The following is a 97,953-nucleotide window of genomic DNA, read 5'->3' as shown; positions in this document are numbered from 1 at the left end:
CGCAGTTCCCCGCGCCCCTAACCGCACCGGTGCGGGCCAGCATGCGCATCCTCAGCCCGTCCGGCGATTGAGGACGAGCGCCGTTCAGGCGCGATAGGGGGGTGCAGGGGGCGGAGCCCCCGCCGGGGTTCGAGGGGCGGAGCCCCTCAGCGGGTTTGGGGCGCAGCCCCAGGGGCCGGCCCTATCCAGCCCCCTGCACGGGCGGGCGGGTGGGCAAACTCGCCGGGGTTCGAGGGGCGGAGCCCCTCAGGGGGTCTGGGGCGCAGCCCCAGGGCTCGGCCAAACCAACCCCCGTCACGGGCGGGTGGGTGGGCAAATCCCCCGGGGTCTGGGGCGCAGCCCCAGGGGGCGGGCCGGATGGGTAAACCCGGATCCCCGGGGCACGATGCGAAAGGGCCACGTATCGTGAGCCCCGCGGCCGAACACAGCCCAACCACCCGGAGCAAACCCGGGGTTGGCCCGTCGCGCCGCGCCGAGGGCCGAGCCGTGGTTCGAGGGAACACCGCGCTGGTGGGGGGAGGCGTCGTGGACGACTATGCGGGTCGGGTCCTGGCCGACCGCTACCGCCTGCCGCTGCCCGCCGACGACACGTACGACCTCGTCGAGACCCGCGCGTTCGACTCGTACAGCGGACAGGAAGTCCTGGTCCGCCAGATCCCGTTGCCCGAGGTGGTCGACGCCGAGGTGCTCGACGACGGCAACGACCCCTACGGCTCCCCCGACCCCTACGGCTCCCCCGACGCCTACATGCGGGGCACCCCCACCGCATACGGCGCCGCGCCCGGCTATGGGCGCACCACGCGCCGCCCCACCGACCCCGCGGTGCGCCGAGCCGTCGAGGCGGCCCAGGCGGCGGCGCAGATCCCCGACCACCCCCGGCTCGACCAGGTCTTCGACGTGTTCGCGCAGGACGGCTCGTTGTGGATCGTCAGCGAACTGATAGCGGCACGCCCGCTGTCGGCCCTGCTCGCCGACCGGCCGATGAACCCGTTCCGCGCGGCGGAGGTCGCCTCCGACGTGCTGACCGCCCTCGCGGTGCTGCACGCGCACGGCTGGACGCACCGCAACATCACCGCCCGTACGGTGTTGATATGCGACGACGGCCGGGTCGTGCTGACCGGCCTCGCGGCGGGGGCCGCAGAGGAGGCGCTGTGCGGGTACGCCCCGGTGCCGCTCCCGCCGGAAGGCGAGGGCTTCGGCGAGGCGCCCTCCGCGACACACCCCGAGTCGCACCCGGGTACGCATCCCGAGTCGCACCCGGCAACGCAGCAAGAGACGCCCACCGCCACCCCCCACGCCTTCGACGGTCCCATCACCCCCGACGAGCCCAACGCCCCCGCCCCAACCCCCCCTTCGCCGGACCGGGCCACCCCTCGGCCGGGCTCCGTGCCGCCCGGCGCCGCGGCGCGGGCGGGAGTCGTCGCCGCGTACCGCGCAGGCGCCCGAGCCGCAGCAGAGGCCGCCCTGCCCGCCCAGCGCCAGGACGAGGAGCCCCCGGCCCCGCCGGCCCAGGGCGCATACGACCCTGCCCACCCGGGCGCGACCCCCGCCCAGCACCCCCACCAGAGCCCCCCCGACCCCACCACGCCGGACGACCAGGGCATGTACGACCCCGTGCGTGGGGTGCGGGTGCCGAGTGGGGGCGGCGCCAGTCCGTACGCCGATGAGCAGGGTCCCGACTCGGGGCGTACCCGTCGCCAGTACGACCCGGTGACCGGCCGCTGGGTCCCGCGACCCGCACCCCGGCCGGCCGGCTTTCGCACGGAGCCCGCGGGCGGAGCGGGCGAGGCCCACCGGACCGAGGGGGACGACACCAACTCCCGTACCGAATACGGCACTTCCGACCCCGCATCCCGTACCCAGCACAGTCCCTCGGGCCCCGCGTCCCGTACCCCGCACAGCACCTCGGCCCCCGCACCCCGCACGCCCGCCCTGCCCCCCGGCTTCCGGGCCGATGCCTTTCGGGCGGACTCCCAGCGCCGGCCGCACTCGAGCGGGCCGCAGCTGCCCGCCGTGCCCCGCGAACGGGCGCCGGAGCGGCGGCCCGCCACGACCGGCCCCTCCGGTCATCCCGAGGCCACCTACCGGGGCCCCGCCAACCGGCTCGCCGCCGAGCGGGCCCGGCACACCCGGATCGCCGTGGTGGGCGCGGTCACCGAGCGGTGGGCGCCCGAGCAGGCCGGCCCCATACACGAGAACTGGCGGCTCGCCCCGCCGATCGGTCCGGCCACCGATCTGTGGGCGCTCGGCGCCCTGTTGTTCCGCGCGGTGCAGGGCCACGCCCCCTATCCGGAGGAGAGCGCGGCCGAGCTGGTCCAGATGGTGTGCGGGGAGCCGCCCGCGTTCGCCGAGGAGTGCGGTCCGCTGCGTCCGGTGGTCGAGTCGCTGCTGCGTCAGGACCCCACCGAACGGCCCGAGTTCGAGGAGCTGCGCGGCTGGCTGCGCTCGCTCGTGCGGTCCGCTCCCGAGCCGGACGCGGGCACACGCATCACGCCCCTGATCGTGCCGGACGCCAAGAAGCTCCCGATCCTGCGCCGCCGCGGCGAACTCGTACGGCGCAGACGGCGCACGGCCGCCCCGTCCGCCACCGGCCGCACCGCCACCCCGCCCGCCGCCGGCGGCACCGCCACCCCGCCCGCCGAGCACGGCCGGCACCGGCACCGCCCGGCCGCCGCGCCGCGCACCGGCAGGCCGCGCTCGCTCGGGCGGCTGCTCCTCGTGCTCATCCTGCTGCTGCTCGCCGGGGCGATCGCGTACGCCGTCCTCTTCATGCCCCGCACCGACTCCGCGCGGGACACGGGCGGCGCCGCTCCCGCGCCCACGGGCGGGCAGCCGAGCCCCGGACCGCAGCCGGGCGGTTCGCAGGTGCCGACGCCCGGCGGCACCCCGCCCTCCCAGCAGACGCAGACGACCGGGCCCAGCGGGACGAACCCCGCCCCGGCGGCCGGATACGCCGTGCGCACGGACCCCGAGGGGTTCCAGGTCGGCGTCGACAAGGGCTGGCAGCGGCAGCCCGTGAACGATGCCGGGCAAGTCCGTTATGTCGGCGCCGACTTCACGCTGATCGTGGTCCCGGGCCGGGACTCGGTGAAGGACGACGGCTCGGACCCGCTGGCCTACCAGGCCGACAAGGAGCGCGAACTTCAGCCGTTCCGCGACTCCAGCTGGTCCACCTCCAGCGGTCTGCGGCGCATCGACGTGGGCCGGCAGTCCATGGCCGAAGGGCAGTTCACCTGGCGTGACAGCAGTGGCCGCCAGGTCTACGTCCGCAACCTCGCCATGATTGTCAATGGCCGATATCACGTGGTCCAGGTCATCGGTCCCGAGGCGCAACGTGACAAGGTGACAGAGATCTTCGGGCAGGCCACCGGCACCTACCGGGCGACCCGCTGACGGCCGGTCACGCTGCGCAGTCTCCTAAATGGCCCTGCCCGCACGGGATTCGGTGGAAATGTACGGGGCGGCACAGGGGCGAAGGGCCTGAACGCGGGGGGACCAAGGGTCCGTATGGTCACGGTTGGGTGCCCCGAGGTTCCCTGGCCGGATTCCGCTCCGTAATCTGACCTCGAAGGAAAGTCTGGTCGGGCGGGGGACGTGGAAAACACTCACAGCACGAACGGCTCCGGCGCAGGACTGCTGCTGGCCGGTCGTTATCGGCTCGGCGAGGCCATAGGCCGCGGTGGCATGGGCAAGGTCTGGCGCGCCCACGACGAAGTCCTGCACCGCACGGTCGCCGTCAAGGAACTCACCGCCGCCCTGTACGTCGCCGAGGCCGACCGGGCGGTGCTGCACGCGCGCACCCAGAAGGAGGCCCGCGCCGCCGCCCGCATCACCCACCCCGGCGTGGTCACCGTGCACGACGTGCTGGACCACGACCAACGGCCCTGGATCGTCATGCAGTACGTCGACGGTCCCTCGCTCGCCGACGCCGTCAAGGCCGCCGACGGACACCGCATCGAGGCCCGCGAGGCCGCCCGCATCGGCCTGCACGTCCTCGGCGCGCTGCGTGCCGCGCACGCCGCGGGCGTCCTGCACCGCGATGTGAAGCCCGGCAACGTCCTGCTCGCGTCCGACGGGCAGGTGCTGCTCACCGACTTCGGCATCGCCGCCATCGAGGGCGACGTCACCATCACCAAGACCGGTGAACTCGTCGGCTCCATCGACTATCTGGCGCCCGAGCGGGTCCAGGGCGCCCACCCCGGCCCCGCGTCCGACCTCTGGTCGCTCGGCGCCACCCTGTACGCCGCGGTGCAGGGCACCTCGCCCTTCCGCCGGGACTCGCCGATCTCCACCATGCAGGCCGTGGTCGAGGAGGAGCCCCCGGCGCCCGACCTGGCCGGACCGCTGGCCCCCGTCATCGTGGCGCTGCTGCGCAAGAAGCCGGAGGACCGGCCCTCGGTCGCAGAGGCCGAGCGGATGTTCCTCGACGCGATGGAGGGCCGCGCCTCCAAGTCCGCCCAGGCGTACGTGCCGACGCGGCAGCTCTCCGAGCGGGAGCTGCGCTCGGCGGCGTCCTCGGAGACCGGGCCCACCGAGCGCCACGCGGGCACCGCGCATGCCGCGGCCCCGCACGCCGCGACCCCGCACACGGGCACCCCGCACGCCGCACCGCCCCGGGCCTCGGACCCGACCCCGGTCAGGCCCGCCCCGCTGCCGGGCGCCCGGCCCGTGCCCCAGCGGCGGCGCTGGCGGACCGTGGCGCTGGTGGTCGCCCTCGCGGCCGTCGTCGGCGTCGGCGCTGGGTACGCGGTCATGAAGTACCAGGAACAGAAGGGCGGTTCGGGCCCTTCGAGCGGCCCCGCGGCCTCGTCGCCGCCGGCCACGCCCAGGACGGGTGACGCGGGCGACGACGGCACGGTGCCCGCGGGCTGGCAGCGCGTCCACGACAAGGCCGGTTTCTCGCTGCTCGTACCCAAGGGCTGGAAGCGCCAGATGGACGGCGCCGAGATCGACTACACCCCGGACAACGGCAGGCACCGCATCCGGATCAGCGTCGACAAGGTGCCCGACTTCGAGAACCCGTACATGCACATGCTCAACATGGAGAAGTCGCTCAAGGACCGGCTGCCCCAGTACAAGCGGGTCACCCTGCACAGCAACAACTACCGCGACCAGGTGAAGTCCTCGCTGTGGGAGTTCACCTACGTCGAGAAGCAGGACTTCCCCGGCAAGCGGCACGCCATCGACCAGATGTACTACGGGGACGGCGGCCGGCCCGAGTACGCCCTGTACATGTCGGGCCCCGACGAGGACTGGGCCACCACCCGCCAGCAGTTCGACACGGTCCTCCAGGGCTGGCAGCCCGCCCCCTCCGGCACCGGCTGACCGGGCTCCTCCGGCCTGCGGCGAATCGCCTCCGGAGCCCGGCCGGGGTGCGGCATGATGGGCCCTGCACGTACGGGGGAGATCGAGGGGGACCCGGTGCCCACAGCGGAACAGCATCCCGAAGAACCCCAGTACCGTCCCGAACCCCGCCTCGTGGCGGGGCGTTACCGGCTCGGGGGCCGGCTCGGGCGGGGCGGGATGGGCACGGTGTGGCGGGCGCACGACGAACTGCTCGGCCGCCACGTCGCCGTCAAGGAACTGCACCCCGAGGGCGGGGCGCCCGCGAGCGCCGCGCTGCGCGAGGCGCGTGCGGTGGCCCAGATCAAGCATCCGCACGTGATCGTCGTCCATGACGTGGTCGAGGAGGCCGTCCCCGCGCGGTCCGGCGGCGGCCGGCGCTCGTACATCGTGATGGAGCTCGTCGACGGCTTCTCCCTCGCCGACCGGCTCGCCTCCACCGGCCCGGTCGGCGTGCGGGAGGCCGCGCGCATCGGCGTCGCGCTGCTCGGCGCGCTCGGCACCGCGCACGCCCGGGGCGTCCTGCACCGCGACCTCAAACCCGCCAACGTCCTGATCGAGCGGGACGGCGGCCGTGTCGTCCTCACGGACTTCGGCATCGCACAGGTGCCGGGCACCTCGACGATCAGCGAGGAGGGCGCGTTCGTCGGGTCGCCCGAGTACACCGCGCCGGAACGCATGCGGGGTGCGGGCGCAGGCCCCGCCTCCGACCTGTGGTCGCTCGGCGCGCTGCTCTGTGCCGCCCTGAGCGGCGAATCGCCCTTCCACCGCGACTCGTTGGGCGGTGTGCTGCATGCCGTCGTACTGGACGAGATCCGCCCACCCGAGGCGGCCGGGCCGCTGCTCCCGGTCGTCCACGGCTTACTGGAGCGCGACCCCGCGCATCGCCTGGGCGCCCACGAGGCGGACCTCCTGCTGCGCAGGATCGCGGCGCCCCCGGCACCCCCGCCCTCGCGCCCCGTACCGCCCGGGGACGCCGCACCCGGCAGGGAGGCGCCCCGCCCGCCCGGGGGACCTGCCCCGGACGCCGCGACGGCCCCACCGGCCGGGCCACCCTGGTCGGCGGGCTCGTCCTCGTCCTCGCACTCGCACTCGTCCTCGCCCGAGGACCGCTACCCGGCCGCAAGGTCGCTGAGCGCGGACGACCTGCCGTGGGCGGAAGCACCATGCGGGGAGGGAGCGCCGGGCGGCGGGGTGCCATGGAGTGAACAGCCGCCGAGGCTGGGCGAGTTGGGGCAGGATGGCGACCGGCGATTTCGTGGCCCGGAGCGCCGGGTCGATGAGGCGGTGGCGGACGAACGGTCGCTCGGGGCAAACGGGTTGGCCCGTGGTGGCGAGGCGCCATCGTCCGGCGCGCGAGCGAGCGCCGACGGTCCGGTCTGGGCGACCGAGCCGCCCCGCGCCGACGATTCGCCCGTATCCGGCCTGCCGTTACGCGCCGACGGGCTGTTCTATGCGGAGCTGCCACCGCATGAGGGCCGGATCGGGCCCGAAGTGCCGCCATCACTGGGCGAGTTGGGCCGCTCGGTCGGTCGGCCCCGCGCCGAATCGCCGCCCAACACCGGGGGCTCCGGCGGCCCGGCCCGTGCCGATGGGTCGCCCGGCGCCGAGGGCTCCAGGGGCCCGGCCCGCGCCGATGAGGCGCCCGGTACCGGGGGGTCCGGCGTTCCGGCCCACGCCGACGCGTCGCCCGACACCGGGGGCCCCGGCGTTCCGGCCCGTGCCGATGGGTCGCCCGGCGCCGAGGGCCCGCTGCCCGCGCCCCGGGATGCGGCCTCCGGCGACGCCCTGCCCGACACCCCCGTCGCCTCGCCCCGGCCCGCCGTCGGGAGCCGCCCCCTGGGGGTGCGAGGGGTGCTGGTGGGGGCCGTGCTCGTGGTCGTGCTCGCGGGGGCGGGGGCAGCCGTGGCCGTCCTGGCGCTGGGGCACGGGGGGTCGAGGCACGACGCGGGCCCGCCGCCCAGCCCGGCGCCGCCCGCCGCGACCTGGCAACAGCCGCCCCCGCCGCCGCCACGGCAGCCCCCGCCGCTGCCCAAGGGCTTCCACCCCGTCCTCGATCCGGACGGCTTCCGGATCGTGGTGCCGGTCGGTTACGTCCGCAGCACCGACGCGCAGCGCGTCTTCTACTCCTCTTCGGACGGCGCCGTGCGGATCGGCATCCGCATGCAGAACGCGGTGTCCGCGGGCCCGCTCGGCGTGATGCGGCTCTCCGCCGCCAAGGGGCCGACGTCCAACCCGGGTTACCGCGACGGCAAGGTCACCGCGACCACGCACCACGGACGTGACGCGGCCCTGTGGGAGTTCACCTGGAACGGCTTCAGCAAGGCCGAGGGCCCCCGGCACACCTTCGACGAGTGCTGGGACAATTTCGGCCGGATGTACGACGTATGGGTCTCGGCCCCGCTGGCCCGGACCGACGACGCCAAGCGCATTTTCGACACCGCGCTCGACTCCTTCTTCCCCGGCCCCGACGAGGGCCCGGGACGCCAGTAAGCCGCCGCCGAAGCACCCGTGAGGCAACCGCGCGCCGCCCGCGGGGCGCCGGTGGCACGGCACCTGCGGAGCCCCCGGGGCGCCCGTAACCCGCTGATCAGCGAATATCTGGCCAGTGATCGGTGGCACGGTCGGCGCGCCCGGAAAACCTGTTACCGACGGGTACCGAAAGTGCTCCGGCGGGCATACGCTCCCCCCATGACGGACTCGCAGGCCTCGCCCACGACCACCCTCACGCCCGCCGGCACCAACCCGGTCGCCCCGGCCCCGGCAGGCGCGCGGACCGCCGCCGACGTGGTCACGGCTCAGCTGGTCGCCCAGCTCACCCGGGGTGTGGCGGGCTCCGGGCGGACCGCCAACCACACGCCGTTCACCGGCGAGAAGCTGGCCGACCTGCCCGAGTCCACGCCCGAGGACGTGGCCGACGCCTTCGACCGGGCCCGCGCCGCCCAGCGCGCCTGGGCCGCGACGCCGGTCCGGGCCCGCGCCGCCGTACTGCTGCGCTTCCACGACCTGGTGCTCGCCCGCCAGGCCGAGGTGCTGGACCTGATCCAGCTGGAGACCGGCAAGGCGCGCCTGCACGCGCACGAGGAGGTGCAGGCCGTCGCCGTCGCCGCCCGGCACTACGGGCGCAAGGCCCCCGCCTATCTGAAGCCCAAGCGGCACACGGGAGTCGTGCCCACCCTGACCAAGGTCACCGAACTGCGCCAGCCGCGCGGCGTCATCGGTCAGATCGCCCCCTGGAACTACCCGCTCGAACTGTCGGTGGGCGACGCGCTGCCCGCGTTCGTGGCCGGCAACGCCGTGGTGATGAAGCCCGACACCGAGACCGCGCTCACCGCCCTGTGGGCGCGCGATCTGCTCATCGAGGCGGGCCTGCCGGCCGAGGTCTTCCAGGTCGTCCTGGGGGAGGGCCCGGTCGTCGGCCCCGAGGTGGTCAAGCACGCCGACTACGTCTCCTTCACCGGCTCGACCCGTACCGGCCGCGAGGTCGCCCAGGGAGCGGCGGCCCGACTGGTGGGCGTATCCCTGGAGTTGGGCGGCAAGAACGCGATGCTGGTGCTGCGGGACGCGGATGTGGAGAAGGCGGCGGCCGGCGCGGTGCGGGCCTGTTTCTCCTCGGCCGGCCAGCTCTGCATCTCGATCGAGCGCCTGTACGTCCATGCGTCGATCGCCGACGCCTTCCTCGACCGCTTCGCCGCACGGACGAAGGCGATGCGGCTCGGCCGCTCCCTCGCGTACGGGGCGGACATGGGCTCCCTGGTCGGTGAGCGCCAGCTGGAGACCGTCGCCCGGCACGTCGACGAGGCCGTCGCCAAGGGCGCCCGCCTCGTCGCGGGCGGCGTCGCGCGCCCCGACATCGGCCCGCTGTTCTACGAGCCGACCATCCTGGACGGTGTCGAGGCGCCGATGGCGGTGTGCACCGAGGAGACCTTCGGCCCCGTCGTCTCCGTCTACCGCTTCACCGACGAGGACGAGGTCGTCGAGCGCGCCAACGCCACCCCCTACGGCCTCAACTCCTCAGTCTGGACGAGGGATTCGCGCCGCGGGCACGAGGTGGCGGCGCGGCTCCGGACCGGCACGGTCAACATCAACGAGGGGTACGCCCCCGCCTACGGCAGCGTGCAGTCGCCGATGGGCGGCATGAAGGACTCGGGTCTCGGCCGCCGGCACGGCTCCGAGGGCATCCTCAAGTACACCGAGGCCCAGACCGTCGCCCAGCAGCGCGTCCTGCCGCTCGCCCCCTCCTTCGGCATGGACGACGAGAAGTACGCGGCCTTCATGAGCCGCAGCCTGAAGGCGATGAAGGCCCTGCGCCTGCGCTGACCCCGCCCACCCAGCCCGCACCCTGCCCGAGGAGAGCCATGTCCCAGGTACCCCCAGCCCCGAATCCGGACGAGGACGGCGGATACGACTACGACGTCCTCGTGGTCGGCTCGGGCTTCGGCGGCTCGGTGACGGCGCTGCGGCTCACCGAGAAGGGCTACCGGGTCGGTGTCCTGGAGGCGGGCCGCCGCTTCACCCCGGCCACGCTGCCCAGGAACTCCTGGGACGTCAAGAACTATCTGTGGGCACCCAGGCTCGGCCTGTACGGCATCCAGCGCATCCATCTGCTCGGCAATGTGATGGTGCTCGGCGGCGCCGGGGTCGGCGGCGGTTCCCTCAACTACGCCAACACCCTGTACGTGCCGCCGAAGCAGTTCTTCGACGACCCGCAGTGGAAGGACATCACCGACTGGCAGGACGAGCTCGCGCCGTACTACGACCAGGCGCGGCGCATGCTCGGGGTGCGGCTCAACCCGACGATGACCCCGTCGGACGTCCACCTCAAGGCGGCGGCCCAGCGCATGGGCGTCGGCGACACCTTCCACATGGCGCCCGTGGGCGTCTTCTTCGGCGACGGCAAGGACGCCGACGGCACGTCGAAGGCCCGCCCGGGCGCGGCGGTCGACGATCCGTACTTCGGCGGCGCGGGCCCCTCGCGCCGTGCCTGCACCGAGTGCGGGGAGTGCATGACGGGGTGCCGGCACGGCGCGAAGAACACCCTCAACGAGAACTACCTCTACCTCGCCGAGAAGGCGGGCGCGGTGGTCCACCCCATGACGACCGTCGTCTCGGTGACCGGCGACTCGCGCGGCGGGCACGCCGTCGCCACCCTGCCCACCGACCGCAAGGACGACCCCGGCCGCCTCTTCACCGCCCGCCGCGTGGTGATCGCGGCTGGCACGTACGGCACCCAGACCCTGCTGCACCGGATGAAGGCGGGCGGTCAACTCCCGTACATCTCCAAGAGGTTGGGTGAGCTGACCCGGACCAACTCCGAGGCGCTGGTCGGTGCGCAGACCACGGTCCGCCGCTATCGCAGCCGGCACGGCGCGTCCCGGGTCGACTTCACCCGGGGCGTGGCCATCACCTCCTCGATCCATCCGGACGAGAACACCCACATCGAGCCGGTCCGCTACGGCAAGGGCTCGAACGCGATGGGCAGCATGTCGATCCTCCAGGTGCCCTACGGCCTCAACCGGGTGCGCAACTGGCTCGGCAACGCGGCCAGGCACCCGCTGCTCCTCGCCCGCTCGCTCAGCAACCACCACTGGTCCGAGCGAACGATCATCGGCCTGGTCATGCAGTCGCTCGACAATTCGCTCACCACTCATCTCAAGCCGGACGGCGTCGGCAAGGGCCTGCTCACCGCCGAACAGGGGCACGGCGCCCCGAACCCCAAGCAGATCAAGGCGGCCACCGAGGGTGCGAACGCCATCGCGGCGGAGATCAACGGCTTCGCCGGCTCCAACGTCGGCGAGCTGATGGGCACCCCGCTCACCGCGCACTTCCTGGGCGGCTGCCCGATCGGGGACTCCGCCGAGACCGGTGTGATCGACCCGTACCACCGGCTCTGGGGACACCCGGGGATCTCGGTCGTGGACGGTGCGGCGGTCTCCGCCAACCTCGGTGTGAACCCGTCCCTGACGATCACCGCACAGGCCGAGCGCGCGATGTCGCTGTGGCCCAACAAGGGTGAGGCGGACCCGCGCCCCGCGCAGGGGGCGCCCTATGCGCGCCTCGCCCCCGTCGAGCCGAAGTCCCCGGCGGTCCCGGCGGAGGCGTTCGGGGCGCTGCGGCTCCCGTTCCTGGGCATGCCGAAGGTCCCGGAGAAGCGCGCGGAATGAGCGGGAGGACAGCGGCGCTGTAGTCGCCGCGGTGGCGGGGGCGACCGAGGCGGCCGGATCTTCGATCGCTCCCGCAACGATCGCGCAAGCAACGATCGCGTAAGCAAGGGCCAGGTGCCCGGACACGGCAAGAGGCGCTGCACCCCCCTCCGAGTGCAGCGCCTCTCACGTGTGCGGAGACCTGATGGCGCCCCGCCGGCGTGAACAGAACGCGGGCGAGGCTGTTGGTTCCACATGCATGACCTGTGGCTCCTGTGAAGGGTTGTGCCGCCTTCACGAAATCCTTATGTGATCCACGCCACTTCACCTCCGCGGCAACCATCGCTCTGCTCCGCGGGTCGAACCGCTGCCACGGCGAATGCCGCGCAGGACATGTCACAAGGGGGCCCCGAGGTGAGCGAAAAGCCGCCGATCTCCAACGAGCCGTCGGGCGAGCAATCGCTGCCGGACGAGATCTGGGAGCGGTTCGTCCGCGACACGGAGCAGGACATCGCGGCCTCCGCGCCCAAGGAGCCCTCGGCGCGCGACCGCATGGCGGCCTCCCGGCCGCGCGGCGGACGGGACGACTCGCGGGGCGCCGACCGCGGACGCCGCTCCGGCGAGCCCGAGGGTTGGCGCACCGGCCCCGCCTGGCAGGAGATGAACGGGCGGGCCGGGCGCAGGCGCCGCATGTGGGGCGTGCTCGGCATCTTCGTCGCCACCGGCGTCCTGCTCGTCGCCCTGAACCCGTCCCGCGCGCTCTCCCTGGTGACCGGCGACGACGCCTCCGACGGCACGGCCACCGCCCAGCTCCCTCCCGAGACCGCGGCCCCGACGGCCGCCCCGTCCTTCTACGACCCGGACCGGCCCACCCTCAAGGAGCCGTTCCGCGGCTCGCCCGCGGCGCAGTACGCGGACGGCGCCGCCGGGATCGAGGCACCGGAGGCCACCGCGCTCGGCGGCCTCTCCAAGGAGCGCGTCGCCGCCGGCCTCGCCGCCACCCGGACCCTGCTCATCGAGTCGAACCTGGCCCCGGCCACCCTGCGCGGCGAGCGCCCGGACACCGCGCTCGGCCTCATCGACCCGCTGGAGAAGGACGTCCTGGACGCCCTCACCACCGGCCTCACCAAGCCGGACCGGGACCACGACCCGCTGACCCTGTTCTCGCGGTTCGACACCCGGAAGGTCAAGCCGGTGGGCAGCGTGGTCAAGACGCGCGGCCGCATGACGTTCGACAAGGCGTCCGACGGCGGGGTCGTGGTCCACGCCGACTACACCTTCGTCTACCCCCTGGTGAAGGCGGCCCCCGGCTCGACGGAGGTGGCCCGCACCATCGTGCGCCGCGTCCTGGACGTCGAACTGGCCGACCCCGCCCACAAGCAGGCCACCGCCGGAAAGCTGTGGATCGTCAGGTACGACGTGGACACCGCCAACTCGGCGTGCGGCGTCCACGACGGCTATCTGCACCCCGAGTTCGCCGACGAGACCCCCACCGGCCCCTCCCCGAGCGGCAGCGCCATCGACCCGTACGACCGCAGCCGCGCCCTGAGCCCGGACCGCCCCGAGGGCTGCGGCCTGATCAGCCGGAGCTGAGCGACCACCACGAGAAGGACCGGCATGACCTTTCGGACCGCGCTGACCGCCACGGCGGCAGTGACCGGCGCCCTGCTGCTCGCCGCCTGCGGCCCGTCCGCCCCCGCCGCACACAAGGCCCCCGCGAGCCCCACGCCCACGCACCCCGTCTACTCCAAGCCGCTGGCCGACCGTCCGTACGCGGCGCTGGGCCGGACCAAGGCGGCGAAGAACGCGGCCTTCACCCAGACCGTCACGTTCTCGGCGAAGGGCGGTGACGCCGTCCTCACGACCGCCGGCAAGCTGGACTTCGCGGCGAACCGGGCCGACGGCTCGCTGGGCTGGAACGTGGCGCGGGGGTTCCCCGACGCGGCCGCGAAGGCGCTGGGCAACATCGACACCCGCGAGCGCAGGACCGACCAGGCGTCCCGCTTCGTGATCAGCCCCGAACGCATCGACTACCGCGCGGCGACGGCCCGTTACTGGCTGCGCTACGACGGGGCGGACACGTTCGCCTTCGACCCGTACGGGAACGAAGCCAACACGATCAAGACGCGGCGCGGCGGCGAGGCCGCGTTCGGCGGCACGCTGCTCGAAGTCGTCTCCACCGTGCGCGACGTCGAGGAGGAGGTGCTGCCCGGCGGCGCCCGCCGCTACCGGGCCGGCCTCGCGGCGGGGGCGGCGTACGGGCTGTTGCACAGCAGCGTCATCAAGGACGGACTCAACGGCACCGACGCGCACACCCGCCTCCCGATGACCCTCACGACGGACGCCGCCGGCCGGCTCACCGCTCTGGAGACCGATCTGTCGCCCCTGTTCAGCAAGGAGGCGGACAGCGTCCTGTCCGGGGTGACCGGGCTGAGGGTGAAGCTCACGCTGGGCGGCTACGACGCATCGGCGCCGTCCGGCGTACCGGCGGGCGACAAGGTCCTGCCCGCCGGGGAGTCGGTCGTCCCGCTGCCGAAGACCGAGGCCGGCGGGTGCGTCGACTTCGGTACCGGAATGCCGAACTGGGGGTTCGCCGTCAAGGTGCCCTGCGACCAGCCGCACGACGCGCGCGTCTTCGCCCTGCGGCCCCTGCCCCGCGGTGACTACCCCGGCCAGCAGAGTGCGCGGCTCAAGGCGCGGGCGGAGTGCCGGAGCGCCTACCCGGCCGCTCCGTCCGCGTGGCGCGACGAGGCCGTCGATCCGGGCAGCTCCTGGTATCGGTGGCCCAGCCGCGACTCCTGGGACCGGGGGGTGCGCGTCGTGACCTGCTACGTCCTCAGCCGCTGACCCCGCCCGCCCCCGAACAGGCGGAGGGCCCCGCGGTCCTGCCCGTGCGCGGGGGGTGCGTACGGGGGGCCTGCGGGGCCCTGGGCGGGGGTAGCGGCGTCAGGGCGGCGCCGGTACCGGGGAACGGCGCCGGGGGGTGCGCCGGGGGTCGGTGCGGGACAGGAGGGGTGCGGGTCGCGCCGCGGCCGGCGCGATCGTTCGGACCGGGTGCGGCCGGTCCCGGGCGTCCCCGGAACCGACCGCCCTTATGGGGTGACCGGGCTGCTGTCCCCTGCCGTCCGGTCACGCACGCCGGGGCGAGGTCCCACGACGCACTTGCGGTGCGTCACACGCCCCAGCGGAGCCACGCGTGGTTTTTTCGGGCCCGCCCCTGGCTGGCACGGACACCCCACCAACGAAGCCGGGCCGGGAGCGGTCACGGCGCCGGACGGGTGAGGAGCGCCCGAACTCAGATACGGCCCCGGCACAGCTCCAGCATCGTCATCGCGAGCGCGGTGCCGGGCCTGCCGAGCGCGTCGCTGTAGTGGGCCAGGACCTGCATCTCGCGGTTCAGGTTGACCCGCCGGCCGCCCGAGGCGATCCGGGACTCCTGGATCACCGCCGAGACGGCCGCGCGTTCCTGGATGAGGCCGATGATCCGGTCGTCGAGCGCGTCGATGCGCTCGCGGGCACCGGTGATCACCGCGGCCGCCTCGTCGGTGCGGGCGCCGGTCTTCTCGGTGACGGAGACGGTGGAGATGCTCATGGGGGCTCCTCGTGAGGGATGTCGCACCCCGGATCGGCAAGGGCCGGAAAGCACTGAGCGCCCCGGGCCTTGTCGGCCCGGGGCGCTCAGTGGAAGTCGCTTGTCAGATGCTCAAGCAGCACGACCATGGCGCCCGGCGGGCCGGGTGCCATAGGTAAAGACGAAGGTCTGGTGCTCGCGCATGGAGCCAGTATGGACCGACGTACGACGGGCGGGCCAATCCGGGTTCGGATGGTGAGACCGACCCGCCCTTGTCGGCCCCGGTAGAATCGACAAAACCGACCCCCTCCCACTGCCGGAAGGCCGCCCCCGTGCCAGCAGCACCCTCCGCAGCCGCGCCCGACAGCAACCCGGACGTCGTCCTGGTTGTCGACTTCGGCGCGCAGTACGCCCAGCTCATCGCCCGTCGTGTCCGCGAGGCCCGGGTCTACAGCGAGATCGTCCCGAGCAGCATGCCCGTGGCCGAGATGCTGGCCAGGAACCCGAAGGCGATCATCCTCTCCGGCGGCCCGTCCTCCGTGTACGCCGAGGGCGCCCCGCGCCTGGACCGGGCGATCTTCGAGGCCGGGGTGCCGGTCTTCGGCATGTGCTACGGCTTCCAGCTGATGGCGACCACGCTCGGCGGCACGGTCGACGACAACGGCGCCCGCGAGTACGGCCGTACCGCGCTGACCGTCAGCAAGCCCGGCTCCACCCTCTTCGAGGGCACCCCGGTCGAGCAGTCGGTGTGGATGTCGCACGGCGACGCCTGCTCCGCGGCCCCCGAGGGCTTCACGGTGACGGCCTCCACCGACGTCGTCCCGGTCGCCGCCTTCGAGAACGACGAGAAGAAGCTGTACGCGGTCCAGTACCACCCCGAGGTGCTGCACTCCACGCACGGCCAGCAGATCCTGGAGCACTTCCTCTACCGCGGCGCCGGCATCGAGCCGACGTGGACGACGCACAACGTCGTCGAGGAGCAGGTCGCCCTGATCCGCGAGCAGGTCGGCACCAAGCGCGCCATCTGCGGCCTGTCCGGCGGCGTGGACTCCGCGGTCGCCGCCGCCCTCGTCCAGAAGGCCATCGGCTCCCAGCTGACCTGCGTGTACGTCGACCACGGCCTGATGCGCAAGGGCGAGACCGAGCAGGTCGAGAAGGACTTCGTGGCCGCGACCGGCGCGAACCTGAAGGTCGTCGACGCCCAGGAGCGGTTCCTGAACGCGCTCGCCGGGGTCAGCGACCCCGAGGAGAAGCGCAAGATCATCGGGCGCGAGTTCATCCGCGTCTTCGAGCAGGCCCAGCTGGAGATCCTCCAGGAGGACGGCCCCGAGGTCGCCTTCCTCGTGCAGGGCACGCTGTACCCGGACGTCGTGGAGTCCGGCGGCGGCACCGGCACCGCGAACATCAAGTCGCACCACAACGTGGGCGGCCTGCCCGACGACATCGAGTTCGAGCTCGTCGAGCCGCTGCGCAAGCTGTTCAAGGACGAGGTCCGCATGGTCGGCCAGGAGCTCGGCCTGCCGGACGAGATCGTCCAGCGCCAGCCCTTCCCGGGCCCCGGCCTCGGCATCCGCATCGTCGGCGAGGTCACCAAGGACCGCCTCGACCTGCTGCGCGAGGCCGACGCCATCGCCCGCGAGGAGTTGACCGCGGCGGGCCTCGACCGCGAGATCTGGCAGTGCCCGGTCGTGCTGCTCGCCGATGTGCGCTCGGTGGGCGTCCAGGGCGACGGCCGCACCTACGGCCACCCGATCGTGCTGCGCCCGGTCTCCTCCGAGGACGCCATGACGGCGGACTGGACGCGGATGCCGTACGACGTGCTCGCGAAGATCTCGACCCGCATCACCAACGAGGTCGCCGACGTCAACCGCGTCGTCCTCGACGTGACGAGCAAGCCGCCGGGCACCATCGAGTGGGAGTAGTCCCCACCGCCTCGCCGACGGCGCCGTCCCACCCGGGGCGGCGCCGTCGCCGTTCCCGCACGGCCCTGGTCACCTGCGGGGGCGCGAGGTAGCTTCCGGCCATGACTGAGACGCCCGCGCCGATACCGGTGGACCAGCTCCGCTTCGATCTTCCGCCCGCGTACGACGACCCCGCCGACGAACGCCGGCACCGCAAGGAGCGGCTGGCCGGCGCGCTCCGGCTCTTCGCCCGGTTCGGGTTCGAGGAAGGCGTCTCGGGCCATGTCACCGCGCGCGATCCCGAACTGGCCGACTGCTACTGGGTCAATCCGTTCGGGGTGCCGTTCGCGCACGTCAGCGCGGGCGAGCTGATCCTGGTCAACGGCGACGGGCAGGTGGTCGAGGGCGGCCACCACGTCAACCAGGCCGCGTTCACCGTGCACGCCCAGGTCCACCGGGCCCGCCCCGACGCGGTCGCCGTCGTCCACACCCACTCCACCTACGGTCGCGCCCTCGCGGCCCTGGGCGAGTTCGTCGAGCCGTACACCCAGGAGGCGTGCGCGTTCTACGAGGACCACGCGGTGTACGACGCCTACACCGGGGTGATCGTGGACGCCGACGAGGGCCGGCGGATCGCGGCGGCCCTCGCCTCGTACAAGGCGATCGTGCTGCGCAACCACGGGCTGCTCACCGTGGGCGACTCGGTGGACGCGGCGGCCTGGTGGTTCCTGTCGATGGAGCGCTGCGCCAAGGTCCAGCTCGCGGCGCGGGCGGCCGGAAAGCCGGTGCTCATCGACCGGCGGGACGCGGTGAACACCCGGGACCAGCTCGGCAGTGATCTCGTCGCGTGGATCAACTACCAGCCGCTGTGGCGGCAGATCAGCGGCGCGGAGCCCGAACTTCTGTCGTAGTACGTCAATTTGATGGTGCGTCAATCACCCTGTGAGCCGTTCGCCGCCGACCGGCGGGCCGTTCCGGTGCGCGACAATTCCCTGACGGTTCAAGGGGTTTGGCGCACGAACGGAGTTCGGCGGTGGCAGTGCAGGAGGCTCGGCAATGCGGCGGTGACTGCGCACACGGCGCGCGGGACGGGCACCGCCGCGCGGTGGCGGCGTTCCTCGCCAAGCGGGACGGACTCGCCGCGGGGGAGGGGCTGCCCGCGGCCCTCGCCCACTCCGCCGGGGCGTCGCGCCAGTGGGTCTCGGACGAGCTGACCGAGTCCGCCCGGGCGGTCGCCGAACGCGGCCGGGAGGCGGGCCGCACCTGGCCCGAGCGGGTGTGGCGGGGCACGGTCGCGACGGTCTGGGGCGGGGTGTTCGCGCTCAGCCTCGCCGAGGCGGCGACCGCCATCGGCGCGGGCTGGACGCCCGCCCGCACCGCGGGGCTGCTTGCCGCGCTCGCCGCGGCGGGCCTCCTGACGGCCACGGCGTATCTGCACCGCGCGCACGGCGGACTCCTCGCGCCCGTGCTCGGCGAGGACAACCGCCTGTCGACCTCGCGCGCGGTGGCCGCGGCCTGGGGCCTGTTCGCCGTCTTCGCCACCCTGCTCCTGGCACTGCGGCTGACCGCCGCCTCGGACCCCGATGAGCGCGAGACGGTGCTGCGCGGGCTCCAACTGGTGCACTGCGCGGGCCTGTTGACCGTCGTGTTCGTCACCTCGCTGATCGCGGTGGTGGTGCGCCGGGTGGTGACGGTCCGCGTCCACGGGCAGCGTCTGCAGAAGGTGCGCGCCGACCGCCCGCGCGGCGGCGACCTGCTGACCGACGACGCGGGCCGGGGCAGCCTCACGGACGCGCAGTACGTCGCGGTGACCCTGGCCGCCGTCCTGTTCGCGGCGGTGCGCCTGACCCGGCAGCCCGCCCGACTCCCGGACCTGCCCTGGGGGTTGGCGGCCCTGGTCCTCGTCTCCGCCGGGACCTACCTCGCCGGGAAGTACGCCGAGGGCTGCCGTCCGGTGGTGCTCTCCGTGGTGCGGGCGCGCGAGGCGGGCGACCTGGACGCGCCGATCCGTACCGGGGACGACATCGAGATCCGGGGCGCCGGGTTCGTCCCGCCCGGCGCGGGCACGCCGGAGCGGCTCGCCCGCATGGTGGTCCGCATCGGCGCGGTCCACGTCCACGTCCCGCTGATCCCGGTGCCGGGCGGCTTCGCGAACCCGACGGACCAGGTGCTGACCGTGCCGGTGCCGGCCGACGTGGAGCCGGGCCGGGTGGAGGTGCGGGTGGTGACGGCGGCGGGCGTCGAGACGAACGCGATCCTGGTGGAGGTCGCCGACTGACGGGCGCCGACGGGTTCCGTCCGGCCCGGGGTGGGATTGAGACACGCGTTCCCCCCGTCCGTATCGTCTGATGACAGGCCACGGATGACGGGCCACATCGGACGGAGGCGGGATCAGCCATGGCACATGGACATGCGACCGGGGCGGGGCCGGAGGTGGACCGGGGCGGCGGCCTGCGGGCCACGGCCCGCAGGTACGCGCTGCTGCCGCTGCGGGTCTTCCTCGGCGTGACCTTCGTGTACGCCGGCCTCGACAAGCTCACCGACAGCGCGTTCTTCCACGCGAGCGGCACCGGATCCATCGGCGAGCTCATGCACGGGGTGCGCGACAGCGCGGCGGTCCCCGCCCTCGTGGACCTCGCCCTCAAGAGCCCGGCCGGCTTCGGCTACGCCATCGCCCTGGGCGAGCTGGCCGTCGGACTCGGCATCCTGGTCGGCCTGTTCGGACGGCTGGCCGCGCTCGGCGGGGCACTCATCTCGCTCTCGCTGTGGCTCACCGTGAGCTGGCGGACCAGCCCGTACTACTACGGCAACGACCTCGCCTACTTGATGGCCTGGCTGCCGCTCGTACTGGCCGGCACGCCCCTGCTCTCGGCGGACGCGCTCCTGGCCAGGCGGCGCCGTCGGCGCACCCCGTAGTCGATCCAGCTCACCAGCGAGGCGAGGCCGAGACCGCCGCAGACCAGCGGGATCACCACGGGCGACGGGGTGTTCCAGCGCCCGGCCGCGTCCCCCGCGAACAGCACGGCCGTGGCGGCGAGGGCGAGTCCGGCGACCAGCCGGCCCGGACGGAACTCATGACGCGGCACGGTCCACCTCCGCCTGTCCGACGCCGACCTTGAGGCGCAGGTCCAGGGTGCCGGCCGGCTTGGCCCCGGCGGGCGGCGAGAGCGTCGCCGTCCGCTTCTGGCCCGGGGAGACCTCGATGTCGTCGGGCTTCTCGCCCGGCAGCTGGATGTCGCCCACGCCCATGTCGAAGCTCACCTTCACGGTCACGTCCTTCGGTACGACGACCTTGGCGCGGCCCGCGCCGACCTCCGCGCGGGTCGTCAGCGTCTGCCCGGGCGGCACGGCGACCCGGCTCAGGTCGAGGGTGGCGACGCCGGTGCCCAGGTCGTAGTCCGGCCGCACCTCGCCGATCGCGGTGGGTGCCCAGGTGGTGCGCACCCAGTGGGAGTCGATGGTCTTGGGCAGCGCTGCGGAGCCCGCGAGGAGGGCTGCGGTGAGCACTGCGAGGAAGAGCGTGCCGGAGCCCGTGCGGCCCAGGAGGGAGCTGATGACCAGGCCCAGCGCGAACACCCCGAGGGCCGCCGCGAACCCGATCTCCAGACCGGTGCCCAGCGGCCGGTGGTCCCAGGAAGCGCCGAGCCCCGCGCCGAAGGCGAGCAGCGCCAGGAAGAACAGCAGACCGCCGATCGGGCGCGGCCCGCTCGCACGGGCGGCGGTCTTGGCGGCCTTGCGGGCGCCCTTGCCCGACGGCCGTTCCTCCGCGTCCGCCGGGCCCCACAGATAGCCGCCCGGGACCGGGCCCGTGGTGCCGTCCTTGACGATCGGATCCCGCCACCAGGAGGGGGCCGAGGGGGTGGGCGGCGCCTTCGTCTCCGGTGGCGCGTCCGCGACGGCCTGCGCGGCCACCGGGTCGAGCGGGGTGTCGGCCGGCGTGGTGGAGCGGCGCTGCGACCAGACGGCGGCGCCCGCGAGCAGCAGCGCGAGGAGCATCGCGAACGTCATCACCGAGCCGTTGCCCAGCATGGTGAGGAAGATGCCGCAGCCCGCCAGGGCCATGAGTACGGCGACCAGGGCCGCCCCCTCGACCCGGCCGGTCAGCAGCCGGCGCGCCTCGTTCTCGTCCTGGCCGTCGAGCGGCACCAGCAGCCAGGCGAACCCGTAGAAGACCAGCCCCAGGCCGCCGGTCACCGAGAGCACGCCGAGCGTGATCCGGAAGACCACCGGGTCGATGTCGCAGTACCGGCCGAGGCCGCCGCAGACGCCGCCGATGATCTTGTTGTGCCCGCTGCGGCGCAACTGCGGTGCCCCGGGGGCCGGCTCGGGCGGCGCGAGGGGCGTGTCCGTCGGCGTACTCATACGTCCACCTCGGTCGGCGTGCTCATACGTACATGGTGACAACCCCGTGCGGCCCACGGCACCCGTTCCGACCCTGGCCTCCCCCTGATTTCGCCCCGGAGGGGCCCGGTCGGTGCCCCGCGCGGGGGAGGCCGCCTCCCCCGTCCGAGGGGGCCCTCCTCAGGGACGCCTGGGGGCCAACCCTGATGCCCGTGGGCGGGCGGGCGTGTGACGATCGTGGCATGCCAGTCGCCACCCCCCGCCTGTCGCCGCCCGAGAGCGACGAAGCGCCGGTCCGCAAGCTGTACCGCTCCGCCGAGGGGCGGATGCTCGGCGGCGTCGCGCGCGGGCTCGCCGGGCACCTCGGGCTGCCGGTGGTGTGGGTGCGGATCGTCTTCCTCGGGCTGCTGTCGATCAACGGCCTGGGGGCGCTGCTCTACGCGGTGTTCTGGTTCGTGGTGCCGCTCGGCCTCGGCGGTACGACCGGGCCGCGCTCCGCGTTCGAGGTCAGCCCGGACGGCCGGCGCCGGCTGCGCAAGCCGGACAAGGGACAGGTCGTCGCGTTGATCGCGCTGCTCTTCGGGGCCGCGGTCTTCGCCTCGAAGGTGGACGTCGGCGGCTGGGCCAATCCGTACATCTTCCCCAGCGCCCTGATAGGCGTCGGCGTCGTCCTGGTGTGGCGCCAGGCCGACAACACGCGCCGTGCCCGCTGGACCGAGGGCGCCCGGCGCAGCCGCTGGCTCCCGGTGGCGCGGGGGCTCGCCGGAGTCGCCCTGGTCGGCACCGGGCTCACCGGCTTCGTCGTGGTCAACGGCTCGGCCGCGCAGCTCGGCAACGTCCTGACGGCAGCGATCGCGGTGCTCGCCGGCATCGCCCTGCTCGCCGGGCCCTATCTGGTGCGCATGACGCAGGACCTGTCGCAGGAGCGCCTGATGCGCATCCGGGCCCAGGAGCGCGCCGAGGTCGCCGCCCATGTGCACGACTCGGTGCTGCACACCCTGACCCTGATCCAGCGCAACGCGGAGAACGCCGGGGAGGTGCGGCGGCTGGCCCGGGCGCAGGAGCGCGAGCTGCGCGCCTGGCTCTACAAACCGGAGGGCACGGGCCAGGAGGAGGAGCCCGAGACGCTCGCCGAGGCCGTGAAGAAGGCGGCGGCCGAGGTCGAGGACAAGCACGGCGTCCCCCTGGAGGTGGTCGTCGTCGGCGACTGCCCCTTGGACGAGGGCCTGTCCGCACAGATGCAGGCCGCACGCGAGGCAATGGTGAACGCGGCCAAGTACGGTGGCGAGGGCGGCGCCGTCCAGGTGTACGCCGAGGTGGAGGGCCGCAGGGTCTTCGTCTCGGTACGGGACCGCGGCCCCGGCTTCGATCCCGACGCGGTGCCCGCCGACCGGATGGGCGTACGAGAATCGATCATCGGCCGGATGCAGCGCAACGGCGGTACGGCCAGGCTGCGTTCGGTGCCCGGCGGGGGCACGGAGGTCGAGCTGGAGATGGAGAGGGCACAGGGATGACCGAGGAAACGGCAGGCCGCCACGTCAGGGTGGTCCTCGTCGACGACCACCGGATGTTCCGCACCGGGGTCCAGGCGGAGATCGGGCAGACCGGGAGCACCGGCGTCGAGGTGGTGGGGGAGGCCGCCGATGTGGACCAGGCGATCACGGTCATCACCGCGACGCGGCCCGAGGTGGTGCTGCTCGATGTGCACCTGCCCGGCGGCGGAGGCGTCGAGGTGCTGCGCCGCTCGGCGGCGATGATGACGGACGCCGAGAACCCGGTCCGCTTCCTCGCCCTGTCCGTGTCGGACGCGGCGGAGGACGTGATCGGCGTGATCCGCGGCGGCGCCCGCGGCTACGTCACCAAGACCATCACCGGCACCGACCTGGTCGACTCGATCTTCCGGGTGCAGGACGGCGACGCGGTCTTCTCGCCGCGCCTGGCGGGCTTCGTGCTGGACGCGTTCGCCTCCACGGACGCGCCGCCGGTCGACGAGGACATGGACCGCCTCACCCAGCGCGAGCGCGAGGTGCTGCGGCTCATCGCCCGTGGTTACGCGTACAAGGAGATCGCCAAGCAGCTCTTCATCTCCGTCAAGACGGTCGAGTCCCATGTCTCGGCGGTGCTGCGCAAACTCCAGCTCTCCAACCGCCACGAGCTGACCCGCTGGGCGACGGCACGCCGGCTGGTCTGAGCAGCAGGTCCGAGCAGCCGGGGGGCCGGGCGCGGGGCGCGGCGGGACGAGGGGGAGGGAGGGGCGCCGTCGCACGGCGCTGGGCCATCACCCTTTGGCAAAACACTGGCAAAGCGGGCAACTGGTGCCCGGGGTGACCCCTCTTCCGTGGCGTGATGAGCCTGACCGGTACCCCTTTCCTCGTGATCGCGATCCTCGCGGCCGCGGCTGCCCTGCTGTTGCCGCTCGTCCTGTGGACCAGGATCGGCGGGCCGGCCCTCGTGCGCTGGATCTCGCGGCTCCTCATGCTCGGCTTCGCCCAGGTCACCGCAGTCCTCGTGGTCTTCCTCCTGGTCAACAACGCCAACGGCCTGTACGACACCTGGGGTGATCTGCTCGGCGCGGGCGACCATGTGAACGCCGCTCCGGACCTCGGCCCCGACGGCACCGGCGGCCGGAACGCGGCCACCCGGCCCAAGGTGAAGCAGACGTTCGAGCCGTACACCAACAAGGTCGGCAAGGGCGTCGTCAAGACCACGCTCAAGGGCCAGGTCTCCGGTGTCGAGGGCGAGGTGGCCGTGTGGCTGCCGCCGCAGTACAACGACCCGGAGTACAAGGACAAGACCTTCCCCGTCGTCGAGCTGCTGCCGGGCTACCCGGGGTCGATAGGGGCCTGGTTCGGCACGCTGAAGAGCCAGGAGCAGCTCACCCCGCTGATGGAGAGCGGCGAGGTGGCCCCGTTCATCCTGGTCTCCCCGCGCACCACCCTGCTCGCGGGCAAGGACACCGGCTGCGCGAACGTGACCGGCGTGGTGAACGCCGACAGCTGGCTCAGCGTGGACGTCCGCACGATGGTCACCGACAACTTCCGCGCGGCCACCGGCCCCGAGGGCTGGGCCGTCGCCGGGTACTCCGCGGGCGCCCACTGCGCCGCCAAGCTGGCCATCGAGCACCCCGACCGCTACCGGGCGGGCGTCGACCTGTCCGGCTACAACGACCCGGCCGCCGAGAAGGACTCGATCACCGCCAAGGACCCCAAGCTGCGCGAGCAGTCCAACCCGCTGTGGATCCTCAAGCACGCCAAGACCCCGCCGCGCGTCTCCCTGTACGTCTCCGGTGAGCGGACGGACGGCTACAACGACGGGCTCGCGCTGAAGAAGGCGGCCAAGGCCCCCACCGCGGTGACCGTGGTCAAGCTCAACGGCGGCGGCCACACCAGCGCGGCCTGGAAGGCGCAGATCCCGGAGGTCTTCCGCTGGCTGACCCGCGAAATGGGCGCGGGGGCCAAGGCGGGCGGCGGGCAAGGAGTCTGACGGAGCATCAGCTTCGGCGGGCGTCAAGCCCGGCGGGGCACGCGGCTCGACGGGGCGTCAGGCCGGCCGGGCGGCTCCCGCGAACGGCATCTGGTCGATCGGCGCGACCCGCACCGGCGCTCCCGGGTGCGGCGCGTGGATCATCTTGCCGCCGCCGACGTACAGCCCGACATGGCTGATCCCGGAGTAGAAGAACACCAGGTCGCCGGGCTGCAGTTGGGAGCGGGCCACCCGGCTGCCCGCGTTGATCTGGGTGTACGTGGTCCGCGGCAGCTGTACCCCGGCCGAGCGCCAGGCGGCCTGCGTGAGCCCCGAACAGTCGAAGGACGAGGGGCCGGTGGCGCCCCACACATACGGCTTGCCGAGCGCGCTGTAGGCGAAGGCGACGGCCGCCGCCGCGCGCGAGCTGGGCGCGGCGGCCAGGGGCGTGCGCGGGGTGTCGGCCGAGCGGGCGGCCCGGGCCCCGTCGGCGGCCGGGGCCGCGTCGGCCGCGTCGTAGGAGGCGCGCTCCGGCGCGGTCAGCTGGGCCAGCAGGGCCTCCGCCGCGCTGATCTTCGTCCGGATGGCGCTCTTCTGCCTCGCCAGCGTGGACTGCCGGCCGCGCAGCTCGGTGAGCTTCCCGTTCGCCACCGTGTGCAGCCGGTCGAGCTCGGCGAGCTGTGCGCGCACCCCGGCGACCGCGACCGCGGTGCGGTCGCCCGCCCGCTCGGCGAACGCGGCGTCGTCCAGATACCGCTTCGGGTCGGACGACAGGATGAGCTGGAGTTCGGGGGCGATCCCGCCGGTACGGTACTGGGCCGCGGCGAGTGAACCCAGCGCGTTGCGGGCGGTGTTGAGGCGCTCGGTCCTGCGGGCCGCCTCGTCGCGCAGCGCGCGCAGCGAACGCTCGGCCGCGTCCGCCTGTTCCTTCGTCCCGTCGTACGCCTCGGTGGCCACCTCCGCGTCGTGGTACAGCTGGTCGACCTTGGCCTTGACCTGTGCCGGGGTGAGCCTCGGCTCGGCGTGACCGGAGCCCTCGAACAGGGTCGCGGTCGCCGCCGACGCCAGCGCGAGCGTCGCGGCGGTGCGGGCGGCGGGGCCGCTGAGCGGATGCTGCTTGGGCTTTCGGTGCGCAGCCACGAGGGCCTTCACGTCCTTCCGTACGGCAGTGCTTCCGCGCCGCGGCCCCCGGTCGGGAGCCGCTCCGGCGACGGACCGCACAGGGGGAGCGGCCCGCCGCCGGACCTTTCGGCGGGGCGGCCGACAGCCGCCGAGCGGAGCGGCGGCGGTGGGGAGTCGGCCACCTGGGGGAGGACGCTAAACCTGGGCGACACGGCCGAGCGACATCATGACGGCAAGTGCCGTTTTCCGGCGCTGTACTGACCGCATCCGACCGGCGCCGGGGCATTGGCTCCCGGGGTGCGTGCCTGCTGTGACCGAAGTGCCGGTTGGGCCCCACCCGCCGTACGGGGCCTGCTAAGCGGCAATTAGGCTCCGGCTCATGGACGTACTCATCAATGTCGTGGTCGGCCTGCACATCATCGGCATCGCTTCGCTGCTCGGCGGATTCCTGACGCAGATGAAGGCGATGGGCGCGGGCACCGCCCGCTTCGTGCCGGCGATGCTGCACGGCGCCCTGACCATGCTGGTGACCGGTGTCGCGCTGGTGGGCCTCAACCAGGCCGACGGCATGAGCGTGAACACGCTGAAGATCGGCGTGAAGCTCGCCGTCCTGATCGTGATCCTCGGCCTGGTCTACGTGAAGCGTGACGACGAGAAGATCGACAAGGCCGTGTTCGGCGCGGTGGGCGGCCTCACGGTCGTGAACATCTTCATCGCGCTGCTCTGGCACTGAGCCCCGCCGGATCGGGCCCGCCGGATCAGGCTGGCCGGACCGCCCCGTAGATCGGCATGTAGTAGATCGACTCCTCGCGCACCACGGCCCCGGAGTGCGGCGCGTGGATCATCATGCCGCCGCCGATGTAGATGCCGACGTGGCTGATGTCGTCGTAGAAGAAGACCAGGTCACCGGGGTGCAGGTCGGCCGTCGCGACCCGGGTTCCCACCTTCACCTGGTCCCACGTGGTGCGCGGCAGATCCACCCCTGCCGCCTTCCACGCCGCCTGCGTGAGGCCCGAGCAGTCGTAGGAGGCGGGGCCGGTCGCGCCCCACACATACGGCTTGCCCAGCTGCGCGCGGGCGAAGGCGAGGGCCTCGGCGGCCTTGCCCGGGGAGGGCGCGGAAGGTGCGGCGGGCGCGGAAGGTGCGGCCGGCGCCGAGGGGGCACGGCCGGCGGGCGGGGTCTGCTTCCTCCGCTCGGCCGCCGCGCGCGCGGCCTCCTCACGCGCGGCCAGCTCCGCGGCCTTGCGTCTCGCCTCGTCCTGCCGCTTCTTCTCGGCCGCGGCGAGCCGCGCCTTCTCCTGCGCCGTGAGGCCCGCGAGCAGGGTGCGGGCCGCCGCGAGCCGTCCCTGCACCTCCTGCTTGCCGGTGCGCAGCGTCTGCTGCGAGGCGGTGAGCGCGGCCAGGCTGCGGCTCGCCTCGGCCCGCTTCCCGGCGTTGGCCGCGCGCTCCGCCTCGAACGTGCTCAGCGTCTTCTGCTGCTCGTCCGAGAGGCGGCCCATCAGTTGGCGCTGGTCGAAGAAGGCCTGGGGGTCGTCGGCGAACAGCAGCGTCATGGTGGGGGTGACCCCGCCGTCGCGGTACTGGGCCGCCGCGTAGCCGCCGATGATCCGCCGGGTGTCGTTCAGCTTCGCGGTGCCGGCCGCGACCTGGTCGAGCAGCGAGTCCACCCGGGCGCGCTCGGTGGTGGTGGCCTCCTTGGCCGCGTCGTACTTCTGGGTGGCCAGGTCCGCCTGCCGGTAGAGGTCGTCGACCTTCCGCTGCACCTCTTCGATCGTCGGCCGCGCCGGAGCGGGTGCGGCGCCCGCGCTCTGGGTGAGCAGACTCACCGAGGCGAGCGCGGCCGTCGTCACGCCGACGGCCGGAGCGGTGCTGATGCGGGTGCGCGGCTTGCGGTGCGAGGGCAAGGCCGACACCTCCTTCCGGATCGTTCCGGACGGGGGCGTTCCCCGGTTGCTGCGGCACGCTAGCCAACTCCCTTGGCCGCTGGGAAGGTTGATGTCCGACAGGCCCGATACATTCCCGTGACCTTCACGGTGCGTAGTCGTGGCAGGTCTCTCCGCCGATGCCGGCCGGTGTGTCCAAGGCGGCGGCGGACTGTCAGAGGGGCGGCCTAGACTCGGGAGACGATGAGCAGCCTCTTTGACGACAGCTTCCTGGCGGACCTCCAGCCCTCCGAGGAGGAGCACCCGCCGCCGCCCGAGGAGTCGCACGCACCCGAAGCGGTGCCGGACGACCTGTTCGGCGGCCGCTTCGACGCGCCCGCGGACCGCGACGCGCACTACCGCGGCGGCGCCCCGCGCCCGGTGATCGACGCGGCGGCCCTGCTGGAGGGGCTGAACGAACAGCAGCGCGCCGCCGTGGTGCACGCGGGCTCGCCGCTGCTCATCGTGGCCGGCGCCGGCTCCGGCAAGACACGGGTGCTCACGCACCGCATCGCCCACCTGCTCGCCACCCGTGGTGTGCACCCCGGCCAGATCCTCGCGATCACCTTCACCAACAAGGCCGCCGGTGAGATGAAGGAGCGCGTCGAGCAGCTGGTCGGCCCGCGCGCCAACGCCATGTGGGTCATGACGTTCCACAGCGCCTGTGTACGGATCCTGCGCCGCGAGTCGAAGAAGCTCGGCTTCACCTCGTCGTTCTCGATCTACGACGCGGCCGACTCCAAGCGCCTGATGGCGCTGGTCTGCCGCGACCTCGACCTGGATCCGAAGAAGTTCCCGCCGAAGTCGTTCAGCGCCAAGGTGTCCAACCTGAAGAACGAGCTGATCGACGAGGAGACGTTCGCCGGGCAAGCGGCCGACGGCTTCGAGAAGACGCTCGCCCAGGCCTACACGATGTACCAGGCGCGGCTGCGCGAGGCCAACGCGCTGGACTTCGACGACATCATCATGACCACCGTTCACCTCCTCCAGGCGTTCCCCGACGTCGCCGAGCACTACCGGCTGCGCTTCCGGCACGTCCTGGTGGACGAGTACCAGGACACCAACCACGCCCAGTACACGCTGGTGCGCGAGCTGGTGGGCCCCTCCGGCGATGCCCAGGCCCCCGCCGAGCTGTGCGTGGTGGGCGACGCCGACCAGTCGATCTACGCCTTCCGCGGCGCGACGATCCGCAACATCCTCCAGTTCGAGGAGGACTATCCCAACGCGACGACGATCCTCCTGGAGCAGAACTACCGCTCCACCCAGACGATCCTGTCGGCCGCGAACGCGGTGATCGAGCGCAACGAGAGCCGCCGTCCCAAGAACCTGTGGACGGACGCGGGCCCCGGCGCGCAGATCACCGGCTACGTCGCCGACACCGAGCACGACGAGGCGCAGTTCGTCGCCGACGAGATCGACCGCCTCACCGACAAGGGCGAGGCCAGGGCGGGCGACGTCGCGGTCTTCTACCGCACCAACGCGCAGTCCCGCGTCTTCGAAGAGATCTTCATCCGGGTCGGCCTGCCCTACAAGGTCGTCGGCGGCGTCCGCTTCTACGAGCGCAAGGAGGTCAGGGACGTCCTGGCCTATCTGCGCGTCCTGTCGAACGCCGAGGACACCGTCCCGCTGCGCCGCATCCTCAACGTCCCGAAGCGCGGCATCGGCGAGCGCGCCGAAGCGATGATCGACGCGCTGTCGCTGCGCGAGAGGATCACCTTCCCGCAGGCCCTGCGCCGCGTCGACGAGGCGTACGGCATGGCGGCCCGCTCGGCCAACGCCGTCAAGCGGTTCAACGCGCTGATGGAGGAACTCCGCACGATCGTCGACTCGGGCGCCGGTCCCGCGGTGGTCCTCGAAGCGGTCCTGGAACGGACCGGCTACCTCGCCGAACTGCAGGCCTCCACCGACCCGCAGGACGAGACGCGCATCGAGAACCTCCAGGAACTGGCCGCCGTGGCCCTGGAGTTCGAGCAGGAGCGCAGCGAGGAGGAGGGCACGGGCACCCTCGCGGAGTTCCTGGAGAAGGTCGCCCTGGTAGCCGACTCCGACCAGATCCCGGACGAGGACGAGGACGGCTCGGGGGTCATCACCCTGATGACGCTCCACACGGCCAAGGGCCTCGAATTCCCCGTGGTCTTCCTCACCGGCATGGAGGACGGCGTCTTCCCGCACATGCGCGCGCTCGGCCAGGTCAAGGAGCTGGAGGAGGAGCGCCGCCTCGCCTACGTCGGCATCACCCGCGCCCGAGAGCGCCTCTATCTGACCCGCTCCTCGATGCGCAGCGCCTGGGGCCAGCCCTCGTACAACCCGGCCTCGCGGTTCCTGGAGGAGATCCCGGTCCAGCACCTGGAGTGGAAGCGGACGGGCCCGATGGCGGCTCCCGCGGGCCCCATGTCGAGCAAGTCGCTCGGCGGCGGCATCGGGAACTCGCTGTCCTCGTCCCGCTCCAAGTCGGGCCCTTCGGGCTTCGCGACCCGGCGCGGCAGCGACAAGCCGGTCATCGCCCTGTCGGTCGGCGACCGGGTCACCCACGACCAGTTCGGCCTGGGCACCGTGATGTCGGTGACCGGCGCGGGATCGGACGCCCAGGCCACGATCGACTTCGGCGACGAGCGCCCGAAGAAGCTGCTGCTGCGGTACGCGCCGGTGGAGAAGCTCTAGGGGGGAGCGAGAAGCTCTAGGGGGAGCGGCGGGCGTCCTACGTCGGGTCCAGGCCGTGGCCGCGCAGCCACGGCAGGGGGTCGACGGACGTGCCGCCGTGGGGGTGCACCTCGAAGTGCAGGTGCGGTCCGGTGGAGTTGCCGGAGTTCCCCGAGTAGGCGATGAGGTCGCCGGCCTTCACCGGGCCGGAGCGGATCTTGGTGCTGGACAGATGGCAGTACCAGGTCTCGGTGCCGTCGGCGCCGGTCACTATGGCCATGTTGCCGTAGGCGCTGTTCCACTGCGTGCGGATCGTGCCGTCGATCGCCGACATCACGGGGGTGCCGTAGGAGACGGGGAAGTCGATGCCGGTGTGCACCGACATCCAGTTGACGCCGGCCTGCCCGTAGTACGCGCTGAGCCCCTTCTGCGTCACCGGCAGCAGGAACTTGGGGCGCGCGGCCTCCTTGGCGGCGGCCGCGTCCGCCTTTTTCTTCTTCTCCGCGTCCTGGCGCGCCTTGAGGTCGATGCGCTCCTGCGTACGGCTGGCCCGGTCGGCGAAGCTGCTGGCGTCGGCGCTGAGGTTGGCGAGCTGGGTGTCCAGCTTGGTGTTGGCCGCCACCGGCTTGACGGAAGCGGGGTCGGAGGCCGCCGCCACGGTGCCGGCCGCGTCCTTGCCATCGGTGAGCCCGCTGACCGAGGCGACGGCGACACCGGCGACCCCCATCACGCACGCGGACGGCACCGCGACGGTCAACAGCGCCGACCGCTTGGCGGGCATGCGCCGCCGACGGTTCGCCGCGCGCCGCGCGTCGGCGCGGGAGGCGGGGAGCGGGGTGGGGCCGAGGTCGGGGCCGCGGTCGGATCCGGTGCTGGTGCTGGTGCTGGTGCCGGTGCCGGTGTCGGTGTCGGCGCTGGGCTCGGACGCGAGGTCGATCAGCTCGAACTCGGTTGTCTCGTGCGGGAGTTGGGGCTCGGGTTCGTGTGCCGCAAGGACGGTGGCCGACCTGGGGTCCGCGGGGGGCTGGGCGTCCGTGGGGAGGTGAGGGACCGCCGTCTCGGCGTGGCCCACCGCGTTCCATGCGGTCGCGTCGAAGGTGCCGGTCTCGAACTGCGCGCCGGGCACGGCCCACTGGCCGGTGGCGTCGTAGGCGTCATGGGCCTGGTGCGCCCCGGGCGCGGAGCCGAAGGCGGAGCTGTCGAACTGGCCGGTGCCCTGCGCCTGGTTCCAGGCGTTGGCGTCCCCCTGCCCGGTGGTGTCGAAGGAGCCGGTGTCGTGGTTCGCGGTGAAGGGAGCGGTACTGAACTGGCCGGTACTGAACTGGCCGGTACTGAACTGGCCGGTACTGAACGGGGCGGTACTGAACTGGCCGGTGGCGAAGGTGCCGGTGGCGAAGGTGCCGGTGTCCGCGTGCCCAGTGGTGAACTGGCCGGTGTCGAACTGGCCCGTCGAGTGGAAGGCGCCCGCGCCGAACTGGCCCGTCGCGAACTGACCGGTGTCGATGGTGCCGGTCGCGCCGTCCGGTTCGTACGCCGTCGCCTGGGCGGGCACGGTCCACTGGCCGGTGCTGTGCGCGGCCGTGTGGTACGCAGCGGTGTCGTACGAGGCGGTGTCCTGCGGGGCGGCGAAGACGCCGGTGTCGAACTGGCCGGACGTGCCTGCCGCGTGGTTCCCGTGCGGGCCGTGCGCGGCGTGCTCGTCCTGCATCGCACCGAAGAGCGGGTCGACCGCGAAGCTGCCGGTGTGCTGGGCGGGGCCGCCGCCGTCATGGCCACTGCTGCCGTTGAGGTAACCGTCGTGTCCGACGAACCCGGCGTGGGCGTGCTGGTCAGTCACCAACTTCTCTCTCGCCTCGGCAACAGAACCTGCGGCCGGGACCCGCGGAAGGGCGGCGGTCCCGGGGGAAAGCAGTGGCGTGACTGTACCCGGCGGTATACGAGGGCGACAATCTTCGGCAGGTTCCGCACTTCCGGGAAACGGGCAATCGAGCGCCTTTCGGCGGAGTATGGGCAGAGCTTTGGCCCTGTGTTCGGCATTCGTTCGACCCGCGGGCGGTGCGGATACGTTGCTGCGCGCGCGAACCAGGGGCGAAATCAGGCCACCACAGCGGTGATTCAGGGTGTTCCGTGCGCCTGGGGTGCCGGGCGTGTGTGGATAACGCGCGGATGAACGGCGTGGCGGCGAAGGTGGACGGGTTTGCCCCGGTCGGTGTGGGTCGGTGCAGTTCGGGGTGTGGATCGGTGGGGCGGCGGCCGGTGGTGATCGCCTCGGCCGTGGGGGAGTTGGGCGGGGTGGAGGGGCCGGGGGAATCGCCGCTCAGGCCACCGAGAACGCGTCCTGGTCCGTGGCCGGGGCGTCCCCCGCGGTCAACGCCTGGCGCACCCCCGCGGCGACGGCCGGGTGGACCGGCATGGCCAGGTGGCCGATCCCCGTCACCTGGATGTTCTGCGCGATCAGATCAGGATGCTCGACGCGGGCCGTCTCCACCGGAATCATCAGCGTGTCCAAATCGCTCCAGAAGCTCACGAACCGGGTGCGGATACCGGGCGCGGGCCGGCGCAGTTCCTCGACGACCTCGGAGCCCGGGCACATCTGCCGCACGATCGGGTGAGCGGGCGCGAGCAGCGCGGAGCGCGTCCCGGTGTGCGGGGTGCCGAGCGTCACGAGCGTACGGACGCGGTGGTCGCCGCCCAGGCGCTGCACGTAGTAGCGCGCGATGAGACCGCCCAGGCTGTGGCCCACGATGTCCACCTCGCGGTGCCCGGTGCGGGCGCAGATCTCTTCCACATGGCGGCCGAGGAGTTCGGCGGCGACCCTGATGTCCACCGTCAGCGGTGAGTAGTTGAGGGATTCGAGGTGCCGCCACCCGTGCCGGGCCAGCGAGCGGCGCAGCAGTACGAAGACGGACCGGTTGTCGATGAAGCCGTGCAGCAGGACCACCGGCGGGTGCGCGCGTCCGGCCGTGGGGAGCTGGGGCGCGGCGGCGTCGGACTCCGGGCGTCGCTCGGGGGCCAGCCCCGAGGGGTAGAGCAGCAGGTGCCCGGCCAGCACCGCCAGGTCGAGCGCGGTGGCCCGGATCAGGGCTGCCGACAGCCAGGCCCGGCGCAGGCACGGCGGGAGAAAGGGTAAGAACGGCACGGCGGCGACCTCCCGAATGGCACGCGCGAGGCCGCTCCGTCCCCCGTATGCCCTCATGGGGCCCCGCCGGTCCTGGCCCGCCCCGGCCGGCCCCGAAAGAGAGAGGGCCGGACCACCGTGCCGTGCGGCTGACGGCACGGTGGTGCGGCGCCTTCGCAGCGGCTCCCCTTGCGGCCGTGCCCACCCGGTGGGGGCGGCTCTCCGGCCGGGGCCGGTGGGCCGACTGGTGCGGGTACGGTGCAAAACGAACTGTCCCACGTGTGATTTCCCCCTCCCTCTCCACCGCGAAACGGCGGCTTGCGGGATGCTGTGGATAACGTTCGTTCACTTCCCCGGCTCTTTGGTGCGGGGTGCGCAGGTGGGACATGTGGAGGCAGTGATGGGTGTAACTGGTCCGATCCGCGTGGTGGTGGCCAAGCCGGGGCTCGACGGTCACGATCGCGGGGCCAAGGTCATCGCGCGGGCGCTGCGTGACGCCGGCATGGAGGTCATCTACACGGGGCTGCACCAGACGCCCGAGCAGATCGTGGACACCGCCATCCAGGAGGACGCCGACGCGATCGGCCTCTCGATCCTCTCCGGTGCGCACAACACGCTGTTCGCGAAGGTGCTGGAGCTGTTGAAGGAGCGGGATGCGGAGGACATCAAGGTGTTCGGTGGGGGGATCATTCCTGAGGCGGACATTGCTCCGCTGAAGGAGCTCGGGGTGGCGGAGATCTTTACGCCCGGGGCTACTACGGCGGCCATCGTGACCTGGGTCAACGCCAACGTCCGCGAATCCGCCGGCGCCTAGCCCCTCACCCCTGAGGGGCTCCGCCCCTCGGACCCCGGGGGGTTTGCCCGCTCGTGCGGGGGGTCGGGGGGCGGCTCTTGGGGCTCCGCCCCAAACCCCGAGGGCGCTCGCCCACCCGCCCGCCCGTGACGGGGGTTGGATGGGCCCGGCCCCTGGGGCTGCGCCCCAGACCCCCTGAGGGGCTCCGCCCCTCGGACCCCGGCGGGGCTTCGCCCCTGCACCCCTCTCGGGGGCTGCGCCCCCGGACCCCCCTTCGCGCCTGAACGGCGCTCGTCCTCAAACGCCGGACGGGCTGAAGTGCCCGGTGCGGGCCAGCACCGTGCCGCCAAGGGGCGCGGGGAACTGCGCGAGGAGCGAGCACGGCCCGCACACGACCGGGGGGTTGAGGGGCGCGGGGAACTGCGCGAGGTGGGCTGGGGTATGCATGCGGGCCTGCGCCGGTCCCGCTAAGGGGCGCGGGGAACTGCGCGAGAAGCGACCGCGGCCCGCAGACGGCCGAGGGGTTAGGGGCGCGGGGAACTGCGCGAGGTGGGCTGGGATGCGCGTGCGGATCGGCACCAGCCCTGCCGGGGGCGCGGGGAGCTGCGCTCAAGGGCCCCAGCGCTACGGGCACAGTTCGGTCTGGAGGGTGGCGCGCAGGCGCAGCGTCGCCACGAGGCGTTGGAAGGCCTCGGCCCAGTAGCCTCCGGCCCCCGGCGCAGCCCCCTCCCCCTCCGGCGGCGTAGCCGTAAGCCCCTCCAGACGCACCCCCTCCGCAGGGTCGAGGCAGCGCTCCGCCAGCCCCATCACCCCGCTGAAGCTCCACGGATAGCTCCCCGCGTCCCGCGCGATCTCCAACGCGTCCACCACCGCCCGCCCCAGCGCCCCCGCCCACGGCACCACGCACACACCGAGCAGCTGGAACGCCTCCGACAAGCCGTGCGCGGCTATGAACCGGGCCACCCAGTCCGCCCGTTCGGCCTCCGTCAGGATGGACAGGAGCTTGGCGCGTTCGGCCAGGGACGCCGTGCCCGCCCCCTCGCCGGGCGGCGCCGAAGGGGCGCCGAGCAGGGCCCGCGACCACGCCGCGTCCCGCTGCCGCACCGCCGCACGGCACCACGCGGCGTGCAGCTCCTCGCCCCAGCCGTCGGACACCGGCAGCGCCACGATCTCCTGGACCGAGCGTCCCGGGAAGCGTCGCACCCACGTGTCCAGCGGCGCCGACTCCACCAACTGGCCCAGCCACCACGAGCGTTCACCCCGCCCGTTCGGCGGCCGTACCGCCACCCCGTCGCGCTGCATCGCCGCGTCGCACTCGTGCGGCGCCTCCACCGCGATCAGCGCCGCCCCGCCCGTTCGGTCGGGGGCGACGCACGAGGCCGCGCGCCGCGCCATCCGTCCCGCGAGCGCCGAACCCGGCAGCGCCGACAGAAGTTCAGCCGCCGTCGCGCGGACGTTGCGGCTGCGGTCGCCCAGGGCCCCTTCGAGGAACTCCTCGTCCGCGCCGGAGAGGCCGGCCCGCAGGGAGTCCAGGAACATCAGCCGGTCCTCGGCCCGTTCCGTCGTCCATGTCGTGGCGAGCAGCGCCCGTCCGGCGTCGGCGTCCCGCGCCCGTACGGCGGCGAGCAGCGCCACGCGCTCTGCGAACAGGCCTTCTTCCCAGAGCAGTTGGACGGCCTCGGTGTCCTCCAGGTCGGGCAGGGACGCGTTCCCCGACGCGTCGCGCAGCGCGAAGCGCCACTCCGGGTTGAGCCGGGCCAGCCACAGGCCGCGCGGGCCCGCGAAGGCCAGCGCCTGGGGCCGCAGATCGGTGCGGGCCCGCGCCGCGTCGAGCAGGGTGGGCAGCAGCTCGGCCGGAGCGCGCAGACCGCGCTCGTTGGCGAGAGCCAGCCATTGCGGCAGCAGCTCGCCCAGGTCGGGCGCGCTTCCGCGCCGGCCTCGCGCGTGAGCGGGCGCCGAACGGTCCGCGAGCAGCATCGCGAGGCGCCGCCGCGCCGCCTCGGGGGGCAGGGGACGGCAGTCCGGTGGCGCGTCCGGCGGGCGCACCCCCGCCGTCGCCGGAACGAGCCCCGCCCTGCGCCGCAAGGTCTGTGCCGCTGCCGCGTCGAGCAGCTCCCGCGGCGTCCCCACCCCCGGCCGCCGATCGGTCCCGAGCAGCGCGACCGTAACCATTTCCTCCCAGCCCCGCGCCATGCCCGCCGACCCCGCTGCCATCGACCGAGCCGCCCCAGGTCCGGCTGCCTCCGGCCCGGCCGTCTCCGACCCAGCCGCCTCCGGGGCGGCTGCCTCCGGCCCGGGCGCCTCCAGCCCAACCACCCCCGAAGCAGCCATCCCCGGCCCCGCCGCACCCACTCCGCCCGCATCCCTCTCGATCACTCGCACGCCGCAGCCGCCCCCGTTCCCCTTCATCTTCATCGGATCGCCCCCGTCCCTCATCCCGTGCTCGCGCCCTGCCCCGCCCGGCCGGTCATATCGGCACCACGGGCTCCGTCTCCCACCCCGTACTCGCGCCCGGCCCGGCCCGGCCGGTCACGTCAGCCGCACCGGTTCCGTGGACCCGTGCGGCCATGCCGTCAGTGGTGTGAAGCCCCGGTGGCCGCACTCGCCGAACACCGTCACCGGGGCGCCCCCGGACACGGCGGTCAGTTTCCACAGGGCCGGGCGGGATGCGGTTCCGGGAGGCACGGGGAGAGCCAACTTGCCGTCCTCGCATGCCAGTTGCCAGGTGTCGTCGCCGTCCTTCGGCGGCAGGGGTATCGCCCCGTCCAGGGTGACCGGATACGCCTCCAGCCACGGATCGTCCAGGAGTGCCCGGCCATAGCGCTCGACCGCTTCCGTCAGGGTGGCGCCGGGCGGCGGGCCGTCCGGCGCCGGCGCGTCCGGGGCCTCGTACCGCTCACCCAGCGCCGCGCGCAGCTGGCCCGCGCCCGGGTAGGGCGTGAGGTCGGCGTCGATCGTCCGGCCCACCGGCAGTGCCAGGGCCGGGGCCCGCCCGGCCGCGCCGAAGTCCAGGACCAGGGCCGAGCGGCCCCACTCCCTTCCATACAGCCATATGCGGCGCGTGACGAGCCGGGCGTCGGCCGTGTCGTACTGCGCCAGGACCTGCCAGCGGTCGCGCACCGCGGGGCCCTGGGCGCTCGCCGGCACCCCGACGCGGGAGCGCACCGTGGCCGCCAGGGGCTCCGGCAGGGCCGACCTGCCGAGCCACGCCCGGTCCAGGAGGTGCAGCAGCGCGCTCTCCTCCAGGAGCCGTGCCGGCCAGCCCTGGCCCGACCCCGGTATCGCTCCCAACTCCCGCACCCTGGCGGCCAGTCCGGGAGCCTGCGCGTCGACCATGCGGGCTGCGGTCTCCTCCCACAGGCCGTACCCGGGGCGTTCGGCCGCCGCGAGGCCGCCGCGCAGCAGATCCTCCAGCCGCTGTTCGAGCTCGTCTGCGCCGGCGGTGATGCGAGCCGCCCGCTTCTCGGTCCTGCGTCGCGCCGCCTCGGCGTCAACAGGCCCGGCCGGGGGCTCCGTTGCGGCCGGGCCGGCGCCCGCCTCCGTGCCCGTGGCGCGGCTGCTCCTGCCCTTCAGCCACTGCTCCGCCCAGTCGGGCGCCGAGCCGGCAGCCACCTCCTGCTCGCCGGCCGACCACAACAGCAGCAGCCCCAGCGCGTGCTTGCACGGGAACTTCCTGCTCGGGCAACTGCACTTGTACGCAGGCCCCGTTGTGTCGATCATCGTCTGGTACGGCTTGCTGCCGCTGCCCTTGCACAGGCCCCACACCGCCCCCGCCCCGTCGCACCCGCTCGACGACCACGGACCGGCCGAGCCGAGCCTGCTTCCCGCTTTGCGTGACGCATCGTCAGGCGCCCGTGCGAGCACCTGTTCCGACGTCCAGCGCACCCCCTGCTGAGTCATGTCCCCGAAGGTACGGGTGACCACTGACAATCGCCTCTGACCTGCGGCGATGTGCTGTCGAAGGGTGATTGTCAGTGCCATGGTGCACGGTGGTGACCACAAGCCGGTCGAACGTCTCGAACGACCTGGAGGGGGAGCCATGACCATGTCCGAAACCGAGTCCGCGCCCACCACTTCGCACGCGGAGGCCGCGGCCGAAGAGGCCCTGCGGCCGCATGCCGAGCACGCCTTCGCGGGGGAGCTCGCGGCGCTCGCCGCCGCCGACGACCGTCCGCGTCCGGCCCGCTGGCGGCTGTCGCCGTGGGCGGTCGCCACCTATCTGCTCGGCGGTACGCTGCCCGACGGCACGGTGATCACGCCGAAGTACGTCGGTCCGAGGCGCATCGTCGAGGTGGCCGTGACCACCCTCGCCACCGATCGCGCCCTGCTCCTGCTCGGCGTGCCCGGCACCGCCAAGACATGGGTGTCGGAGCATCTCGCCGCCGCCGTGAGCGGCGATTCCACCCTCCTCGTGCAGGGCACCGCGGGCACGCCGGAGGAGGCGATCCGCTACGGCTGGAACTACGCCCAGCTGCTCGCCCACGGCCCGAGCCGCGCCGCGCTCGTGCCCAGCCCGGTCATGCGGGCCATGGCCGAGGGCCTGACGGCACGCGTCGAGGAGCTCACCCGCATCCCGGCCGACGTGCAGGACACGCTCATCACGATCCTGTCCGAGAAGACGCTGCCCATCCCGGAGTTGGGCGCGGAGACGCAGGCCGTGCGCGGCTTCAACCTGATCGCCACCGCCAACGACCGCGACCGCGGCGTGAACGAGCTGTCGAGCGCGCTGCGCCGCCGCTTCAACACGGTCGTCCTGCCGCTGCCGGGGACGGCGCAGGAGGAGGTCGACATCGTCTCGCGCCGGGTCGACCAACTCGGCCGCTCGCTCGATCTGCCCGCGGTGCCCGACGGCATGGCGGAGATCCACCGCGTCGTCACCGTCTTCCGCGAACTGCGCGACGGGGTCACCGCGGACGGGCGCACCAAACTCAAATCCCCTTCGGGCACGCTCTCCACCGCCGAGGCGATCTCCGTGGTCACCGGCGGCCTCGCGCTCGCCGCCCACTTCGGGGACGGCGTGCTCAGGGCGGGCGACGTCGCCGCCGGCATCCTCGGCGCGGTGGTGCGCGACCCGGCCGCGGACCGCGTCATCTGGCAGGAGTACCTGGAGACCGTGGTCCGCGAGCGGGACGGCTGGAAGGACTTCTACCGCGCCTGCCGCGAGGTGTCCGCATGACCGCGCCGCCCGCCGCCGGCCCCCGCGCCACCGGGCCCCTGCTGCTCGGGGTGCGCCACCACGGCCCCGGCTCGGCGCGCGCGGTACGGGCCGCCCTCGCGGCGGCCCGGCCCCGGGCCGTGCTCATCGAGGGCCCGCCCGAGGGGAACGCGCTGGCGGCCCTCGCCGCCGACGAGGCGATGCGCCCGCCGGTCGCGCTGCTCGCCCACGTCGTCGACGATCCGGGCCGGGCCGCCTTCTGGCCGATGGCCGAGTTCTCCCCGGAGTGGGTCGCGATCCGCTGGGCGCTGGCCCATGACGCACAGGTCCGTTTCATCGACCTGCCCGCTGCCCACTCGCTGGCGGAGGAGGGGGAGGAGGCGACGGGGGAGGGGGCGGCGTCCAAGGACCGAACGGCAACGGAGGAAGGGGCGCGGCTCGACCCGATCGGCGCGCTCGCCGAAGCCGCCGGCCACGACGATCCCGAGCGCTGGTGGGAGGACGTGGTCGAGCACCGGGGCGCGGCGGCCGACCCCCGGGCCCCGTTCGCCGCGCTCGGCGAGGCCATGGCCGTGCTGCGCGAGACGTACGGGCACGGCGGCCATGCCCGTGATCTTGTCCGTGAAGCGCACATGCGCCAGCAACTGCGTTCCGCGACACGGGAGTTCGGGGCGGACGTCGCGGTGGTGTGCGGGGCCTGGCACGTGCCGGCGCTGGCCGGGAAGTACACCGTGGCCGGCGACCGGGCCCTGCTCAAGGGGCTGCCCAAGGTCAGGACGGAGGTCACCTGGGTGCCCTGGACGCACCGCAGGCTCTCCCGGCGCAGCGGCTACGGCGCGGGCATCGACTCGCCGGGCTGGTACGGGCACCTGTTCGCGGCCGACGACCGGCCGATCGAGCGCTGGATGACCAAGGTGGCCGGGCTGCTGCGCGCGGAGGACCACCAGGTCTCGTCCGCCCACGTCATCGAGGCCGTCCGGCTCGCCGGGACGCTCGCGGCGATGCGCGGCCGTCCGCTGCCCGGCCTCGCCGAGACGACCGACGCCGTACGGGCCGTGATGTGCGAGGGCTCCGACGTGCCGCTCGGCCTCGTCCGGGAGCGCCTGATCGTGGGGGACGTGCTGGGCGAGGTGCCGGACGCGGCGCCAGCCGTCCCGCTCCAGCGCGATCTCGTCCGGGCCCAGCGCTCCCTCCGGCTCAAACCCGAGGCGCTGGAGCGGGAGTTGGAGCTCGACCTGCGCAAGGAGACCGACGCGGGGCGCAGCAGGCTGCTGCACCGGCTGCGGCTGCTCGGCATCGGCTGGGGCGAGCAGGTCCAGGCGCGTTCCACCGGGACGTTCCGGGAGAGCTGGCGGCTGCGGTGGGAGCCCGAGCTGTCGGTGCGGGTCGCCGAGGCGGGGGTGTGGGGCACCACCGTGCGGGGCGCCGCCACCGCGCAGGCCGAGTCGCGGGCCGCCGCCGCGACCGCGCTCGGCGACATCACGGCGCTCGCCGAACAGTGCCTGCTGGCCGAACTACCGGACGCCCTGCCGGTGGTGATGACAGCCCTGGCCGACCGGGCCGCGCTCGACACCGACGTCGCCCACCTCGCCCAGGCCCTGCCGGCCCTGGCCCGCACCTTGCGCTACGGAGACGTCCGGGGCACCAAGACCACCGGCCTCGCCGAGGTCGCGGCGGGCCTCGCGGAGCGCATCTGCGTCGGCCTGCCACCGGCCTGCGCCGCCCTGGACGCGGACGGCGCCGCCGCCATGCGCACCCATCTGGACGCGGTGCACAGCGCCATCGGGCTGCTGCCCGATGCGGATGCCCGCGGCCTCCGCGGGCGCTGGACCGCCGTGCTCGGGCGGCTCGCCGCGCGTGAGGGCGTGCCCGGGATCATCCGGGGCCGGGCCGTGCGGCTGCTGCTGGACGACGGGCGGATCGAGGGCGAGGACGCGGCCCGCCACATGGGCCTCGCGCTCTCGCCGGGCACGGCGCCGGCCGACGCGGCGGCCTGGATCGAGGGATTCGTCGGCGGTGCCTCCGGGGGCGGGATGCTGCTCGTCCACGACGAACGCCTGCTCGCGCTGATCGACGGCTGGCTGTCCGGGGTGGCACCCGCGGCGTTCACCGACGTACTGCCGCTGCTGCGGCGCACGTTCGCCGCGTACGAGACCGGCGTGCGGCGCACCCTGGGGGAGCTGGTGCGGCGCGGACCGGGCGCGGCCGGCGGGTCCGGCGACGCCGGGGCTCCGGGCTTCGGCGGCCTCGACACGGCGCGCGCCGACGCCGTACTGCCGCTGGTGGCCCTGCTGTTGGGCCACGACCACGGACCCGACGGCCGCGACGGCCACGACGGGCCCCGCGACCACGACAGACCCGACGACCTGGGGAGAACAAACGACCTTGTCGCACCCGACCACTGTGATGATTCCAACGACCTTGCGGGGGTGGGCAATTGACGACCAGCATGCGACCTGACGGGGACGAACGGCTGCGGCGCTGGCGCCTGGTGCTCGGCGGGGAGCCGGGCGCCGAGGGCACCGGCCGCGCGCTCACCGGGGCGGACGCCGCGATGGACGGCGCGCTGGCCGCGCTCTACGGCGCCGGCGGGAGCCGGGGCAAGGACCGCGGGGCCGGGCTCGGGGCGTCCGCGCCGTCCGTGGCGCGCTGGCTCGGCGACATCCGTACGTACTTCCCGAGTTCCGTCGTCCAGGTCATGCAGCGCGACGCCATCGAGCGGCTCGGGCTCTCGGCGCTGCTGCTCGAACCGGAGATGCTGGAGGCCGTCGAGGCCGATGTGCACCTCGTCGGCACCCTGCTCTCGCTCAACAAGGCGATGCCCGAGACCACCCGCGAGACGGCGCGCGCCGTGGTGCGCAAGGTCGTCGAGGACCTGGAGAAGCGCCTCGCCACCCGCACCCGGGCCACGCTCGACGGCGCCCTCGACCGCTCCACCAGGATCAGCAGGCCCCGTCACCGCGACATCGACTGGGACCGCACCATCAGGGCCAACCTCAAGAACTACCTGCCCGAGCACGGCACCGTCGTGCCCGAGCGGCTGGTCGGGCACGGCCGTGCGGCGCGGGGCGTGAAGAAGGACGTCGTGCTGTGCATCGACCAGTCCGGCTCGATGGCCGCCTCGGTCGTCTACGCCTCCGTGTTCGGCGCGGTGCTCGCCTCGATGCGCTCGATCGCGACCCGCCTGGTGGTCTTCGACACCGCCGTGGTCGACCTGACCGACCAGCTCGACGACCCCGTGGACGTCCTCTTCGGCACCCAGTTGGGCGGCGGCACCGACATCAACCGGGCCCTCGCGTACTGCCAGTCGCAGATCACCCGTCCCGCCGACACCGTGGTCGTTCTGATCAGTGATCTTTACGAGGGCGGGATACGCGACGAGATGCTGAAGCGGGTCGCCGCGATGAAGGCGTCCGGAGTGCAGTTCGTGGCCCTGCTCGCGCTCTCCGACGAGGGCGCCCCGGCCTACGACCGCGAGCACGCCTCGGCCCTGGCCGCGCTGGGCGCCCCGGCCTTCGCCTGCACCCCCGACCTGTTCCCGGAGGTGATGGCGGCGGCCATCGAGCGCCGGCCGCTGCCGATACCCGAGGCGTGAAAGCGGTCCACCGGGACGCGCGGCGTGCGGGCGATCTGTGACAGGTATCACCGCTCAGGTGTGATCTGCGATTTAGGGACCCACGTCCTGCGGAGATAACCTGCGAGACGGACATGCCGCGTGCTCGGACACCGTGTACGCCTCCCTCAGTGACAGCGCCGTCACGTTGCCCTTCGCGGCACGCCCAGTAGACAACGGAACCGCGATACCACTGAAAAGGGACGGACGCGCGTGGACCTGTTCGAGTACCAGGCGAGGGACCTCTTCGCCAAGCACGGTGTACCGGTGCTGGCCGGTGAAGTGATCGACACGCCTGAGGCGGCGCGCGAGGCCACTGAGCGTCTCGGCGGCAAGTCGGTCGTCAAGGCGCAGGTGAAGGTCGGTGGCCGCGGCAAGGCCGGCGGCGTGAAGCTGGCCGCCGACGCGGACGAGGCCGTCGCCCGCGCGACGGACATCCTCGGCATGGACATCAAGGGCCACACGGTCCACAAGGTGATGATCGCCGAGCTGTCCCCCGAGATCGAGGCCGAGTACTACGTCTCGTACCTCCTCGACCGCACCAACCGCACCTTCCTCGCCATGGCGTCGGTGCAGGGCGGCATGGACATCGAGGAGGTCGCGGAGAAGACCCCCGAGGCCCTCGCGAAGGTCCCGGTCAACGCCGTCGAGGGCGTCGACATCGAGAAGGCCCGCGAGATCGTGGCCCTCGCGAAGTTCCCGGCCGACGTGGCCGAGGGCGTCGCCGAGGCCATGGTGACCCTGTGGAAGACCTTCGTCGCCGAGGACGCGCTCCTCGTCGAGGTCAACCCGCTGGTGAAGACCAAGGACGGCCGCATCCTCGCCCTCGACGGCAAGGTGTCGCTCGACGAGAACGCCGAGTTCCGTCAGCCCGAGCACGAGGCCCTTGAGGACAAGGCCGCGGCCAACCCCCTCGAGGCGGCCGCCAAGGCCAAGAACCTCAACTACGTGAAGCTCGACGGCGAGGTCGGCATCATCGGCAACGGCGCGGGTCTCGTCATGAGCACCCTGGACGTCGTCGCGTACGCCGGTGAGGCCCACGGCGGCGTGAAGCCGGCCAACTTCCTCGACATCGGTGGCGGCGCGTCCGCCCAGGTGATGGCGAACGGCCTGGAGATCATCCTCGGCGACGCGGACGTCAAGTCCGTGTTCGTCAACGTCTTCGGCGGCATCACCGCCTGCGACGAGGTCGCCAACGGCATCATCCAGGCGCTGGCCCTGCTCGCCGAGAAGGGCGAAGAGGTCACCAAGCCGCTCGTCGTCCGTCTCGACGGCAACAACGCGGAGCTGGGTCGCAAGATCCTCAGCGACGCCAACCACCCGCTGGTGCAGCGCGTGGACACCATGGACGGCGCGGCCGACAAGGCCGCCGAGCTCGCGGCTGCGAAGTAAGGGAAGAGGTTAAGACACCACCATGGCTATCTTCCTCACCAAGGACAGCAAGGTCATCGTCCAGGGCATGACCGGCGCCACGGGCATGAAGCACACCAAGCTCATGCTGGCCGACGGCACCAACATCGTCGGTGGCGTGAACCCGCGCAAGGCCGGCACCTCCGTCGACTTCGACGGCACGGACGTCCCGGTCTTCGGCTCCGTCAAGGAAGCGATGGAGAAGACGGGCGCCGACGTCTCCGTCCTCTTCGTGCCGCCGGCCCACGCCAAGGCCGCCGTCGTCGAGGCGATCGACGCCGAGATCGGTCTCGCCGTCGTCATCACCGAGGGCATCGCCGTGCACGACTCGGCCGCCTTCTGGGCGTACGCGAACTCCAAGGGCAACAAGACCCGCATCATCGGCCCGAACTGCCCCGGTCTGATCACGCCGGGCCAGTCCAACGCCGGCATCATCCCGGGCGACATCACCAAGCCGGGCCGTATCGGCTTGGTGTCGAAGTCCGGCACGCTGACCTACCAGATGATGTACGAGCTGCGCGACATCGGCTTCTCGTCCGCCGTCGGCATCGGTGGCGACCCGGTCATCGGCACCACGCACATCGACGCGCTCGCCGCGTTCGAGGCCGACCCCGAGACCGACCTGATCGTGATGATCGGCGAGATCGGCGGCGACGCCGAGGAGCGTGCGGCCGACTACATCAAGGCCAATGTCACCAAGCCGGTCGTCGGCTACGTCGCGGGCTTCACCGCGCCCGAGGGCAAGACCATGGGCCACGCCGGCGCCATCGTCTCCGGCTCCTCCGGCACCGCCCAGGCGAAGAAGGAGGCCCTGGAGGCCGCCGGCGTCAAGGTCGGCAAGACGCCGACCGAGACCGCCAAGCTCGCGCGCGCCATCCTCGGCGCCTGAGCGAAGGACTCGCGGAGTCCGGCTCCCGGGTACGCATGAAGGGCCCGCATCCCCTCGGGGGTGCGGGCCCTCGCGCGTGCGGGCCGCGATGCGGACACGGACGCGGCGGACACCGGGCGTTCAGCGGATGTCGAGCACCAGCCGGTGCGGGCCGCGCGCCGGTTCCGTGCGCAGCTTGTCGCGCAGTTGGAGGTCCTCACCGGTCAGGCGCTGGGGGCCGTTGGCGACGGGGACACCCCCGACGCGCTCGCCGGGCGGCACCGGCCGCACGTGGTGGTCGGGCACGGTCACCACGGTGAAGGCCGTCGCGCTCACGATCAGCGCCGTGAAGGCGATGGCGGCCCGGGTCCAGAACCTGCGCCGGCGCTCGGCCCCGGTCCTGACGACCGGCGCCGACGGCAGGCGCGTGAGGGAGGCGGGCCCGGCGAGTGCCAGATCCGTGATGCGCTCGCGCAGCACCGCCGACAGTTCCTGCGGGTCCCCGGCGCGGCCCGTCGCGGGCATGCGGCCGGCGATCGCGGCCCGGGCGCGCAGCACCCGGCCGGCGGCGGCCGGCGTACTGGCCTCCGTCTCGGCGGCGGTCTCCGGCAGGTCGAGCCCGACGCCGTCGTAGAGCAGCACGGTGCGCCGGTGGACGGGTGGCAGATCGAGCAGCGCGTCCAGGAGCGCCCTGCGTTCGGGCTCGGCGGGCGGCTGGTCGGGGTGCTTGTGGGTCCGCCGGAAGCGGTGCCAGGGGGCCATCGCGTACTCGTACGCCGCCGCGCGCACCCACCCCGCCGGATCCCGGTCGGTGGCGACCTCGGGCCAGTTCTCCCAGGCCAGATGGAAGGCGCGCTCCACCGACTCGCGCGCGAGCCTGGTACGCCCGGTCAGCAGGTAGGCCTGCTGGGCAAGGGCGGGCGCGGTGGTCCGGTACAGGGCGTCGAACGCCTTGGCGGGGGTGAGTTCCTCGGGCGGCAGATCCCGCTCGGACAGCGCCTCTTCGGCGTCCTGCGCGAGCGGCCCGACCTGCTCCGGCCCGAGCTGCTCCGGCCCGGTCTGCTCCGGCGCGGCCGTCTTCCGCTGCGGGCGGGGCTCGGCGCGCGCGTCCAGGGTGGCCGGGGACCCGGCTCCGGCTTCGGCCTCGGCTTCGGCAGGGCGCGGCAGGGCGCGGCCCGGGGCGGGCGCGGCTGAGGCCCCGGCCGGCGTGCCGGTCCTGAGCGCCTTGGCGGGGACCGGTACGGCGGCCGTTCCCGGCGCCGCGGGCCGGGACTCGTGCCGGGTGTGCGAGGCGGCGGCCGAGGGCTTGGCGGACCGGCCGCGGGGGCGCGAGGCGGCGGCGGCGCTGTCGGCGGAGGTCTTCGGCCGTGTGCCGGCCGTGTGCGGCTTCGCCTTGACGCCCGTCATGGTGCCCGTCTTGGCGCCTGTTTTGGCGGGGTGGGCGCCTCGGGCACGGGGGGCCGGGTCCGTGGCGTCGGCGCCGTCGTCCCCGGGCAGCCCGCCCTGGTCCGCGGCCACCGCCGCCATCTCCGCCTCGATCGTGGCGAGGAAGCGCGCATAGGTCTGGCCCTTGCGCCCGCGCGGTGTGGTGCGGCCGGTCTCCCACGAGCGTACGGTCGCGCGCGTGACGCCGACGGCCGTCGCGACCTGCGCCTCGCTCAGGTCCTTCGCCTCGCGCAGCCGGCGCCGCTCCTTGGGAGTGGGCAGGGGGGACATGGCATCGGTGTCCTTGGTATCGGCCGTGCTCTGTGTCATGAAGGGCTCCCAGGGCTCCCCGCGAAGGCCGTAGCGGCTGGTCCACCCGGGCCGATGAGGCTGCGAACGGCCCGGGTGAAAAAGTACATAACCGTATATTGGGCGACACATCGGTCATTCGCCCGTTACACGGAGAAAGCGCGTGTCGTTGGCAGCATGGCCGCGTGACCCAAGTGACCGAGCGCCGTCTGCCGTTGCTCACCGCCACAGCACGCCCCTCCGTGCTGGCCACCTGTTTCCTGCGCGGCGCGATCGCGGCGGGGCTCGGACTCGGCGCCCTGGCCGTGCTCGTGACGGTGCTGTGGATCAGCTCCCCGTACCCGGACAGCGGGCCCGGCGGGGCCCTGCGCACGGCCGCCTCCCTTTGGCTGCTCGCCCACGGCACCGAGCTGGTCAGACCCGAGACGCTGAGCGGCACCCCGGCCCCGGTGGGCCTGGTTCCGCTGCTCCTGGTGGCGCTGCCCGCCTGGCTCGTCCACCGCGCGGCCCGCGACGCCCTGATGCCCGACGAGGACGAGCCCTACGACGACCCGGGCCCGCTGCCCTCGGGCTGGGCCGTGTTCGGGGCGGTGACCTGCGGCTACCTCGCGGTCGCCCTGGCCACCGTGCTGTACGCGGCGGCCGGGCCGCTGCCCGCCGACCCGCTCAGCGCGGCCCTGCACCTCCCGCTCACCGTCGTGCTCGCCACCGCCGCCGGGGTGTGGACCGCCCACGGCCGCCCGCTCGGACCGCTGCCGCGCCCGGTGCCGGCCCGGGTGCGCGAGGCGGTCCTGGACGTTCGTACCAGCGCCGCCGCACGGGCCGCCGGGGCCGCGGTCCTGACCCTGCTCGGCGGCGGGGCACTGCTCGCGGCGGCCGGACTCACCCGGCACATCGGCCTGGCCGAGGACTCCTTCCTCCGGCTCGCCGAGGACTGGTCGGGGCGGTTCGCCGTGCTGCTGCTCGCCCTGGCCCTGGTGCCGAACGCGGCGGTGTGGGGGGCCGCCTACGGGCTCGGCCCCGGCTTCGCCGTCGGCACGGGGGCCGTGGCCTGGCCGCTCGGCGTGACGGGGGCGCCCGCGCCGGTCCACTTCCCCCTGCTCGCCGCGGTACCGGCCGGCGGCCCCGGGTCGTGGTGGAACTGGGCCGCGACCGGGGTGCCCCTGCTGGCGGGCCTCGTGCTGGCCCGCTTCACCGCGCGGGCGGCCGTCCTCCACGGCTGGGGGCGCCGGGAGACCGCGCGGGCCGTGCTGCTCGGCGCGGCCCTGACCGGCGCCGCCCTCGCGGCCCTGGCGGCGCTCGCCGGGGGACGGCTCGGCACGGCCGCACTGGCCGCGCTGGGCCCGGTCTGGTGGCGTACCGGGGGCGCGGCTCTGCTATGGGCGGCCCTGGTCGGTGTGCCGGGGGCGCTGGCCCTGCGGGCCTGGTGGACGCGCGGGGTTGCGGCGCCCCGGCGTCCGCTGCGGGAGCGGGTGGCGGGGGTGTTCGCGTGGCGGCCCCGGCGGCGCGCGGCCGTGCCCTCGGCCCTGGGCGCCCCCGATTCGGCCGGTGCCGGTGCCGGTGCCGGGCCGGAGGACGACGAGGCGTACGACTTCCTGCCGGCCACGGGTGGCCTGTGGCACGAGGACGGGGCGAGGGAGGCGCGCTGGGCGGCCCTCAAGGAGGCTTCCGGGGGCCTGATGGCGGACATCCCGCCGGTCGGCGGAACCGCCGCGGTCGGCGGACCCGCCGACCCGCACACACTGCCCGAGGCGATCCCGAGCGCCCCCGGCAGCTACAGCCTGCCCGACGCGATCCCGAGCGCCCCCGGCACCTACGGCCCGTCCGAGGCGATCCCGAGCGCCCCCGGCACCCGCACCCCGCCCGAAGCGGAGGAGCCGCCCGAGCCCGAGGGCCCGGAATCCGACCCCGACCCCGAGCCGGCACCCGCCCGCCCGGAACCCCGACCCCCCGCGACCGGCACCGAACCCACCGGCTGACGACCGTCCGGGACGCCCGCCCGGGACGCCCGCCCCGAACGACCGGCCCCGGACGACCGCCGCGCCGTCAGCAGGCCCAGGGCGGATCGGCGTACCCGGACCAAGGCGCGGCGGCGGACCGGTCGGCTACTCCTTCACGCCGAACAGCGGCACCAGCCTCTTCGGCAGGAGGTCGTTGCAGGAGAGCTGGCCCGTCTTGGTCAGGGCGTCGTCCACGCACGTGTAGTAGTCGCGGTAGACGAACTGCATCGTGAAGCTGGACGCCACCACCGTCAGCGCGAGGACCGCCGTGACCAGGCCGGTCACGGCCGCCGTCATCTGCGGCCGGCCCGTACCGGCCGACGGCTGCGGCGCGGCGGGCCCGGCCGTGGGCGCGGGTGCCGGCGAGGCGGTCGTGGCAGTGGCGGAGGCGGACGGCGCCTGCGGGGGCTTCGGCTTCGCGCGCAGCGAGCTGATCGCCCAGTACAGCCCGAGCGCGCCCAGGAGCAGCGCGATCTCCGGCATGTCGAACAGGGCGAAGAAGAAGGCCCACATCCCCGACAGCAGGGCGTACCGGGCGCGGCGCTGGGCCGGGTCCGTCGGGTCCCAGCGCAGGCCGGTCGGGGGCGGCGGGTTCTGGCCCGGGCCGCCCTCCGGCCGCTCGGGGCGGCGCCCGAAACCGCCCGGGGCGCGGCCGGGCTGCTGGTTGCTCCACTGGCTGCCCCAGGGCGAGCCCTGCTGCTGCCCGTCGCCCCCGCCCTCCCCCGACGCGGGCCGGCGCGGCTGCCACGGCTGGTCGGGGCGGCCCTCCGGCGGCGGGGCGAAGGGGTTGTCGTCGGCGGGGCCCGCTCCGGTGCCGCTTCCGGTGCCCTCCGGTCCCGAGTCCCCCGGCTCCGTCGAGTGGGGGGAGCCGGGGGTGGAGGACTGGCGGGCTGCGAACAGCTGGTGGCGTCGGTCCGGCATCTGGTGAACGTCTTCCCCTCGGACCCCGTCTCCGGCCGGTCGGGCCGAGGGGTCACCTCTCGCAAACAAGTAAGTGAGACAGGTCTCGTCTCGCGGCGTCCTCCCAGACGCTACCTGGCGGTCCGGCCCCCGTCCCGTGGGGGCCGTCCGGTGTGCCGGTATCGTTGCTGACGGTCGGCGCTTTCGTAGAGTTCCCCGTATCGAGGGGCGCGATTCGTTCGTACGACCACACAAAGACGTACGACCGCGAGAAAGAGCCCCGCCGTGGCCTCCCCGCCCCCCTCCGCGTCCGCCTCTCCTGACGACTTCCCGCCCGCACGCACCCGCCCGGCCCGGCTCGTGGTGCTCGTGTCCGGCTCCGGTACGAACCTGCAGGCCCTGCTCGACGCCATCGCCGCCGACGCCGGCGGCTACGGCGCCGAGATCGTGGCCGTGGGCGCCGACCGGGACGCCATCGCCGGCCTGGAGCGCGCCGCGCGGGCCGGGATCCCGACCTTCGTGTGCCGGGTCAAGGACCACGGCTCGCGCGAGGCCTGGGACGCCGCGCTCGCGGAGGCCACCGCGGCGTACGCGCCGGACCTGGTCGTCTCGGCCGGGTTCATGAAGATCGTGGGCAAGGAGTTCCTCGCCCGGTTCGGGGGCCGGGTGGTCAACACCCACCCCGCCCTGCTGCCCAGTTTTCCCGGAGCCCACGGCGTACGCGACGCGCTCGCGTACGGCGCCAGGGTCACCGGGTGCACCGTCCACTTCGTCGACGACGGCGTCGACACCGGCCCGATCATCGCCCAGGGCGTGGTCGAGATCCGGGACGAGGACGATGAAGCCGCTCTGCACGAGCGGATCAAGGAAGTCGAGCGACGGCTGCTCGTCGATGTCGTGGGGCGCCTGGCCCGTAACGGCTACCGCATTGAGGGACGAAAGGTTCAGATCGGTGAACTCGGTTAGTACGGACGCCGTCAAGCCCATCCGGCGGGCGCTGGTCAGCGTCTACGACAAGACGGGGCTTGAGGAGCTGGCGCAAGGGCTGCACGCGGCCGGGGTCGAGCTGGTGTCCACCGGGTCGACCGCCGCGAAGATCGCCGCCGCCGGGGTGCCGGTGACCCGGGTCGAGGAGCTCACCGGGTTCCCCGAGTGCCTCGACGGGCGGGTCAAGACGCTGCACCCCAAGGTGCACGCGGGCATCCTCGCCGACCTGCGCCTCGACGCGCACCGCGCGCAGCTCGACGAGCTCGGGGTGCGCCCCTTCGAGCTGGTCGTGGTCAACCTGTACCCGTTCAAGGCGACCGTCGCCTCCGGCGCGAGCCCCGACGAGTGCGTGGAGCAGATCGACATCGGCGGCCCCTCGATGGTGCGCGCCGCCGCCAAGAACCACCCGTCGGTCGCGGTGGTCACCAGCCCGCAGCGGTACGCGGCCGTGCTCGACGCGGTCAAGAACGGCGGCTTCGACCTGACCGCCCGCAAGCGTCTGGCCGCCGAGGCGTTCCAGCACACGGCCGCCTACGACGTGGCCGTCGCCTCCTGGATGACCAATGTGTACGCGCCCGAGGAGGACGGGGCCGCGCTGCCCGAGTTCCTCGGCGGCACCTGGGAGCGCAAGTCCACGCTGCGCTACGGCGAGAACCCGCACCAGGCGGCGGCCCTCTACACCGACGGACAGCCGGGCGGGCTCGCCAACGCCGAGCAGCTGCACGGCAAGGAGATGTCCTTCAACAACTACGTGGACACCGAGGCCGCGCGCCGCGCCGCCTACGACCACGACGAGCCCTGCGTCGCGATCATCAAGCACGCCAACCCGTGCGGCATCGCGGTCGACGCGGACCTCGCGGCCGCGCACCGCAAGGCCCACGAGTGCGACCCGCTCTCCGCGTTCGGCGGCGTCATCGCCGTCAACCGCCCCGTGACGGTGGCGATGGCCGAGCAGGTAGCCGAGATCTTCACCGAGGTCATCGCGGCCCCGGGCTACGAGGACGGCGCCGTCGAGGTGCTGGCCCGCAAGAAGAACATCCGGGTGCTCAAGGTCGACGGCACCCCGCACCAGCCGGGCGACCTCAAGTCGATCTCGGGCGGCGCGGTGCTCCAGCACACCGACCTCTTCCAGGCCGAGGGCGACGACCCCGCGAACTGGACGCTGGCCAGCGGAGAGGCCCTGTCCGAGGCCGAGTTGAAGGAACTCGCCTTCGCCTGGGTCGCCTGCCGGGCGGTCAAGTCCAACGCGATCCTGCTCGCCAAGGACGGCGCCTCGGTGGGTGTCGGCATGGGCCAGGTCAACCGGGTCGACTCGGCGCGGCTCGCGGTCGAGCGGGCGGGCGAGGAGCGCGCACGGGGCTCCTACGCCGCGTCCGACGCGTTCTTCCCGTTCCCCGACGGTTTCGAGATCCTGGCGAACGCCGGGGTCAAGGCCGTGGTCCAGCCCGGCGGTTCGGTCCGTGACGAGCTGGTCGTCGAGGCGGCGAAGAAGGCGGGCGTGACGATGTACTTCACCGGCACGCGCCACTTCTTCCACTGATCCTGGATCGGCGCCGAACGCGCGAAGGGCCGCGCTCCCCGGAAGGAGCGCGGCCCGACGGGACCGGTGAGGGTCAGGCCTTCTTGATGACCAGCGTGCCGGCCGCCCGGTCGTGCCAGCCCTGCAGCTTGCCGGAGTTGTCGAAGAACGGCGACAGGTAGACCAGGATGGCGCCGATGTAGCACAGGAACGCGCCGACGATCGGGATGATGTAGCGGATGAAGCCCGCGCCCAGACCCGGGTTCTGACCCGTGTTCTCCTTCACGACGCGCAGACCGAGGGCGAGCTTGCCCAGGGTCGCGCCGACGAGGGAGACCATCAGCCACTCGTAGAGCAGCGTGAAGGCACCGATGACGGCGAGCCAGGTGAACATCACCGAGACGATGCCGGCGCTCGCGTCGTTCATGCAGGACGAGTAGTCGGCCGAGTTGGGGTCGCAGTCCTTGGCGATGCCGACGGCACCGGCGAGGCCGACGGCCATGATGATGCCGAGGATGACACCGATCGCGACACCGTCGATGAGACGGGCGCCGAGGCGGCGGCCCATCGAGGCGACCTCGACGGTGCCGAGCACCGGCACGTTGATGAAGCCGTTGTTGGCCTGGAGGGTGCCGGGGGCCTGCGGGTAGCCGTAACCGGGAGCCTGGCCCGGCTGCTGCGGGTAGCCGTAGCCCTGCGCCGGGACGCCCTGCGGGGCCTGCTGGCCCTGCGGGTAGCCGTAGCCGGGCTGGCCCTGCTGCTGGCCGTACGGGTTGCCGCCCTGCGGGGGCTGCTGGGGCTGCTGCCCGTAGGGGTTGTTCGGGTCGCCGAAGCTCATGGCGGATTTCCTCCGTTGGGTGTTGCGGGGACGACGCGGCCCGAGCGGAGGAATAGCTGTTGTGAGCGGATCGCCCCCCGGCACTGCCCGCGGCACTGCGCGGATCATCGTTCTAAACGAGACATAAGTTTGTCCAGCCGGTTGCTGGATGTGTTGTGCAAGTGCAACTTGGGCGATCATGCGTCGCCCTGAAAGAATGGGAAACATGACCGCCCAGATTCTCGATGGCAAGGCCACCGCCGCAGCGATCAAGTCCGAACTGGCCGTCCGCGTGGCGGCCCTGAAGGAGCGGGGCGTCACGCCCGGCCTGGGAACCGTGCTCGTCGGGGAGGACCCCGGCAGCCAGAAGTACGTCGCGGGCAAGCACCGCGACTGCGCCCAGGTCGGCATCGCCTCCATCCAGCGCGAGCTGCCCGCGACCGCGACGCAGGAGGAGATCGAGGCGGTGGTGCGGGAGTTGAACGAGGATCCGGCCTGCACCGGCTACATCGTCCAGCTCCCGCTGCCCAAGGGCATCGACGAGAACCGCATCCTGGAGCTGATGGACCCGGCGAAGGACGCCGACGGCCTGCACCCCACGAACCTCGGGCGCCTGGTCCTCAACGAGCCCGGCCCGCTGCCGTGCACCCCGTACGGCATCATCCAGCTGCTCCGCAAGCACGGCGTGGAGATCAACGGGGCCGAGGTCGTCGTGGTCGGACGCGGTGTCACCATCGGGCGCTCGATGCCGCTGCTGCTCACCCGCCGCTCCGAGAACGCGACGGTCACCCAGTGCCACACCGGCACGCGTGACCTCTCCGCGCACCTGAAGCTGGCGGACATCGTGATCGCCGCGGCGGGCGTGCCGCACCTGATCAAGCCGGAGGACGTCAAGCCGGGGGCGGCCGTCCTCGACGTCGGCGTCAGCCGCGACGAGAGCGGCAAGATCGTCGGCGATGTGCACCCCGGCGTCGCCGAGGTCGCCGGCTGGCTGTCGCCGAACCCGGGCGGGGTGGGCCCGATGACCCGCGCCCAGCTGCTCGTCAACGTCGTCGAGGCGGCCGAGCTCGCCGCCGACGCGGGCTGACGGGAAAGGCCCGGAGCATGGGTGCTGCCAGGAGTCACGAGCCGGCCGGGGACACCGGGACGTCCGCCGCCGAGGGCGCGTCCGCGCCGGACGCGCCGTCCGGGCGGGCCCGCGCGGGCGGCTCGCGGCGGTTCCCGTCCATCACCCGGGACACCGCGCGCCCCGAGGGCGGCGGGCGCGCCGCACCCGGGGACGCGCCGGCGCCCGCCCGCCAGTGGCCCCTGCTCTCGGTCCTGATAGCGGTCGGAGTCGGGCTGCTCGTCGTGGCGACCGAACCGTTCGGGCAGGCCTTCCGCATCGGGCTCGTCATCATCGGCGCCGCCCTGATGGCGGGCGCGGCCCTGCGCTGGACGCTGCCGTCGGTGGGCATGCTCGCCGTCCGGTCCCGCTTCACCGACATCACCACGTACGGCGTGCTCGGTGTGGCGATCGTGCTGCTGGCCCTGATGGCCCAGCCGCGGCCCTGGCTGAACATCCCGTTCCTGGAGGACGCGGTCCACTTCACGGTCCGCTAGCGGCACGGCGGACGGCCCGCACCCCCCCCGGTGGGTGCGGGCCGTCGTGCCGAGGGGGCTCAGCAGTGGGACGCCGTGCTGATGCGGATCTTGTCGACCACCCAGGAGTTGAACGTGGTGGTGTTGCCGGGCGGGGTGCACCACGTCTTGCCGTTGGTGAAGTGGGTGTAGACGATGTCGTCGTGGCGGGTGTTCACCATGGACGTGGCGCCCTTGCTGCTGCCGAGGTTCTGCCAGCCGCTGGTGACGTCCTTGAACTGACCGGTCTTCGTGGCTCCCTTGTAGAAGCAGACGTACGGATAGGCGCAGCCCGCGGCGGCCTGCTGCGGGGCGGCCGAGGCCGGCGGGGCGAAGGCGAGGCCGGAGCCGGCCGCCAGGGCGGTCACGGCCAGGGCGAGACGCTTGCGAAGGTTCATCGGTCCGTTTTCCTTCCCGGTCACGAGCCGGGTCCCCCCGTTGGGTCCCCCGATGTGGCCCGTGCCGTGCGGCGGCGCGGTGCCGGAGGTCGGCCGGCGCCGGGTGCCGCTGCGGCAAGAACCTACGGGCGCCGGCCCCCCCGGGTCGTCGGGCTACGGGTTGAACCGCGGGCCCACCGGGCGCGGTAGCCCGCCGCGTCCTGCAACTGCCGTGGTACCGCAAGAAGTTGACGCCGCCCGTGCGCGCCGGGGCTACGCTGCGACGATGCGGATCCGCCCCCAGCTCGCCGATGCGCTCATCGCCCTGGCGCTCACGAGCGTGTCGGCGGTCCTCGGCCAGGAGTCCGGCGCCCAGGGCTGGGACCCGCTGGACGCCCAGGGGTACGTCCTCGTCGTGCTCGCCGGACTGCCGCTCGCGATGCGGGTCCGCGCGCCGCTCACGGTGCTCCTCTGCTCGCAGCTCGCCTTCGTGGCGTACGTGGCCTCGGGGTACTGGCCGGTGGTGACCACCTTCGGGCCGATGCTCGCGCTCTATACGGTGGCGTCCCTGCGTCCGGCGCGCACGGCCGTGGTCTGCGGAGTCCTGATGTCGGGGGAGTGGGTCTACGCGGGGGCCGTGAGCCCCCGGAGCTCGATGGCGTCCGTGGTCTCCCAGGCCGCCGTGTTCACCCTCGTCCTGATCCGCTTCGGGGCGCTGGCCCGCCGCTCCAACGAGCTCACCCGGCAACTGCGCGGGGAGCAGGCCCGGCGGGCCCGGCGTGAGGTGGCCGCCGAACGGGGCCGTATCGCCCGGGAGTTGCACGACGTGGTGGCCCACCACATGTCGGTGATCTCCGTCCAGGCCGGGCTCGCCGGCTTCGTCTTCGCCTCCGATCCGCCGACCGCCCGCGCCGCGCTGGCCACCATCTCCGGCACCAGCGCCGAGGCCCTGGAGGAGCTGCGCCGGATGCTCCAGGTGCTGCGCGAGGCCGAGGACGCGACGCCCGGCGCCCCGATGCCGGGCCTCGACCGGATGGGGGAGCTGGTGGAGCGGATCCGGGCCGGCGGCGTCCCCGTCACGCTGCGCACCGTCGGCGCCCCGCGTCCGCTGGCCCCCGGCGTCGAACTGTGCGCCTACCGCGTGGTGCAGGAGGCCCTCACCAATGTGCTCAAGCATGCGGGGGGCGCCCGTGCGGAGGTCCAACTGTCCTACGCCTCGCACGCGTTGACGGTTTCCGTCGTCAACGCGGGCCCGGATCCGGGCCGAGAGGCGGTGATTCAGGACAGAGTGCGCAGCGCCGGCGGACACGGCTTGATTGGCATGCGGGAGCGGGCCAAGCTCTACGGGGGGTCGATCAGCATCGGCCCGCGGAGCGATGGCGGGTTCGCCGTGACCCTGACCCTGCCGACCTCCGCAGGGGCGGTCCAGGGGGAAGAAGACGCATCGGGATGATCAGGGTGCTCGTCGTGGACGACCAGTTCCTCATCCGTGCGGGACTGACCGGGCTGCTGCGGGCCGCCCCCGGGTTCGAGGTCGTCGGCGAGGCGGGCAACGGCGCCGAAGCGGTCCGCGAGGCCGCCGCGACCCGGCCCGACGTGATCCTCATGGACGTCCGGATGCCCGGCATGACCGGCATCGAGGCCACCGAGCGCATCCTGGCCGCGGCACCCGAGCCGGCGCCCCGCATCCTGATCCTGACCACCTTCGACCTCGACGAGTACGTCTACAAGGCGCTGCGCGCCGGGGCCGCCGGGTTCCTGCTCAAGGACTCGGGGCCCGAGCGGCTGCTCGCGGCGGTCGCCGCGGTCGGCGGCGGCGACGGACTCTTCGCGCCCAGCGTCACCCGGCGCCTGGTCGAGGCCTTCGCCCGGCGACCCGAGGCGGGCCCCGCCGTCGGGCTCGACGCGCTCACCGCCCGCGAGACCGATGTGCTGCGCCTGACCGCCCGCGGGATGTCGAACGGGGAGATCGCCGACCGCCTCTTCATCAGCGAGGCCACCGTCAAGACCCACCTCAACCGGGCCATGAGCAAGCTCGGCCTGGACAGCAGGGCGCAGGCGGTGGTGGTGGCGTACGAGAGCGGCCTGGTCACCCCGGGCCGTGCGGGCCCCTGACCGGCGGCCGTGCGGGGCCCCGCACGGCGGCCCCGAACCGGTGCCCCGGGCCCGGCCTGCCGGGCACCCCGCGTCCCGCCCGGGGAACCGGTGCGCACCGCCGGGGGAACTGACATCCTGGGGCCGTGCATCCCTGGGGGCAGTGACGGACGTAGGGGGAAGCGATGCCGCGCTGGAAGGCCCTGCCGGACGAACTCGACCCGCAGGTGAGGGAGTTCGCGGACCAGCTGCGCCGTCTGGTGGACCGCAGCGGGCTCAGCGTGGCCGCGATGGCCGACCGCACCGGGTACGGCAGGACGTCCTGGGAGCGCTATCTCGGCGGACGTCTGCTCGCGCCCCGGGCCGCCGTCCTCGCGCTCGCCGAGGTGACCGGCGCCAACCCCGTCCATCTGACCACCATGTGGGAGCTGGCCGAACGGGCCTGGAGCCGCTCCGAGCAGCGTCAGGAGCGCACCCTGGAGGCCGCGCGGGCGGCCGGCGCGCGGGCCGGGGGGCCGGGGCCGGCCAACGTGCCCGCGGCCCGGCGCGCCGGGGTGCCCGGCGCGGGGCCCGCCGACCGCAGACCGCCGGTGCGCCGCGATCCGGGCCGGCCCGCCGCGGGGCAGCGCCGCCGGATCGTGATGTTCCTGGCCGGGGTCGTCGGCGCGCTCCTGGTCATCACCTCGGCCGTGCTCCTGACCGACCTCGGCCGCGACGACGCCGGGCCGCGGGCGAAGCCGGCCCCGACCCGTTCCGCGCCCGCGTCGCCGGCGCTGCCCGCCGGAGTGAAGTGCGTCGCCGCCTCGTGCACCGGGCAGGACCCCGAACTGATGGGCTGCACCGACAAGTCGGTGCAGACGGTGGGCACCGCCAGGCTCGGGCCCACGGTCGTCGAGGTGCGCTACAGCAGGACGTGCGCGGCGGCCTGGGCCCGGCTCAAGCAGGTCGCCCCGGGCGACCGGGTGCAGATCAGCGCGGCCGCCACGGCCGGGGACGCGGTGGTGGCCGACGCCTACCGCGACACGTACACCAAAATGCTCGCCGTGGACGGCCCGGCGGCGGCGAAGGCGTGCGCCACGCTGAAGAGCGGCAGGAGCGGCTGCGCCACCGGGAAGAGGCCCGCCGCCGGGGCGGGAACGGCCAGTACCGGTCAATGATCGATCAGCGTGAGGCGTCCCACAGGTCCCCGGGGGTGTGAGGCGGCCCGGGTCGGATAGCCTGACCGCTGGACATCTCTTCACGTCAAGATTCAGACGGTCGCACGTCAGGTTCCCGGCGTACGGGGTGCCCGGAAACGAGGGGCAACCCCCCACCACCCGCTGTTCCCAACGGAGATCGCCATGACCCGCACTCCCGTGAATGTCACCGTCACCGGCGCGGCCGGCCAGATCGGCTACGCGCTGCTCTTCCGTATCGCCTCCGGTCACCTGCTCGGCCCGGACGTGCCGGTCAACCTGCGCCTCCTGGAGATCACCCCGGCCCTGAAGGCCGCCGAGGGCACCGCCATGGAGCTCGACGACTGCGCCTTCCCGCTGCTGCGCGGCATCGAGATCACCGACGACGCCAACGTCGCCTTCGACGGCGCCAACGTGGCCCTGCTGGTCGGCGCCCGCCCGCGCACCAAGGGCATGGAGCGCGGCGACCTGCTCTCCGCCAACGGCGGCATCTTCAAGCCGCAGGGCAAGGCCATCAACGACAACGCCGCGGACGACATCAAGGTCCTCGTCGTCGGCAACCCGGCCAACACCAACGCGCTCATCGCGCAGGCCTCGGCCCCGGACGTACCGGCCGAGCGCTTCACCGCGATGACCCGTCTGGACCACAACCGGGCGATCTCGCAGCTGGCGAAGAAGACCGGCACCACGGTCTCCGACATCAAGCGCCTGACCATCTGGGGCAACCACTCGGCGACCCAGTACCCGGACATCTTCCACGCGGAGATCGCCGGCAAGAACGCCGCCGAGGTCGTCAACGACGAGCAGTGGCTGGCCGACGAGTTCATCCCGACCGTCGCCAAGCGCGGCGCCGCGATCATCGAGGCCCGTGGCGCGTCCTCGGCCGCCTCGGCCGCCAACGCCGCCATCGACCACGTGCACACCTGGGTCAACGGCACCGCCGAGGGCGACTGGACCTCGATGGGCATCCCGTCGGACGGCTCCTACGGCGTCCCCGAAGGCATCATCTCGTCCTTCCCGGTCACCGTGAAGGACGGCGCGTACTCGATCGTCCAGGGCCTGGACATCAACGAGTTCTCGCGCAAGCGCATCGACGCCTCCGTCAAGGAGCTCACCGAGGAGCGCGACGCGGTCCGCGAGCTCGGCCTCATCTGAGCACGACCCCATCCGAGCAGCCGCTTCAACCGGGCCCCCCGGCCCGCCCGTTGAAGCACCCGTGACGAAGCCCCGGCAGCCACTGCCGGGGCTTCGCCCGTTTCCCGCCGGGTGCTCCCGGGGGTCCGTTACGCGCGCACCGCGTCCCGGGTCAGCTGGACGGCGGCGAGCAGGCTGAGCTCCGGCTGGGCCTTGCGCAGCGCCTTGATGGCGTGGACGGACTCGTCGTCCGGGCCCGTGTAGCCGACGGAGGCGCGCTGCTCGCGCACCCAGCGCCCGCGCAGCTCGCCGTCCGGCCGGGCCGCCGCCCGTTCCGCCACCGCCAGAGCCGCCCGGAGCCCCGGACGCTCCGCCTCACCGGCGCCCTCCAGCGCCTCCCGCAGTGTCTGGGCGATGTCCTGCGCATCGCGCAGCACCAGTACCGAAAGCTCCTTGCGGCCGAACATGCGATCTCCCCGATGGTCGTGGTCGTGGTCGTCTTCATGATCAATGTAGGCCGGGGAGGCAGGACATGGCGAAGCCCCCGGCCCGCAGGCAGGGGGCTCCGTCTCAGGACCGGGTGCTCACAGCTCGCGCACCTGGCGGGCGATGTCCCGCAGCGCGTGCGTCGCGCGGAGCTGGAGGCCGGGGCCGAACGTGATGCGGCCCGCGCCCAGTTCACCGAGCCGGCGCGGCCCCGGGGCGTCCGGCAGGGCCGCCATGTTCACCGGCACCGGCACGGCCGCGGCGATCTCCGGGAGGTGCTCGGGCGGAGCCGCGAACGGGTAGACGCCGTCCGCGCCGGCCGCCACGTACGCCCGGGCCCGCGCGATGGCCGCGGCCTGCTCGGGCACCCCGCGCAGATAGGTGTCCACGCGGGCGTTGACGAACAGCGCGTCGCCGGCCTCGGCGCGCACCTCGGCCAGCCAGTCGGCGTGCCGGGCCGGGTCCTTGAGGACGCCGCCCTCGGAGTCCTCCAGATTGCAGCCGACCGCGCCGGTCTCCAGGAGCCGCGCCACCAGCTCCTTGGGGGCCAGCCCGTAGCCGCCCTCGATGTCCGCCGAGACCGGGATCGACACGGACCGTACGATCCGGGCGACCGCGGCGAACATCTCCTCGGCCGGTGTGGAGCCGTCCTCGTACCCCAGGGACGCCGAGACCCCCGCACTCGGCGTCGCGAGGGCCGGGAAGCCCGCCTCCTCGAAGACCCGGGCGCTGGCCGCGTCCCAGGGGCCCGGCAGGACGAGCGGGTCGCCCGCGACGCGGCCCTGGTGCAGGGCGCGGAAGGCGGCGGCGGGGTTCAGCTGTGCCATGCGGTCTCTCCGGGTGCCGTGCGGCGGGCCACCATCAGCCGGTTCCAGCTGTTGATGACGGTGATCGCCGCGATGAGGTGGGCGAGTTGGGCTTCCGTGAAGTGTGCGGCGGCGCTCTCGTACACCGCGTCGGGCACGAAGCCGTCGGTCAGTACGGTGACCGCCTCGGTGAGGGCGAGGGCCGCGCGCTCGCGCTCGGTGAACGCGTCGCCGGCCTCCTCCCAGGCGGCGAGCAGGTCGAGCCGCTCCTGGGACTCACCGCCCTTGCGGGCGGCGCTCAGATGCATGTCGAGGCAGAAGGCGCAGTGGTTGAGCTGGGAGGCCCGCACCATGACGAGCTCGGCGAGGGCCGGGTCGCCCAGACCCCGTTTGGCGGCGGCGCCGAGCCCGGCGAGGCCCAGGTAGACCGGCTCCGGGATCTGGAACTCTCTTGCCGGGGCGCTCACTTGTACATCCCCGGGGTGTAGTGGCCGGGGACGCCGCGCGTGGTCACGCCGAAGCGGTTCCAGGCGTTGATGACGGTGATGGCCGCGATCAGGTGGGCGAGTTCGGTCTCGTCGAAGTGCTTGGCCGCCTTCGCGTACACCTCGTCGGGCACGAAGCCGTCGGTGAGGACCGTGATCGCCTCGGTGAGCTCCAGGGCCGCGAGCTCCTTCTCCGTGTAGAAGTGCGCGGACTCCTCCCAGGCGCTGAGCTGGATGATGCGCTCCACCGACTCGCCGGCGGCCAGCGCGTCCTTGGTGTGCATGTCCAGGCACAGGGCGCAGTGGTTGAGCTGCGAGGCGCGGATCTTGACCAGTTCGGCGATCACCGGGTCGAGGCCCTGCTCGGCCGCGGCGTTCAGCTTGATCATGGCCTTGTAGACCTCGGGCGCGGCCTTGGCCCACTGGAGGCGGGGGGTGTGCTCGGGGGCGTGGTTCCTGCTCTCGTTCGTGGTCATGGAACGACGGTACGTGGCGTGTGGCACCCGGGTATGGTCCATTCCCATGGTGAAATCCTGGGCCACTTCTCCGGAAACACTCGGTGTCGACCTGCACATCGACGTGGGCGGCGCCGGGCTGCGCTCGGGCCTCATGGACGCCCTGCGCGAGGCCGTGCGCAGCGGCCGGCTCGCCCCGGGCGTACGGCTGCCGTCCTCGCGCACCCTCGCGCAGGACCTGGGCATCGCCCGCAACACGGTCGCCGAGGCGTACGGGGAGCTGGTGGCCGAGGGCTGGCTCACCGCCCGCCAGGGCTCCGGGACGCGGGTGGCCCAGCGCGCCGCCGCCCGCCAGGACCGCGCCCACGCCCACCGTCCGCCGGCCCGCCGCAGCCCCGCGCACAACCTCCTCGCGGGCTCGCCCGACCTCTCCTCCTTCCCCCGCGCCGAGTGGCTGAAGGCGGCCCGCCGGGCGCTGGCCGCGGCTCCGCACGAGGCGCTCGGCTTCGGCGATCCGCGCGGCCGCATCGAGCTGCGTACGGTCCTCGCGGACTATCTGGCCCGGGCCCGCGGTGTGTACGCCTCGCCGGACCGCATCGTCATCTGCTCGGGGTTCGTGCACGGTCTGATGCTGATGGCGGGGGTGCTGCGGGCGCGCCGGGTGCGCGAGGCGGCGGTCGAGGCGTACGGGCTCGACTTCCACTGGAACGTCCTGAAGGGCGCGGGGCTGCGCACCCCGGCGCTGCCGATCGACGAACTGGGCACTCGTACCCAGGAGTTGGGGGAGCGCAAGGGCGTGGGGGCGGTGCTGATGACGCCCGCGCACCAGTTCCCGATCGGGCTTCCGCTGCTCCCGGACCGGCGGGCGGCGGCCGTCGACTGGGCGCGCTCCGCCGGCGGGCTGGTCCTGGAGGACGACTACGACGGCGAGTTCCGCTACGACCGCCAGCCGGTCGGCGCCCTGCAGGGCCTCGACCCCGAGCACGTCGTCTACCTGGGCACCGCGAGCAAGTCCCTGGCGCCCGGGCTCCGCCTGGGCTGGATGGTGCTGCCCGAGCACCTGGTGGGCGAAGTCGCCGAGGGCAAGGGCGAATCGGACTGGATGTGCGGGGCGCTCGACCAGCTCACGCTCGCCGAGTTCATCGCGTCCGGCGCGTACGACCGCCATGTGCGCGGGATGCGGCTGCGCTACCGGCGCCGGCGGGACGAGTTGGTGGCCGCCCTGGCCGAGCACGCCCCGCACATGGCGGTGACCGGCCTCGCGGCGGGCCTGCACGCCGTCCTCAGCCTGCCCCCGGGTGTCGACGAACGCACGGTGATCCAGGCTGCCAACTGGCGCGGCCTCGCGATCCAGGGCCTCGGCGCCTTCCGCCACCCCGACACGGCGCCGGGGGAGTGGGGCGGCCTGGTGGTGGGGTACGGCACGCCGTCCGACTCGGCGTGGGCGGGGACGCTGGAGGTGCTGTTGCAGGTGCTGGCGGCGGTGGAGGGCTGAGGGCGCGGAGTGCTGCGTGGGGCTCGGCTGGGGGGCGGGGCTGCGTCGGCCGGGGAAGCCTCAGCCCCAGGGCCCCCGGGCCAGGAAGTCCCGGCGTTCCGGCCGGTGGTCCCAGGGGTGGCCCAACAGGGCGTGGAGCGCCCCGAGTTCGGCGCAGCTGCTCAGCAGGTCCGTGCTGCTGGTCGCGGCGGCCTCGTACAACAGGCTGACGATCATCGCGCAGGCGGGGCAGGTCCTGGGGTCGATGGTGCCCGGCCGTGGCCGGCCGAAGTCCGTGGCGTGCAGGGCGGCGAGGTCGAGGGGCATGACGCGGCGCCCCTCGCCCCGTGCCCGTCCCGGTGCTCCCGGATGCGGCCGGTGGCCCGCCGCACCCCGTCGGCGTCACCGGTCCCATGGGCCCACCCTCGCGCTGTGCTGGCCGCCTGGCAGGTGGGGCAGCCGGGCGCGGGAATGGCATCCGGGGGTGGGTCCTGGGGTGTGCCCTCCAACTGCCGCGTTGACAGGGCGAGTTCACCTGCGGCGGACTCGTCGGCCATGAGGGGGCCCTCCCGCCATTCCCGGCCGCCTGTCACTGCGTACGGCTGCTGGGCAGCACGGTTGACGTCCACTCCATCGCTCCCACGATCGGCGATCCCTGTTCGCCCTACGCAACCGCGTGGGCACGCAGAGCGGTACCGTGGAAGGGCGGTCGGAGTATGAAAGCCATGAACGGCAGTCATCCAGAACGGAGTTGAGGGCATGGCCCACCGGACGCGTACCCCCAACGAAGGCCTTGGCCGTCTGCTGGAGCAGGCGAAGTGGTCGCGATCCCAGTTCGCGCTCATCATCAACCGCATGGGCGCGGATGCCGGGATGGATCTGCGCTACGACCAGTCGGCCGTGTCCCACTGGGTTCGTGGCACGCTGCCGAACCCACCGGTGCGGCGCCTGATCATCGAGGCATTCTCGCGGAAGCTGCACCGGACCGTGACCCACGCGGAGGCCGGGCTGCCTCCGGCCGCGCGGGACCAGGCCGCCCCCGGAATCGACACCGTCGAGGAGATCGTCGACCTGGGGCGGGCCGACATGGATCCCTCGCGCCGTGGGGTCATGGCTGCGGGCCTGTTCTCCGCGGCCCTGTCCGTGCCGCTGTTCTCCGGGACGGCCCGCGCCGCCGATGCCCCTCCCGGGGAGCCGGGGCGAACCACGCGGATCGGCGCGGGCCAGGTCGAGTCCGTACGCGCCATGACGGACAGGATCGCGGACATCCTGGACGAACTCGGCGGTGCGCACGCGCGGCCGATGGCCGCCGCGTTCCTGGTCAACACGGTGGTTCCGTGGTTGCGGGCCGAGGCCACGGAGAAGGTCAGGAAGGCCATGTGGTCGGCGGCGTCGGACCTCGTCTATCTGACGGGGTGGATGGCGATGTACGAGCGGGACCACGGGACGGCGCAGACGTACTACCTCAAGGCGCTGAAGCTGGCCGACCGGGCCGAGGACCATGTGACGTACTGCCGGACGCTGCGCGGCATGAGCTTGCAGGCCTCCAACCTCGGGTACGGGCCGCTCGCTCTCAGGCTCGCGGACTCGGCGGCCGAGGCCGCCCCCAAGGCGGGCCCCCGCTTGCAGGCGTTCCTCACCGGCCAGCAGGCGCACGCCGCCTCGATGGTGGGTGACCACCGACGGGCACGGAGTCTGCTGGCCGCGACGGAGTCCGCCTTGATGCGCGCCGACAACCGGCGCGAGTCCATCGGCGGCTACGACCAGTCCGCGTATGCCTTCCACATCTCGCACGTGCTGTACGAGGGGAAGGATCTGCCGGGGTCGATCACGGCGTTGCAGCACGCGCTGCGCGTACAGCCCGCCAACGAGCGCCAGGGCCGCGTCCATTTCAACGCGGTCCTCGCGCAGCGGCAGCTGGAGCACGGCCACTTGGACGCCGCCTGCGCATCGTGGGGCCGGTTCCTGGACGACTACGAGCACGTCTCGTCCGCCCGCGGGGACGAACACTTCGCCACCATGCGACGCCGCCTCAGTCCGCACAGAAAGGCCCGGTCGGTGCGGCAGTTGTCGCCACGGGTGGGTGCCGTGGCGCTGCTCAAGGCGTGAGCAGGCGCCGGGCGCGATCCCAAGCTGCCTGCGGGCACAGGACGCCGCGTCGTCCTCGCGTGCTGGGGGCCAAGGTTCGGGCAGGTCTGCGTGGCAGGCAGGCAGGCAGGAAGGAAGGTCGGGCGCCTCGCCCGGGGAGGGACGACATGGATCCGTCGCGCCGGGGCGTGCTCGGGGCCGGGCTTTTCTCCGTGGCGCTCACCATCCCCGGCTGGCCCGACGTCGTCGGCCGCGCCGAAGCCGTGCAGTCGGGCAGGACCGCGCGTATCGGCATGAGCGACGTCGAGATGGTCGTGGCCATGACGGAACGGGTTTCGGACCTGGACGACGAGTTCGGTGGCCGGTACGCACGCCCCATGGCCGCGGTGTTCCTGGTCAACACGGTGGCCCCCGCTCTGCGTGCCGACGGCGCCGACGCCGTCAAGAAGGCCATGCTGTCGGCGGCCTCGGACCTCTGCTACCTCACCGGGTACATGGCTGTGGACGAAGGGTTTCACGGGCTGGCCCAGCGCTATTACCTCAAGGCACTCGAACTGGCCGGCGCCGCGAACGATCACCTCACCTACTGCACGACCCTGCGGGGCATGAGCGTCCAGGCCGTCGATCTGGGTCACGGACGGACTGCCGTGCGCCTGGCCGACGCCGCGGCAGCGGCCTCCCCGGCGGCGGGGCCGCGGATGCGGGCTTTTCTCGCGGGCCAGCAGGCCCACGCCGCTGCCCAGACCGGAGACCGCACCAACGCGCTCCGGTACATCCGCGAGGCGGAAACCGCGATGGACCGAGCCGAGTCCCGGGGCAGGGCGTTCGGATCGTACGACCCGGCTTCGCTCCACTACCACGTCAGCCAGGTCCGCTACGAACTCGGCGACGTGGCCGGTGCGGTGGAGGAGATGCAGAAGTCGGACCGGAGTCGGCACAGCGTGTACCGGCGCTCGCGGGTCCATCGCCGGGGGCTCCTGGCGGAGCGGCAACTGCAGATCGGCCACCTCGAAGCGGCGTGCCGGACGTGGCACTCGGCGCTTGACGACTACCCGTTGGTGCAGTCGGGCCGAGCCGATGACCGCATGTCCCGGATGATCGGGCTGCTGCGGCCCCATGCCAAGAACGCCGTCGTCCGCGAACTGTGCGACCGCGCAAGGACGTTGGTGCCTACCAGGATCCACCCGTAGCGCCCAGGGCCTTGTCGTGCCCCGGGCCCCGAAGGTGACGGGCCCGTCGAAGTAAGGGGGCCCAGGGCTACCCTTCGTGCCCAGGCCCCGAAGGCGACGGGCCCGCAGGGGTCGGGGCCTCGCCGAAGCGGGCCAGGGTCAGGGCGCCTGCCACCGCCACCGCGAAGCCCGTTACGGTCAGCCAGCCGAGCCCCTCGCGGGTGCGGTCGCCGAGCCAGGCGACGCCCACCAGGGCCGGGCCGATGGTCTCGCCGATCACCATGCCGGCCGTCGCCGTGGTGACCGAGCCGCGCGACAGGGCGGAGGTGAGCAGCAGGAACGCCGCCCCGCCGCCGAGCAGCAGGGCGTACAGGGCCGGGTTCGTCAGGTCGAACGGGTCGTCGATGAGCCGTACCGCGACCTCGACCACGCCGAAGCCGCAGCCCGCCCCGAGCCCGAGGACCAGCGCGCGGGCGCGGCCGGGCAGGCGTCCGCCGACGGCGCCCGCGGCGAGCACCAGGGCGGCCACGCCGAGCAGCCACCAGGGAAGCGGGCCGGGGCCGCGTTCCGTACCCTCCGCGCCGGACGAGAGCCCCAGCATCGCGAGGCCCGCGCAGACCACCCCGACCGCCGCCCACTCCGTGCCGGACAGCCTGACCTTCAGGACGCGGGCCGCGACCACCGCCGTCACCGCGAGGGAGGCCGCGAGCGCCGCGCCGACGGCGTAGATCGGCACCGAGCGCAGGGCCAGGATCTGGAAGACGAAACCGAGCCCGTCCAGCGCGAGCCCCACCACGTAGCGCCACTGGCGTACGGCGCGCAGCAGCAGCGCCGCGTCGACCCCCGAGCCCGCACCGGCTCCCGTGCCGGGCTCGGCGGCGCGCGTCGCGGCGGCCTGGAGGACGGTGGCCGTGCCGAAGCAGACCGCGGAGGCGAGCGCGCAGATCATCCCGAGGAACACACAGGGACTGTAGTCGCAGGCCCCGCACGGTCGGGGACGCCCGGGCGTGTGCCGGGCGCGGCCGGGAACTAGGGTGTGGCCGAAACGCGTCCCACAGGGACGTCAGTACGTGAACGGGGGAGGTCGCACGATGCGCAGGTTCAGGTCCACCACGGTGGTGCTCGGCGGGATGGGTGTGCTGGCCGCGACGCTCACGGCGTGCAGCGACGAGCCGGACAAGCGGTGCGTCAACCCGGTCACCTACAAGGAGCTGCCGAAGTACGAGTGCAAGAGCGGCGGCAGCGGCACGTACTACTACGGCGGCACCAGCCGCGGGGGCAAGGTCTCCGGCGGGTCCTTCGACAAGTCCGGCGTCTCGCGCGGCGGCTTCGGCCACGGCGGGTCGAGCGGCGGCTGACCGCGCCGGCGCGGTACGGCACGGCACAGGCACGCAGCGGGACCAGCGACGACGTAGGGCAGACGCATGGAACGCCATCACATACAGCCGCGCCCCGACTGGCAGCGGACGGTCGAGGAACAGGGCGTCATCTATCCGCTGACCCGCTACCCCGACGGCTCGCTCCGCCCCTACTGGGACGAGAGCGCCTACTACTCCTTCACGCTGCCCGAGGTCGAGGCGCTGGAGGAGACCGTCGAGGAGCTGCACGCCATGTGCCTCGCGGCGGCGGCCCACATCGTGGAGAAGGGCCGGTTCGCGGACCTCGGCATCATGGACGGGCGGCTCGCCGACCTGGTCGCCGAGTCCTGGCGCCGACGGGCCGAACTCCCTTCCCTGTACGGCCGGTTCGACCTGCGGTACGACGGGTCGGGCCCCGCGAAGATGCTGGAGTACAACGCCGACACCCCGACCTCGCTCGTCGAGGCGGCGAGCGCGCAGTGGTTCTGGATGGAGGACCGCTTCCCCGGCGCCGACCAGTGGAACTCGCTGCACGAGCGGCTGGTGGCGGCGTGGCGGCGCCAGGCCCCGCTGCTGCCGCCGGGCCCCGTGCACTTCGCGCACTCCGACGGCGACGAACTCGGTGAGGACCTCATGACCGTCGCCTATCTGCGGGAGACGGCCGAGCAGGCCGGGCTCGACACGGAGGCGCTGTCGGTCGAGACCATCGGCTGGGACGGCATCACCGGCCGCTTCGTGGACGACCGCCTCCGGTTCATCCGGTCCTGCTTCAAGCTCTACCCCTGGGAGTGGCTGGCCTCCGACGCGTTCGGGCCGCAGGTCCTCGACACCCTGGACAACGGCGGCGGCACCGGCACGACGTGCTGGATCGAGCCCGCGTGGAAGATGCTGCTCTCCAACAAGGCGCTGCTCGCGGTCCTGTGGGAGCTCTACCCGGACCACCCGAACCTGCTCCCCGCCTATCTGGACGGCCCGCGCGAACTCGCCGCCGGACGGGGCTACGTGGCGAAGCCGCTGCTAGGCCGGGAGGGCGCGGGCGTCACCCTGCACCCGCCCGGCTCCGGACCGGCCCCGCGCCCCGAAGAGCCGTGCTGCTACCAGGAGTTGGCGCCGCTGCCGGACTTCGAGGGGAACCGGGTGGTGCTCGGCGCGTGGGTCGTCGAGGACGAGGCGGCGGGCCTGGGCATCCGGGAGTCGGCGGGGCTCGTGACGGACGAGTACGCGCGCTTCCTGCCCCATGTGATCCGCTGACGTCACCGGCGCCCGGCCCCTCAACAGCCGCCCCGGCAGGGCGCGTTCGACTCCCCGGATGCTCCACGCGCCCCCTCACGCCCCTTGTGCTCCTCCCCGACGCCCCGGAAGAACCTCCGCGAGGCGTGTGAACAGGGCGGCGGCGCACAGGGGCGCGGCTACCATGTCCGCACTGCCGACGCTCTCGAACAGCCCTTTCGTTCAACCCGGTTGAGGGTCGGCGCACGGCCACCGTCACGGGGAGCAGGACATGGCGCAGGCGCAGGTGCCCGAGCAGGCGCGGCCGGCGGCGCAGCCGCCCGGCGCACTGCCGCCGGTGCACCCCTCGCTCAGCGAGGCGACCCGGCTGATGGCGGCCGGCGCCTACCTCGACGACGCGTACCGCGAAGCCGTCATCGACGAGCTGTACGTCCACGAGGAGCGGATCGCCGCGCCCTCGCTCGGCTTCGACGCGGCCCGCGTGCTCGCCCACGCCCTGCGCGCCCGCACCCTGCGGATCGCCTGGTCGCTCGGCATCCTCGTGCTCTGGGTGCTGGCCACGGTCGTCACCGGCTACGCCTTCGTCCTGGTCCTCGGCCCCTGCCTCCAGCTCGGCATCGCCCGTCATGTGCGCGGCACGGCGGCCGTCGCGCCCTGGTACCGCGCCTTCCCGGCATTCCTGCTGCGCTGGTGGGCGCGGCTGCTGCTCGCGGTGCTCACGGTGGTGGTGCTGCTCTCCCTGCTCGGCGGCTTCGAGGACTCCTCGGCCGGCTCCGGTGGGTACGCACCCGGCGACTACGACGGGTTCGGCGAGTCCGGCGGCGGACCGGAGACGCTGCCCGGCCGGGTCGCGGGACCCGGGCGGCTGCTCGGCGGCGGCGCCCTCGGCCTGTCGGACGGGGGCTTCGGACCCGGCGTGGGCTGGGGGATCGTCGCCTGCTTCGCGGTGATCGCCCTCTGCGTCGGCCTCCAGCACCTCCAGTTCGCCCGGACCATGGCGGGGGAGCTGTCGCCGCGGGGTTTCCAGGACCTCGCGGCCGACCCCGCCGAGCGGGCCGACAACGGCCGGCTGCGACGGCTCGCCGCCCTGATCCGCACCGAGCAGCACGCCCCCCTCGCCGTCTACCGCCCGGACGCCCCCTTCCGCGGCGCGGGCGAGCCCTTCGAACCCTGGTCGGTCTCCATCCAGCTGCGCCCGCGCGCCTCCCTGGGCGAGCGGAGCCCGTCCCGCGTCAGCAACGCCGAGATCCTGGGCATCGTCGAGCCCCTGATCGCCGGGCTCCGGGTGCCCGCGCCCGCGGCGCCCGCCGAGGCGCAGGCCGTGCGCGACCGGCTGCGCCAGCTGGAGGTGGCCGAGTACCTCTTCCTGCCGGTCGACGGGCTGCCCTCGCGCGCCCACGCGCCGTACCGCGAGGGCGAGTTCGAGCAGCACCGGGCCGCCGCCCTTGAGGAGGGCGGCGAGGCCCGCAGGCACTTCCTGCGGATCAGGGTGGGCGGCTGGGAGGAGCACCTCGTCACCACCGTCTTCGTCCGCGTCCACACCCAGGGCGGCATGCTGGTCCTGGAGATCGCCCCGCATGTGCTGGCACCGCTGCGCGAGGACTTCCTGCGCGCCGACCGCACCGCCCAGGGCTTCGCCTGCCGCACCCCGGTGGGCAAGGCGGCCTGGGCACTGGTGCACACGCCCGCGTCGCCGGTCGACGCGCTGGTCGCGCTCGGCCGGGCGGCGGTGTCCCTGTGGCACCGCCTCACCGGCGGCTACGGCCGGGCGCTGCCCGACGGCCCGGCCCGCTCGGTGCGCGAGCTGGCCGCGGCCCCCGGCGCCTCGCTCTTCCAGGCGATGGACTACCGCCGCTACGTGAAGTCCGTGGAGGACCGGGTGACCAGCGGGGTGCGCGCCGCGCTGTACGAAACCGGCTACGACACCGGGCAGTTCGAGCAGAAGATCATCAACATCGCGCAGGGCGGCGTCATGATCGAGAACGCCCGCGGGGCCGTCAGCGTCGGCGACCACAACACCGTTCGGAACGAGGGCTGAGCATGACCACGACGGGTGACGACAGCACGCGGCCGCACCGGCCGCCGCAGGACGCCGGGCAGCGCTCGGTGCACATCAGTGGGGTGACCGGGTCCGTCTCGGTGGGCGACCACAACCGGGTGCACAGCGTCTACCGCGCGGGCGCCGCGGACGACGAGGCGCACCGCCAACTCATGGACGCCATCACGGAGTTCAGGACCAGTCTCGCGCAGCTCGTGCGCACCGACCAGACCCGCGCCCTGGACGGCGAACTCGCCGACGCCCAGGAGGAGATCCGCGCCGAGGGCCAGGCGTCGCCCGGCCGCCTGGCCCGGCTCGGCGAACTGCTCGGCGGTGCCACCGCCCTCACCGGCCTGCTCGCCTCCGGCCAGACGCTGGTCGACCGGGTCCGCGCACTGATGGGGGTGTGAGCGCGTGGTGGGAGGCGGCAGCGGCGAGGTCCAGTGGAACGCGGTGACGCAGAAGTGGGAGACGATACGGGACGCCCCCGCGCCGCCCCCCGCCGCGCCCCCGCAGACCACGCGCCCGGAGACCGGGCCCTCGGAGACCGGGCCAACGGGGGCCGGCCCCTGGGAGACCGCCCACCCCGGCGCCCCGGACCGGCAGCAGTCCCCGCCCGTGCCGCCCGCCCCAGCCGTACCCCCGTCACTGCCTCCCCTGCCGCCGGCCTGGCCGGGCGGTCCGGATCCGCAGGCCCTGCCGCCCCAGGAGCCCCCGCCGCCCCACGAACCGCGGCAGAAGAAGCCGGTGCCCGTCGGAGTGGTGGTGGCGATGGTCGTGGCCGTCGCCGTGGCCGGGGCGGGCGGCGGCTGGCTGCTGGCCCGTGGGCCCGGGCCCTCGGGAGCCGCGTCCCCGCCCGCGCGGAGTTCGGCCAAGGCCACTTCGGCGCCGTCCGGCAGCGGCGGGGGCGGCCCGTCCGCGTCGCCGTCGCCGTCACCGTCGGCCTCCGGGTCACCGGGCGCGGGCGTGCCCGCCGGGTTCCGGCTCGCCCAGGACCCGGGCGGCTTCCGGCTGTACGTGCCGCAGGACTGGACCCGTACGGAACAGGGGAAGCAGGGCGTGTTCTACACCTCTCAGGACGGCGCCCGGCTGATCCAGGTGTACCCGGTGACCGAGGCGGGCCTGAGCCCCTACGAGGCGCTGCGGCGGACCTCCGGGGCGCTGGCGGCGAACCCCGGGTACGAGGAGATCGGCCTGACCGACGGCGTCTCGGTGCCCGGGATCGCGGCGCGGGCCGCGCGGCTCGTCTACGCGTACGACAAGCCGGAGCTCGGCCACCGGCGCCAGGTGGTGGACTACGCCTTCCTGACGCCCGGCGGCAAGCACTTCGCCGTCCTGTCCGCGGCTCCCGCGGACGCCTGGCCGGAGCAGGAGGGGACCTTGAAGACCGCGCTCAGCGTGTTCTGCGCGGACGCCGACTGCCCCTCCCCCTCGGCCGGTTGACGCGCGGGGCTACTTCTCGGCGAGGACCGCGCGCAGCTGGTCGAGGCCCCAGTCCAGATCCTCCTTGCTGATCACCAGGGGCGGCGCGATGCGGATCGTGGAGCCGTGGGTGTCCTTGACCAGGACCCCGCGGTCCATCAGCTTCTCGGAGATCCGCCGGCCGGTGCCGTAGGACGGGTTGATGTCCACACCCGCCCACAGCCCGCGCCCGCGCACCGCCTCGACCGCGCCCGTGCCCGCCAGCAGGTTCAGCTCGTGGTGCAGATGGTCGCCGAGCTCGGTGGCGCGCTGCTGGTACTCGCCGGTGCGCAGCATCGCGATCACTTCGAGGGCGACCGCGCAGGCCAGCGGGTTCCCACCGAACGTCGAGCCGTGCTCGCCCGGCCGGAACACCCCGAGCACCTCCGCGGAGGCGGCCACTGCCGAGACCGGGACCACGCCGCCGCCCAGCGCCTTGCCCAGGATGTACACGTCCGGCACCACGTCCTCGTGCTCGCACGCGAAGGTCCGGCCGGTGCGGCCGAGACCCGACTGGATCTCGTCCGCCATGAACAGCACGTTCCGCTCGCGCGTCAACTCCCGTACGCCCGCGAGGTATCCGGGCGGCGGGACGAGCACACCGGCCTCGCCCTGAATGGGTTCGAGCAGCACCGCCACCGTGTTCTCGGTGACCGCGGCGCGCATCGCGTCGAGGTCGCCGTACGGGACGATCTCGAAGCCCGGGGTGTAGGGGCCGTAGTCGGCGCGGGCCTCGGGGTCGGTGGAGAAGCTGACGATCGTGGTCGTACGGCCGTGGAAGTTGTCCCGGGCCACCACGATCTTCGCGGTTCCGTCGGGCACGCCCTTGACCCGGTAGCCCCACTTGCGGGCGGTCTTCACGGCGGTCTCCACCGCCTCCGCGCCCGTGTTCATGGGCAGGACCATGTCCGTGCCGCACAACTCGGCCAGCCGCGTACAGAATTCGGCGAAGCGGTCGTGGTGGAACGCCCTCGACGTCAGGGTCACCCGCTCCAGCTGGGCCTTGGCGGCGTCGATCAGACGGCGGTTGCCGTGGCCGAAGTTGAGCGCCGAGTATCCGGCCAGCATGTCGAGATAGCGCCGGCCCTCGACGTCGGTCATCCACGCGCCCTCGGCGGTGGCGACGACGACGGGCAGGGGATGGTAGTTGTGCGCACTGTGTGCCTCGGCGGAACGGATGGCGTCTTCGGTCGCTGCGTGGGTCGACACGGGTTCTCCGATCGTCATGCGGCATGGGGCGTCGATGGTGCCCTTTTCTATCGTCGCTCGGATACCGGACGGGGAAACCTTGCCGTCGGAGGCGGCCGGTAGGGTGTTCGGTACGCGCGGCGACTGGCGAGCGGGGAAGCGACCCCGGGGGAGCCGTGCGCGGCCTGCCGCACGAGGTGCCGCCCGCCTGGGCACCCCGGGAACCTGACAACGGACCCGGAGGACGCCATGCCCCTTCCCCTCGAACACCCCGCCCTGCTCGCCACCGACCCGGAGCTCGCGGGTCTGGTCGCCGCGGAGGAGCGGCTCCAGTCGGACACCCTGCGCCTGATCCCCAGCGAGAACTACGTCTCGACGGCCGTGCTGGAGGCCTCCGGGACGGTGCTGCAGAACAAGTACAGCGAGGGGTACGCGGGCCGGCGCTACTACGAGGGCCAGCAGAACATCGACAAGGTCGAGAAGCTGGCCGTCGAGCGGGCCAAGGCCCTGTTCGGCGTCGAGCACGCCAACGTCCAGCCGTACTCGGGCTCGCCCGCCAACCTCGCGGTCTACCTCGCCTTCGCCGAGCCCGGCGACACCGTGATGGGCATGGCCCTGCCGATGGGCGGCCACCTCACGCACGGCTGGGGCGTCTCGGCGACGGGCCGGTGGTTCCGCGGGGTGCAGTACGGGGTGCGGGCCGACACCGGGCGCCTCGACCTCGACGAGGTGCGCGAACTCGCCCTCAAGGAACGCCCGAAGCTGATCTTCTGCGGCGGTACGGCGCTGCCGCGCACCATCGACTTCGCCGCGTTCGCGGAGATCGCGAAGGAGGCGGGCGCGGTGCTCGTCGCGGACGTCGCGCACATCGCGGGGCTCATCGCGGGCGGCGCCCACCCGTCCCCGGCGCCGTACGCGGACGTCATCTCCACCACCACGCACAAGACGCTGCGCGGGCCCCGGGGGGCGATGCTCATGTCCCGCGAGGAGCACGCGAAGGCCCTGGACAAGGCGGTCTTCCCCGGGCTCCAGGGCGGGCCGCACAACCAGACCACGGCGGCGATCGCGGTCGCGCTGCACGAGGCGGCCCAGCCGTCGTTCTGCGCGTACGCGCACCAGGTGGTGGCCAACGCCCGGGCGCTCGCGGACGCGCTGCTCGCCCGGGGCTTCGACCTGGTGTCCGGCGGGACCGACAACCACCTGATCCTGATCGACCTGACCGGTCGGGGGGTGCCGGGGAAGGTGGCGGCGAAGGGGCTCGACCGGGCGGGGATCGTCGTCAACTACAACACCGTGCCGTACGACCCGCGCAAGCCGTTCGACCCGTCCGGGATCCGGATCGGTACGCCGGCTCTGACGTCCCGGGGGTTGGGGGTTGAGCAGATGGGGGTGGTGGCGGAGTGGATCGATCGGGGGGTTGCCGCTTCGGGCTGCGGGGACGAGGCGGCCCTGGCCCGCATCCGCGCCGAGGTCTCCACGTTCCTGGCCCCCTACCCGGCCCCGGGCCTCCCCCGCCCCTAGGCCGGGCGCGCCCGGGCCCTGGGGTTTCGCTCTGCGGAGCTCGGCCCCCAGGGGGCTTGCCCACCCACCCGCCCGTGCGGGGGGTTGGGGGGCCCGGCTCCCTGGGGCTCCGCCCCAGACCCCTGGGCGCTTGCCCACCCGCCCGCCCGTGCAGCGGGTTGGATTGGCCCGGCCCCTGGGGCTCCGCCCCAGACCCCGGCCGAGCTTGCCCACCCGCCCGCCCGTGCGGGGGGCTGGATAGGCCCGGCCCCCTGGGGCTCCGCCCCAGACCCCGGGGGGTTTGCCCGCCCGCCCGCCCGTGCGGGGGGTTGGAGGGTGCGGCCCCTGGGGCTGCGCCCCAGACCCGCTGAGGTGCTCCGCCCCTCGGACCCCGGCGGGGGCTCCGCCCCCTGCACCCCCTTCGCGCCTGAACGGCGCTCGTCCTCAAACGCCGGACGGGCTGATGTGACCGGTGCGGGCCCGCACCATGCCGCCAAGGGGCGCGGGGAACTGCGCGACCAGCCACGCACGGTGCGAGGCCGACAGCGGGTTCAGGGGTGCGAGGAACGGCGCAAACCCCGGGCCGGTCCGCTCCTGCCAGGGGCGCGGGGAACGGCGCAACCCCGGCCGGCACCGGTCCGCCAAGGGGCGCGGGGAACTGCGCGAGAAGCGACCGCGGTCCGCGCACGACCGCGGAGCCAAGGGGCGCGGGGAACTGCGCGAACCCCGGGCACCCCCAGCACCCCCAGGGGCGCGGGGAACTGCGCGCCGCCCGTCGGGCCTGGGGCGCGGCTGCGGATGGGCCGGGGCCGGGGGGTGTGGGGCCGGTCACAAGGTTGGGGTTTCTCGGGGGGGTGGGGCACCTGAGAGAATGGTGGGCATGGCCTCGACTCGTCCCCGCGTGCTCTCCGGAATCCAGCCCACCGCAGGCTCGTTCCACCTCGGCAACTACCTCGGCGCGGTCCGCCAGTGGGTGGCGCTGCAGGAGTCCCACGACGCGTTCTACATGGTCGTGGACCTCCACGCGATCACCGTCCCCCAGGACCCGGCCGAACTGCGCGCGAACACCCGGCTCGCCGCCGCCCAGCTGCTCGCCGCCGGTCTCGACCCCGAGCGCTGCACGCTGTTCGTCCAGAGCCACGTCCCCGAGCACGCCCAGCTCGCCTGGATCATGAACTGCCTGGCCGGTTTCGGCGAGGCCAGCCGAATGACCCAGTTCAAGGACAAGTCGGCCAAGCAGGGCGCGGGCAACGCGACCGTCGGGCTGTTCACGTACCCGATCCTCCAGGTCGCCGACATCCTCCTGTACCAGGCCAACCAGGTCCCCGTCGGCGAGGACCAGCGCCAGCACATCGAGCTCACCCGTGACCTCGCCGACCGCTTCAACGGCCGGTTCGGCGAGACGTTCACCGTCCCGGAGCCGTACATCCTCAAGGAGACGGCGAAGATCTACGACCTCCAGGACCCGTCGATCAAGATGAGCAAGTCGGCGTCGACGCCGAAGGGCCTCATCAACCTGCTGGACGAGCCGAAGACCACGGCCAAGAAGGTCAAGAGCGCGGTCACCGACACCGACACGGTGATCAAGTACGACACCGAGAACAAGCCCGGCGTCTCCAACCTGCTGTCCATCTACTCCACGCTCACCGGCCGCACGGTCGCGGAGCTGGAAGCGGACTACGAGGGCAAGATGTACGGGGCGCTCAAGACCGACCTCGCCGAGGTCATGGTCGAGTTCGTCACCCCGTTCAGGACCCGCACGCAGCAGTACCTGGACGACCCCGAGACGCTGGACTCGCTGCTCGCCAAGGGCGCCGAGAAGGCCCGCGCGGTCGCCGCCGAGACGCTGGCCACCGCGTACGACAAGGTCGGACTGCTGCCCGCCAAGCACTGACCGCCAAGCCGGCCGGACCGCCGGACGCGGCGCGGTGGCCGGAGCCCGCCCCCGGGCTCTGGTCAGCCGCCGTCCGGGCCGTCACACTCACTGCACACCATCAACACCACAGCACGGAGGAGAACGACGTGGGGACCGTAACGCTCGGCGTTTCGATCGCGGTCCCGGAGCCCTACGGCAGCCTGCTCCAGGAGCGGCGGGCGGGCTTCGGTGACCCCGCCGCGCACGGCATCCCCACGCACGTCACCCTGCTCCCGCCGCACGAGGTCGAGGCGGACTGCCTGCCGGAGATCGAGGCCTACCTCGCCTCCGTCGCCGCGGCCGGGCGTGCGTTCCCGATGCGGCTCGCGGGCACCGGCACCTTCCGTCCGCTGTCCCCGGTCGTCTTCGTGAACGTGGTGGAGGGTGCGGGCGACTGCGCCTGGCTCCAGCAGCGGGTGCGGGACGAGGCGGGCCCGCTGGTGCGCGAGCTCCAGTTCCCGTACCACCCGCACGTCACCGTCGCGCACGGCATCTCCGAAGAGGCGATGGACCGGGCCTACGAGTCGCTCGCCGGGTTCTCGGCGACCTGGACCTGCGGCGGCTTCGCCCTGTACGAGCAGGGCGCCGACCGGGTGTGGCGCAAGCTGCGCGACTACCCCTTCGGCATCGGCGCGCTCGGCGTCCCCGCCCAGGGCGCCTCGCTCGACCACCCCTCGCTGCGCTAGCGTCCCGGCCCGCTACACCGGGAGCCGCCGGAAGACGCCGCGCGGCACGTGCCGCAGCGCCGACATCACCACCCGCAGCGCGCCGGGCACCCACACCAGCTCGGCCCGCCTGCGCAGCCCCGCCTCGATCGCCAGCGCGACCGCCTCGGGCGTGGTGGCCAGCGGCGCCTCGGCGAGCCCGGCCGTCATCTTCGTCCGGACGAATCCGGGGCGTACGACCATGACGTGCACCCCGGTGCCGTGCAGCGCGTCCCCGAGGCCCTGGGCGAACGCGTCGAGACCGGCCTTGCTCGATCCGTAGATGAAGTTGGCGCGGCGGGCGCGCTCGCCGGCGACCGAGGACAGCACCACGAGCGAGCCGTGGCCCTGGGCCTGGAGCGCCTTGGCGCAGACCAGTCCGGCCGAGACGGCGCCGGTGTAGTTGGTCTGCGCGACCCGCACCGCGGCGAGCGGCTCGCCCTCGTCGCTCACCTGGTCGCCGAGCACCCCGAAGGCGAGCAGCACCATGTCGATGTCCCCCTCCGCGAAGACCTTGCCGAGGGCGACCTCGTGCGCGGCCGGGTCGAGGGCGTCGAAGGCGACCGTGTGGACGTCGGGGCCAAGGGCCCGCAGCTCGGCCGCTGCCGCGTCCAGGGCGGGGGAGGGGCGGCCCGCCAGCCACACCGTACGGGTGCGGCGGGCCACCAGACGGCGGGCGGTGGCCAGGCCGATCTCGGAGGTGCCGCCGAGCACGAGCAGCGACTGGGGCGTTCCGAACGCGTCCTTCATCAGGTCAGCTCCTTCGGGTGGTCTGTGGGCTGCGACGGGATGGGTGGGTGGGTGGGTGGGTGGGTGAGTGGGTGGGTGAGTGGGTGGGTCGAGTGGCGGGCGGGGGTCAACAGGCCTCTCGGGGGCGGGGAGTTGAGGCCGTGTGCCGGACCCTGCTCACAGGCCGAGGCGTCTGCTCATGTCGGAGCGGAAGACGCCCTCGGGGTCCAACTCGGCGCGCAGGCTGCGGAATCGGGGGAGGTGCGGATACATGCGCTCGACCAGTTCCGGCCGCATCCGGGCGTCCTTCGCCAGATAGACGCGTCCGCCCGCGTCCGCCACCTGCTCGTCGAGCGCGTCGAGCAGGGCGCCGAGACCGGGGAGGTTGGCGGGGATGTCCAGGGCCAGGGTCCAGCCGGGGAGCGGGAAGGAGAGCCAGCCCGGATCGGCCTCGCCGAAGCGCTTGAGTACGGCGAGGAAGGAGGGGCAGCCGTGCCGCGAGATGCGCTGCACGATGGTGCGCAGGGTGTCCTCGTGGCCGTGCCCGACGACGAACTGGTACTGCACGAAGCCGCCCCTGCCGTACACGCGGTTCCAGTGCGGCACCCCGTCGAGCGGGTGGAAGAAGGTGGAGATGCGCTGGAGTTCGCCGGTGCGGTGGCGCGGCGCCCTGCGGTACCAGAGCTCGTTGAACGCGGCCACCGAGGTGCGGCCGAGCAGCCCCTCGGGCAGGAAGGAAGGAGCGGCCGGGAGGCGGCGCGGCCGGAAGTCGAGCGGGGTGCGGCGGGCGCGGGGCGGCAGCATGTCGAGCGGCGCGTGCTCCCCGCGGGTCAGCACCGACCGGCCGGTCCTGGCGCCCCGCGCGAGGAGGTCGATCCAGGCCACCGAGTACCGGTAGCGGTGGTCGCCCGCTTCGAGCCGGGTCATCAAGTCGTCCAGGTCCACGGCCCGTTCGGTGTCGACCGACATCAACGAGGTGCGAACTGGCAGGAGTTGGACGGTGGCCCCCAGGATCACCCCGGTCAGTCCCATGCCGCCGGCGGTCGCGTCGAACAGGTCGGTGCCGGCCTCCACGGTGTGCACGGTTCCGTCGGCGGTGAGCAGGTCGAGTTCGTGCACATGGCGGCTGAACGAGCCCGAGACGTGGTGGTTCTTGCCGTGGATGTCGGCGCCGATCGCGCCGCCGACCGTGACGTAGCGGGTGCCGGGCGTCACGGGCACGAACCAGCCGAGCGGGAGCAGGACTTCCATCAGGTGGTGCAGGCTGACGCCCGCGTCGCAGACGACGACGCCCCTCTCGGCGTCCACGGTGCGGATGCGGTCGAGGCCGGTCATGTCGAGGACCGTGCCGCCGGCGTTCTGCGCGGCGTCCCCGTAGGCGCGGCCGAGTCCGCGGGCGATGGTGCCGCGCGCCCCGCCCGCGCGGACCGCGGCCGCCGCCTCCTCGTAGCTGCGCGGGCGCAGCAGCCGGGCGGTGCTGGGCGCGGTGCGGCCCCATCCGCTCACGGACGTCGGGGGGCCACAGGGTGCCGGCACGGATGCCGGTGCGGTGTCGGATGACGGGTCGACAGACATGAATGCGACGTTATCGCCTGAATCGGTGCAATTCGTTCAGCCACCCACCTCGATCAATCTTCAGGAAATCACTCACCGAAATGGGTGATTATCAGGGTGTCTGAACCATTCGTTCCGGATGCGGCCGCCCGTGCGCAGCAGAGTCGCCCGTGGTCCACGGCCAGTTGGTGGCCCGACGTCACGGACGAGGGGTGACAGATGCGAAAGCCGTCGTGCGCGGAAGCCGACCAGCGGCTCCTGGCCGCGCTGCGCGACTGCGCGGGCGATCCACGGGTGGCCGCCGCGGCCCGCGCGCTGTCGTTCGCCGGCGAGCACGGCGCGCTCTGGCTGGCGGGCGGGCTCACCGCCGCCGCCGCCGACCGGGACCGGCGCGCGGCCTGGCTGCGCGGCACCGCCCTGGTGGCCGCCGCCCACCTCGCCAGCATGGGAGTCAAACGCGTGGTGCGCAGACCGCGCCCTTCGCCGGGAGCGGCCGGACCACTGGTGCGCACCGCGGGGCGGCACTCCTTCCCCAGCTCGCACGCGAGCTCCGCCGCCGCCGCGGCCGTCGCCTTCGGCGCGCTGCGGCCCGCCGGAGCACACCTGGTGCCCCCGCTGGCCGCCGCGATGTGCGTGTCCCGCATGGTCGCCGGGGTGCACTACCCGAGCGACATCGCGGCGGGCGCGCTGCTCGGCGGCGCCACCGCGCGGGCCGGCGCCGCCTGGATGCGCAAGCCGCTCGAAGGGGGGCGGCGATGACCGAGCGCGCGGTGGTCCTGCTCGACGAGACCGGGGCCGGGGCCCCCTCGGCCCGGCGGCTGCTCGCCCTGCCCGGCGGTCTGGTGCGTACCGCACGGCCCCGGCAGTGGATCAAGAACGTACTCGTGGTGGCCGCGCCCGCCGCCGCCGGCCGCCTCGCGAGCCCGCACGACATCGCCCGGCTCGCCCTGGTCTTCTGCCTGTTCACGGCGGCGGCCTCGGCGGTCTACCTGATCAACGACGCCCGGGACGCGGAGGCCGACCGGGCCCACCCCGTCAAGTGCCGCCGCCCGGTGGCCGCCGGCCGGGTGCCGGTGGGCGCCGCCTACGCGGCCGGCGGCCTGCTCGCCGTGCTCGCCCCGCTGGCCGCGGCCCTGACCTGCAACGCCATGACGGCCACCCTGCTCACCGCGTACGTCCTCATGCAACTCGCCTACTGCGTCAAGCTGAAGCACGTCCTGGTGGTCGACCTGGTCGTGGTCACCACCGGGTTCCTGATGCGGGCCATGACCGGAGGGGTGGCGCTCGGCATCCCGCTGTCCCGCTGGTTCCTGATCACCGCCGGATTCGGCGCGCTGTTCATGGTCTCCGCCAAGCGCTACTCCGAGGCCGTCCAGATGGAGGGCCTCGGAGCCGCCACCCGCGCGCTCCTGGACGAGTACACCACCGGCTATCTGCGCTTCGTGTGGCAGCTCGCGGCGGGCGTCGCGGTGCTCGCCTACTGCATGTGGGCCCTGGAGGCCGGCGGGGTGGCCAACGGGGCGCTGCTGCCCTGGCGGCAGTTGTCGATGGTGCCGTTCATCGGGGCCGTCCTGCGCTACGCCGTCTTCGCCGACCGGGGCAACGCCGGGGCGCCCGAGGACGTGGTCCTGCACGACCGGGCCCTCGCGGCCATCGGCCTGGTCTGGGTCGCCATGTACGCGCTCGCGGTGACCGACCTGTGAGCGTCACCCGCTCCGAGGTCGTCGGGTTCGCGCTGGCCGGGGTGTGCGCGTACGCCGCCGACCTCGGGCTCTTCGTCTGGCTGCGCTCCGGGCTCGGCTGGGACCCGGTGACCGCCAAGTCCCTCTCGTTCGTGGCCGGTTGCACCGTGGCCTACCTCGGCAACGCCTTCGGCACCTATCGCGGCCGGCGGGCGGGCCCGCGCGCGTACGCGGTGTTCTTCGCCGTGAACGTCGCCGGCGCCCTCGTCCAGCTGCTGTGCATCGCGGTGACGCACTACGGCCTCGGGTTCACCTCGCCGCGCGCCGACACCCTTTCGGGAGCCGTCCTCGGCATGGCGCTCGCCACCTGCCTCAGGTTCTGGGGAACGCGGACGCTGGTCTTCGGCGCGCAACCGGGAGGCCCGGAAGGATTGCCTCCGGAACGACACAGCCGAGCTGGAGAGGGTAGTCGTACGTCATGGACTGGCTGAAGAAACTCCCTGTCGTGGGGCCCTGGATCGCCCGGCTCATGCGGACCCACGCCTGGCGTTCCTACGAGCGGCTCGACCGCGTCTTCTGGGCCCGGCTCGCCGCGGCCATCACCTTCATCAGCTTCCTCGCGCTCTTCCCGCTGCTCACCGTCGGCGCCGCGGTCGCCGCCGCGCTGCTCTCCGGCGACCAGGTGCACAAGCTCCAGAACACCATCGCCGAACAGGTCCCCGGCATCTCCGACCAGCTCGACCTCCAGGCGCTGGTCGACAACGCCGGCACGGTCGGCGTCGTCGCGGGCGCCCTGCTGCTGTTCACCGGCATCGGCTGGGTCTCCCAGATGCGCGGCTGTCTGCGCGTGGTGTGGGAGGTGGAGGAGGTCGACGAGGGTGAGAACCCGATCCTGCGCAAGCTCAAGGACGGCGGCGTGCTGCTCGGGCTCGGCGCCGCGGGTCTCGCCTCCTGGGCGGCTTCGTCCATCGGCTCGACCGCGGTCGGCTGGACCGCCGACCGGCTCGGCATCGACGAGGCCGGCGCGGGCGGGGTGCTGCTCCGCGTCGCGGCGATCGCCGTCGCCGTCCTCGCGGACTTCCTGCTCCTGCTGTACGTCCTGACGCTGCTGCCCGGGGTGAGCCCCCCGCGCCGGCGCCTGATGGTGGCGGCCCTGCTCGGCGCGGTGGGCTTCGAGCTCCTGAAGATGCTGCTCGGCGGCTATATGAAGGGCGTCGCCGCCAAGAGCATGTACGGGGCCTTCGGGGTGCCCATCGCGCTGCTGCTGTGGATCAACTTCACCGCGAAGCTGCTCCTGTTCTGCGCCGCGTGGACGGCCACCCCGTCCAAGGAGGACGACCCCGAGCTCACCGCTTCCGAAGAGGCCAGCGCCGGTTGATCAGGAACACCGCGCCCGAGACCAGGATCAGCGCGCTGCCCGCGATGGCGAGCGCCGTGCCCACGCCGCCGCTCTCGCCCTTGGCCGTCGCCGCCTGCCCGGGCCGGTCCTTGGCGCCGCTCCGACCACTGCCCCGGCCGGTCGCGGCGCCGGTCGCCGCCGACTTCGGCGGGACCAGCTCGCCGACCGGGGTCACCTTGCCGGCCGCGGCGAAGCCCCAGTCGAGCAGCCGGGCCGCCTCCTTGTAGACGGCCTGGCTCTCGGTGGACTCCGGGTTCATGACGGTGACCAGCAGCACCTTGCCGCCCCGCTCGGCGACCCCGGTGAAGGTGGCGCCCGCGTTGGTGGTGTTGCCGTTCTTGACGCCCGCGATGCCCTTGTACGGGGCGAGCCCGAGGTCGCCGGTGAGCAGCCGGTTGGTGTTCTGGATCTGGAAGGCGTCGCGCTTGTTGTCCTTGCCCGCGGCGCCGGGGAACTTCGCGGTCGCCGTCGCGCAGTACTCGCGGAAGTCCTTGTTCTGCAGCCCCGAGCGGGCGAACAGCGTCAGGTCGTACGCGCTGGAGACCTGGCCGGGCGCGTCGTAGCCGTCGGGCGACATCACATGGGTGTCGAGGGCCTGGAGGTCGTCGGCCCGGTGCTGCATGTCCTTGACGGTCTTGGCCACCCCGCCGTTCATCGAGGACAGCACGTGCACGGCGTCGTTGCCGGAGCGCAGGAACACCCCGAGCCACAGGTCGTGCACCGAGTACGACAGGTTCTCCTTGACGCCGACCAGGCTGCTGCCCGGGCCCATCCCGGCGAGGTCCGCCGAGGTGACCGTGTGCTGCTGGTCCTTGGGGAACTCGGGCAGCACGGTGTCCGCGAACAGCATCTTCAGGGTGGAGGCCGGGGGCAGCCGCCAGTGCGGGTTGTGCGAGGCGAGCACCTGGCCGCTCTCGGCGTCCGCGACGATCCAGGACCGTCCGGTCACGTCCTTGGGCAGCACCGGCGCACCCGCGCCGAGCCGCACCTGGGTACCGGCCTCGCCGAGCAGGTCGCCGCCGATCCTCGACATGCCCGTCGGGGGCGCGTCATTGCGCTTGCCCGGCGCGCCGGGCGTGGCGGAGGCGGCCGGCTTGCCGTCCCGGGGCTCGGCCGCGGCGGTGGCCGGTGCCAGCGCGGGCAGGACGGCCGCGGCGGCCACGGCGACGGACAGGGCGAGCCCGGCGGGCTTCGGCGCGCGCGGGCGCGAGCCGCTCTTCTTCACGTTCAGGGCAGACACGTTCGAGAACGTACAGGCTGCGGCCACGGATCCGATCATCGTATGGATGACCCGCCGGGAGCTCCCACCCGGGCGGAGCTGTCGAGGGCCCGCGTCCGATACTGGACGCATGAAACTCAGTCGCCCTCTCTCCTGGTTCCTGCTCGCCTTCGGCGCGTGGAGCTGGGTCATCTGGACCACTTTCGTGAAGAACCTGTGGAAGGACGGCAGCGGGCTCGCCTTCGACGCCGCCGGGGACCCGACCGCCTACTTCTGGGTCCATCTGCTGCTCGCCATCACCTCGTTTCTCCTGGGGACGGGCGTGGGCGTCATCGGGTTCCGTTCGCTGCGCCACCTGAGGCGTGAGCAGGCGAACACGGAGCGCTCCGTCACGCTCGGCTAACGAGTGGCTGTGAGAAGAAGGTTGACCCTTCCACAATGTGAAGGTCGTGTGATTGGGTGAGCGTCATCACAGGCACGGCGTGCTGACTCCGCGTGCCTGCAGGGGTGGGGCGTTCCGAGGAGAGCACGGCAAATGCGGTCGATCCGTATGCGGATGGTGGCGATAGGCGCGGCAGTGGTGGTCGCCGGCGTGGGGGGCTGGCAGCTGCTGCCGTCCGACCAGGCGAAGGAGGAACCGATCGCCGTCGGCACCACCGACGTCATCACCTCGCTCGACCCGGCGGGCGCGTACGACGCCGGTTCCTGGGCGATCTACAACAATGTGTACCAGTCGCTGCTCACCTTCCGGCAGGGCAGCACGACCCCGGTCCCGGACGCCGCCAAGAGCTGCACCTTCGTCGGGCAGAAGCTCACCACGTACCAGTGCGTGATGCGTGACGACGTGACCTTCTCCAGCGGGCGCAAGATGACGTCGGAGGACGTGAAGTTCTCCTTCGACCGCGTGATGAAGATCAACGACAAGCTGGGTCCGGCCCCGCTGTTCTCCATGCTCGCCTCGGTGCAGGCCCAGGGCGACACGGTGACGTTCAACCTGAAGAGCAAGGACGCCACCTTCCCCTCCAAGCTCGCCACCGGCGCGGGCTCGATCGTCGACAGCAGCAAGTACCCGGCCGACGCGATCCGCAAGGAGGACTCGGTGATCGGCTCGGGCCCGTACGTCCTCAAGGAGTACAAGAAGGACGCCTCCGGGCAGCCGGTCAGCGCCACGCTCGAACCCAACCCGTCGTACAAGGGTGCGGTGACCAAGCACGGCCTGCCCATCACGGTCCGCTACTTCGCCGAGGCCGACCAGCTCAACGCCGCCTGGCAGGCCAAGCAGGTCGACGTGACCCACCGTGAGATGCCGCCGGAGGTGCTCGCCAAGCTGTCACCGGGACCGGACCTGCGCATCTCGACCTCGCCGGGCTACGACACCCGTCAGCTCAACTTCAACCTGAAGTCGTCGAGCCCCGTCTCCAAGGCCAAGGTCCGCGAGGCCGCGGCGGCGCTGGTGGACCGCGCGGCGCTCGCCTCCGCCGTCTACAGCGGCACCGTCGACCCGCTGTACTCGGTGATCCCGCAGGGCTTCACCGGACACAGCACCGCGTTCTTCGACGCCTACCCCAAGCCGGATCCGGCGAAGGCCAGGGACCTGCTGAAGTCGGCGGGCGAGAAGCTGCCCGTCCACTTCGACATGGCGTACCGCAAGCTCGGCGCGAACGGCGCGGAGGCCGAGCAGCTCAAGGCCCAGCTGGAGAAGGACGGCCTGTTCAAGGTCGAGCTCATCGCCGAGCCGGACTGGCCGAAGATGCAGCAGAACTACGCCGAGGGCAAGTACGACTCGTACACCGCCGGCTGGCTCGCCGACTTCCCCGACCCGGACAACTTCGGTCAGCCGCTCGTCGGCACCGGCAACAGCCTCCACAACGGCTACTCCGACAAGGGCGTCGACGAACTCATCCGCCAGTCCCAGGAGTTCACCGACCGCGGTCGCGCGGCCGACGACTTCAAGGCGCTCCAGGAGAAGGTCGCGCAGGACGTGCCGCTGATCCCGCTGTGGCAGGGCAAGAACTACGTCCTGGGCAACAAGGACGTCAGCGGCTCGCAGTACCTCTCGGACGGCACGGGCGTGTGGCGGCTGTGGGAACTCGGCTGGATCTGAGCCCCGCGTTGACCCAAAGGGCTGCTGTCCGGCCGGTCATCGGTTCTGCTCCATTGACCGCGCCCGTGTGCGCTGCTTCCGTCGAAGGATGCGTCTCTCCCGTCGTACGCTCCTGAGTTCACTCGCCGGCTCGGCCCTCGCCCTCGGGGCGGGCGCCGAAGCCGGGTTCGCCACCGAGGCGGGGGCCGCGGCCGCCCGGGGTCCCGCGGCGCGGGCGCTGGCCCGGCTGCTGCCCGCCCACCGCGACCAGGTCACCTTCACGGCGGTGCCCACGGCCGGTGGCCGCGACCACTACCGGGTCACCGGCCGGGCCGGCGCGATCCATGTCGAGGGCACCACGCCGGCCGTCCAACTCGCCGGACTGCACCGGTACTTGCGGGACGTGGCGGACGTCCACATCTCCTGGGCGGGCGAGCAGACCCGGCTGCCGCGGCTGCTGCCGGCGGTGCCCGGGGCCGTCGAGCGCACGGCGAACGTCAGCCACCGCTTCGTCTTCAACGACACCAACGACGGTTACACCGGGCCCTATCACGACTGGTCCTACTGGGAACGCGAGCTCGACGTCCTGGCCCTGCACGGCTACAACGAGGTGCTGGTCTACCTCGGCTCGGACAGCGTCTACCACCGCACCTTCCTCCAGCACGGCTACCACGAAGCGGAGTTGCGTGCCTGGCTGCCCGGGCCCGCCCACCAGCCCTGGTGGCTGCTCCAGAACATGGCCGGCTTCGGCGGCCCGGTGTCCGCGCAACTCATGGACCAGCGCGTCGAGTTGGCGCGCCGGATCATCGCCCGGCTGCGCGAACTCGGCATGACGCCGGTGCTGCCCGGCTACTTCGGTACGCTCCCGCCGGGCTTCGCCACCCGCAACCCGGGCGCGCACGTGGTGCCGCAGGGCACCTGGGCCGGTTTCGCCCGCCCCGACTGGCTGGACCCGCGCTCCGTCCACTTCACCCGCGTCGCGGCCACCTTCTACCGGGTGCAGGCCGAGCTGCTGGGCGTCACCTCGCAGTACAAGATGGACCTGCTGCACGAGGGCGGCACACCCGGTGACGTGCCGGTCGGCGAGGCCGCCCGGGCCGTCGAGAAGGCGCTGCGCACGGCCCGACCCGGCGCGATCTGGACCCTCCTCGGCTGGCAGGAGAACCCGCACCGGGAGATCGTCGAGGCGGTCGACCGCAGCAGGATGTTCATCGTCGACGGCCTCTCCGACCGCTTCCCCGCGGTCACCGACCGCGAGGCGTCCTGGGAGGGCACGCCGTACGCGTTCGGCTCCATCTGGAACTTCGGCGGCCACACGGCGATGGGCGCCAACGTCCCGGACTGGGCCTCGCTGTACGAGAGTTGGCGCACCAAGCCGGACAGCGCCCTGGACGGCATCGCCCTCATGCCCGAAGGCGCGGACAACAACCCCGCCGCCTTCGCCCTCTTCTCCGACCTGGCCTGGACGGACGGCCCGGTCGATGTGGAGGACTGGTTCGCGCGGTGGCCCCGGCAGCGGTACGGCGCCGACGACGCACACGCGGCGACCGCCTGGGACGTCCTGCGCCGCACCGCCTACGGCACCACGCGGGCCGACTCCTGGAGCGAGGGCGCCGACGGCCTGTTCGGCGCCCGCCCCGATCTTTCGGTGACCTCGGCCGCCGCCTGGTCGCCGCCCCAACTGCGTTACGACGGCGCCGAGTTCGAGCGGGCGCTGCCCGCAATGCTCGCGGTGGCGCCGGGCCTGCGCGCCTCGTCGGCCTACCGCTACGACCTGCTCGACGTGACCCGCCAGACCCTCTCCAACCGCTCCCGCCGGCTGCTGCCGCGCATCAAGGAGGCGTACGGGGCCGGGGACCAGGAGGCATTCGCCGCGCTCACGGCCGAGTGGATGCGCGACCTGGCCCTCCTGGAGCGCGTCGTCGCGACGGACCCGCGCCACCTCCTCGGCCGCTGGATCGCGGACGCGCGCTCGTGGGGCACGACCGCGCAGGAGAAGGACCGCCTGGCCCACGACGCGGTGTCCCTGCTCACGGTGTGGGGCCCCCGCGCCGGTGCGGACGGCGGCCATCTGCACGACTACGCCAACCGCGAGTGGTCCGGCCTGGTCGGCGGCCTCTACACGCTCCGCTGGCGCACCTGCTTCGCCGCCCTGACGACCGCCCTGGCCAGGAATACGGCGCCGGCCCCGGTCGACTGGTACGCCCTGGAGGACCAGTGGGTCCGTACGCACCCGGCGTACGCGACGGAGCCCTCGGGGGACATCGTGAAGGTGGCCGAGGAGGTGCGGGCGGCGCTCGGCCTGTGAGCCGCCACCGCACCGCCCTGGCGCACTTCTCCGCCGTACGCCCCCGGGCGAACCACCCCGGGCGCACTACCCCTTGCCGGACGGTTTCCTGCGGGCGGCCGCCGCCTGCGCCATCCCCGGCAGGAAGTCCGTGAACAGCTCGTGCACCTCGTGGACGAGCGGCCGCAGTACCCGGAAGCGGGCCAGTGCCACGCCCCGGGTGGTCAGCTTGGCCCCCCGTGCCGCGAGGCGGTAGCTCCGCTCGCGCCCGGGGGAGCGGTCGAACACCCAGTACAGGACGAGCCCCATCTGGGACAGCCACATCAACTCGGGCAGTACGTCCACGAGTTCGGCCGGCACCTTGGTCCTCGTGCCGGCCAGCACCTCGCGGTGCACCGAGATCGCCGCCTCGCGCGCGTGCTCCGACTCCGCGGAGAACGGGCTGAGCGGGCTGTCGGGGTCCGCGGCGTTCTTGAAGAACTGCGCGGCGAACTCGTGGTACGGCGAGGCGATGTCCAGCCAGACCCGCAGCACCCCCGCGAGCCTGGCCTCCAGATCGGTCTCGGTCGCGAGCACCTCGCGCACCGCGGCCTGGTGCTCGGCCGCGATCCGGTCGTAGAAGCCCTGGATCAGGTGCTCCTTGCCCGCGAAGTAGTAGTACGCGTTGCCGACCGAGACCCCGGCCTCCTGCGCGATGGCCCGCATCGTGGTCTTGTCGTAGCCCCGTTCCTGGAAGAGCCGCATGGCGGTCTCCAGGATGAGCGCGCGGGTCTGCTCCCCCTTGGCGGGGCGGGCTCCGTCCGCGGTGGGGTCCGTCTCTTCGGGCGCGTTCTGTGCTGGCACGTCAAGAGCCTAATCGGCCGGGCCGGTCCGGGGGCGCGAGGGTTGTGGCCGGGCCGGCGCGGCTTGCCCTGCGCCCCCCGCGCGCGAAAGGGCCCCGCGCCCGGAAACGGAACGTCCGGGTGCGGGGCCCTTCGCGGACCGTACGGGAATCAGAAGCGGCGGGTGATCAGCGCGCGCTTCACTTCCTGGATGGCCTTGGTGACCTCGATGCCACGGGGGCACGCGTCGGTGCAGTTGAACGTGGTGCGGCAACGCCACACGCCGTCCTTGTCGTTCAGGATCTCCAGGCGCTGCTCGCCCGCCTCGTCACGGCTGTCGAAGATGAAGCGGTGCGCGTTCACGATCGCGGCCGGGCCGAAGTACTGGCCGTCGTTCCAGAAGACCGGGCACGACGAGGTGCACGCCGCGCACAGGATGCACTTCGTGGTGTCGTCGAAGCGCTCGCGGTCCTCGGGGGACTGCAGGCGCTCGCGCGTGGGCTCGTTGCCCTTGGTGATGAGGAAGGGCATCACGTCGCGGTACGCCTGGAAGAACGGCTCCATGTCCACGACCAGGTCCTTCTGGACCGTGAGGCCCTTGATGGCCTCGATGGTGATGGGCTTGGAGGGGTTGATGTCCTTGATCAGCGTCTTGCAGGCGAGGCGGTTCTTGCCGTTGATCCGCATGGCGTCGGAACCGCAGATGCCGTGGGCGCAGGAGCGGCGGAAGGTCAGGGACCCGTCCATCTCCCACTTGATCTTGTGGAGACCGTCGAGCACGCGCTCCTTCGGGTCGATCTCCAGCTGGAAGTCCTCCCACGTCGCTTCCTCGGAGATCTCCGGGTTGAAGCGGCGGATGCGGAAGGTGACCGTGATGTAGGGCGAGTCGGCGAAGCCGGGCTCCGGCGCGCCTGTCGTGTCGGCCTTGTCCAGGGTCGGGGTTGCCATCAGTACTTACGCTCCATCGGCTGGTAGCGGGTCTGGACGACGGGCTTGTAGTCGAGGCGGATCGAGTCCTTGCCGCCGTCCGCGACCTCGCGGTACGCCATGGTGTGGCGCATGAAATTGACGTCGTCGCGGTTCGGGTAGTCCTCGCGGTAGTGACCGCCGCGGGACTCCTTGCGCGCCAGGGCCGAGACGGCCATGACCTCGGCCAGGTCGAGCAGGTTGCCCAGCTCGATGGCCTCCAGGAGGTCGGTGTTGAACCGCTTGCCCTTGTCCTGGACGGACACGTTCTTGTAGCGCTCGCGCAGCTCGGCGATCTTCTCGACCGCCGTCTTGATCGTCTGCTCGGTGCGGAAGACCATGACGTTGGCGTCCATGGTCTCCTGCAGCTCCTTGCGGATGACCGAGACGCGCTCGGTGCCGGTCGCCGACAGCAGGTTCGCGACCTGCGCCTCGACCATCGCCGCCGGGTTCTCCGGGAGCTCGGCGAAGTCCGTGGTGTGCGCGTACTCGGCCGCCGCGATGCCTGCCCGCTTGCCGAACACGTTGATGTCCAGGAGCGAGTTGGTGCCCAGGCGGTTGGCGCCGTGCACGGAGACGCAGGCGACCTCGCCCGCCGCGTACAGACCCGGCACGACCGTGGTGTTGTCGCTGAGGACCTCACCCTGGACGTTGGTCGGGATGCCGCCCATGGCGTAGTGCGCGGTGGGCTGGATCGGAATCGGGTCCGTGTACGGCTCGATGCCCAGGTAGGTGCGCGCGAACTCGGTGATGTCCGGGAGCTTGGCGTCGAGCTGCTCCGGCGGGAGGTGCGTCAGGTCCAGGTAGACGTGGTCGCCCTCGGGACCGCAGCCGCGGCCCTCGCGGATCTCGGTGTAGATGGAGCGCGAGACGACGTCACGGGACGCGAGGTCCTTCATGACCGGCGCGTACTTCTCCATGAAGCGCTCGCCGTCCTTGTTGCGCAGGATGCCGCCCTCACCGCGGGCACCCTCCGTCAGCAGGATGCCCATGCGCCAGATGCCCGTCGGGTGGAACTGGAAGAACTCCATGTCCTCCAGGGGCAGACCGCGGCGGTAGCAGGCGGCCTGGCCGTCACCGGTCAGGGTGTGCGCGTTGGAGGTCACCTTGAAGAACTTGCCGGTGCCGCCGGAGGCGTAGATGACCGACTTCGCCTGGAAGACGTGGATCTCGCCGGTGGCCAGCTCGTAGGCGACGACGCCGGCGGACTTCTTGACGCCGTCCTCCTCGACCAGGAGCTGATCGAGGACGTAGAACTCGTTGAAGAACTCCACGCCCTCCTTGATGCAGTTCTGGTAGAGCGTCTGGAGGATCATGTGGCCGGTGCGGTCGCCCGAGTAGCAGGCACGGCGGACCGGGGCCTCGCCGTGGTTGCGGGAGTGACCGCCGAAGCGGCGCTGGTCGATCTCACCGGCGGGCGTGCGGCCGAACGGCAGGCCCATCTTCTCCAGGTCGAGGACCGCGTCGATGGCCTCCTTCGCCAGGATCTCGGCGGCGTCCTGGTCGACCAGGTAGTCGCCGCCCTTGATCGTGTCGAAGGTGTGCCACTCCCAGTTGTCCTCCTCCACGTTGGCGAGCGCGGCGGCCATGCCGCCCTGCGCCGCACCGGTGTGGGAGCGGGTGGGGTAGAGCTTCGTCAGCACGGCGGTGCGGCTGCGCTTGGTCGACTCGATGGCCGCGCGCATGCCGGCGCCGCCGGCGCCGACGATGACGGTGTCGTACTTGTGGATCTTCATCAGAGAATTCCTCAGTCCCTCAGCCCGTGGCCTAGCGGATGTTCGGGTCGAAGGTGAAGATCACCAGCGTGCCCAGCAGGACGGTGAACACCGTGGCGGTGTAGAGCAGCATCTTCAGCCAGAAGCGGGTGTTGTCCCGCTGCGCGTAGTCGTTGATGACGGTGCGCAGGCCGTTGGCGCCGTGCAGCATGGCGAGCCACAGCATGGCCAGGTCCCAGATCTGCCAGAACGGGGACGCCCAGCGGCCCGCGACGAACGCGAAGCCGATCTTGGAGACGCCGCCGTCGAGGACGAGCTGGATCAGCAGGTGGCCGATGACCAGGACGACCAGCACGATGCCGGACAGCCGCATGAACATCCAGCCGTACAGCTCGAAGTTCGTACGGGTCGACTTCGGGGTCTTCTTGGTGCGCTTGCGCGGGGCCTCGATGAGCGGGGCCGGGTGGTCGGTGTCGTACAGGCTCGCGCCCTCGACTTCACCGATCGCGGCAGCGGAAGAGGTTTCGGCAGACATCTCAGTCCTCAGCTCCCGAACAGTTCACGGACGGCGTGGCCGAGCACCGGGTAGAGCGCGCCCACCATCAGCACGACCCAGACGCCCACGACGGTCCAGAGCATCTGCTTCTGGTAGCGCGGGCCCTTGGCCCAGAAGTCGACGGCGATGATGCGCAGGCCGTTGAGCGCGTGGAACAGGATCGCGGCGACGAGGCCGTATTCCAGACACGCGACGATGGGCGTCTTGTACGTCGCAACGACGTCGTCGTACGCCTCGGGGGAGACACGCACGAGAGCGGTGTCGAGGACGTGTACGAACAGGAAGAAGAAGATGAGGACGCCGGTGACTCGATGAGCCACCCAGGACCACATTCCTTCCCGGCCGCGGTACAGCGTTCCAGCCGGCACGGAAGAACCCTCCGGGAGCGGTGTTGAGGGCCGGCCGGCTTCAGTGTCGGTCTGACCCGGCCGGGTACGGTCCACCGGCCCCGGTCATCGTAGCGACGCAATGTCGGTTCCCTCGCGCCGGGTCCATAGGTGTGATCAAACAGGCAATCAAACAACCTCATACGGCCTAGAGAATGCCGTGTGCGGGGTGCGGCGCGTCCGGTTCGTACGACGTTGCCACGAGATGCGCGAGCCGGGCGCGGGCCAGTCCGCGCAGCTCGTCGGCGGCGATGGACCGCTCCTCGTCCGGGTCGTTGGTCATCCGCAGCCTGATGCCGCTCAGGACCCGGTCCAGGTGCTCGGCCGGGTCGACCCCGTCGAGGCAGATCACGAAGGCGTGCCGGAAACTGCTCTCGTACGCCGCGTGGGCCGCGGCCAACGCCGTGCGCGCCGTCTGCGGGGCGCTGTCGTGCAGGCCGGGCGAGGACTCGTCGGCCAGCGCCTCGTCGAGGTCGGCGGCGCTCAGGTCGTAGCTGGCCTCGTCGGCCGCGGCGAGCAGCGCCTCCAGGTCCGGGTAGGGGCGGTGGGCCGCGATCCGCAGGGCCCAGCGGCGGCTGGCGCAGCAGGCGAGCAGGGCCGCCTCGGCCGCGCCGTCGGAGGCGCGGTTGAACCGGTCGAGGCCGCCGGGGTGCGCGGGGGCCGACGGAACGGGTGTGCCCCGGCTCTGATTCGGTATGGGGGCCCGCCCCTGGGCACGAGGAGTGTGATGAAGTGTCGGCGGTCGCTTCCGGGGGCCGGCGTGGGGATCGCTGGACAGCGTGGGCTCCTCGAAGACACTGCGCGGGACCGGGTCCTGCGGGACAGGACGTGCTGCGGAGCACGGAGACTGGAGTGGAAAGAGAGGTGGGAGTGCCGCCACGCTATCCACGTGGAGTGAAAGGCGCCCGACGGTTGCGCGAATTTCACCCGGACGTGCGCTCCGGGCCGCGCGCGGTGGACGCGCTCCCCGGTGCTCCGGCGCGGCTCCGTGTCAGGGCCTCGGCTGTCCGGGGTCGCCGGATTCGCCCATACTGGTGTCGGACGGGAGGTATCTGAGTGATGTGGCGTTTCAGGATGTCACGGGCCCGGACGCCGGGATCCGGGGACCCGCAGCGGTCGGCCTCGCCGACAGCGGTGGCCCGGGCCTCCCAGCCGCGCGCCCCGAGGACCCGCCCGGCCTGGCTGCACCGGCCCCGCGGTCGGCGCGCCCTGGTGCTCAGGGCGGCCGTGGCGGGCATCGCGCTGCTCGCCGTGATCATCGGTGTCTGGCCGGACGACGACACCCACGGCGGCCACGGCGGCCCGGCCGACAACAAGCGGCCCTCCGCCGCCCTGCCCTCGCCCTCGCCGATCTACCCGATCTCCTCGCCGCCGCGCACCATCCCCTCCGTGCACGAGCACCGGCCCGCCCGCGGGCCCGGCTTCCGGCCGGTGGACTCGACCCGGGTGATCGTGGCCGTCGGCAGCCCGGGCCTGGCCGACGAGGGCAGGCTGTTCGCGCAGGAGCTGGGCGTCGGGTACGCCCTCGGCGGGCAGCCGCGCGCCGGTGACATCGAGCTGTCCCTGACGCCACCGCCGCCCGCCGGGCAGAAGGCGGTGCCCGAGTCGTACGTGCTGACCACGAGCGACCGCCGGGTGCGGATCGCCGGGCCGGACGACGCCGGGGTGTTCTACGGCACCCGCACGCTGAAGCAGGCGCTCAAGGGCGGCGGTGTGATGCCCGAGGGCGTCGTCAACGACCGGCCGGACAAGCCGCAGCGCGGGCTCAACATCGACATCGCGCGCAAGCCGTACAGCGAGGTGTGGATCGAGGACCAGCTGCGGCAGATGGCCGACCTCAAGATGAACCAGCTCGGTCTGCACTTCTCCGACGACCAGGGCGTGCGCGTCGAGTCCGCGAGCCACCCCGAGGTCGTCTCGCGCGACCACCTCAGCAAGCGCGACGTCCAGCGGATCGTCGCGCTCGCCACCAAGCTGCACATCACGGTCGTCCCCGAGATCGACTCGCCGGGACACCTCGGCGCGGTGATCGCCGCCCACCCCGAACTCCAGCTGCGGGACAAGGACGGCAAGGCCCTCAAGGGCGCCATCGACATCGCCAACCCCGAGTCCGGGCGCATCGTCGACGACCTGCTGCGCGAGTACGCCGAGCTGTTCCCCGGCGCCTACTGGCACCTGGGCGGCGACGAGTACCAAGCGCTCGTGGTGACGTCCCCGGAGACCTCCTACCCGGGTCTCGCGGACGCCGCCCGCGCCAAGTACGGGCCGAAGGCGACCATCCGGGACCTGGCGACGGGCTGGCTCAACGACCGCCAGGCGGCGCTGCGTTCGGCCGCCGGCGACCGCACCTTCAAGGCCTGGAACGACGGCTTCTTCCCCGGGGGCAGGGTCGCGGCCGACCGGTCCCGCGAGGCCGAGTACTGGACCGGCAAGGAGAACGGCCAGCGCCCGCCCGAGGCCCTGCTCGCCGAGGGGCGCAAGCTGGTCAACCTCAACGACGAGTACCTGTACTACGTGCTGGGCGAGCCGAACACCTTCAAGTACCCGACGGGCAAGCGGATCTACGAGGAGTGGACGCCGCTGGTGCTGCGCGGGACCAAGCCGGTGGACGCCAAGTACGCCGGGCAGATCCTCGGCGGCCGGTTCGCCGTGTGGTCGGACATCCCCGGGGCCCAGACCGAGGAGCAGGTGGCCCGCGGCATCCGGCTGCCGCTGCGCGCGGCGGCCCAGAAGCTGTGGGACGCGCGGCCGCCCGCGATGGACTGGGAGGAATTCAAGTCCCTGGCGGACCGGCTGGGCTGAGGTCGCCCGACTCGACGGGCGCGGGGCCGGCGGCACGGGCCGGGCGGCGCGGGGTGCGGGCGTGAGGGCCCGGGGTTCGGAGGCCGGGCCCGGGGATCGAAGGACGACCGGGGCCGCCACCCCCCACAGGAGAGGCCCCGGCCGTCTTCGTACGGGGCCGTTGAGCCGGCCTCGTACTCCCTTCAGCGCCGAGCGTGCGTTTTCTGTCACACCCCGCTGTGTCAGGGGGTTGTTGCAGGTTGTACAAGTCGTGGACGTATGGGGCACCGAGGCCGTAGCGTGCAGATTCGCGTTCGGGGACGCGGCACAGATGACCAGCGGTGACACGGGAACAGTCAGTCAAGACAGGGTGCAGGGATTGCTGGGGGACGACGCGGAGCTGACCGCCGCGGTACTCAGGGCGCAGGACGGGGACGAGGAGGCCTTCCGGGCCGTCTACCGTGCTGTGCACCCACGCCTGCTCGGCTACATCCGCACGCTGGTAGGCGAACCCGACACCGAGGACGTGGCCTCCGAGGCCTGGCTCCAGATCGCCCGTGACCTCGCGCGCTTCGAGGGCGACGCCGACCGCTTCCGCGGCTGGGCGGCCCGGATCGCCCGCAACCGGGCACTCGACCACATCCGGATGCGCGGCCGCAGGCCCGCCGTCGGCGGCGACGAGAGCGAGCTGACCGCCCGGCCCGCCGCCTGTGACACCGCCGACGAGGCGATGGAGGCGCTCGGCACCGGACGTACGATGGCGCTCATCGCCCAGCTCCCGCAGGACCAGGCCGAGGCCGTGGTGCTGCGCGTGGTGGTCGGTCTGGACGCCAAGAGCGCGGCCCGGACCCTGGGCAAACGGCCCGGCGCGGTGCGGACCGCCGCGCACCGGGGCCTGAAGCGCCTCGCCGAACTGCTGGGTGCGGACGGCTCCCCGGGGGACGTGGTGGCCCAGGATGCGGAGGAGCTGGGTGCCGTGCCGTCACCGCGTGCGAGGGAACGCGGTGTGACGCAATCGCGCGCCCGGACGCAGAAGGACATGTGATGGCTGACGAGCGGCACGAGTGGCTTGACGGGGTTGCCGCCGAGCGACTGCTGCGCGGCGAAGGCGTCGAGCCCGGTGACGAGCGGGCCCGCGACGAGTCCGCCCGGCTGTCGGCCCTGCTGTCCTCGCTCGCCCCCACCGGGCCCGCCACCACCGAACTCCCCGGTGAACAGGCCGCCCTGGCCGCCTTCCGCGCGGCCCGCGCCGACGGCGCCGCCAAGGCCGCCGGAGCCAAGGACGCCGGAGCCAGGGACGGCGAAGCCCTCGGTGTCGTACGGGTGGGACGGGCGGCGCGGCTGTCCGAGGCACCCCGGCGCCGGCGCTTCGCTCCGGTACGACTCGGTCTGGCCGCCGCCCTCGCCTGCTGTGCGCTCGGCGGCGTCGCGGTCGCCGCGGGCACCGGCGTGCTGCCCGGCCCCTTCACCTTCGACGACCGGGACCCGGCCCCCGCCTCGTCGGTCTCCGCCGCGGTGACCCCGGACCCCGTCGCCACCTCGCCCTCGCGCACCCTGCCGCCCGGCACACCCGAGCCCGACCGCGCGGTGCCGTCCTCCGGCGCGCCCGTGCCCGATGACCCGCAGCGGTCGGCGAGCCCCGGCGGCCCGGCCACCGGC

Annotated in this window: 81 protein-coding genes (1 of these 81 only partly in view); 52 read left to right on the top strand and 29 right to left on the bottom strand. The window is 73.1% G+C overall.

Features of this window, described 5'->3' with window-relative positions; genetic code table 11:
* Positions 1–525: 525 nt before the first annotated feature.
* From ACGF3I_RS24020 to ACGF3I_RS23990, 7 genes are all read left to right on the top strand, one after another.
* Positions 526–3,393 (top strand): protein kinase, encoded by a 2,868-nt coding sequence (locus ACGF3I_RS24020; RefSeq protein ID WP_393135225.1) that lies wholly within the window; start codon positions 526–528, stop codon positions 3,391–3,393.
* 201 nt (positions 3,394–3,594) lie between these two features.
* A complete protein-coding gene (locus ACGF3I_RS24015; protein ID WP_393135223.1) occupies positions 3,595–5,325 on the top strand; it encodes a protein kinase in 1,731 nt (576 codons plus the stop codon).
* A 96-nt stretch (positions 5,326–5,421) separates the two neighbouring features.
* On the top strand, positions 5,422–7,836 hold the full coding sequence (locus ACGF3I_RS24010) for a protein kinase (RefSeq protein ID WP_393135221.1): 2,415 nt from the start codon (positions 5,422–5,424) through the stop codon (positions 7,834–7,836).
* A gap of 198 nt (positions 7,837–8,034) precedes the next feature.
* Positions 8,035–9,663, top strand: coding sequence for a succinic semialdehyde dehydrogenase (locus ACGF3I_RS24005; RefSeq protein WP_393135219.1), 1,629 nt, complete (start codon positions 8,035–8,037; stop codon positions 9,661–9,663).
* A gap of 38 nt (positions 9,664–9,701) precedes the next feature.
* Entirely contained in the window at positions 9,702–11,507 is a 1,806-nt protein-coding gene (locus ACGF3I_RS24000) for a GMC oxidoreductase (protein ID WP_393135217.1), read from the top strand.
* A gap of 393 nt (positions 11,508–11,900) precedes the next feature.
* A complete protein-coding gene (locus ACGF3I_RS23995) occupies positions 11,901–13,079 on the top strand; it encodes a hypothetical protein (protein WP_393135215.1) in 1,179 nt (392 codons plus the stop codon).
* 24 nt (positions 13,080–13,103) lie between these two features.
* Positions 13,104–14,333, top strand: a complete 1,230-nt coding sequence (locus tag ACGF3I_RS23990) for a septum formation family protein (protein ID WP_393135213.1) — start codon at positions 13,104–13,106, stop codon at positions 14,331–14,333.
* A gap of 448 nt (positions 14,334–14,781) precedes the next feature.
* Here the strand turns inward: ACGF3I_RS23990 and ACGF3I_RS23985 are convergent, their stop codons facing one another.
* On the bottom strand, positions 14,782–15,078 hold the full coding sequence (locus ACGF3I_RS23985; protein ID WP_393135211.1) for a chorismate mutase: 297 nt from the start codon (positions 15,076–15,078) through the stop codon (positions 14,782–14,784).
* Between the two features lie 311 nt (positions 15,079–15,389).
* On the opposite strand from ACGF3I_RS23985, the gene guaA reads away from it, so the two are divergent.
* From guaA to ACGF3I_RS23965, 4 genes are all read left to right on the top strand, one after another.
* The gene (guaA, locus tag ACGF3I_RS23980) at positions 15,390–16,979 is read left to right on the top strand and encodes a glutamine-hydrolyzing GMP synthase (protein ID WP_393135209.1); all 1,590 of its coding nucleotides are present in this window, start codon (positions 15,390–15,392) and stop codon (positions 16,977–16,979) included.
* 101 nt (positions 16,980–17,080) lie between these two features.
* Entirely contained in the window at positions 17,081–17,869 is a 789-nt protein-coding gene (locus ACGF3I_RS23975) for a class II aldolase/adducin family protein (protein ID WP_393135207.1), read from the top strand.
* Positions 17,870–17,991: 122 nt separating this feature from the next.
* Positions 17,992–19,236, top strand: coding sequence for a hypothetical protein (locus ACGF3I_RS23970; RefSeq protein ID WP_393135205.1), 1,245 nt, complete (start codon positions 17,992–17,994; stop codon positions 19,234–19,236).
* Positions 19,237–19,355: 119 nt separating this feature from the next.
* Positions 19,356–19,874: a DoxX family protein gene (locus ACGF3I_RS23965; protein ID WP_393135203.1), complete on the top strand. Its 519-nt coding sequence runs from the start codon at positions 19,356–19,358 to the stop codon at positions 19,872–19,874.
* Here ACGF3I_RS23965 and ACGF3I_RS23960 read toward each other — a convergent pair.
* Positions 19,778–20,044, bottom strand: a complete 267-nt coding sequence (locus tag ACGF3I_RS23960; protein ID WP_393135201.1) for a hypothetical protein — start codon at positions 20,042–20,044, stop codon at positions 19,778–19,780. The genes ACGF3I_RS23965 and ACGF3I_RS23960 overlap by 97 nt on opposite strands.
* Positions 20,031–21,320: a PspC domain-containing protein gene (locus tag ACGF3I_RS23955; RefSeq protein WP_393135199.1), complete on the bottom strand. Its 1,290-nt coding sequence runs from the start codon at positions 21,318–21,320 to the stop codon at positions 20,031–20,033. Before ACGF3I_RS23955 ends, ACGF3I_RS23960 begins: the two co-directional genes overlap by 14 nt.
* A 221-nt stretch (positions 21,321–21,541) precedes the next feature.
* Here ACGF3I_RS23955 and ACGF3I_RS23950 point away from each other — a divergent pair, with 221 nt between their 5' ends.
* The 3 genes from ACGF3I_RS23950 to ACGF3I_RS23940 all read left to right on the top strand — a co-directional run bounded on the left by ACGF3I_RS23950 (position 21,542) and on the right by ACGF3I_RS23940 (position 24,782).
* A complete protein-coding gene (locus tag ACGF3I_RS23950) occupies positions 21,542–22,813 on the top strand; it encodes a PspC domain-containing protein (protein ID WP_393135197.1) in 1,272 nt (423 codons plus the stop codon).
* Entirely contained in the window at positions 22,810–23,490 is a 681-nt protein-coding gene (locus ACGF3I_RS23945; protein WP_393135196.1) for a LuxR C-terminal-related transcriptional regulator, read from the top strand. The genes ACGF3I_RS23950 and ACGF3I_RS23945 overlap by 4 nt, the downstream gene beginning before the upstream one ends.
* Before the next feature lie 155 nt (positions 23,491–23,645).
* A complete protein-coding gene (locus ACGF3I_RS23940) occupies positions 23,646–24,782 on the top strand; it encodes an alpha/beta hydrolase (protein ID WP_393135194.1) in 1,137 nt (378 codons plus the stop codon).
* 57 nt (positions 24,783–24,839) lie between these two features.
* Here the strand turns inward: ACGF3I_RS23940 and ACGF3I_RS23935 are convergent, their stop codons facing one another.
* Positions 24,840–25,901: an NlpC/P60 family protein gene (locus tag ACGF3I_RS23935; protein ID WP_393135192.1), complete on the bottom strand. Its 1,062-nt coding sequence runs from the start codon at positions 25,899–25,901 to the stop codon at positions 24,840–24,842.
* 361 nt (positions 25,902–26,262) lie between these two features.
* Here ACGF3I_RS23935 and ACGF3I_RS23930 point away from each other — a divergent pair, with 361 nt between their 5' ends.
* Entirely contained in the window at positions 26,263–26,616 is a 354-nt protein-coding gene (locus ACGF3I_RS23930; protein WP_393135190.1) for a hypothetical protein, read from the top strand.
* A gap of 25 nt (positions 26,617–26,641) precedes the next feature.
* Here ACGF3I_RS23930 and ACGF3I_RS23925 read toward each other — a convergent pair whose 3' ends face one another.
* Positions 26,642–27,787 carry an NlpC/P60 family protein gene (locus tag ACGF3I_RS23925; RefSeq protein WP_393135188.1) on the bottom strand — a complete coding sequence of 382 codons (1,146 nt, stop codon included), beginning with the start codon at positions 27,785–27,787 and terminating at the stop codon, positions 26,642–26,644.
* A 222-nt stretch (positions 27,788–28,009) separates the two neighbouring features.
* On the opposite strand from ACGF3I_RS23925, the gene pcrA reads away from it, so the two are divergent.
* Entirely contained in the window at positions 28,010–30,466 is a 2,457-nt protein-coding gene (gene pcrA, locus ACGF3I_RS23920; RefSeq protein WP_393135186.1) for a DNA helicase PcrA, read from the top strand.
* Positions 30,467–30,503: 37 nt separating this feature from the next.
* Here the strand turns inward: pcrA and ACGF3I_RS23915 are convergent, their stop codons facing one another.
* Together ACGF3I_RS23915 and ACGF3I_RS23910 are read right to left on the bottom strand one after the other, a co-directional pair.
* Positions 30,504–32,282: a M23 family metallopeptidase gene (locus ACGF3I_RS23915; protein WP_393135184.1), complete on the bottom strand. Its 1,779-nt coding sequence runs from the start codon at positions 32,280–32,282 to the stop codon at positions 30,504–30,506.
* A 480-nt stretch (positions 32,283–32,762) separates the two neighbouring features.
* On the bottom strand, positions 32,763–33,641 hold the full coding sequence (locus ACGF3I_RS23910; protein ID WP_393135182.1) for an esterase/lipase family protein: 879 nt from the start codon (positions 33,639–33,641) through the stop codon (positions 32,763–32,765).
* 322 nt (positions 33,642–33,963) lie between these two features.
* On the opposite strand from ACGF3I_RS23910, the gene ACGF3I_RS23905 reads away from it, so the two are divergent.
* The gene (locus tag ACGF3I_RS23905) at positions 33,964–34,377 is read left to right on the top strand and encodes a cobalamin B12-binding domain-containing protein (protein WP_393135180.1); all 414 of its coding nucleotides are present in this window, start codon (positions 33,964–33,966) and stop codon (positions 34,375–34,377) included.
* A gap of 603 nt (positions 34,378–34,980) precedes the next feature.
* On the opposite strand, the gene ACGF3I_RS23900 is transcribed toward ACGF3I_RS23905, so the two are convergent.
* Together ACGF3I_RS23900 and ACGF3I_RS23895 are read right to left on the bottom strand one after the other, a co-directional pair.
* A complete protein-coding gene (locus tag ACGF3I_RS23900; protein ID WP_393135178.1) occupies positions 34,981–36,570 on the bottom strand; it encodes a DUF5691 domain-containing protein in 1,590 nt (529 codons plus the stop codon).
* Positions 36,571–36,885: 315 nt separating this feature from the next.
* On the bottom strand, positions 36,886–38,256 hold the full coding sequence (locus tag ACGF3I_RS23895; protein ID WP_393135176.1) for an SWIM zinc finger family protein: 1,371 nt from the start codon (positions 38,254–38,256) through the stop codon (positions 36,886–36,888).
* Positions 38,257–38,395: 139 nt separating this feature from the next.
* On the opposite strand from ACGF3I_RS23895, the gene ACGF3I_RS23890 reads away from it, so the two are divergent.
* The 5 genes from ACGF3I_RS23890 (at position 38,396) to sucD (ending at position 45,423) form a co-directional block, all read left to right on the top strand.
* A complete protein-coding gene (locus tag ACGF3I_RS23890) occupies positions 38,396–39,532 on the top strand; it encodes an AAA family ATPase (RefSeq protein WP_393135175.1) in 1,137 nt (378 codons plus the stop codon).
* Positions 39,529–41,952, top strand: coding sequence for a DUF5682 family protein (locus tag ACGF3I_RS23885; RefSeq protein ID WP_393135173.1), 2,424 nt, complete (start codon positions 39,529–39,531; stop codon positions 41,950–41,952). The genes ACGF3I_RS23890 and ACGF3I_RS23885 overlap by 4 nt, the downstream gene beginning before the upstream one ends.
* A gap of 8 nt (positions 41,953–41,960) precedes the next feature.
* On the top strand, positions 41,961–43,106 hold the full coding sequence (locus tag ACGF3I_RS23880; protein WP_393135171.1) for a vWA domain-containing protein: 1,146 nt from the start codon (positions 41,961–41,963) through the stop codon (positions 43,104–43,106).
* Positions 43,107–43,337: 231 nt separating this feature from the next.
* Positions 43,338–44,516, top strand: coding sequence for an ADP-forming succinate--CoA ligase subunit beta (gene sucC, locus ACGF3I_RS23875; protein ID WP_393135169.1), 1,179 nt, complete (start codon positions 43,338–43,340; stop codon positions 44,514–44,516).
* 22 nt (positions 44,517–44,538) lie between these two features.
* On the top strand, positions 44,539–45,423 hold the full coding sequence (gene sucD, locus ACGF3I_RS23870) for a succinate--CoA ligase subunit alpha (protein WP_393135167.1): 885 nt from the start codon (positions 44,539–44,541) through the stop codon (positions 45,421–45,423).
* A gap of 120 nt (positions 45,424–45,543) precedes the next feature.
* Here the strand turns inward: sucD and ACGF3I_RS23865 are convergent, their stop codons facing one another.
* Positions 45,544–47,157 carry a helix-turn-helix domain-containing protein gene (locus tag ACGF3I_RS23865; protein WP_393135165.1) on the bottom strand — a complete coding sequence of 538 codons (1,614 nt, stop codon included), beginning with the start codon at positions 47,155–47,157 and terminating at the stop codon, positions 45,544–45,546.
* A 164-nt stretch (positions 47,158–47,321) separates the two neighbouring features.
* On the opposite strand from ACGF3I_RS23865, the gene ACGF3I_RS23860 reads away from it, so the two are divergent.
* Positions 47,322–49,115 carry a DUF6350 family protein gene (locus tag ACGF3I_RS23860; protein ID WP_393135163.1) on the top strand — a complete coding sequence of 598 codons (1,794 nt, stop codon included), beginning with the start codon at positions 47,322–47,324 and terminating at the stop codon, positions 49,113–49,115.
* A 126-nt stretch (positions 49,116–49,241) separates the two neighbouring features.
* On the opposite strand, the gene ACGF3I_RS23855 is transcribed toward ACGF3I_RS23860, so the two are convergent.
* Positions 49,242–50,057 (bottom strand): hypothetical protein, encoded by an 816-nt coding sequence (locus tag ACGF3I_RS23855; RefSeq protein ID WP_393135161.1) that lies wholly within the window; start codon positions 50,055–50,057, stop codon positions 49,242–49,244.
* Between the two features lie 339 nt (positions 50,058–50,396).
* Here ACGF3I_RS23855 and purN point away from each other — a divergent pair, with 339 nt between their 5' ends.
* Positions 50,397–51,002: a phosphoribosylglycinamide formyltransferase gene (purN, locus tag ACGF3I_RS23850; RefSeq protein WP_393135240.1), complete on the top strand. Its 606-nt coding sequence runs from the start codon at positions 50,397–50,399 to the stop codon at positions 51,000–51,002.
* Positions 50,929–52,563 carry a bifunctional phosphoribosylaminoimidazolecarboxamide formyltransferase/IMP cyclohydrolase gene (purH, locus tag ACGF3I_RS23845; RefSeq protein WP_393135239.1) on the top strand — a complete coding sequence of 545 codons (1,635 nt, stop codon included), beginning with the start codon at positions 50,929–50,931 and terminating at the stop codon, positions 52,561–52,563. The genes purN and purH overlap by 74 nt, the downstream gene beginning before the upstream one ends.
* 73 nt (positions 52,564–52,636) lie before the next feature.
* Here the strand turns inward: purH and ACGF3I_RS23840 are convergent, their stop codons facing one another.
* The gene (locus ACGF3I_RS23840) at positions 52,637–53,380 is read right to left on the bottom strand and encodes an RDD family protein (protein ID WP_393135159.1); all 744 of its coding nucleotides are present in this window, start codon (positions 53,378–53,380) and stop codon (positions 52,637–52,639) included.
* 205 nt (positions 53,381–53,585) lie between these two features.
* Here ACGF3I_RS23840 and ACGF3I_RS23835 point away from each other — a divergent pair, with 205 nt between their 5' ends.
* Positions 53,586–54,446 (top strand): bifunctional methylenetetrahydrofolate dehydrogenase/methenyltetrahydrofolate cyclohydrolase, encoded by an 861-nt coding sequence (locus tag ACGF3I_RS23835; protein ID WP_393135157.1) that lies wholly within the window; start codon positions 53,586–53,588, stop codon positions 54,444–54,446.
* Between the two features lie 17 nt (positions 54,447–54,463).
* Positions 54,464–54,961, top strand: coding sequence for a DUF3017 domain-containing protein (locus ACGF3I_RS23830; protein WP_393135155.1), 498 nt, complete (start codon positions 54,464–54,466; stop codon positions 54,959–54,961).
* A 59-nt stretch (positions 54,962–55,020) separates the two neighbouring features.
* Here the strand turns inward: ACGF3I_RS23830 and ACGF3I_RS23825 are convergent, their stop codons facing one another.
* Positions 55,021–55,377, bottom strand: a complete 357-nt coding sequence (locus ACGF3I_RS23825) for a hypothetical protein (RefSeq protein ID WP_393135153.1) — start codon at positions 55,375–55,377, stop codon at positions 55,021–55,023.
* Positions 55,378–55,642: 265 nt separating this feature from the next.
* Here ACGF3I_RS23825 and ACGF3I_RS23820 point away from each other — a divergent pair, with 265 nt between their 5' ends.
* The 4 genes from ACGF3I_RS23820 (at position 55,643) to ACGF3I_RS23805 (ending at position 59,780) form a co-directional block, all read left to right on the top strand.
* Positions 55,643–56,809 (top strand): sensor histidine kinase, encoded by a 1,167-nt coding sequence (locus tag ACGF3I_RS23820; protein WP_393135151.1) that lies wholly within the window; start codon positions 55,643–55,645, stop codon positions 56,807–56,809.
* Complete coding sequence (locus ACGF3I_RS23815; RefSeq protein WP_393135150.1) at positions 56,806–57,471, top strand: response regulator; 666 nt, start codon at positions 56,806–56,808, stop codon at positions 57,469–57,471. The genes ACGF3I_RS23820 and ACGF3I_RS23815 overlap by 4 nt, the downstream gene beginning before the upstream one ends.
* 164 nt (positions 57,472–57,635) lie before the next feature.
* Positions 57,636–58,607 carry a DUF2690 domain-containing protein gene (locus ACGF3I_RS23810; RefSeq protein ID WP_393135148.1) on the top strand — a complete coding sequence of 324 codons (972 nt, stop codon included), beginning with the start codon at positions 57,636–57,638 and terminating at the stop codon, positions 58,605–58,607.
* A 183-nt stretch (positions 58,608–58,790) separates the two neighbouring features.
* The gene (locus ACGF3I_RS23805) at positions 58,791–59,780 is read left to right on the top strand and encodes a malate dehydrogenase (RefSeq protein WP_393135146.1); all 990 of its coding nucleotides are present in this window, start codon (positions 58,791–58,793) and stop codon (positions 59,778–59,780) included.
* 128 nt (positions 59,781–59,908) lie between these two features.
* Here ACGF3I_RS23805 and ACGF3I_RS23800 read toward each other — a convergent pair whose 3' ends face one another.
* From ACGF3I_RS23800 to ACGF3I_RS23785, 4 genes are all read right to left on the bottom strand, one after another.
* On the bottom strand, positions 59,909–60,226 hold the full coding sequence (locus ACGF3I_RS23800; protein WP_393135144.1) for a hypothetical protein: 318 nt from the start codon (positions 60,224–60,226) through the stop codon (positions 59,909–59,911).
* Between the two features lie 117 nt (positions 60,227–60,343).
* Positions 60,344–61,072 (bottom strand): isocitrate lyase/phosphoenolpyruvate mutase family protein, encoded by a 729-nt coding sequence (locus ACGF3I_RS23795; protein ID WP_393135143.1) that lies wholly within the window; start codon positions 61,070–61,072, stop codon positions 60,344–60,346.
* Positions 61,060–61,518 carry a carboxymuconolactone decarboxylase family protein gene (locus ACGF3I_RS23790; protein WP_393135141.1) on the bottom strand — a complete coding sequence of 153 codons (459 nt, stop codon included), beginning with the start codon at positions 61,516–61,518 and terminating at the stop codon, positions 61,060–61,062. The genes ACGF3I_RS23795 and ACGF3I_RS23790 overlap by 13 nt, the downstream gene beginning before the upstream one ends.
* On the bottom strand, positions 61,515–62,012 hold the full coding sequence (locus ACGF3I_RS23785; protein WP_393135139.1) for a carboxymuconolactone decarboxylase family protein: 498 nt from the start codon (positions 62,010–62,012) through the stop codon (positions 61,515–61,517). Before ACGF3I_RS23785 ends, ACGF3I_RS23790 begins: the two co-directional genes overlap by 4 nt.
* Before the next feature lie 46 nt (positions 62,013–62,058).
* Here ACGF3I_RS23785 and ACGF3I_RS23780 point away from each other — a divergent pair, with 46 nt between their 5' ends.
* On the top strand, positions 62,059–63,486 hold the full coding sequence (locus tag ACGF3I_RS23780; protein WP_393135137.1) for a PLP-dependent aminotransferase family protein: 1,428 nt from the start codon (positions 62,059–62,061) through the stop codon (positions 63,484–63,486).
* A gap of 60 nt (positions 63,487–63,546) precedes the next feature.
* Here ACGF3I_RS23780 and ACGF3I_RS23775 read toward each other — a convergent pair whose 3' ends face one another.
* Entirely contained in the window at positions 63,547–63,792 is a 246-nt protein-coding gene (locus tag ACGF3I_RS23775) for a hypothetical protein (protein WP_393135135.1), read from the bottom strand.
* A 432-nt stretch (positions 63,793–64,224) separates the two neighbouring features.
* Here ACGF3I_RS23775 and ACGF3I_RS23770 point away from each other — a divergent pair, with 432 nt between their 5' ends.
* Together ACGF3I_RS23770 and ACGF3I_RS23765 are read left to right on the top strand one after the other, a co-directional pair.
* Positions 64,225–65,574 carry a hypothetical protein gene (locus tag ACGF3I_RS23770; RefSeq protein ID WP_393135133.1) on the top strand — a complete coding sequence of 450 codons (1,350 nt, stop codon included), beginning with the start codon at positions 64,225–64,227 and terminating at the stop codon, positions 65,572–65,574.
* 146 nt (positions 65,575–65,720) lie between these two features.
* The gene (locus ACGF3I_RS23765; RefSeq protein WP_393135131.1) at positions 65,721–66,743 is read left to right on the top strand and encodes a transcriptional regulator; all 1,023 of its coding nucleotides are present in this window, start codon (positions 65,721–65,723) and stop codon (positions 66,741–66,743) included.
* Positions 66,744–66,810: 67 nt separating this feature from the next.
* Here ACGF3I_RS23765 and ACGF3I_RS23760 read toward each other — a convergent pair whose 3' ends face one another.
* Positions 66,811–67,671, bottom strand: coding sequence for a hypothetical protein (locus ACGF3I_RS23760; RefSeq protein ID WP_393135237.1), 861 nt, complete (start codon positions 67,669–67,671; stop codon positions 66,811–66,813).
* 142 nt (positions 67,672–67,813) lie between these two features.
* Between ACGF3I_RS23760 and ACGF3I_RS23755 the strand changes: the two genes are divergently transcribed.
* The 5 genes from ACGF3I_RS23755 (at position 67,814) to ACGF3I_RS23735 (ending at position 72,791) form a co-directional block, all read left to right on the top strand.
* On the top strand, positions 67,814–68,080 hold the full coding sequence (locus tag ACGF3I_RS23755) for a hypothetical protein (RefSeq protein ID WP_393135129.1): 267 nt from the start codon (positions 67,814–67,816) through the stop codon (positions 68,078–68,080).
* Positions 68,081–68,146: 66 nt separating this feature from the next.
* A complete protein-coding gene (locus ACGF3I_RS23750; RefSeq protein ID WP_393135127.1) occupies positions 68,147–69,331 on the top strand; it encodes a glutathionylspermidine synthase family protein in 1,185 nt (394 codons plus the stop codon).
* A 250-nt stretch (positions 69,332–69,581) separates the two neighbouring features.
* Positions 69,582–71,348, top strand: a complete 1,767-nt coding sequence (locus ACGF3I_RS23745) for a hypothetical protein (protein ID WP_393135125.1) — start codon at positions 69,582–69,584, stop codon at positions 71,346–71,348.
* A 2-nt stretch (positions 71,349–71,350) separates the two neighbouring features.
* On the top strand, positions 71,351–71,758 hold the full coding sequence (locus tag ACGF3I_RS23740; protein ID WP_393135123.1) for a hypothetical protein: 408 nt from the start codon (positions 71,351–71,353) through the stop codon (positions 71,756–71,758).
* A 4-nt stretch (positions 71,759–71,762) separates the two neighbouring features.
* Positions 71,763–72,791 (top strand): hypothetical protein, encoded by a 1,029-nt coding sequence (locus tag ACGF3I_RS23735; RefSeq protein ID WP_393135121.1) that lies wholly within the window; start codon positions 71,763–71,765, stop codon positions 72,789–72,791.
* Positions 72,792–72,800: 9 nt separating this feature from the next.
* On the opposite strand, the gene rocD is transcribed toward ACGF3I_RS23735, so the two are convergent.
* On the bottom strand, positions 72,801–74,036 hold the full coding sequence (gene rocD, locus ACGF3I_RS23730) for an ornithine--oxo-acid transaminase (protein WP_393135119.1): 1,236 nt from the start codon (positions 74,034–74,036) through the stop codon (positions 72,801–72,803).
* A 210-nt stretch (positions 74,037–74,246) separates the two neighbouring features.
* On the opposite strand from rocD, the gene glyA reads away from it, so the two are divergent.
* From glyA to ACGF3I_RS23715, 3 genes are all read left to right on the top strand, one after another.
* The gene (gene glyA, locus ACGF3I_RS23725) at positions 74,247–75,518 is read left to right on the top strand and encodes a serine hydroxymethyltransferase (RefSeq protein ID WP_393135117.1); all 1,272 of its coding nucleotides are present in this window, start codon (positions 74,247–74,249) and stop codon (positions 75,516–75,518) included.
* 859 nt (positions 75,519–76,377) lie between these two features.
* Positions 76,378–77,391 (top strand): tryptophan--tRNA ligase, encoded by a 1,014-nt coding sequence (trpS, locus tag ACGF3I_RS23720; RefSeq protein WP_393135115.1) that lies wholly within the window; start codon positions 76,378–76,380, stop codon positions 77,389–77,391.
* A gap of 128 nt (positions 77,392–77,519) precedes the next feature.
* A complete protein-coding gene (locus ACGF3I_RS23715; RefSeq protein WP_393135113.1) occupies positions 77,520–78,098 on the top strand; it encodes a 2'-5' RNA ligase family protein in 579 nt (192 codons plus the stop codon).
* Positions 78,099–78,110: 12 nt separating this feature from the next.
* Here the strand turns inward: ACGF3I_RS23715 and ACGF3I_RS23710 are convergent, their stop codons facing one another.
* Both ACGF3I_RS23710 and ACGF3I_RS23705 read right to left on the bottom strand, forming a co-directional pair.
* Positions 78,111–78,866, bottom strand: a complete 756-nt coding sequence (locus tag ACGF3I_RS23710) for a decaprenylphospho-beta-D-erythro-pentofuranosid-2-ulose 2-reductase (protein WP_393135111.1) — start codon at positions 78,864–78,866, stop codon at positions 78,111–78,113.
* A gap of 156 nt (positions 78,867–79,022) precedes the next feature.
* The gene (locus ACGF3I_RS23705; RefSeq protein ID WP_393135109.1) at positions 79,023–80,420 is read right to left on the bottom strand and encodes an FAD-binding protein; all 1,398 of its coding nucleotides are present in this window, start codon (positions 80,418–80,420) and stop codon (positions 79,023–79,025) included.
* Between the two features lie 198 nt (positions 80,421–80,618).
* On the opposite strand from ACGF3I_RS23705, the gene ACGF3I_RS23700 reads away from it, so the two are divergent.
* The 4 genes from ACGF3I_RS23700 to ACGF3I_RS23685 are packed head-to-tail and all read left to right on the top strand — an operon-like array spanning position 80,619 to position 83,459.
* Positions 80,619–81,158: a phosphatase PAP2 family protein gene (locus tag ACGF3I_RS23700; protein ID WP_393135107.1), complete on the top strand. Its 540-nt coding sequence runs from the start codon at positions 80,619–80,621 to the stop codon at positions 81,156–81,158.
* Complete coding sequence (locus ACGF3I_RS23695; RefSeq protein WP_393135105.1) at positions 81,155–82,102, top strand: decaprenyl-phosphate phosphoribosyltransferase; 948 nt, start codon at positions 81,155–81,157, stop codon at positions 82,100–82,102. Before ACGF3I_RS23700 ends, ACGF3I_RS23695 begins: the two co-directional genes overlap by 4 nt.
* Positions 82,099–82,572 (top strand): GtrA family protein, encoded by a 474-nt coding sequence (locus ACGF3I_RS23690; protein WP_393135104.1) that lies wholly within the window; start codon positions 82,099–82,101, stop codon positions 82,570–82,572. The genes ACGF3I_RS23695 and ACGF3I_RS23690 overlap by 4 nt, the downstream gene beginning before the upstream one ends.
* Positions 82,560–83,459, top strand: coding sequence for a YihY/virulence factor BrkB family protein (locus ACGF3I_RS23685; protein ID WP_393135102.1), 900 nt, complete (start codon positions 82,560–82,562; stop codon positions 83,457–83,459). The genes ACGF3I_RS23690 and ACGF3I_RS23685 overlap by 13 nt, the downstream gene beginning before the upstream one ends.
* Here ACGF3I_RS23685 and ACGF3I_RS23680 read toward each other — a convergent pair.
* Positions 83,428–84,720, bottom strand: a complete 1,293-nt coding sequence (locus ACGF3I_RS23680; protein WP_393135100.1) for a D-alanyl-D-alanine carboxypeptidase family protein — start codon at positions 84,718–84,720, stop codon at positions 83,428–83,430. The genes ACGF3I_RS23685 and ACGF3I_RS23680 overlap by 32 nt on opposite strands.
* 109 nt (positions 84,721–84,829) lie before the next feature.
* Between ACGF3I_RS23680 and ACGF3I_RS23675 the strand changes: the two genes are divergently transcribed.
* From ACGF3I_RS23675 to ACGF3I_RS23665, 3 genes are all read left to right on the top strand, one after another.
* A complete protein-coding gene (locus tag ACGF3I_RS23675) occupies positions 84,830–85,102 on the top strand; it encodes an SCO4848 family membrane protein (protein WP_393135098.1) in 273 nt (90 codons plus the stop codon).
* Between the two features lie 132 nt (positions 85,103–85,234).
* Positions 85,235–86,803, top strand: a complete 1,569-nt coding sequence (locus ACGF3I_RS23670; RefSeq protein WP_393135096.1) for an ABC transporter substrate-binding protein — start codon at positions 85,235–85,237, stop codon at positions 86,801–86,803.
* A gap of 88 nt (positions 86,804–86,891) precedes the next feature.
* Positions 86,892–89,090 (top strand): alpha-N-acetylglucosaminidase, encoded by a 2,199-nt coding sequence (locus tag ACGF3I_RS23665; protein ID WP_393135094.1) that lies wholly within the window; start codon positions 86,892–86,894, stop codon positions 89,088–89,090.
* A gap of 66 nt (positions 89,091–89,156) precedes the next feature.
* On the opposite strand, the gene ACGF3I_RS23660 is transcribed toward ACGF3I_RS23665, so the two are convergent.
* From ACGF3I_RS23660 to ACGF3I_RS23635, 6 genes are all read right to left on the bottom strand, one after another.
* Positions 89,157–89,912 (bottom strand): TetR family transcriptional regulator, encoded by a 756-nt coding sequence (locus ACGF3I_RS23660; protein ID WP_393135092.1) that lies wholly within the window; start codon positions 89,910–89,912, stop codon positions 89,157–89,159.
* 149 nt (positions 89,913–90,061) lie between these two features.
* Positions 90,062–90,838: a succinate dehydrogenase iron-sulfur subunit gene (locus ACGF3I_RS23655; protein ID WP_393135090.1), complete on the bottom strand. Its 777-nt coding sequence runs from the start codon at positions 90,836–90,838 to the stop codon at positions 90,062–90,064.
* Complete coding sequence (gene sdhA, locus ACGF3I_RS23650) at positions 90,838–92,592, bottom strand: succinate dehydrogenase flavoprotein subunit (protein ID WP_393135088.1); 1,755 nt, start codon at positions 92,590–92,592, stop codon at positions 90,838–90,840. The genes ACGF3I_RS23655 and sdhA overlap by 1 nt, the downstream gene beginning before the upstream one ends.
* A 31-nt stretch (positions 92,593–92,623) precedes the next feature.
* A complete protein-coding gene (locus ACGF3I_RS23645) occupies positions 92,624–93,106 on the bottom strand; it encodes a succinate dehydrogenase hydrophobic membrane anchor subunit (RefSeq protein ID WP_393135087.1) in 483 nt (160 codons plus the stop codon).
* Positions 93,107–93,114: 8 nt separating this feature from the next.
* Positions 93,115–93,495 carry a succinate dehydrogenase, cytochrome b556 subunit gene (sdhC, locus tag ACGF3I_RS23640; protein WP_393135085.1) on the bottom strand — a complete coding sequence of 127 codons (381 nt, stop codon included), beginning with the start codon at positions 93,493–93,495 and terminating at the stop codon, positions 93,115–93,117.
* Between the two features lie 166 nt (positions 93,496–93,661).
* A complete protein-coding gene (locus ACGF3I_RS23635) occupies positions 93,662–94,393 on the bottom strand; it encodes a 2-oxo-4-hydroxy-4-carboxy-5-ureidoimidazoline decarboxylase (protein ID WP_393135083.1) in 732 nt (243 codons plus the stop codon).
* Between the two features lie 194 nt (positions 94,394–94,587).
* Here ACGF3I_RS23635 and ACGF3I_RS23630 point away from each other — a divergent pair, with 194 nt between their 5' ends.
* The 3 genes from ACGF3I_RS23630 to ACGF3I_RS23620 form a co-directional block, all read left to right on the top strand.
* The gene (locus ACGF3I_RS23630; protein WP_393135081.1) at positions 94,588–96,315 is read left to right on the top strand and encodes a glycoside hydrolase family 20 protein; all 1,728 of its coding nucleotides are present in this window, start codon (positions 94,588–94,590) and stop codon (positions 96,313–96,315) included.
* A gap of 358 nt (positions 96,316–96,673) precedes the next feature.
* Positions 96,674–97,339 (top strand): RNA polymerase sigma factor, encoded by a 666-nt coding sequence (locus ACGF3I_RS23625; protein WP_393135235.1) that lies wholly within the window; start codon positions 96,674–96,676, stop codon positions 97,337–97,339.
* A protein-coding gene (locus ACGF3I_RS23620) for a hypothetical protein (RefSeq protein ID WP_393135079.1) crosses the window boundary here: on the top strand, positions 97,339–97,953 show its 5' portion. Its footprint extends 411 nt past the window's final position; the window shows 615 of its 1,026 coding nt (coding positions 1–615); its start codon is at positions 97,339–97,341; its stop codon lies beyond the right edge, outside the window. The genes ACGF3I_RS23625 and ACGF3I_RS23620 overlap by 1 nt, the downstream gene beginning before the upstream one ends.

The organism is Streptomyces sp. NPDC048111, assembly GCF_043202815.1.
In the GTDB taxonomy this organism is placed as follows: domain Bacteria; phylum Actinomycetota; class Actinomycetes; order Streptomycetales; family Streptomycetaceae; genus Streptomyces.
This window is presented reverse-complemented; position numbering and strand designations above follow the sequence as displayed.

Excerpts from the sequence above, each read along its gene's own strand:
- ACGF3I_RS24005 (WP_393135219.1), top strand. The coding sequence starts at position 8,035 with ATGACGGACTCGCAGGCCTCGCCCACGACCACCCTCACGCCCGCCGGC.
- ACGF3I_RS24000 (WP_393135217.1), top strand. The coding sequence starts at position 9,702 with ATGTCCCAGGTACCCCCAGCCCCGAATCCGGACGAGGACGGCGGATAC.
- ACGF3I_RS23990 (WP_393135213.1), top strand. The coding sequence starts at position 13,104 with ATGACCTTTCGGACCGCGCTGACCGCCACGGCGGCAGTGACCGGCGCC.
- ACGF3I_RS23985 (WP_393135211.1), bottom strand. The coding sequence starts at position 15,078 with ATGAGCATCTCCACCGTCTCCGTCACCGAGAAGACCGGCGCCCGCACC.
- ACGF3I_RS23975 (WP_393135207.1), top strand. The coding sequence starts at position 17,081 with ATGACTGAGACGCCCGCGCCGATACCGGTGGACCAGCTCCGCTTCGAT.
- ACGF3I_RS23965 (WP_393135203.1), top strand. The coding sequence starts at position 19,356 with ATGGCACATGGACATGCGACCGGGGCGGGGCCGGAGGTGGACCGGGGC.
- ACGF3I_RS23955 (WP_393135199.1), bottom strand. The coding sequence starts at position 21,320 with ATGAGTACGCCGACGGACACGCCCCTCGCGCCGCCCGAGCCGGCCCCC.
- ACGF3I_RS23950 (WP_393135197.1), top strand. The coding sequence starts at position 21,542 with ATGCCAGTCGCCACCCCCCGCCTGTCGCCGCCCGAGAGCGACGAAGCG.
- ACGF3I_RS23945 (WP_393135196.1), top strand. The coding sequence starts at position 22,810 with ATGACCGAGGAAACGGCAGGCCGCCACGTCAGGGTGGTCCTCGTCGAC.
- ACGF3I_RS23940 (WP_393135194.1), top strand. The coding sequence starts at position 23,646 with ATGAGCCTGACCGGTACCCCTTTCCTCGTGATCGCGATCCTCGCGGCC.
- ACGF3I_RS23930 (WP_393135190.1), top strand. The coding sequence starts at position 26,263 with ATGGACGTACTCATCAATGTCGTGGTCGGCCTGCACATCATCGGCATC.
- pcrA (WP_393135186.1), top strand. The coding sequence starts at position 28,010 with ATGAGCAGCCTCTTTGACGACAGCTTCCTGGCGGACCTCCAGCCCTCC.
- ACGF3I_RS23910 (WP_393135182.1), bottom strand. The coding sequence starts at position 33,641 with ATGAGGGCATACGGGGGACGGAGCGGCCTCGCGCGTGCCATTCGGGAG.
- ACGF3I_RS23905 (WP_393135180.1), top strand. The coding sequence starts at position 33,964 with ATGGGTGTAACTGGTCCGATCCGCGTGGTGGTGGCCAAGCCGGGGCTC.
- ACGF3I_RS23900 (WP_393135178.1), bottom strand. The coding sequence starts at position 36,570 with ATGGCAGCGGGGTCGGCGGGCATGGCGCGGGGCTGGGAGGAAATGGTT.
- ACGF3I_RS23895 (WP_393135176.1), bottom strand. The coding sequence starts at position 38,256 with ATGACTCAGCAGGGGGTGCGCTGGACGTCGGAACAGGTGCTCGCACGG.
- ACGF3I_RS23890 (WP_393135175.1), top strand. The coding sequence starts at position 38,396 with ATGACCATGTCCGAAACCGAGTCCGCGCCCACCACTTCGCACGCGGAG.
- ACGF3I_RS23885 (WP_393135173.1), top strand. The coding sequence starts at position 39,529 with ATGACCGCGCCGCCCGCCGCCGGCCCCCGCGCCACCGGGCCCCTGCTG.
- ACGF3I_RS23880 (WP_393135171.1), top strand. The coding sequence starts at position 41,961 with ATGCGACCTGACGGGGACGAACGGCTGCGGCGCTGGCGCCTGGTGCTC.
- sucD (WP_393135167.1), top strand. The coding sequence starts at position 44,539 with ATGGCTATCTTCCTCACCAAGGACAGCAAGGTCATCGTCCAGGGCATG.
- ACGF3I_RS23865 (WP_393135165.1), bottom strand. The coding sequence starts at position 47,157 with ATGACACAGAGCACGGCCGATACCAAGGACACCGATGCCATGTCCCCC.
- ACGF3I_RS23855 (WP_393135161.1), bottom strand. The coding sequence starts at position 50,057 with ATGCCGGACCGACGCCACCAGCTGTTCGCAGCCCGCCAGTCCTCCACC.
- purH (WP_393135239.1), top strand. The coding sequence starts at position 50,929 with ATGTCGTGGGGCGCCTGGCCCGTAACGGCTACCGCATTGAGGGACGAA.
- ACGF3I_RS23840 (WP_393135159.1), bottom strand. The coding sequence starts at position 53,380 with ATGAGCTTCGGCGACCCGAACAACCCCTACGGGCAGCAGCCCCAGCAG.
- ACGF3I_RS23835 (WP_393135157.1), top strand. The coding sequence starts at position 53,586 with ATGACCGCCCAGATTCTCGATGGCAAGGCCACCGCCGCAGCGATCAAG.
- ACGF3I_RS23830 (WP_393135155.1), top strand. The coding sequence starts at position 54,464 with ATGGGTGCTGCCAGGAGTCACGAGCCGGCCGGGGACACCGGGACGTCC.
- ACGF3I_RS23825 (WP_393135153.1), bottom strand. The coding sequence starts at position 55,377 with ATGAACCTTCGCAAGCGTCTCGCCCTGGCCGTGACCGCCCTGGCGGCC.
- ACGF3I_RS23820 (WP_393135151.1), top strand. The coding sequence starts at position 55,643 with ATGCGGATCCGCCCCCAGCTCGCCGATGCGCTCATCGCCCTGGCGCTC.
- ACGF3I_RS23815 (WP_393135150.1), top strand. The coding sequence starts at position 56,806 with ATGATCAGGGTGCTCGTCGTGGACGACCAGTTCCTCATCCGTGCGGGA.
- ACGF3I_RS23810 (WP_393135148.1), top strand. The coding sequence starts at position 57,636 with ATGCCGCGCTGGAAGGCCCTGCCGGACGAACTCGACCCGCAGGTGAGG.
- ACGF3I_RS23805 (WP_393135146.1), top strand. The coding sequence starts at position 58,791 with ATGACCCGCACTCCCGTGAATGTCACCGTCACCGGCGCGGCCGGCCAG.
- ACGF3I_RS23800 (WP_393135144.1), bottom strand. The coding sequence starts at position 60,226 with ATGTTCGGCCGCAAGGAGCTTTCGGTACTGGTGCTGCGCGATGCGCAG.
- ACGF3I_RS23795 (WP_393135143.1), bottom strand. The coding sequence starts at position 61,072 with ATGGCACAGCTGAACCCCGCCGCCGCCTTCCGCGCCCTGCACCAGGGC.
- ACGF3I_RS23785 (WP_393135139.1), bottom strand. The coding sequence starts at position 62,012 with ATGACCACGAACGAGAGCAGGAACCACGCCCCCGAGCACACCCCCCGC.
- ACGF3I_RS23780 (WP_393135137.1), top strand. The coding sequence starts at position 62,059 with ATGGTGAAATCCTGGGCCACTTCTCCGGAAACACTCGGTGTCGACCTG.
- ACGF3I_RS23775 (WP_393135135.1), bottom strand. The coding sequence starts at position 63,792 with ATGCCCCTCGACCTCGCCGCCCTGCACGCCACGGACTTCGGCCGGCCA.
- ACGF3I_RS23770 (WP_393135133.1), top strand. The coding sequence starts at position 64,225 with ATGGCCCACCGGACGCGTACCCCCAACGAAGGCCTTGGCCGTCTGCTG.
- ACGF3I_RS23765 (WP_393135131.1), top strand. The coding sequence starts at position 65,721 with ATGGATCCGTCGCGCCGGGGCGTGCTCGGGGCCGGGCTTTTCTCCGTG.
- ACGF3I_RS23760 (WP_393135237.1), bottom strand. The coding sequence starts at position 67,671 with ATGATCTGCGCGCTCGCCTCCGCGGTCTGCTTCGGCACGGCCACCGTC.
- ACGF3I_RS23755 (WP_393135129.1), top strand. The coding sequence starts at position 67,814 with ATGCGCAGGTTCAGGTCCACCACGGTGGTGCTCGGCGGGATGGGTGTG.
- ACGF3I_RS23750 (WP_393135127.1), top strand. The coding sequence starts at position 68,147 with ATGGAACGCCATCACATACAGCCGCGCCCCGACTGGCAGCGGACGGTC.
- ACGF3I_RS23745 (WP_393135125.1), top strand. The coding sequence starts at position 69,582 with ATGGCGCAGGCGCAGGTGCCCGAGCAGGCGCGGCCGGCGGCGCAGCCG.
- ACGF3I_RS23740 (WP_393135123.1), top strand. The coding sequence starts at position 71,351 with ATGACCACGACGGGTGACGACAGCACGCGGCCGCACCGGCCGCCGCAG.
- rocD (WP_393135119.1), bottom strand. The coding sequence starts at position 74,036 with ATGACGATCGGAGAACCCGTGTCGACCCACGCAGCGACCGAAGACGCC.
- glyA (WP_393135117.1), top strand. The coding sequence starts at position 74,247 with ATGCCCCTTCCCCTCGAACACCCCGCCCTGCTCGCCACCGACCCGGAG.
- trpS (WP_393135115.1), top strand. The coding sequence starts at position 76,378 with ATGGCCTCGACTCGTCCCCGCGTGCTCTCCGGAATCCAGCCCACCGCA.
- ACGF3I_RS23710 (WP_393135111.1), bottom strand. The coding sequence starts at position 78,866 with ATGAAGGACGCGTTCGGAACGCCCCAGTCGCTGCTCGTGCTCGGCGGC.
- ACGF3I_RS23705 (WP_393135109.1), bottom strand. The coding sequence starts at position 80,420 with ATGTCTGTCGACCCGTCATCCGACACCGCACCGGCATCCGTGCCGGCA.
- ACGF3I_RS23700 (WP_393135107.1), top strand. The coding sequence starts at position 80,619 with ATGCGAAAGCCGTCGTGCGCGGAAGCCGACCAGCGGCTCCTGGCCGCG.
- ACGF3I_RS23695 (WP_393135105.1), top strand. The coding sequence starts at position 81,155 with ATGACCGAGCGCGCGGTGGTCCTGCTCGACGAGACCGGGGCCGGGGCC.
- ACGF3I_RS23685 (WP_393135102.1), top strand. The coding sequence starts at position 82,560 with ATGGACTGGCTGAAGAAACTCCCTGTCGTGGGGCCCTGGATCGCCCGG.
- ACGF3I_RS23675 (WP_393135098.1), top strand. The coding sequence starts at position 84,830 with ATGAAACTCAGTCGCCCTCTCTCCTGGTTCCTGCTCGCCTTCGGCGCG.
- ACGF3I_RS23670 (WP_393135096.1), top strand. The coding sequence starts at position 85,235 with ATGCGGTCGATCCGTATGCGGATGGTGGCGATAGGCGCGGCAGTGGTG.
- ACGF3I_RS23665 (WP_393135094.1), top strand. The coding sequence starts at position 86,892 with ATGCGTCTCTCCCGTCGTACGCTCCTGAGTTCACTCGCCGGCTCGGCC.
- ACGF3I_RS23655 (WP_393135090.1), bottom strand. The coding sequence starts at position 90,838 with ATGGCAACCCCGACCCTGGACAAGGCCGACACGACAGGCGCGCCGGAG.
- sdhA (WP_393135088.1), bottom strand. The coding sequence starts at position 92,592 with ATGAAGATCCACAAGTACGACACCGTCATCGTCGGCGCCGGCGGCGCC.
- ACGF3I_RS23645 (WP_393135087.1), bottom strand. The coding sequence starts at position 93,106 with ATGTCTGCCGAAACCTCTTCCGCTGCCGCGATCGGTGAAGTCGAGGGC.
- ACGF3I_RS23630 (WP_393135081.1), top strand. The coding sequence starts at position 94,588 with ATGTCACGGGCCCGGACGCCGGGATCCGGGGACCCGCAGCGGTCGGCC.